We start from the raw sequence: 114,731 nt of genomic DNA, 5'->3' as shown, positions 1-114,731 counted from the left end.
CAGCAGTCACACGCAGCAGTTCTGCCGCTTCGACGTGGTTTAGCTGGCGGGAGGTGATATGACACGCCAGGCTATCGAGGCGAGCAGCCATTGCTTCAGCCCTTGCCCGGCGTTCTTCCAGACGAGCCTCTGTCAGTAAAAGATTAAGACCTGCATCATCCGGTCCGGTTTTGGTCGTGAGGGTTTCAATATTACGCATAAGCAATTCTCCTGAATTTAGATAAAGGGATGCCCGGCGGGTTTACGCCATTAATTTCATTAGTTGGTTAATTCGGCATGGTTAGCCGTCTGGGAAATAAGCTCACCACTGCACGAAAATGATTCATTGCTTTAATCAACTCCCGCTTTTCGTCAGTGGTCAGCTCATTAATGCTGATGCTATGACGTTCAGCTGGAATTTTTGCCATAAAGAATATGGCAGCCAGTGCCCGTTTATTTTGTTCATTATTGATATCCCGAGGATCACGCATATCTTTAATAAACCGCTCAAGCTCTGACTCAATATTCAAACCAAAAACTTTCGCCCTTAACTCCGCAATATGATTAAGTCCATTCAGGCGTTCACCGGGTCTTAATGGAACAGTCGCCGCAGCGCCTTCAATAGCCATTTGTTCCCCCGTTTTTTCGTAGATAGTTCTGCCAGCAATTCATCTTGTGAACGGCACGGATGCCAGCGTTTACCATCCTCACCCATGATCCAGCCGTGACCGTAGTGCATTGCCGGACTTTGTTTTACCAGCAGCGATGCAAATGATGGTTCTTTCGTCAGCATAAGCACCTCACAGCAAACCGAATGAAGCACCGAGGCCAGTCACGGTATCAACTGCACTCGCCATCGCAGGATTAGCCTGTAAACGGGCCTGCAATGAAACAGCAGCCAGCGCCATCAGTCGTGTAACAGAGTTAATGCTGCTGATAGCATCACGACGACCGGCACTAGTTTTTACATCACCAGATACCGCACCTGCTGCAACACGCCCGATCTCTGCAGTTGCGCTCATGACGTAATGCGGCAGTTTCTCTTTTGCTACCTCATTAATCGGTACACATGGCAGACAATGAATCTGTGCCAGAAAACCATCTACCAACGTTGAATCTTCAGTCAGATCGGTAAGCAGCCAGATTTCTGGTGCGGTTAATAAATGAGGTTGAGCTGGGTTCAGCTTGTTCCGCAGAATCTGCACATTCATACCCGCACGTTCTGCCAGTTGCACCAGATTGTGGCGCAGTGCGAATGCACGACAGGCTTCATCAAAATGTGGATGTTTGGAAACTTGGTAATCAAACATGGTCGACACCTCTGATGTATCCCAAAATGGAACTAGTTGAATACAACATTGCAATCAGTAAGTGCATCAACGGTAAGAGCAGCAAGGTTGATCATTACCTTTTCTCTTTTCTTGTCTTTACGAAGACGATGCCGAGGAATGCGACCATCCGCCAACATATCGTTGATTGTGTCGATTGAAAGACCAGTAAGTTCGCTATAACGCTCGATTGTGACGTGTGGCGTATTCAGAGTTATTGAAATGTTAGGGGTCATGATGCAACATCTCCTATTGGCTTGTGGTGAGCCTGTAGTAATCGTGACAAGTACCCAATTGGGTACAAAACTGATACTAGGATCGCAAAAGAGATATGTCAACATCAAAGTACCCAAGTGAGATCAAAATAAATCCCAATAAAGGTGGTAAGGCTGCGATTGAGCGATTAGTCGAAGCCTATGGCTTTACGACACGACAGGCTTTAGCTGATCACTTGGAAGTATCAAAAAGCACACTAGCGAACAGGTATTTGCGGGATACATTTCCTGCTGACTGGATAATCCAATGTGCTCTTGAAACAGGAACCTCCCTCAAATGGTTAACTACCGGACAAGGCCTTAAGCAAAGCTCGCTGACAGCAGCTACAGAAGAGCTTGTTAAGTTTCGCCTTGCCGCAGGCAAAATGATTGAAGACGGTTCATATGTCTTCGATTCATCATTTCTTCCTGCAAACCTTTCATCACCAATTGTTGTTCAGGATGGACTCGTCACATACATTTGTGATCAAAAATTTTCTGAAGTACTTGATGGAAACTGGTTAATCAATATCGACGGAACCTATTCCATTCGAAAAATCACAAGGCTTCCTAAAGGAATGATTAAAATTACAACAGCAGAGAATAGCTTTGAATGTGCATTTTCTGATATTGAAGTGGTTGCTTGTATAAGAAGTACAATAGTCTCGAATTAATATAGTAAAAGGATTTTAAAATGAATTCATTTGCCATCGTTATACTCTTATTAGCATTTCTCGCCCCTGTTCTAGCTGTAATATTATTTAAACAAAGTAAAAAACACAAAGCGGCTATAGATAACCTGACAGCTAACAACATAGCCCTTTCTAACCAACTGATTGAAAATCAAGAAAAACTAGCACAGACCGTACGAGAATTATCAGAGCTTGAAGGGCGAGCAGCACCATTGTGGCAATACGAAGAATTGCACAGCGCAGTAATGGATGCAGAGAATAAGATAAAAAATGCGGACTCAATAGCCAAGCAAAAAATAGATGAAGCCCAAATTAAGGCGGCTAAAACAGTAAACGAAGCAAATTATCAAGCTCAGATGACAATAAGCAACGCTAATAGCGAAGCTATAGCAATCACCAAAGACGCTCGCGATGCACGCCTGAAAGCCAAAGAACGTCTTGATAATGCTAATAATAAAGCAAATGAGCTAATCTCAAATGCTAATGACAATGCAGTAAAAATTATTTCTGATGCAGAAGAAAGAGCAAAGGAGATTGCTGGTTCAGCATATGAAGCTAAAGAGTTTGCAGAAAAATATGAAGCAGTTGCAAAATCAATGAAAAATAAAATTGAAGGTTATGGTGATGAATGGATCATCCCTAACCGTAGTGTACTTGATGAGCTGGCAGAAAATTATGAATTTACAGATGCAGGCAAGGAATTACAAAAAGCCAGAGAGTTAACCAAATCATTAATAAAAACTAATAAAGCTGCTTCGTGTGATTATGTTGAGCAAAACAGGCGTAATACTGCCATAAACTTTGTTTTGGATGCCTTCAATGGAAGAGTTGACAGTATTTTATCAAAAGTCAAACACAACAATTTTGGAAAACTTTCCCAAGAAATAAAAGATGCATTTCAACTAGTAAATTACAATGGCTCTGCCTTTAGGTCCGCAAAAATAAGTGACATCTATCTTCAGGCAAGACTCAACGAGCTAAAATGGGGTGTAGCAGTTAATGAAATTATGCTCGAAGAAAAAGAAGAGCAAAGAAGGATTAAAGAACAGCTTCGTGAAGAGGAAAGAGCTCGTAGAGAATATGAAAAAGCGATAAAAGAAGCTGAAAAAGAAGAAAAAGCTATTCAGCAAGCTATAAATAAAGCAACGAAAGAACTTATGCTTGCAAATGAAGAACAACGCTTAGCTTTAGAGCAAAAAATAGCTGAACTACAGTTAAAATATGAAGAAGCTGAAGCTAAAAATCAACGAGCTATTTCTATGGCTCAACAAACCAGATCAGGCCACGTCTATATCATTAGTAATATTGGTTCATTTGGCGAAGATGTATATAAAATTGGAATGACACGCCGCCTTGAACCACTTGATCGTGTTCGTGAACTCGGAGATGCTAGTGTTCCTTTTTCGTTCGATGTTCATGCGATGATTTATAGTGATGATGCACCATCATTAGAAAACCATCTGCATAAAGTTTTCAACGAAAAGCAGGTCAATAAAATTAACTCACGAAAAGAGTTTTTTAACGTAAATTTAAAAGAAATCAAATCAGTTATTGAAGACATGAACATCAACGCCCACTGGACAATGTTTGCAGAGGCGAAAGAATATAGAGAGTCTCTATCTATTGAGCAGGAGCGCAAAGCAGCCACTTCCGCCAACGATGAACTACATGTTGCTTAGCAATGTATGTTTCATAGTAATCACACATTGATTACTGGTTACATATACAGTTAAATTTAGCCCTCTGATATGAGGGCTTTTTATGGCAGTACGAAAACTAACCACAGGGAAATGGCTTTGCGAATGTTACCCCGCCGGACGAAGTGGGCGTCGTGTGCGTAAACAATTCGCTACCAAAGGCGAAGCACTGGCTTTTGAGCGCCACACGATGGAAGAAACCGAAGCAAAGCCCTGGCTGGGTGAATCAGTGGATCGTCGAACACTGAAAGACGTGGTTGAGCTATGGTTCAAACTACATGGTAAATCTCTGACAGCTGGGCAGCATGTCTATGACAAATTGCTGTTGATGGTTGACGCTCTGGGCAATCCTCTTGCAACCGATCTCACCTCTAAAATGTTTGCCCACTATCGAGATAAACGCCTGACAGGCGAGATCTACTTCAGCGAGAAATGGAAGAAAGGAGCAAGCCCGGTCACCATTAACCTGGAGCAAAGCTATCTAAGTAGTGTTTTTAGCGAACTATCCCGTCTGGGCGAATGGTCGTATCCGAACCCACTGGAGAACATGCGAAAATTCACCATCGCAGAAAAAGAGATGGCATGGCTTACCCATGAGCAGATTGTTGAATTGCTGGCTGATTGCAAACGTCAGGACCCAATTCTGGCACTGGTAGTTAAGATATGCTTAAGCACAGGCGCACGCTGGCGTGAAGCCGTAAATCTTACCCGCTCACAGGTGACCAAATACCGAATTACCTTTGTCAGAACGAAGGGGAAGAAAAACAGAAGCATCCCTATCAGTAAAGAGCTTTACGAAGAGATCATGGCGCTTGATGGGTTCAATTTCTTCACAGACTGCTATTTTCAATTTTTATCCGTGATGGAAAAAACGTCTATCGTGCTCCCTCGCGGTCAACTCACACACGTTCTGCGCCATACGTTTGCGGCGCACTTCATGATGTCGGGTGGAAACATTCTGGCCTTACAAAAAATTCTCGGACACCACGATATAAAAATGACTATGCGTTACGCACATCTGGCACCGGATCATCTAGAAACGGCGCTCCGTTTCAATCCTCTGGCAACGCTGCCAAGTGGCGACAAAGTGGCGGCAGCGGTTGGCATTACCCCGTAATAACCACCACTGACCACCAACCTAACTTATTGTTTTTAACCTAACTTATTGTTTTCATTAACCCGTTTACATAAATGGGTTTTTTGTTGCCTGAAATTTGCGCTCATCGCCTTCCACCTCTGAAACTCCTCCCAAATTTGCAGCATGCCGGTTATGGCACATACTTTAAAACGGTGCTTTATCGGGGATGGGGGTTAGTCATGTTGCTTACTGGCAAAGTCGCAGTAATTTTTGGTGGCAGCGGGGCTATTGGTAGTGCGGTTGCGCAGGCCATGGCGCGCGAAGGAGCCCATATATGTCTGGGCGCTCGCAGCCAGGAAAAACTTGATCGGACGGCCAGTATTATCCGAACGGCAGGTGGTACAGTCGAAACCTTTATCACCAATGTACTCGACGAGCACAACGCATCGAAGGAAGTTACCCGCCTTGCGCAGCAAACCGGTGGAATAGATGTGGTGGTTAACGCAACGGGATTTATGCACGAACAGGGCAAACACATTAACGCATTATCCCTCTCTGAGCTTATGAGCGGCATCACCCCTTTCCTCTCGGCGCAGTTCAATATCGCTAAAGCCGTAACGCCGCACATGGGCGGCAATCGTGCGGGCGTCATTCTCAGCGTTGTTGCCCCCGCGGCCCCGATGGCGATGCCTGGTCATCTGGGTCATATTGTTGGTTGTGCAGGAACAGAGGCTTTTATTAAAGCGCTCGCCAGCGAGGTAGGACCGGCAAATATCCGGGTCGTCGGCGTGCGCTCGCATGCGATTGTGGATGCTGTTGCAGCTGGCTCCTATACCGGAGAAATTTTCTCCGCCAAAGCACAGTCAATGGGTTTAACCGTCGATCAATGGTTAGGGGGTGCGGCGCAAAGTACCATGCTCGCGCGCCTGCCTACGCTTGCACAAATCGCTGAGGTCATGACCTTTCTTGCTTCAGACCATGCCAGCGCCATGACCGCGACGGTGGTGAATATTACCGGAGGCGCTACGCACAGCTGACTGTCGCGGGTATCCCTGCAATACGCTCCACCATCAGCAAGATATCTTCTCGCTGCAGCGGTTTTTTGTCCGTTACAAAATGCAGCGTCATTCCTTCAATAAACGCATCCAGCGCCCGCGCAGTAACCGGATCAAACCACTGCTCCAGCGTTTGTTGGCTGCGTAGCATCCAGTTCTGCATCACCGTTTTCAACGCTGGTTTACGGCTGGCGAAAGCATACAGCTGATACATGAGCTCCATATTATCAGGCGTTGTGACCTGAGAGCCGTAAATCATATCGGTAATGGCATGGCAAGCCTGCGACGCATCCTTAACGTCGGCAAAAAAGTCCTGATACTGCAACAGCATCCTGTCAGTAAAACGGCCAAATGCCTCCATCAAAAGCTCATCAATTCCCGAAAAGTAATAGGTCATAGAACCCAGTGGCACCTCGGCAATCATAGCGATTTTACGATGTGTAACCCCATGAATGCCATGGTCTATTACTGCATCCAGAGTCGCCTGAACTATTTTTTCCCGCCGCTGCGGATCGTTTGCACGTCGCACTACATTTCCTCTTCTTGCATTTGTGTACAAATGTACACAGTCTTGCTAATGTTGTCTCCTTCCCTCTTTTCTTTGGCTCGAATTCATGACTGGCATCTCATCACGCAAAGCCTTAAGACGTCGCACCTGGGCGCTGTTCACGTTCTTCTTTTTACCAGGATTATTAATGGCCTCCTGGGCAACGCGTACCCCTGCCATCAGAGATATCCTCTCCATCTCCACTGCCGAAATGGGTGCGGTGTTGTTTGGGCTCTCTATTGGTTCGATGAGTGGCATACTTTGTTCGGCCTGGCTGGTGAAACGATTTGGCACGCGTAAGGTGATTCGCACCACCATGTCTTGTGCAGTCCTCGGAATGGCGATCCTCAGCGTAGCGCTCTGGCTGCATTCCGCATGGCTTTTCGCGTTTGGCCTGAGCGTATTTGGCGCCAGCTTTGGCGCGGCAGAAGTTGCCATCAACGTCGAAGGTGCGGCAGTTGAGCGCGAAATGAACAAAACCGTGCTGCCGATGATGCACGGTTTTTACAGCCTGGGAACGTTGGCAGGGGCTGGAGTTGGAATGATGCTTACCGCCTTCAGCGTCCCGGCTACCGCGCATATTCTTTTGGCTGCAATGGTTGCTATCACACCTATTTTCATCGCCATCAAAGCTATTCCTGACGGCACGGGCAAAAATGCCGCTGACGGTTCTCACTCCGGTGAAAAAGGACTGCCTTTTTATCGTGATATCCAGCTATTGCTGATCGGCGTTGTAGTGCTGGCAATGGCATTTGCTGAAGGTTCCGCCAACGACTGGCTTCCACTGTTAATGGTGGACGGACATGGATTTAGCCCGACATCAGGCTCGCTGATTTATGCCGGTTTTACGCTGGGTATGACCGTTGGGCGATTTACCGGCGGCTGGTTCATCGACCGTTACAGCCGCGTTGCGGTGGTGCGCGCCAGTGCGCTGATGGGCGCTCTCGGGATTAGCCTGATTATTTTTGTCGACAGTTCCTGGGTGGCGGGTGTGTCCGTTATTCTGTGGGGACTCGGCGCATCGCTCGGCTTCCCGCTGACCATTTCAGCCGCCAGCGACACCGGCCCCGATGCCCCAACCCGCGTCAGCGTCGTGGCGACCACCGGTTACCTGGCGTTCCTTGTTGGACCGCCGCTTCTGGGCTATCTGGGTGAACACTATGGCCTGCGCAGCGCTATGTTGGTGGTGCTGGCGCTGGTGCTTGTCGCCGCCGTCGTCGCGAAAGCGGTAGCGAAACCGGATCTCAAAAATACTACGGTGATGGAGAACAGCTAATGAGTATCAAATTAATTGCGGTCGACATGGACGGCACATTTTTAAGCGACCAAAAAACCTATAACCGTGAGCGCTTTATGGCGCAATATCGCCAGATGAAAGAACAAGGGATCCGCTTTGTAGTCGCCAGCGGCAACCAATATTATCAGTTGATTTCCTTTTTCCCCGAACTGGCCAATGAAATCTCATTTGTCGCCGAAAACGGTGGTTGGGTGGTCAGTGAAGGAGAAGATGTCTTTAACGGCGAACTGGCTAAAGACGATTTCCATGCCATCGTAGAGCATCTGCTGACCCGCGCCGATATCGACATTATTGCCTGTGGTAAAAACAGCGCCTATACGTTGAAACAGTACAGCGATGAGCATAAGAACGTTTCCGCCATGTATTATCATCGTCTTGAATTTGTAGATGATTTTGACAACCTCAACGACGTTTTCTTCAAGTTCGGGCTGAATATTTCCGACGACCGAATTCCACAGGTACAGGCCGATCTCCACGAGTCGATTGGCGATATTATGGTACCAGTGCATACCGGCTACGGCAGCATCGACTTAATAATTCCCGGCGTGCATAAAGCTAACGGTCTGCGCCTGCTGCAACAACGCTGGAATATTAACGACAATGAAGTTGTTGTATTTGGCGATGGCGGAAATGATATTGAGATGCTGCGCCAGGCAGGATTTAGTTTTGCAATGGCCAACGCCCATGAGCCGGTGATCGAGGCGGCAAAATATCGCGCAGGCTCGAACAACGAAGAGGGCGTTCTGGATATTATTGACCGCGTGTTAAGGAATGAAGCACCGTTTACGCATTAACGGCTCAGCACAGACGGCAACAAAATGATGGCATGATCTATTCATAATCCGCCTCAAATTAACCCGCTGGATTATTACTTCCAGTGAATATTTCAGGCGAGCGGATCATGAAGAAAAGTGTACTAATGGCGACATTGTTGCTGGGCTTTGCGGGGACAACATTTGCACAGAGCGTTACCGTTGATGTCCCCAGCGGTTATAAAGTGGTGGTAGTGCCCTCTTCCGTCAGCGTCCCGCAGGCGGTCAGCGTAACTACCGCACCACAAACGGTATATGTTGCTCCAGCGCCTGCTCCGGCCCCTGTCTATCGCGCACATCCTTATGCGCGACATGTGGCAAGCGTCGGTGAAGGGATGGTTATCGAACATCAGATTGACGACCACCACTAAGTTGTCGCCAGGCCCAGACAACCGTAATACTGGTCAGTTAAGATCTTTGGTGAGCGGTTGGCCGGATAAGGCGTTTACGCCGCCATCCGGCAATTTGCTACAGGCCGCCGGATGGCGCTTCGCTTATCCGGCCTACAGCGTGATTCTATTATCAACATAATGATGAATTTATCGGCGTCATTATGCTTATCTGCGCTGGATTGCGGAAATCCGGACCTTAGCCTTCCCGGGAATTCCCTACCCTTTTATCTTTCAGGAAGATAACCATCAGAATCAGCCACAGTACGCCGCTTGCCAGATTGAACAGGCTGAACAAGCCGTTCCCTCCCAGCAGATACGCGTGTTTGCTCAACTCAATACCGACGGTAAAAATCAGCATCTGCAACATACCCATTGCGGCAGAAACAGTACCCTTACTCATTTCGCTGGCAAACAGCGTCAGGCGCACCAGCCCCGCATTCGCCACGCCAATGCCAAACGCATAGATGCTCAAACCCGCCGTCATCCATAGATATGCATGGGATGACACCACCGTGGCCGCAGCGGCAATAATCAGGCCAACGGCGATTGGCCAGCCGCCCATGATAATGAGCGAACGCACGGTTTTTCGCGAAGTCAGACGCGCCAGCACCAGGTTACCAGCAATCAACGCGCCAAAAATCGGCACCTGCAACAGACCATATTCGTAGCTGCTGAGATGTTCACCACTGATGATAATAATCGGGGACTGCGCAATCCACGCCAGTAACGGCAGGCTGACAAAACCCAACGCCAGTGCGCCTGCAACGAAGCGCACGTTCCTCAGCACCAGCTTATAATCCTTGCCCAGCTCTTTAATGGACAGCTTTTCACCAAGCCGGGTTGCCGTTTCCGGCATCGCGCGTTGCAGACCAAAAAAGGAGATGGCCGCCAGAGCAGCAAACAGGATAAACATCCCTTCCCACGGCAGAACATGTACCCAGGCTGCGCCTACCAACGGACCCAGCAGTGGCGCAATCAGCGCCACGTTTGCCATCAGCGCGGTAATTTTTATGCAGACCGCTTCTTCAAAGGATTCCTGAATGGCGGCGTAACCCACCGCACCAATAAAGCACAGGCTTATCCCCTGCAAAAAGCGCAGGAAGGTAAATTGCTCAATATTCTGTGCAAGCAGGGTTGCAAGGCAGGTAACGATGAACCAGATCACGCCGGTTAACATTACCGGGCGACGACCAATACGGTCCGACAGCGGTCCTAACAACCACTGCAAAAACATGCCGCCTGCCAGATAGGCGGTCATGGACGTAGGTACCCAATCTAATCCGGCGTTATATTGCGCCACCACCGCCAACATTCCGGGCTGGATCATATCGTTGCCGATATAAGTGGAGAATTCGTAAAGCACCAGACAGAGCGGGAAAAGTAATGCCTGACGCCCCAAACGGACGCCTGAAGATAAACGGTTCTGCATGCAATCTCTTAACTATAGAAAAATCGCGCAAAGTGTAATAAATGCGCCGTACTGGTGATAGTGAATTATGTGATTTGAAAGCAAAATGCGCACATTTTTACACTCATTTGCTCAAGAACATTTTGCTTTAAGGTTAATTTAAGTTGAGACCGCTATCATGCTCAATAAGTCTCATTAATTGTCTTAAAAATCGTCATTTAACAGGCAAATAAGACAAGACCGCTTTTTATCCCGTGAAAGCAATTTTATGCTCTCCCCAAATGGGTCTATTTAACGATTACACTGAGTCTGGACGTTATGCTGGAAAATCTGAACAATTCGCTTTTTTACTTGATCAATGCAACACCCGACTCTGCGCAATGGGCAATTTCGCTCGCCATTTTCATTGCCAAAGATCTGATCAGCATTGTGCCGCTGTTAGCCGTTGTGCTCTGGCTTTGGGGGCCTCGTGGTCAGGTTACGCTCCAGCGCCAGTTGGTCATCAAAATGGGCATTGCGTTGGTAGTCGGTCTGACGATTTCCTGGCTGATGGGGCATCTTTTCCCCCACGATCGTCCGTTCGTTAACCACATCGGTTATAACTTCCTGCACCATGCGGCAGATGACTCTTTCCCGAGCGACCACGGTACGGTTATCTTTACCTTTGCTCTGGCCTTCCTGTTCTGGCATCGCTTGTGGACGGGTGCTCTGCTGATGGTTGTCGCCGTGGCGATTGCCTGGTCACGTGTTTACCTTGGCGTTCATTGGCCGATGGATATGCTGGGCGGATTACTGGCCGGGTTGATCGGTTGCCTGAGCGCCCAGATGATCTGGCAACGGTTCGGCACAAGCTTGTACCTCGGCTTGCAGACGTGCTATCGCACCTGCTTCGCTCTCCCCATCCGTAAAGGTTGGGTACGTGACTAACCCGCGGTAAAAAGAGTAGTATTAAGCGCGAAACTGAGCACTTATTCTATTCTCCAGGGGAACTATGGAAACTCGACGCGACGAGCGTATTGGTCAATTACTGCAGGCGCTGAAACGCAGCGATAAATTACACCTCAAAGAAGCCGCGACGTTGCTGGGCGTATCTGAGATGACCATTCGTCGCGACCTGAATAATCATGATGCTCCCGTCGTGCTGCTCGGGGGCTATATTGTTCTGGAACCCCGCAGCGCTAACCACTATTTAATCAGCGATCAAAAATCCCGTCTGGTTGATGAAAAGCGTCGTGCTGCCCAGCAGGCGGCGAGTCTCGTGCAGGCGCATCAGACCATCTTTTTCGATTGCGGTACGACCACGCCGTGGATCATTGAAGCGATCGACAATGAACTGCCCTTCACAGCAATCTGCTACTCGTTGAATACGTTTCTGGTGCTGCAGGAAAAACCGCAGTGCCGCGTCATTCTGTGTGGTGGTGAATTCCATGCCAGTAACGCGATTTTTAAACCGCTCGATTTCCAGGAAACGCTGAACAACCTCTGTCCGGATATCGCCTTTTATTCCGCAGCAGGTGTTCACATCGAAAAAGGCGCGACCTGTTTTAATCTGGAAGAACTGCCGGTGAAGCACTGGGCGATGTCGATGGCGCAGCATCACGTTTTGGTGGTCGATCACAGCAAGTTTGGCAAGGTGCGACCTGCGAGGATGGGGGAATTAAAACGCTTTGATACCATCATCAGCGACAGCCGTCCTGACGAGGCATTTGTTGAGTACGCTAAAGCACAACGTATCACGCTGAAGTACTAACAGATACTGCCGGACGGCGATTGCGCCATCCGGCAATAGATAAGATTAAGAGAACCAACCACCAAACCACTGGTGGAATTTCATCATCACAAAGTCCCACATGCGGCTAAAGAAACCACCCTCTTCCACATCTTCCATCACCATCAACGGACGCTGCTCAATGGATTTTCCGTTCAACTGGAAGTCGATAGTGCCCACAACCTGACCTTTCTTCAGCGGTGCAGTTAGCTGTGGTTCAGTCAGGGTAAAGCTGGCCTTCAGGTTTTTGAGCTGGCCACGCGGAATGGTCACAGACCCCCCTTCTCCGGCGCCCAAATTCACTTCACTCTTATCGCCAAACCAGACGCGCTGGGTGACGAAAGTCGCATCCGGCTTGATCGGCGTAACGGTTTCAAAGAAACGGAAGCCCCAGGTCAGCAGTTTTTCTGACTCATTGAAACGAATGCGGTCGGTTTTTGCTCCCAGCACCACGGAGATCAGGCGCATATCCCCCTGGGTCGCGGAGGCCACCAGGTTGTATCCCGCCCCGGCAGTGGTCCCGGTTTTCATACCGTCCACGTTCAGGTTGGTGCTCCACAACAGACGGTTGCGGTTCGGTTGACGTATTTTATTGAAGGTAAATTCTTTCTCTTTGTGAATAGCGTACTCTTCCGGCACATCGTGGATTAACGCCTTCCCGAGCAACGCCATATCACGCGCGGTACTGAACTGTCCTGCCGCATCCAGGCCGTGTACCGTCTGGAAAGTCGTGTTTGTCAGCCCCAGTTTTTTCGCATAGCCGTTCATCAGACCAATAAAGGATTCCTGGCTACCGGCAACGTAATCAGCGAGTGCAATACAGGCATCGTTACCTGACTGAATGATAACGCCTTTATTCAGATCGGACACCGCGACCTGATCGCCGGGCTTGAGGAACATGACCGACGAACCGCGCAGGGCTGGATTACCGGTCGCCCAGGCGTCTTTGCCCACGGTGACCATGTCGTTGAGGTTAATTTTTCCGGCCTTCAGCGCCTGCCCAACCACATAGCTGGTCATGATTTTGGTCAGACTGGCAGGATCCAGTTTCTCATCAGCATTACCTTCCGCCAGCACCTTACCACTGGCGTAATCCATCAGAATCCACGCGCGCGCGTCCACGCTCGGCGGGGCCGTCGGTTGCTCCGCCGCCTGTACGGTCGGCGCCAAAAGGATTAAGAGTGCAGAACCTGCAGCAAAGCTGCGAAGTGAAGAGAAGTATTGCGTCATAAATGCCACCCGAGTATCCATTCCAAAAAACCACGTCATACCACACCGTGTTTACACAAAACCGGCCAAGCGACCTCGACCAACCCATGCAGAAAAAGTCTGATGGATGACGTGTAAAATAAGTGCGGTGAGTAATAACGCACTAACGAGCTTAAAGAAACCGTAAGTTGGTAAAGTTTTTAAAGTTTATGCAATAACGCCGCGCTGCGCTGCTCCTGGCACGATTTTTTTAGACTTTGTTGCGTAAATATTAGGTTTACCCCACCATGTGAGCTAGTCAGATGGCATCTGCAGCCATAAAGCTGCTCAATTAATTTGCGGGGTTACTATGATTACACTGTGGGGTCGCAATAACTCGACCAACGTAAAAAAAGTATTGTGGACGCTCGAGGAACTGGAACTGCCGTATAACCAAATTCTGGCGGGCGGGCAGCATGGCGGTAACCGCGATGCCGACTATCTGGCACTGAACCCGAACGGACTGGTCCCGCTGCTACGCGATGATGAAACAGACGTTGTCCTGTGGGAATCCAATACCATTGTCCGCTATCTGGCCGCTCAGTACGGACAAAAACGTTTGTGGATTGACGCCCCGGCCGCGCGCGCCGTCGGTGAAAAATGGATGGACTGGGCAAATCAGACGCTAAGCCCTGCGCATCGGGTTATCTTATTTGGTCTGGTCAGAACACCTGCCGATCAGCGCGATATGGCGGCCATTGAGGCAAGTAAACAAGTTTGCGATAACCTGTTTGCCATTCTGGATAACGCGCTGGCAGACCAGCCATGGTTCTCCGGGGCTGAATTTGGCACGGCGGATATCGCTGTTGCACCGTTCATCTATAACCTGTTCAACGTTGGTCTGAGCTGGACCCCGCGCCCGCATCTGGAACGCTGGTATCAACAACTGACTGAGCGACCGGCGTTTCAAAAAATCGTGATGATCCCGGTCAGCTAACCAAATCAGAGACTCACTTTCAGTAATTCCCCGTCGGACTCGTCGGTTAGCACGTACAAATAACCGTCTGGTCCGACGCGCACATCACGGATCCGCTGCCCCCTTTCCTGCAACAGACGACCATCCTCAGTGACCGTATTCCCCTTAACGCTCAGCACGATCACTTCTTTATCTTTCAACGCGCCGATGAACAACTTCTGCCGCCACTGCGGGAAGGTATCGCTATTGTAAAAAGCCATTCCACTAACCGCCGGCGACTTTTCCCAGTAAAAGATGGGTTGTTCCGTGCCTGCAACAATTTGACCTTTTGCTTCGGGAATTTTCAAACCACTGTAGTTAACACCCCAGGTCGCGATAGGCCAGCCGTAGTTTTTCCCTTTCTCGGGGATATTGATTTCATCGCCTCCGCGTGGACCATGCTCATTGAGCCACAGCACATCACTCCACGGATTCATCGCCATCCCCTGCGGGTTGCGGATGCCATACGACCAAATCTCTGCCCGCGCTCCTGCCATGTTCACAAACGGATTATCCGGCGGAATTTTTCCCTCGTCGGTCAGTCGGACTAATTTACCCTGCAATTTATCCAGGTCCTGGGCGGTAGCGCGTTGATTATTCTCCCCCAGGCCAATAAACAGATAACCGTTACCATCAAATACCAGACGTCCACCAAAATGGTTCCCGGTGGAAAGCTTTGGCTGTTGGCGAAAAACGGTCTGAAATCCTTGCAGATGTTTGAGATCGTCACTCAATCGCCCGTAGCCTACCGCAGTGCCCGCTTTGCCTTCGCGGTCGGCTTCAGCGAAGCTTAGCCATACCCGGCGAGATTGTGCAAAATCCGGTGCTAACGCCACATCAAGCAGTCCTCCCTGACCATTTGCCCAAACTTTGGGTACGCCGGTCAGCGGGTCGGAAAGCCCTTTATCAGGCTGCCAGAGTCGAAGCTGTCCACCTTTGAGCGTAATGAGCATACCGCGGTTATCGGGTAAAAAAGCCAGTGACCATGGGTGATCGAGTTTAGTTTGCAGCACTTCCACTTTTACCGCGGCGGCATAAGTGGAAAATAGCGCAAGTGGAATAGCACAGAGAAAGAGTCGACGCATAACACCTCCTTAATGGCTCTGCATAAAGCGTAGCCAGCAAGGGGAATTATCCCGCTACATTTACATAATCTTGACGAAAAGGGGGAGCGCCCTCCCCCTGATTCAGACGTGTTCCAGCGTTGGATAAGATTGCAAACACTGGATGCTCAGCGTCAGCGTTGTCAGGCAGTTTTCCAGTTTCTCTGCGTTAACGGCGATAAACGTTGGACAATCGTGATGTCCACTCATAAGACAAACCGCGGCGGCGGCTAACGCCCCTTCAGCACGATGAAGGGCATTCCACTCTTCCTGATCAAGATGCATACCGTGAAGCTGTGATTGCTCGTGCAATTCGCGATTCAGTGCAAAAAAAACATCACGCAGGCGATCGCTCTCGCTAACTGACATGTAGCCTTTCGCTTTTCTCAACTGCAGATAAGCGGCAAGTTCGATACGGGCGTTTATCAATTTGTTGAGAAGATCGGTTCTCAGTCTGTCAACAACCATACTTTGTTCCTCCTCTTTCCAACTATGGTGCAACTTAATAGTATGGTTGTTTTTTGAACAAATAGATGTCCTACATCAATAAAGCCCAATTGATTAACATAATTTACAATGTTACAACTTCATTCTGTACGCTTATCGAAGGCGCTCTGTGTCTGACTCGCCTGACTTTTTTTGCTATACCTGATGTGGTTACTGCCATGGTGTTGATGATGAGGGGTCTATGTCGAAAGCAAATGATGCAGAAAAAATACGCACACTATCAAAAATAGATCTCAATCTGCTGACCATTTTCTGTTTGATCTATAGCGTGGGTAGCATTTCCAGAGTCGCTGACATGCTGAACATCTCACCTTCCGCCGTCAGCCAGTCATTAAGAAAACTGCGCGAAATGATGGGTGATAATCTTTTTGTCCGTAGCGGGAATGCACTGTTACCGACGGTCTATTCTGATGAACTGTATGATAATACAATCCCAATTATCGATAAGCTATCAACGCTGATGCCGCTTTCCACGCCTGCCGCCAAAAAAAGGTTAACGCTTTATACGGAATCTTTTATTTCCCCTATCGTTATTCCAGATGTCACCGCCAGAATAATCGAGACTGACGCCGATATCAGCCTCCTGCACCTTACCGCCGACCTGAATGAACAGAGTATTATTGAACTGCTGAATATGCGTCAGGCAGATGCTGTTTTTTCTACCTTTGCCGTAGAGTCAGCAAGTCTTTCATGCCAGAAAATATGCGATATGCGCCTGGTACTGGCGGCCTCACAGAATAATTCTTTATATGGTAACACCATCAGTGAAGCGCAATTCAGAAACGCTAACCTGGTCGGTTACAATACTAAGAATGAGAAAATCATTTATCATCGCAGTATTGTGGATAAAAAATTTAGAACCGGAGAACGCTGCCTGCTTACCTCATCGTTTACGGCGATTCTGACGATTGTGTCCAATACCCATTGTTTAGGGGTGATCCCGGAAAAGGTATTTGAAACACACGCTCAGCTGTATGGACTAAAAAAAATAAACACTCCGTTTCCCTTGCCACAATTTAGCGTGTTTGCCTCATCGCGCAAAGAAAGCAATACCCACAAAATCCTCTCACCTATTCTGGCTGATTTGCAAACAGCCTCCCTGTTATGAAAACGAGAGAGGCTGAGCGTTAGAAATACTGGCTACACGCGTATTTTTGCTATGCGCCAGATATGGTCGGCATATTCCTGAACCGTTCTGTCCGACGAGAAATACCCCATGTTAGCAATATTATGCATGGTTTTTGTCGTCCACTCCCGGGGAGTACGATACAACTCGTCCACCGCATCCTGACAATCTACATAGCTGCGATAATCTGCCAATACCTGATAGTAGTCGCCGAAGTTAATCAATGAATCCAACACGTCTCTATAACGCCCTGGCTCCTGCGGACTGAACACCCCTGTACCGATTTGCGTCAGCACCTGATGAAGTTCCTCATCCTTTTCAAAGATGTGCCTCGGGTCATAGCCATCACGTCGCAGAGTTTCAACCTGATTAGCCGTATTGCCAAAGATAAAGATGTTATCTTCCCCAACGTATTCGCGCATTTCGATATTCGCACCGTCGAGCGTACCGATAGTGAGCGCACCATTCATACCGAATTTCATATTGCTGGTCCCGGAGGCTTCCGTCCCGGCCAGGGAAATTTGCTCTGACAGATCGGCTGCCGGAATAATTAGCTGAGCGAGACTGACGCTGTAATCCGGAATAAATACTACTTTCAGTTTGCCGCCAATCAGCGGATCGTTATTGACTAACTGCGCCACATCGTTAATCAAGCGAATAATTTGTTTTGCCATGTGATAAGAGGAGGCCGCTTTTCCGGCAAAGATATTCACTCGCGGTACCCAGTTGGCATCCGGCGCGGCTTTAATCCGGTTATAGCGTGTAATAACGTGAAGCACATTCATGAGTTGCCGCTTGTACTCGTGGATGCGTTTCACCTGCACATCAAACAGCGCATCAGGATTCACCACCACGCCATAGTGGGTGGCAATATGGTGCGCCAGCCGCTGCTTATTTTCACGTTTCGCACGATGCACAGCCTCATTCACCGACGGATAATCTATAAACTGCTTCAGCTCGCCCAACTGCATTAATTTAGTCCGCCAGCTGTCACCGATATTTTCGTCCAGCACTTTGGCAAGCGGTGGATTCGCCAGCGCCAGCCAACGACGCGCAGTCACACCATTGGTTACGTTGGTGAAACGCAAGGGAAATATACGCGCGAAGTCTGCAAACAGTGATTCGGTCATCAGTTTTGAATGCAATGCCGACACGCCGTTTACCTTATGACTGACAACTACCGCCAGCCAGGCCATACGCACCACACGACCATTGGACTCATCAATTAACGACACACGTTTCAGTAGATCGCTGTCATTACGATAACGTTCCTGTAATGTCTTCAGAAAACGATCGTTAATCTCAAAAATAATCTGCAAATGGCGCGGCAAAATTCGACTTAGCATTTCTACTGGCCAGGTCTCCAGCGCCTCACTCATCAACGTATGGTTGGTATAAGAAAAAATCTGACAGGTCACGTCAAACGCGTTATCCCAGCTAAACTGATGATGATCAACCAATAAACGCATCAACTCAGGGATCGCCAGTACCGGATGCGTATCATTAAGGTGAATCGCAATTTTATCGGCCAGATTGTCGTATGTTTTGTGCAACTGATAATGACGACTCAGAATATCCTGGATCGTCGCCGAGGCCAGGAAATAGGCCTGGCGTAAACGCAATTCACGCCCCGCATCGGTGGAATCATCAGGGTACAAAACCCGCGAGATACGATCGAAGTGGTATTTGTTTTCCACTTCAGTAGCAAAGTCGGCCTGCTGATTCAGTTTGCCCGCATTAACTTCGCTATTCACCTGCACGTTCCACAAGCGTAACGTATTAGTCGTGTCCGTCGCATAACCTGGAATAATTTGATCATGTGCCACGGCCAGAATATCCTCGGTTTCAAGCCAGCGGGTTTTATTCCCTTCCTGTTGAACACGCCCGCCAAAACGTACTTTATAATGCGTATTATGACGTTTGAACTCCCAGGGATTACCGTATTCCAGCCAATAATCGAGCGACTCTTTTTGTACACCGTTAACGATATTTTGTTTGAACATACCGTAGTTATAACGAATACCGTATCCACATCCCGGCAACCCAAGCGTCGCCAGTGAATCAAGGAAGCAGGCCGCCAGACGACCGAGACCACCATTACCTAACCCGGGATCGTTTTCTTCGTCAATCAGTTCTTCCAGTTCAAGCCCCATTGCCTCCAGCGCGCTTCTGACTTCATCATAAATACCTAAAGAGAGCAATGCATTGGATAGTGTACGACCAATTAAAAATTCCATCGACAGATAATATACCTGGCGCGCATCCTGAGAGAATTGCGCCCGATTAGAACGGTGCCAGCGCTCGACCATCCGATCGCGTACCGCATATAACGTCGCATTAAGCCACTCCCGTTTCGTGGCGATTGCGGGATCTTTGCCAATAGTGAATAAAAGTTTATTAGCAATATCATCTCTAAGTTTATCAACATCAGAGTCCGTGGCGACCGGAAGTGGCGAAATATACATATTAACGTTACCTTTCAAATTTTGTAGGATGGTAATAGACAGGTGAATTATTTAAAGTTTGGGTACGTGAGCGTTAGCTTTTTGTCGAATATTTTCATGACTGGCGATAAACGTTAATTCTGTCATTAATACACGCCAACTTAAGCCTGTGGCAAGCGAGATATAATATAAACTCACACCATTAGCATAAAGAGTTTTAGCCATTTCAAGTTTCGACTTCAAAACAATATCTTTCAAATTTAACCTCATTAGTAACGCTCGACGAGATAAAATTTACGATAATGAGTGTCTATAGCCAAGAAGCGGCACTTAAAGCCGGAATTAGACTCACTAAACACCTTTCACTAACCGATCTACTCTTTATAGGTATCGCTCTTTATTCTCTCCGTCTTATGCTGATCAGATATAGATGTACCGTGAAGGCATCTGTATAATCCCCCGATTACGAGCAATGTACAGTATAAGAAAATGGCAAAAATTGGTTTTATATCACTAGGTTGTCCGAAAAACCTCGTCGATTCTGAGCGCATCCTGACCGAACTTCGTACCGAAGGCTATGATGTTGTGCCAAGCTACGACGACGCGGATATGGTTATCGTTAATACCTGCGGCTTTATCGACAGTGCGGTTCAGGAGTCCCTGGAAGCAATTGGCGAAGCGCTGAACGAGAACGGTAAGGTGATCGTCACCGGCTGTCTGGGCGCGAAAGTCGATCAGATCCGTGAAGTCCACCCGAAGGTGCTGGAAATCACCGGGCCGCATAGCTATGAACAGGTTCTGGAGCACGTTCACCACTATGTGCCAAAACCAAAACACAACCCGTTCCAGAGTCTGGTTCCTGAGCAGGGCGTTAAGCTGACTCCTCGCCATTACGCCTATCTGAAGATTTCCGAGGGCTGTAACCACCGCTGCACGTTCTGCATTATTCCATCCATGCGCGGCGATCTGGTGAGCCGTCCGATTGGCGACGTCCTTAGCGAAGCCAAGCGTCTGGTCGATGCGGGCGTGAAAGAGATTCTGGTAATTTCTCAGGATACCTCAGCGTACGGTGTAGATGTGAAGCATCGTACCGGTTTCCATAACGGCGAGCCGGTCAAAACCAGCATGGTTGATCTGTGCGAACAGTTATCAAAACTGGGGATCTGGACGCGCCTGCATTACGTCTACCCTTACCCGCACGTTGATGATGTGATCCCGCTGATGGCGGAAGGCAAAATCCTGCCGTATCTGGACATCCCGTTACAGCATGCCAGCCCGCGTATTCTTAAACTGATGAAACGCCCGGGCTCCGTGGACAGACAGCTGGCGCGCATCAAGCAGTGGCGTGAAATCTGCCCTGAACTGACGTTGCGATCCACTTTCATTGTTGGTTTCCCGGGTGAAACGGAAGAAGACTTCCAGATGTTGCTCGACTTCCTGAAGGAAGCGCGTCTGGATCGCGTGGGCTGCTTTAAATACAGCCCGGTAGAAGGCGCTGGCGCTAATGACCTGCCGGATCAAATCCCGGAAGAGGTGAAAGAAGAACGCTGGAACCGCTTTATGCAATTGCAGCAGCAGATCTCTGCTGAACGTTTGCAAGAGAAAGTGGGCCGCGAGATTCTGGTTATCGTTGATGAAGTTGACGAAGAAGGCGCAATTGGTCGTAGCATGGCTGATGCTCCAGAAATCGACGGCGCGGTATACCTGAATGGTGAAACCAAGGTGAAACCTGGCGATATCATCCGCGTGAAGGTCGAAAACGCAGATGAATACGATCTGTGGGGCACCCGCGTTTAATTAGCGTAACCCAACGTAGGCCGGATAAGGCATTTATGCCGCATCCGGCAATGCCTGATGGCGACGCTGAAGCGTCTTATCAGGCCTACGGTTTATCCTTTTATCTTCGGGTCCAGCGCGTCGCGCAGACCATCTCCCAGTAAGTTAAACGCCAGCACCGTCAGGAATATCGCTACCGCCGGGAAAATCGCCACGTGCGGCGCGATCACCATATCAGCGCGCGCTTCATTAAGCATTGCCCCCCACTCCGGCGTCGGCGGCTGTGCGCCTAATCCCAGAAATGACAGGCTTGCGGCAGAGATGATCGACGTGCCAATTCGCATGGTAAAAAAGACCACGATCGATGAGACCGTTCCAGGCAGAATATGGTTGAAGATGATGGTCGCATCGCTGGCACCAATACTGCGCGCAGACTCAATAAACGTCTGTTGCTTCAGCACCAGCGTATTCCCACGCACCAGGCGCGCGAAGGCTGGAATGGAGAAAATGGCTACGGCAATGATCACGTTAGCAATACCGCTGCCCAGCACGGCGACCACGGCTATCGCCAGCAATATCCCCGGAAAGGCGAACAGCACATCGCAGATTCGCATGATCAGTCGATCCCACCAGCCTTCGTAGTATCCCGCCAGCAGCCCCAGTACCGTACCAATCGCCGCGCCAATAAATACGGCAAAGACTCCTGCCGCCAGCGAGATTTGCGCACCAACCAGCACGCGGCTAAAGATATCCCGTCCCAGTGAGTCAACGCCAAACCAGTGCAGCATCGACGGCCCATCATTCAAACGGTCATAATCGAAGTAATTCTCGGCATCAAATGGCGTCAGCCAGCGGGCAAAAATCGCTACCACGATCAGGAGCAATACAAACAGCCCAGCGACCATCGCCATGTGCTGTCGACGGAACCGACGCCAGAACTCATGCCACGGTGTGCGTATCTGCTCTGGCTTAACAAGGGGCATCGCATTTAAAATCGCCTGTCGGCGCCAGTTAAAAAATCGCATCCTTACTTGTACCTGATAGCCGGATTAATGGCAGCGTAGAGCACATCCACCACTAAGTTAATAAGAATAAATTCCAGAGAAAACAACAGTACCTCGGCCTGAATCACCGGGTAGTCGCGCATTTCGACGGAGTCCACCAACAGTCGCCCAAGCCCGGGCCAGTTGAACACCTTCTCAACCACGATTGATCCACCAAGCAAAAAGCCAAACTGTAGTCCCATCATGGTGACCACCGGGATCATCGCATTACGCAGACCATGTTTTAACACCACCCAGGTTTCACTCACCCCTTTAGCCCGCGCGGTGCGCATATAATCTTCGCTAAGCACATCAACAAACGAGGCGCGAGTAAATCGGGCTAACACCGCAGCCACCGCCGCGCCCAGCGTAATAGACGGGAGGATGTAGTGCAGCCAGGTGTCTGCGCCCACGGTAGGCAACCAACCGAGTTCAACGGAGAATATCTGCATCAGCAGCATGCCAAGCGCAAACGCCGGGAACGAGATCCCGGTGACCGCCAGCGTCATGCTTAATCTGTCCGGCCAACGATTGCGCCATACGGCAGCAATGATCCCCGCCGTCATACCAAACAATACCGCCCACGCCATACTGGCAATAGTCAGCCATAGTGATGGCATAAAACGACTGGCTATCTCTTCAGATACCGGGCGACGAGAAACCATCGAGGTGCCAAAATCGCCTTGCAACACGTTGGTCATGTAATGCCAGAACTGAACATGCAGCGGCTGGTCCAGACCCAGCTGCTTGCGCACCAGTTCAATAACCTCGGCGTCAGCTTCCGGTCCGGCAATCAGCCGGGCCGGATCGCCGGGTAGCAGGTGAACAAATAAAAATACCAGCACCGCAACAATCAACAGAGTTGGAATCAACCCCAGCAGGCGCTTGAAAACATAGTTAAGCATCAGGCTCCCTTCGTCGGCCCCTGGGCTGCGGGGCCGAATGCATAGCTTATTTTAAATCCGCATCATCAAAACTAAATCCGGTATCCGGCATAATCCAGAACCCGGTCAACCGGGTACTGTGCGCCGAAATCAGTTTTTCCACCACCAGCGGGATCCACGGCGATTCTTTCCAGATAATATCCTGCGCGTCTTTGTACAGCTTCGCTTTCTGCGCCGGATCGTTAGTTTGCAACGCTGCCGCTAAATCACTGTCCACCTGCTTATTGCTGTAGAACGCCGTATTAAACAAAGTTGGCGGCCAGTTTTGTGATGCAAACAGCGGTGACAGCGCCCAGTCAGCTTCGCCCGTAGACGCCGACCAGCCGGTGTAGAACATCCGTACCCCACTCTCTTTCTGCGCTTTACCTTCAACTTCCGCGGCGCGCTGACCGGCATCCATCGCTGTTACCTGAGCCTTAATGCCCACCTGCGCCAGCTGCTGCTGGGTAAATTGCAGCACTTTCTGCGCGGTACTGTGGTTATGCGAAGACCATAGCGTAGTGGTAAAACCGTTCGGATAACCTGCTTCTTTCAGCAGTTCGCGCGCTTTCGCCGGGTCGTAGGGCCACGGCGTATAGCTTTGCGCATAGGCTATCGACGGGGGGAGAACGCCGGTTGCCGGCGTCGCGTAACCAGCAAAAGCCACTTTCACCAGCGCCTGGCGGTTGATGGCATAATTCAGCGCTTCACGCACCTTCGGGTTGTCGAACGGTTTTTGCGTGACGTTCATGCTGATGTAACGCTGCATAATAGACGGACTGGCCACCAGTTCCAGGTTTTTGTTCTTCGCCAACAGCGACGCCTGCTCGTAAGGGATTGGGAAGGCAAACTGCGCTTCCCCAGTTTGCAGCATGGCCGCACGCGTGTTGTTGTCGGTCACCGGACGCCAGGTAATCGTATCCAGCTTTGGCAACCCTTGCTGCCAGTAGCCCGCGAACTTCTTAACCTTCACAAAATCCGTCTGATTCCAGGTATCAAGCTGGTACGGCCCGGTCCCCACAGGATGGAAACCGATCTCTTTACCGTATTTTTCCAGCGCGGCGGGAGAAATCATCGCCGTTGCCGGGTGCGCCAGAATATTGATAAAGGCAGAGAACGGCTGTTTCAGCGTAATCTTCACCGTCGACGGATCGACGACTTCGGTTTTATCGATATTCTTATACAGGTTGTAACGTTTCAGATGGTTTTCCGGGTTACTGGCCCGATCGAGGTTAGCTTTTACCGCATCGGCATTGAAGTCAGTTCCATCCTGAAACTTCACGCCCTGGCGCAGCTTAAGGGTATAGGTCAGCCCATCATCAGAAACCGTATAACTCTCCGCGAGCACATTTTTCAGTTTCATCTCTTTATCAAGGCCAAACAACCCCTGATAAAACGACTTCGCTACCGCCTGCGACAACGTGTCATTCGCGTCATAGGGGTCGAGCGTCGTGAAATTGGACCCCACGGCTACCACTACATCTTTGGCGGCCCAGCCAGGCGATGCGGCCAGTGCAGAGACCACTCCCACAGCAACCAGCCATTTTCGAGCAACAATTTTTGTCATGTTATTCTCCTTAAACCCTGCCTGCCTGTTATAAACGCGAAAGCGCATTTTCTGGTAGCGGACGCGCTACATAATGCCCCGGACCAACTAACTGGAGTGATACGGGGGAAATCTCTTCGCCACGTTTACGAATATTGCTGGGGATATCGTCCGACAACAGCACGCGCTGGGGACGGTGATGGGATGGATCGGCGACCGGAACCGCCGCCATCAGCTTGCGAGTGTACGGATGTTGCGGATTTTCAAACACCGCCTGTCGGGTGCCTATCTCAACGATCTGCCCCAGATACATTACCGCCACACGATGACTGATCCGTTCCACTACCGCCATATCGTGGGAAATAAACAGGTATGCGATACCCAATTCTCGCTGCAGGTCGAGCATCAGGTTGATGATTTGCCCACGAATTGAAACATCCAGCGCCGAGACAGATTCATCGGCAATAATCACTTTGGGATTGAGCGCCAATGCCCGTGCAATACAGATACGCTGACGCTGACCGCCGGAAAACTCGTGCGGATAGCGCCAGGCATGCTCAGGTAGCAAGCCTACACGTTCCAACAACCATGCAACCCGTTTTGACCCCGCATCGCCCTGCAATAACCCATGTACCCGTAGCGGCTCCAGAATGGAATATCCCACGGTCTGGCGCGGATCGAGCGAAGCATACGGATCCTGGAAGATAAACTGAATATCCCGACGCAGCGGCTGCAACTTGCTGGCAGCAAGGGTATCAATACGCTGTCCGTTGAAAATGATTTCTCCACGCTGAGACTCAACCAGACGCAGCAGCGCCCGCCCGGTGGTGGATTTCCCGCAGCCCGACTCCCCCACCAGCGAGAGCGTTTCTCCTGGCCACAGGTCAAAACTGACGTTTTCCACTGCATGCACCTCGCGAGTCACGCGATTTAGAATGCCGCTGCGCAGAGGAAAACGCGTCACCAAATTACGCACCCGCAGAATAGGCTCGCCTTCAACCACGGTGTCCTGCTCGGTCTGCGGTTCTACATGGCTGGGATCGTGCAATGAAATGAGCGGGAAACGGCGCGGAAGCTCATGCCCGTTCATCGCCCCAAGCTGCGGCACGGCTGCCAACAGCGCTTTGGTATAGGGATGCTGGGGAGCGTGAAAAATTTGTTCAACGCTGCCGGTTTCTACCGCCTCGCCCTGATACATCACCAGCACGCGGTCTGCAATATCCGCCACAACGCCCATATCGTGGGTTATGAAGATCACTCCCATCGACATATCCTGCTGCAACACTTTTATCAGTTGCAGGATCTGCGCCTGAATGGTGACATCCAGCGCGGTCGTCGGCTCATCGGCAATTAAAACCGCAGGGCGACACGACAGTGCCATGGCAATCATCACCCGCTGGCGCATACCGCCGGAAAGCTGGTGTGGATAACGCGATAAAATCGCCTTCGCCTCGGGGATACGCACCTGATCGAGCATCCGCTTCGCTTCTACCATCGCCTCTTCATGGCTGGCGCCCTGGTGCAAGCGTATAGACTCGGCAATTTGCTCGCCCACGGTAAACACCGGATTGAGCGATGTCATAGGCTCCTGGAAGATCATCGCGATATCCGCACCGCGCACGTGACGCATTTGTGATGCGCTCTGTTCACCCAGCTCAATAACCTGCCGGTTGCGGCGTCGCAGCAGCATTTCATCGCAGCTTACCTCGCCGCCTGCTTGTTCAATCAGATGCATCAGCGACAAGGCCGTTACCGACTTTCCTGAACCGGACTCACCAACAATCGCCAGCGTTTCGCCACGCTTCAGGCGAAATGACAGATTACGCACTGCGCTGACACGTTGCTGTTCCTGTTCAAAGGCAATATTCAGATTGCTGACTGCCAGCACGTCGCTGGCATCAAGCTCATCACTGTGTGGCAACGCTATCTCCTTTTTCCCGATAAATACCGGTGGTTGGCGTATCGCCTGCATATCCCCAGGCGCGGTACATGCCTTCGCTATTAAACGGCAAGGCGACATTGCCCTCATGATCGATAGCAATTAAACCGCCACTGCCGCCAAGCGCCGGTAATTTTTCCATCACGACGCGTTCACACGCTTCGGATAAACTCAGGCCGCCATAGTCCATCAACGCCGCAATGTCATAGGCCGCCAGCGCACGAATAAAGACTTCCCCGGTTCCGGTGCAGGAGACTGCCACACTTGCGTTATTGGCATAACAGCCTGCGCCGACCAACGGACTGTCACCCACCCGCCCCGGTAATTTGTTGGTCATCCCCCCGGTCGATGTTGCGGCCGCCAGATTGCCAAACATATCTAACGCGACCGCCCCCACGGTACCCATTTTGTTGTTTTCATCCAGCGGGCTCGCGCTATGGTCCAGTACCGTTTCACCCGCTGTTCGCGCCGCCAGTAGTTGAGCATAGCGTTCTGGCGTCGAGAAAATATCCGCTGATACGCGCTCCATACCCTGCGCAATGGCAAAGTTTTCAGCCCCTTCACCTATCATCATGACGTGTGGGCTGTGTTCCATTACCAGGCGCGCCGCGAGAATCGGATTGCGTAAATGGCTGACTCCGGCGACGGCTCCCGCATTAAGCGTGTTACCGTCCATCACGCAGGCATCCAGTTCATGGGTTTCATCACGGGTATACACCGCGCCAATTCCGGCATTAAACAACGGACACTCTTCCAGCAGGCGCACGGCTTCGGTAACGACATCCAGTGCGTTACGACCGTCCTCAAGCATCCGCTGACCGGTTTCAACGATATCCGACAGCGCCTGAATATAACGCAACTCTTGCTCCTGACTCAGCTGCGAACGGGTGATAGCCCCTGCGCCGCCGTGAATTGCAATGACTGCTTTACCCATTTTTTTCGTCCATTAGGTGGCAGGTACCGGGGTTATAAATATCAGAATTTCTGTGACTTATTGATTCGATTTTTGAATATAGAAAGATGCAGACGTCATGTAAAGGTAAAGGCCCGTACCTCACGCCCCATCCCATCAGGTTATTTAGATGAGTTAAACAGAAAGAGTATCTTCCAACATCGTTGAATATATTATTCAAGCCGATCGGCAATCTGTTTTTTTGCATAAAACACAAAGCGTTCAACAGATGGCATAGACGCAGCCCAGTTCTTTTTGGTTAACCCCAGGTATTCTGCACGTGCGGCTTGCAGCGTATCAGCATACTCATCGGGTAATTGCGGTATAAGCCAGGAGGCAGCTTCATCTTTAGCGACAATATTGCCCGTAACTACGCTGTACCAAATACGCGCCAGAGTAAGGATGATATTTCGCTCGTCACCCTCTAAATCGCCCGGTTTCTGCCACATATCAAGGATATGCCGAAACGTTTGCACGACATCGCTAAAAGGGATGACGTTGAATAACGTCTCAGCGGGTTCACCGAACAACGCTACGCTGGCGCGCCGGGCCTGGGTCAGCAGGATGGAAAGATCAGGATCCACCTGTCTCGGTTCAACAATTCCCGCGCGAATATCGTCACGCAACCATTCGCCAAATTGCATTTCTCTTGACGGTGGGAATCGCCACGGCACAAGTTGTGAATAGACCACAATGGTCACTTCCAGCGCCCGATAGCTATCAACGCTGCCAGGCGGTGCTGATATTTCCAGAAAACCCTGCATCAGATCTTTTCTTTGCCGGGTATTCAGTGGCTGCCTAATGGTAACCAGTAAATCGATATCGCTTTGGGGCTTTAAGCCACCTTCAACAGCAGAGCCATACAAATGAACAGCAACCAGGTCGCCCTCTATAATCCGCGCAATCAGTGCACTGGCGGCATTCACCTGTTGTCGAATTGAATTCGGGATAGTCGCAGCCATTTAGCCTCCTGGAAAAAAGCAGAAATAATGAGTCTATAGTGCATTTTTCCTGTAGAGCTATTCTCTGGCAGAAAACCTGTCTCAGATCGGATCCTAAGCCTGAGGTAGCATACTGTCCGCGTCCATTTTCTGACATAATGAGCGGATTCGATTTTGCCCCGCAGGAGTCTTCTCATGGAATTTACCGCCGGACTGATGCCGCTTGAAACGGCTCTCTCTCAGATGCTTTCGCGTATTACCCCACTCACCGCCGTCGAAACGCTGCCGTTGGTTCAATGCTTTGGCCGCATTCTGGCCACCGACGTCATCTCCCCGATTGATGTGCCGGGATTCGATAACTCGGCAATGGATGGCTATGCGGTGCGATTAGCCGATTTACAATCAGACCAGCCTCTTGCGGTGGCTGGCAAAGCCTTTGCTGGTCAACCATTCCACGGCGAGTGGCCTGCGGGAACCTGCATCCGCATTATGACCGGTGCCCCGGTGCCTGCCGGTTGTGAAGCGGTGGTGATGCAGGAGCAAACGGAACAAACTGACGACGGTGTACGTTTTACCGCCGAAGTCCGCAGCGGACAAAATATTCGTCTGCGCGGTGAAGATATCGCAAACGGCGCGGTGGTATTCCCTACCGGAACTCGTCTGACAACTGCCGAGCTTCCTGTTCTGGCCTCGCTCGGCATTGCCGAAGTACCGGTTGTTCGCAAAGTTCGCGTGGCGTTGTTCTCCACCGGTGATGAGCTGCAACTGCCGGGTCAACCGCTGGGCGACGGGCAGATTTATGACACAAACCGTCTGACCGTTCACCTGATGCTGCAGCAACTGGGCTGCGAAGTGATCAACTTAGGAATTATTCGCGACGATCCCAACGCGCTGCGGGCCGCGTTTATCGAAGCCGACAGCCAGGCCGACGTCGTCATCAGCTCTGGCGGCGTTTCGGTAGGCGAAGCGGATTACACCAAAACCATTCTGGAAGAGCTGGGAGAAATTGCCTTCTGGAAGCTGGCCATCAAACCCGGTAAACCGTTCGCGTTTGGTAAACTGAGCAACAGCTGGTTTTGCGGCCTGCCGGGTAATCCGGTTTCTGCGGCCCTCACCTTTTATCAGCTGGTGCAACCGCTGCTGGCGAAACTCAGCGGCAACACCGCCTGTGGGTTACCTCCGCGCCAGTGCGTGCGCACAGCCTCACGCCTGAAGAAAACGCCAGGGCGTCTGGATTTTCAACGTGGTGTATTGCAGCGTACCGCGGAAGGCGAACTGGAAGTCACCACCACCGGACACCAGGGCTCGCATATTTTTAGCTCCTTTAGCCAGGGCAACTGCTTTATCGTGCTGGAGCGCGATCGCGGTAACGTTGAGGCCGGAGAATGGGTTGAGGTCGAGCCGTTTAACGCACTGTTTGGAGGCCTGTAATGGCGGAACTCAGCGACCAGGAGATGATGCGCTATAACCGGCAAATCATTCTGCGCGGCTTCGATTTCGAAGGTCAGGAAGCGCTCAAAGATGCGCGGGTACTGGTCGTTGGTCTGGGGGGACTGGGATGCGCAGCAACCCAGTACCTTGCGGGCGCTGGCGTCGGGCATTTAACCCTGCTCGACTTTGACACGGTCTCCGTGTCGAACCTCCAACGCCAGACGCTGCACAGCGATGCAACCGTCGGGCAACCCAAAGTGCTATCCGCCCGTGACGCGCTGGCGCGGATTAACCCTTATATCGCCATTACGCCGGTGAATGCGCTGCTTGACGATAGCGAGATTCACGCGCTTATTACCGAACACGATTTGGTGCTGGACTGTACGGATAACGTCAGCATCCGCAATCAGCTGAATGCCGGATGTTTTGCCGCCAGAGTCCCGCTGGTTTCCGGTGCAGCTATTCGCATGGAAGGACAAATTACCGTATTTACATACCAGGACGGTGAGCCCTGCTACCGTTGCCTGAGTCGTCTGTTCGGTGAAAATGCCCTGACCTGCGTAGAAGCCGGAGTGATGTCCCCGCTGATCGGCGTGATTGGATCGTTACAGGCGATGGAAGCCATTAAGCTACTGGCAAACTACGGTAAACCGGCATCCGGAAAAATCGTCATGTACGATGCCATGACCTGTCAGTTTCGCGAAATGAAGCTGATGCGCAACCCGGGGTGTGAGGTTTGTGGGCAGTAAAAAAGTCGGGTGGCGGCTTCGCCTTACCCGACCTACAACAGCTCCAACGTAGGCCGGGTAAGCGTTAGCGCCACCCGGCAACAACATCAGATCGACGTGCGTCCAAATGCGCTCTGCCAGTCGTGCTCAAACTTCGCGACGGCAGCATCAACCGCCGGAGAGCTAATCATCTGCTGAGCAACGTCCAGCGGTAGCGTGATGGACTCGCAGCCCGCCAGCAGACAATCCAGCGCCTGACGCGGTGTTTTAAAACTGGCTGCCAGTACTTTGGCGTGCGGGGCATGCATTTTCAGTAACGTCTGCAGGTCGGTCACCGTCTGAATGCCATCCCCTCCTTGCGCATCCACGCGGTTAACGTATGGCGCAACGTATTCCGCACCCGCCAGAGCAGCCAATAACCCTTGAGCTGCACCGTATACCGCAGTACCCAACGTCGGGATCCCTTCTTCTTTCAGCAATTTTATAGCCGCCAGACCTTCTGCTGTCACCGGCACTTTGACCACGATATCAGCAATGATTGCCCGCAGCTTACGCGCATCGCTGACCATCCCTTCGGCGGTGGTCGCCATCACCTGAGCAAACAGACGCCCTTGCCCTCCCATCGCTTCCTGCAGTTGCGGCAGTAGTACTTCCAGCGTCTGGTTCCCTGCCGCCACAATGCTCGGGTTAGTGGTCACCCCTGCCAGCGGGAAAATGCGCGCCAGAGCTTTTACCGCATCAACATCAGACGTATCTAAATAGAGTTCCATAACCTTTCCTCAAACGAATAATTAGCATGAATAAAAGGTAGCACGGCGAAACCTCACGGTTAGTTGACGTATGTCAATATAACTTTCATTCGAAAGTAATTTAATCTTTATACGAAAGAAAAGAGGTCGCTTATGATTTTCAATATCCAGCGCTACTCCACGCATGATGGCCCCGGGATCCGTACGGTGGTGTTTCTTAAGGGATGCTCCCTGGGCTGTCGGTGGTGCCAGAATCCGGAAAGCCGCGCCCGCACGCAGGACCTGCTTTATGACGCGCGTTTGTGCCTCGACGGTTGCGATCTCTGTGCTCAGGCTGCACCCGCGGTGATTGAACGGGCGCTGGGCGGATTACTTATTCATCGCGAAAAACTGACCGATGACGCACTCACCGTACTGACCGACTGCTGTCCGACTCAGGCGTTAACCGTCTGCGGAGAGGTAAAAAGCGTGGACGATATCATGGCGACCGTATTGCGAGATAAAACGTTTTACGACCGCAGTGGCGGAGGCCTCACCCTGTCCGGCGGTGAACCGTTTATGCAGCCAGAGCTGGCAGCTGCTTTGCTCAAAGCCAGCCACGACGCAGGCATTCATACCGCGGTGGAAACCTGTTTGCATGTCCCGTGGAAGTATATTGAACCATCATTACCTGACGTCGATCTGATTCTGGCAGATCTAAAACACGTTGCAGATACGCCGTTTAAACAATGGACCGATGGGCGTGCCTCTCGCGTACTGGAAAATCTAAAAAAACTGGCTGCCGCCGGTAAAAAAATGATTATCCGCGTACCGCTGATTCAGGGATTCAACGCAGACGAAGCTGCTATTCAAGCCATTACCGATTTTGCCGCCGATGAGCTTCACGTCGGTGAGATCCATTTTTTGCCCTACCACACCCTGGGCATCAACAAATACCACTTACTCAGTCAACCCTACAACGCACCGGATAAACCGCTTGATGCGCCAGCACTGCTCGAATTTGCCCAGCAGTACGCCAGCCTTAAAGGTTTAACCGCGACCCTACGAGGATAATCGCCATGACCACTCTGAAACTGGACACACTCAGCGACCGTATCAAAGCGCATAAAACGGCCCTGATCCACATCGTGAAACCACCGGTTTGTACCGAGCGCGCCCAGCACTATACCGAGATGTATCAGCAACACCTGGATAAGCCTATCCCGGTACGTCGTGCACTGGCACTAGCCCATCATCTGGCGGAACGCACCATCTGGATCAAACATGACGAACTGATCATTGGTAACCAGGCAAGCGAAGTGCGTGCCGCGCCTATTTTCCCGGAATACACCGTCTCCTGGATTGAAAAAGAGATCGACGACCTCGCCGACAGACCGGGCGCAGGCTTTGCGGTAAGCGAAGAGAACAAACGTGTATTGCATGAGGTGTGCCCATGGTGGCGTGGTCAAACCGTGCAGGATCGCTGCTACGGGATGTTCACTGATGAGCAGAAAGGGCTGCTGGAAACCGGTATTATCAAAGCCGAAGGTAACATGACCTCCGGCGACGCACACCTGGCGGTGAACTTCCCGCTGCTGCTGGAAAAAGGTCTCGACGGACTGCGCCACAAAGTCGATGAACGTCGCTCCCGTATCAACCTGACTTGTCTGGAAGACCTCCATGGCGATCAGTTCCTGAAAGCTATTGATATCGTGCTGGAAGCCGTCAGTCTGCACATTGAGCGCTTTGCCGCGCTGGCACGCAAAATGGCATCTACGGAGACCCGCGCCAGCCGTCGCGAGGAACTGCTGACCATGGCGGAAAACTGTGATGTGATTGCTCATGAACCGCCTAAAACGTTCTGGCAGGCGCTGCAGTTGTGCTACTTCATCCAGTTGATCCTGCAAATTGAGTCGAACGGCCATTCAGTGTCGTTTGGTCGCATGGATCAGTATCTCTATCCTTTCTACCGTCGTGATGTGGAGCTGAATCAGTCGCTGGATCGCGAGCACGCCATTGAGCTGCTGCACAGCTGCTGGCTGAAGCTGCTGGAAGTGAACAAAATCCGCTCCGGTTCCCACTCCAAAGCCTCGGCGGGCAGTCCGCTGTATCAGAACGTGACCATTGGTGGTCAAAACCTGGTCAACGGCCAGCCGATGGATGCCGTCAACCCGCTCTCCTACGCGATTCTGGAGTCCTGCGGCCGTCTGCGTTCTACGCAGCCAAACCTGAGCGTGCGTTATCACGCGGGGATGAGTAATGACTTCCTTGATGCCTGTGTGCAGGTGATCCGCTGCGGTTTCGGGATGCCAGCCTTTAACAACGATGAAATCGTCATACCTGAATTTATAAAGCTTGGTATTGAACCGCAAGACGCCTATGACTATGCGGCTATTGGTTGCATCGAAACCGCCGTTGGCGGCAAATGGGGCTACCGTTGTACCGGCATGAGCTTTATTAACTTTGCCCGCGTGATGCTGGCGGCGCTGGAAGGCGGACGCGATGCCACCAGCGGCAAAGTCTTCCTGCCGCAGGAAAAAGCGCTCTCGGCTGGTAACTTCAACAATTTCGACGAAGTGATGGATGCCTGGGATACGCAAATCCGCTACTACACGCGTAAATCCATAGAAATTGAGTATGTCGTCGACACCATGCTGGAAGAGAACGTGCACGATATTCTGTGTTCTGCGCTGGTAGACGACTGCATTGAACGGGCGAAAAGCATTAAGCAAGGCGGCGCGAAGTATGACTGGGTATCTGGTTTGCAGGTGGGTATTGCCAACCTCGGTAACAGCCTGGCAGCAGTGAAGAAACTGGTCTTTGAACAGGGAGCTATTGGTCAACAACAGCTGGCCGCTGCGCTGGCCGATGATTTTGACGGTCTGACCCATGAGCAGTTACGCCAACGACTGATCAACGGCGCGCCAAAATACGGCAACGATGACGATAGCGTTGATACGCTACTGGCCCGCGCTTATCAGACCTATATCGATGAACTGAAACAGTATCATAATCCGCGTTACGGACGTGGCCCGGTTGGCGGCAATTACTACGCCGGGACCTCGTCTATTTCGGCAAACGTGCCGTTCGGCGCAGCAACGATGGCAACGCCGGATGGCCGTAAAGCACACACTCCGCTGGCAGAAGGCGCAAGCCCGGCTTCCGGTACGGACCATCTCGGCCCAACGGCGGTAATTGGTTCGGTGGGTAAACTGCCGACCGGTTCGATTCTCGGCGGCGTGCTGTTAAATCAGAAGCTCAACCCGGCCACGCTGGAAAATGAATCCGATAAGCAAAAGCTGATGATCCTGCTGCGTACCTTCTTCGAAGAGCACAAAGGCTGGCATATTCAGTACAACATTGTCTCCCGTGAAACGCTGCTGGAAGCCAAAAAACACCCGGATCAATATCGTGACCTGGTGGTCCGTGTAGCAGGTTATTCCGCCTTCTTCACTGCGCTTTCTCCGGATGCGCAAGACGACATCATCGCGCGTACTGAGCATATGCTGTAAACAATATTGTCGGCCGGATGAGATTCCACACCGCCATCCGGCACGCTAACCTTCCCATTGCCGGATGCGCTGACGCTTATCCGGCCTACAACGATTCTCCCCGTAGCCGGGTAAGGCTAAGCTACCACCCAGCTTTTTACTTTCATTCGAAATTAAATTTGTGCTACAGGTCACATTGTTATTAGAATGTTTCTGGTTGCAGTAATCGCCAGGAGCCTATCTTTATGACCATCAAAGTTATCGTCACCGATATGGACGGAACTTTTCTCGACGACGCCAAGAAATACGATCGTGCACGTTTTATGGCGCAGTATCAGGAACTGAAAAAACGAAATATCGAATTTGTCGTGGCCAGCGGCAACCAGTATTACCAGTTGATCTCCTTTTTCCCGGAACTTAAAGACGAAATATCGTTTGTCGCTGAGAATGGCGCGCTGGTTTATGAGCATGGCAAGCAGCTGTTTCACGGCGAGCTTACCCGCCACGAATCCCGTATTGTCATTGGTGAACTGCTAAAAGATAAGCAGCTCAACTTTGTGGCTTGCGGGCTGCAAAGCGCTTACGTTAGCGAAAATGCGCCAGAGTCCTTTGTCGCATTGATGTCAAAACACTACCATCGCCTGAAACCCGTAAAGGATTATCAGGATATCGACGATGTGCTGTTCAAGTTCTCGCTAAATTTACCGGACCAACAAATCCCATTGGTTATCGATCACCTGCATGCTGCGCTGGACGGCATCATGAAGCCCGTCACCAGCGGCTTCGGGTTTATCGATCTGATCATTCCGGGCCTACATAAAGCCAACGGGATCAGCCGCCTGCTTAAACGCTGGAACCTGTCACCGCAAAACGTAGTCGCCATTGGCGATAGCGGAAACGATGCGGAAATGCTGAAAATGGCGCACTACTCTTTCGCCATGGCCAACGCGGCAGAGAATATCAAAGCGATTGCTCGCTATCAGACCGACGACAATAACCATCAGGGCGCGCTGAACGTAATTCAGGCTGTGCTGGATAACACCTCCCCTTTTAACGTCTAATCCTGCCAACCGGGGTATCCCTCATCCCGGTTTTCACTCTTTTTCTATTTTGCTCACTCCATCAAGTTTTAAACTTGCGTTAACTAAATTTTAACTTATATTATCATCTGTAAGTTAGTTAAGTTTCGAATGAAAGTTAATGCGAGGTGGATATGGCTTTTACTTTTACCAGCGACACGCTGCCCGCCGATCACAAAGCGGCAATCCGGCAGATGAAACAGCAACTGCGGGCACAGCTTGGGGATGTTCAGTTAATCTTCAATCAGTTGAGCGATGCTATCGCCACCCGCGTGGCGGAAATCAACGCCCTCAAAGCGCAAGGTGCCCCGGTGTGGCCGGTGATATCTTATGCAGATATCAAAGCGGGCCACGTAAGTGCAGAGCAGCGTGAAGAAATTAAGCGTCGCGGATGCGCAGTCATTAAAGGTCATTTCCCTCGCGAACAGGCTCTCGGATGGGACAGCTCAATGCTGGACTATCTGGACCGCAACCACTTTGACGACGTCTATAAAGGACCCGGCGATAATTTCTTCGGTACTCTGAGCGCATCACGGCCTGAAATCTACCCCATCTACTGGTCCCAGGCGCAGATGCAGGCTCGCCAGAGTGAAGAAATGGCCAATGCACAGTCGTTCCTCAATCGTTTGTGGACCTTTACAAGCGAAGGTAAACAATGGTTTAACCCGGATATCAGCGTTATTTACCCTGACCGCATTCGCCGTCGACCGCCGGGAACCACGTCCAAAGGGCTGGGCGCGCATACGGATTCCGGCGCGCTGGAACGCTGGCTTCTTCCGGCATATCAGCAGGTCTTTGCTCATGTTTTCAATGGCAAGCTGGAAGATTACGATCCGTGGCAGGCGGCGCATCGCACCGAGGTAGAAGAGTACACGGTGGATAACACCACCAAATGTTCGGTATTCCGTACCTTCCAGGGCTGGACTGCACTGTCCGATATGCTGCCAGGTCAGGGATTGTTGCATGTGGTCCCGATCCCTGAAGCGATGGCGTATGTGCTGTTACGCCCATTGCTTGACGATGTGCCAGAAGATGAACTTTGCGGCGTCGCGCCCGGCCGGGTGCTGCCGATTTCTACGCAATGGCATCCTCTGCTGATTGAAGCGTTAACCAGCATTCCACAACTGGACGCAGGAGACTCCGTCTGGTGGCATTGTGATGTGATTCACTCCGTCGCACCGGTGGAAAATCAGCAGGGTTGGGGTAACGTGATGTACATTCCTGCCGCACCGATGTGCGAAAAGAATCTGGCCTACGCCCACAAAGTGAAGGCCGCGCTGGAAAAAGGTGCGTCGCCGGGTGATTTTCCACGGGAGGATTATGAAACTAACTGGGAAGGACGCTTCACGCTGGAGGATTTGAATATCCACGGCAAACGCGCGCTGGGGATTGTTTAATTTTATATACCCTTATCCCTAAGTATCTCGTGTTACAGGTGCAACCATCACACCTGTAACACGAGAACGACGGGATAATTATTCGACGCCTTTACTACGCAGGTAATCTTCGTAGTTACCGGTGAAGTCGATTACGCGTTCCGGCGTAATTTCAATCACGCGGGTTGCCAGCGAGCTGACGAACTCACGGTCGTGAGAAACGAAGATCAGCGTGCCCTGGTACATTTCCAGCGCCATGTTCAGCGACTCGATAGATTCCATATCCAGGTGGTTGGTCGGTTCATCCATAACCAGGATATTCGGTTTCTGCATCATCAGCTTACCGAACAGCATGCGTCCTTTTTCACCACCAGAGAGCACTTTCGCAGGTTTCTTGATATCGTCCTGGCTGAACAGCAGACGGCCAAGGAAGCTACGTACGACCTGCTCATCATCGCCTTCTTGTTTCCACTGGCTCATCCATTCGAAAACGGTCAGATCGTTTTCGAACTCGTATTCATGATCCTGCGCGTAGTAACCGACCTGGGCGTTTTCAGACCACTTAACGGTACCGTTGTCCGGCTGCAAGTCGCCAACCAACGTTTTCAGCATGGTGGATTTACCCACGCCGTTGGCACCAATGATGGCAACCTTCTCCCCTACTTCCAGCAGCAGGTTGAAGTTTTTAAACAGCGGGCCTTCATCAAAACCTTTCGCCAGCGCTTCCACTTCCAGCGCGTTACGGAACAGTTTCTTATCCTGTTCGAAGCGGATGAACGGGTTCTGACGGCTGGATGCCTTCACTTCGTCGAGCTTAATCTTATCAATCTGACGCGCACGAGAAGTCGCCTGTCGAGATTTAGACGCGTTGGCGCTAAAGCGGCTGACGAAGGATTGCAGATCGGCAATCTGTGCTTTCTTCTTGGCGTTATCGGCCAGCAGACGTTCACGCGCCTGGGTTGCCGCCGTCATATATTCGTCGTAGTTACCCGGATAAACACGCAGTTCGCCGTAGTCCAGATCCGCCATGTGCGTACAGACCATGTTCAGGAAGTGACGGTCGTGCGAAATGATGATCATGGTGCTGTCACGCTCGTTCAGCGTCTGCTCCAGCCAGCGGATGGTGTCGATATCCAGGTTGTTCGTTGGTTCGTCGAGCAGCAGAATGTCCGGGTTAGAGAACAGCGCCTGTGCCAGAAGCACACGCAGCTTCCAGCCGGGCGCGACTTCGCTCATCGGGCCGTAATGCTGTTCTACCGGAATACCTACGCCCAGCAGCAGTTCACCCGCACGCGCTTCCGCAGAGTAGCCGTCCATTTCGCCATACTGAACTTCGAGGTCAGCAACTTTATAGCCGTCTTCTTCGCTCATCTCGGCCAGAGCGTAAATGCGATCGCGCTCCTGCTTCACTTCCCACAGTTCAGCGTGACCCATGATCACGGTGTCAAGTACGGTGAACTCTTCAAAGGCGAACTGATCCTGGCGCAGCTTACCAATGCGCTCGTTAGGATCGAGGGAAACGTTACCCAGCGTCGGTTCGAGGTCGCCGCCGAGAATTTTCATAAAAGTGGATTTACCGCTACCGTTCGCGCCAATCAGGCCGTAACGGTTGCCGCCGCCAAATTTGACGGAAATATTTTCAAACAGCGGCTTACTGCCGAACTGCATGGTGACGTTGCTGGAAACTAACACTGGCGTATCCTGAAAGAGAAAGAAATATGTGACAAACCGCTTATTATGCCATAAGTCTGCAAGAAGATCGCGTCTTCATGCGGAAGGGAAAAAGTGAAACCAAAAGGAAAAAAATGTGATTTAGTACACATCCGAATTCCTTGTTGCTCAGATTGCACATATAATGCGTGCCCAACACTACATAAATCTCAACCCACTAGCCTGCCTGGCACTGAATCTCGCATACATGAATATGAATATGAAATTAACAACGCTTTTCGCGGCGGCACTCGCAATAGTTGGTTTTTGTAATACCGCTTCAGCCGTCACGTACCCGCTGCCGACTGATGGTAGCCGTTTGATTGGCCAAAACCAGGTCATTACTATTCCTGAAGGCAACACCCAACCGCTGGAGTATTTTGCGGCAGAGTATCAGATGGGTCTGTCTAACATGCTGGAAGCCAACCCGGGCGTGGATACCTTCCTGCCGAAAGGCGGCACCGTGCTGAACATTCCTCAGCAGTTGATCCTGCCGGATACCGTGCATGAAGGTATTGTTATCAACAGCGCTGAAATGCGTCTGTACTACTACCCGAAAGGCACCAACACCGTAATTGTTCTGCCGATCGGTATCGGCCAGCTGGGCAAAGACACGCCAATCAACTGGACCACCAAAGTAGAACGTAAAAAAGCGGGCCCAACCTGGACGCCAACGGCGAAAATGCATGCGGAATACCGCGCTGCGGGCGAACCGCTGCCAGCCGTTGTTCCGGCAGGTCCGGATAACCCGATGGGACTGTACGCGCTGTATATCGGTCGCCTGTATGCTATCCACGGCACCAATGCTAACTTCGGCGTAGGCTTACGCGTCAGCCACGGTTGCGTGCGTCTGCGTAACGACGACATCAAATTCCTGTTTGAAAATGTGCCAGTCGGCACCCGTGTACAGTTTATTGATGAGCCGGTAAAAGCCACTACCGAACCAGACGGCAGCCGTTACATCGAAGTACATAACCCACTGTCTACGACTGAAGCACAGTTCGAAGGCGGAGAAATCGTACCGATTACCCTGACCAAGAGCATTACCAGCATCACCGGTCAGTCTGACGTCGATCAGGCCGTCGTTGAGCAGGCGGTACAGAACCGTTCAGGTATGCCGGTTCGTTTGAACTAATCTGCTATATATGCCCGATGGCGCTACGCTTATCGGGCCTACCAACGCAGTAGGCCGGATTAGGCGCCAGCCGCCATCCGGCATACCACATCAATTACATCAACAGCAGCAAACCATACCCCACCAGCGCCGCCCATATCAGCATCGGTACCGAATACCAATGAAAACGCCACCAGATCCGTCGGTCGTTTGCCATCCGTAACGCAATGAGATTCGCCAGAGATCCCGGCAACAGCCCGAAGCCGCCCACATTAACCGCCCAGGCCAGCAACAGCGTCGGCGGGACATAGTTCAGCAGCAAAATCGTACTCGGCACATTACTGATAAACTGCGACAGGCCAATAGCCGTCAACCAAAGTCCCGGCGCTGAGAGCGTGCCAATTTGGTGGGTAATGCCCTGCAAGGCCGGGAGCTGCGTCAACAAATGCACATCAATGAACATCGCCATAAACACTAACAGCAACGTCCAGTCCACGCTGAGGATCACGCGACGCGCCAGCACCATGAACCCTGCCGCCACAATCGCCAGACCCCACAGCTCTTGCTTTAACTCCAGCGCCGCCAGGAAGATGATATACAGCGCCAGACAGCTCCATACCAGGCGTGGTTGCCAGTCAGGCGCGCGCGTACCGGTATGATAGTGCAATGCTTTATGCGGAAAACTGAACCAGCACAGCACCACCAGCGTCAGCATCATGGCCCCCGCAAGCGGCGCCATTTGCCAGGTAAACGCGGTAAACGATAAGCCTGAGCGTCCCCACATCAGAATGTTTTGCGGATTACCTATTGGCGTAAGCAACGATCCGGCGTTTACCGCCAGCGCCTCAAAGATAATCAGGCGATTCACCGGAATGGCACATAATTTTTTCAGGGTGATGGTCAGCGGAACAACAATAAACAATGCAACGTCGTTGGTCAGAAACGTCGACAACAACGCCGCCGCCAGCACCATAAATATCGCCAGCTGGCGCTCTGTTTTGAAGCGGCGGGTCATATTGCGACCTAACACATCGAAATAACCGCTTAGCTCCACGCCTTTGGTCAGTAACATCAGGCCGCTAAGCGTGATAATCGTGTGCCAGTCAATTGCCCCTGGCCAGGACCGGGGCGTAAATGGCGTGAACAGACTCAGTACAACCCCAACGATGATTAACAGCTGGAAAAAACGATCGCGCTGTAAGGCACGTAATAAAGGAAAACTCATTCAGAGCCAGTTCCTTGCTGTTGCGTAAACCGGCTAAAAGCCTCCAGCGTTTCCTTACTGACGTGATGCTCCATCCCCTCCGCGTCGCGACGGGCAATTTCCGGGCTGATGCCTAACATCAACAGGAAATTTTCCACAATCTGATGACGTTCCCGGCTCTCCTGGGCTAGTCGTTCACCTTCTGCGGTTAAAAACACCCCACGCCACGGGATCATTTCAATCAATCCGACTGAAGCAAGGCGCTTAAGCATTTTAGCAACCGTCGGCTGGGAAACCCCAAGTCGCGCGGCCATATCCACCTGGCGCGCTTCACCCACCTCAATAATGAGATCGGAAATCAGCTCTACGTAGTCATCAATCAGTTCGCGGCGATGCGCCTCCCGGACCTGACGAAATCCTTCAACGTGTTCTTCGACATTCACCAATTGCGTCACTTTTTTTGTTGTTGGCATACCTGCGCGACGACTCATTCTGCTTCCTCGTTACTGTGACGCGTTAACGGCATCTGATTAGAGAGCGCTCATTGTAAACCAGAGTTGCGTGGGCACAAAAAATTAACGTTTTAGCAATAGCTATATAATATAGCCTGTGCTATATCTGTATATAATAAAGACATCCCTCAAGGACTGATGGGATTGTGAAGTCAGGAGGTTTACATGAATGAATTTAAGAGGTGCATACGCGTGTTTAGTCACTCTCCCTTTAAAGTACGGTTGATGCTGATCTCTATGCTGTGTGACATGATTAACAGCAAACCAGAGCAGGATAAACCTTCAGAAAAATAATGCGGCGTCGCGGTACGCCGCTTCATTTTCCTGCCGTCATTCGGGTACGGTGGTGGTTTTCGTCTCAATAACCCTTCTTTTTGTCAGTTTTGCCACGTCCCTCGCAAAACAATTTCTTTGTAGTAGTTGACCTTCTCTTGCGCACACTCTATCTTTTCGCAGCCCTGCGTATATTGCGGCTCGCGGATGCGGACCCTATCCCTCTTCTCGCTCTCTCAGGCAGGCAATGACCCTTAGCGCCAGGGTAAGCACATGGCGTTTTTGTAACAGTGGCATATGAATTTAACCCTCAAAGATTCAATCATTGCTCGTAGCCGGGCAATTAGTCCGTGGACTGGCCTCTATTTCTTACAGTCTCTGCTAATAAACCTTGCTCTGGGCTATCCGCTTAGCCTGCTCTATAGCGTTGCTTTCACCTGTATATTGATGCTGCTGTGGCGTAGCGCGCCGCGCGCGCAGAAAGCACTGATTGGCATTTGCTCACTCATTGCGGCAATGTACTTTCCGTTCGGCCAGGCTTACGGCTCACCGAACTTCAATACCTTGCTGGCGCTGCACTCAACCAATATGGAAGAGTCAACCGAGATCCTGACCATCTTCCCCTGGTACAGTTATCTGGTTGGGGTGTTTATTTTTGCCCTTGGCGTTATCGCCGTACGCCGTAAAAAAGATGTGCAGCAGCGCAGCTGGAATAAGTTCGACAGCATTTGTTTGCTGTTTAGCGTTGTCGCATTCTTTGTTACCCCGGTACAAAACCTGGCCTGGGGCGGCGTGTTCAAGCTGAAAGACACTGGCTATCCGGTTTTCCGTTTCGCCAAGGACGTTATCGTCAATAACAACGAAGTGCTCGACGAACAAGAGCGTATGGCGAAACTGTCGAGCGTAAAAGACAGCTGGACGGTAACCGCCGTTAAACCGAAGTATCACACCTACGTCGTGGTAATCGGTGAAAGCGCCCGCCGCGATGCGTTAGGCGCGTTTGGCGGTCACTGGGATAACACCCCGTTTGCCAGCTCCGTTAACGGCTATATCTTTGCGGATTACATTGCTGCCAGCGGTTCAACGCAAAAATCGCTCGGCTTAACGCTTAATCGGGTAGTGGATAATAAACCCCAGTTCCAGGATAACTTTGTCACCCTGGCTAACCGCGCGGGCTTTCAGACATGGTGGTTTTCCAATCAGGGACAGATTGGTGAATACGATACGGCCATCGCCAGCATTGCGAAGCGCGCTGATGAGGTTCAGTTCCTCAAAAGCGGTGACTTCGAAGCGGATAAAAACACCCGTGACGAAGCGCTGTTGAAGATGACTGCCCAGGTGCTGGCAACCGAGCGCACCCAGCCACAGCTCATCGTGCTGCATTTAATGGGCTCGCATCCGCAGGCCTGTGACCGAACGCAGGGTAAATACGAGACTTTCGTCCAGTCAAAAGAGACATCTTGTTATCTGTACACCATGACGCAGACGGATGACCTGCTGCGCCAGCTTTACGAGCAGTTACGTAACAGCGGTAATAGCTTCTCGATGGTCTATTTCTCCGATCATGGCCTCGCGTTTAAAGAGCGGGGAAAAGAGGTGCAGTACCTGGCGCATGACGATCAGTTCCAGCAGAATTTCCAGGTGCCTTTCATGGTGCTGTCGAGCGATGATAAAGCGCATCGGGTGATTAAAGCCCGTCGCTCCGCCAATGATTTCCTCAGCTTTTTCTCGCAGTGGACGGGGATAAGCGCAAAAGAAATCACCAACAACTACCGCTTTATCTCAGAGAAAAAAGCCGGGCCGGTGTACATCACCAACTTCAAACTGCAGAAGGTGGACTACAACCATCTGGGTACCGATATTTTCTCAACCAAATAATACGCTTGTAGGCCGGATAAGACATTTTGCTACCGATGCCTGATGCGCTGCGCTTATCAGGCCTACAACGACATTCCTTCCTGCATTACACGCAAAAAAAATCCGCCCCAAGAGGCGGATTTTTCATATCACCGAAGTGATTAGAAGCGGTAACCCACGCCAGCAATCCAGGTGCCAACGTCAACGCTACGAATACGGCTCTGCTCGTAGGAGAAGTCCAGAGCAACGTTTTCGATCGGGTTGAACTGCAGACCAGCACCGTAAGAGAAACCGTAGTCGCTGGTGCTGTGGTTGTCAGCCGGAGATGCTGCGTTCTGGAATTTACCGTAACCAACACCCACTACACCATAGATGCTTGCCCAGTCGTTCAGACGGTAAGCCGGACCAGCAGTGATGCCGTAGTACTGGGTTTTGTTGTAGTCGCCAGAAGCATCGGTACGATCTTTTTCAGTGTAAGTGAAGGAACCGATAACACCCAGCGGGTTGTTGTCCTGCTCGTAGCGATACTTCAGGTTGAAACCGTTCATTTTGTTCGCTGCGCCCTGAGCATCGCTCTGAGCGTAACCACCGGTAACGGTAGAAGTAGCAGCTACAGCAGTACCTGCGGAGAAAGCCAGAACAGCGGCCAGTGCTGAAAGACATGCAATTTTTTTCATAACCACCTCAAATGTGCTTCAAGTAAATCTTAAGTTTTAAATATACCAAAAATTGATGGGAAACTCTTTGCGATTCGCGATGTCTAACGGGGTCTTTCATGTAACAGAACATTTCAAAAACCCGCTATCTCTTTCAATTAACATCACTTTTTCAACTGAAAATACCATTATTGCGCGCACAATATGGCACATTCATCCAGAACATTCCTAATCACACAGATTATTAATCCATCATTTTCATGCCATTGTACGGAACTGAGCAATTTTTTTTTCAACGAATACTCAACCAGTTGAGCGTAATTCCATTACACTCGCTGTTTTACTTTTCTATACATAAAATCATCTGCGTCGGAACAATGCTGAAGCGTGGCACAGATGGAGACGTGTAATCATCATTTGACAGGAGAAAGGATGCCGGGGTTGTCACGTAAAGCGCCAGTCTGGTTGCCTATTTTGGTTTTGCTTATTGCTATGTCCTCCATTCAAAGCGGAGCATCACTGGCAAAATCTTTGTTCCCACTCGTCGGTGCGCCGGGCGTTACCGCGCTGCGCCTTGCGCTGGGTACGCTCATTCTTATCGCTTTCTTTAAGCCCTGGCGTTTACGATTCGCTAAAGAACAACGCCTGCCGCTACTGTTTTATGGCCTGTCTCTGGGCGGGATGAACTACCTTTTCTACCTGTCAATCCAAACTGTCCCACTGGGAATCGCCGTGGCGCTGGAATTTACCGGCCCGCTCGCGGTAGCGCTGTTTTCATCCCGACGCCCGGTGGATTTCATTTGGGTTGCGTTGGCAGTACTCGGGCTCTGGTTCCTGCTGCCTCTGGGTCAGGACGTTTCTCACGTAGATTTAACCGGCGCAGCGCTGGCGCTGGGGGCTGGCGCCTGCTGGGCCATCTATATTCTTACCGGGCAGCGAGCCGGGGCGGAACACGGTCCGGCAACCGTCGCAGTAGGGTCATTCATTGCAGCACTGGTATTTGTTCCAATCGGCGCACTCCAGGCCGGAGATGCCCTGTGGCACTGGTCCATTCTGCCGTTAGGCCTGGCCATTGCAGTTCTCTCTACTGCGCTTCCCTATTCACTGGAGATGATTGCATTGACGCGCCTGCCTACGCGTACTTTCGGTACATTGATGAGCATGGAACCCGCGCTGGCAGCGGTTTCCGGAATGATCTTCCTCGGTGAAACGTTGACGCTTATCCAGACGCTCGCTCTGGGCGCCATTATTGTCGCATCAATGGGCTCTACGCTCACTATTCGTAAAGAGCCACAAATAAAACAAGTCGACGTGAATTAACCACGTATTATTCTGCATGGTTTGCATAATCATGCAGAATATCCAATTGTAAATCTGCGTGATAATAATTCTAATAAATATAATTTTCTCATCCGCATATTTCATTTAATCTTAAAATTAACATAAAAATAACACCACGCAAGTAACAAAACCCTCATCACATTGATTTTATTTGATATTTTATATTCACCCTCGTCTTCACTATTAAAGTGATAGGCAACACCGGAAACAAAAATCCAAATTTAGCGCTATACTTAATTCCGTTGAAGAGTTGGGACATAAATATCAAGAGGATATGAAAATATGAGTACCGCGAAACTGGTAAAAACAAAAGCATCCGCCCTCCTTTATACCCGCAACGATGTGTCTGATAGCGAAAAGAAAGCGACCGTAGAACTGCTGAATCAGCAAGTAATCCAGTTCATTGACCTGTCATTGATCACCAAACAGGCTCACTGGAACATGCGCGGTGCAAACTTCATTGCAGTACATGAAATGCTGGATGGCTTCCGTACAGCTCTGACCGATCACCTCGACACCATGGCTGAACGCGCCGTACAGTTGGGCGGTGTGGCACTGGGCACAACTCAGGTTATTAACAGCAAAACGCCTCTGAAAAGTTACCCGCTGGATATCCATAGCGTACAGGACCACTTAAAAGAGCTGGCCGAACGTTATGCCGTAGTTGCAAACAGCGTACGTAAAGCTATCAGCGAAGCAAAAGACGAAGATACCGCGGATATCTTTACCGCAGCTTCTCGCGACCTCGATAAATTCCTGTGGTTTATCGAAGCCAACATTGAGTAACAGCAGACATAAGAATTACCTATATAACCCTCGCTCCGGCGGGGGTTTTGCACATCTATGGTGCATAACATTGATCATTCGTCACTCCAAAGTAAATTATTTGTAATAATCACCTCACACAATCGTTAACGAAAGATTGTTTTATCAACAATTTTTACGCTAAATAGTCATACCGTTTGCACCGTGACTGGTTCGCACCAAATGAGTGCCCCAAAACAGTGCAGATTATTCGCTATGCCCTACTTATTGTGCAGAGAAACGAGACACCCTCTTGTTAAAACAATGAGTTGCAAAATTGGCACGATTTTTTCATTAAGCCATATGTTCTCGCAGGGGATCGCCCCGTGGATATAAAAGGAAATCCTATGAAGTCTGTATTAAAAGTTTCACTGGCTGCACTTACCCTGGCTTTTGCGGTGTCCTCCCATGCCGCAGACAAGAAACTGGTTGTCGCAACCGACACCGCGTTTGTACCGTTTGAATTCAAACAGGGTGACAAATACGTTGGTTTTGATGTGGATCTGTGGGCTGCCGTGGCCAAAGAACTGAAACTGGATTATGAACTGAAACCGATGGATTTCAGCGGCATCATCCCGGCACTGCAAACCAAAAATATCGACCTGGCACTGGCAGGTATCACCATCACCGAAGAGCGTAAAAAAGCGATCGACTTCTCCGACGGCTACTACAAAAGCGGTCTGTTAGTGATGGTGAAAGCGAATAACAACGACGTCAAAAGCGTAAAAGATCTGGATGGTAAAGTCGTTGCAGTTAAGAGCGGCACCGGTTCCGTTGATTACGCGAAAGCGAATATCAAAACCAAAGACCTGCGTCAGTTCCCGAATATCGATAACGCATATATGGAACTGGGCACCAACCGCGCAGACGCTGTACTGCACGACACACCAAACATTCTTTACTTCATCAAAACAGCTGGCAATGGTCAGTTCAAAGCTGTAGGCGAATCGCTGGAAGCCCAGCAGTACGGTATCGCCTTCCCGAAAGGCAGCGACGACCTGCGTGAGAAAGTGAACGGCGCGCTGAAAACGCTGAAAGAGAACGGTACTTACAACGAAATCTACAAAAAATGGTTCGGTACTGAACCTAAATAATAACCGGCAGCGTTGCCCGGTAGCGTGATGCTTACCGGGCCTACGCCTGGATTTTTGAGACCTGTAGGCCGGATAAGCACAGCACATCCGGCAAAACGGGCATTTGAATATTTACACCACGGTAACAGGAACGACATATGCAGTTTGACTGGAGTGCCATCTGGCCCGCCATCCCGCTTTTGATTGAAGGCGCCAAAATGACCCTGTGGATCTCGGTCCTCGGTCTGGCTGGCGGTCTGATAATCGGACTTGCAGCAGGGTTTGCGCGCACTTTCGGCGGTTGGATCGCCAACCACGTAGCGCTGGTGTTTATCGAAGTCATTCGCGGTACGCCAATCGTTGTGCAGGTAATGTTTATTTACTTCGCTCTGCCAATGGCATTTAACGATTTACGCATTGACCCCTTTAGCGCCGCCGTTGTCACCATCATGATCAACTCCGGGGCCTATATTGCGGAAATCACCCGCGGTGCGGTGCTCTCAATCCATAAAGGGTTCAGCGAAGCCGGTTTGGCGCTTGGACTTTCACGCACAGAGACTATCCGCCACGTTATTTTACCCCTCGCACTGCGTCGTATGCTGCCACCGCTAGGCAACCAGTGGATCATCAGCATTAAAGATACCTCGCTGTTTATTGTCATTGGCGTCGCTGAACTGACCCGTCAGGGCCAGGAAATCATTGCCGGTAACTTCCGCGCACTGGAAATCTGGAGCGCCGTTGCGGTGTTCTATCTGATCATTACGCTGGTGCTGAGCTTCATTCTGCGTCGTCTGGAAAGAAGGATGAAAATCCTGTGATTGAATTTAAAAACGTTTCTAAGCACTTTGGTCCAACTCAGGTGCTGCACAATATTGACCTGAACATTCAGCAGGGTGAAGTCGTGGTGATTATCGGGCCGTCAGGATCCGGTAAATCTACCCTGCTGCGCTGCATTAACAAGCTGGAAGAGATAACCTCCGGTGATCTGATCGTCGATGGTCTGAAAGTAAACGATCCGAAGGTAGACGAGCGCTTAATCCGTCAGGAAGCCGGAATGGTGTTTCAGCAGTTCTACCTGTTCCCACATCTGACGGCACTGGAAAACGTCATGTTCGGACCGCAGCGCGTACGCGGGGCGAATAAAGAACAGGCCGAGAAACTGGCGAAAGAGCTGCTGGCAAAAGTGGGTCTGGCCGAACGTGCACATCACTACCCTTCTGAACTGTCCGGTGGTCAACAACAGCGTGTGGCTATCGCCCGTGCGCTGGCAGTAAAACCGAAAATGATGCTGTTTGATGAGCCAACCTCAGCACTCGACCCTGAACTGCGCCATGAAGTTCTGAAAGTGATGCAGGACCTGGCGGAAGAAGGGATGACCATGGTGATTGTGACCCACGAAATCGGCTTTGCCGAAAAAGTGGCTTCACGCCTGATTTTCATTGATAAGGGACGAATTGCCGAAGACGGTAATCCGCAGGCCCTGATTGAAAATCCACCCAGCCAACGCTTAAAGGAATTCTTGCAGCACGTTTCCTGATAGCTCAACCTCCCTTCGCCCGAAGGGAGGTTTTTCACCAGAATCCTCTCATTTCAATTCCCTCCCGCCCTGACATCTATACTTATCCTTTTGAATTTATTTTCTCATGGGAGGAGTCATGCGCTGGATCCTGTTCATCTTTGTTTGTCTGCTGAGTCTTCCGGCTCAGGCGGTGACGATACCTGGCGTCACCTCGCCAACGTCAACCAACGCACAAACCGCGCCAACGAAAGAGCCGGATGTTGAACAGAAGAAAGCGGCCTACGGCGCACTGGCGGATGTGCTGGAAAATGACGCCTCACGTCAGGAACTGATCGATCAGTTACGCAAAGTGGCGACAGCGCCCCCTGCCGAGCCGGTGCCAACCATTGTTCCACCCACATTAACAGAAGAAAAAACGGTGCTGGAAAACGTCACGGATATCACACAGCACTACGGTGAGGCGCTCTCCAGCCGCTTTGCCCAACTTTACCGTAATATTACCGACGCACCGCATAAGAGTTTTAACCCACAAACGTTCACCAATGCCCTGACCCATTTTTTAATGCTGGCGGCGTCAGTGTTCGGTTTTTTCTGGTTGATTCGCCTGTGCGCGCTGCCGCTGTATCGCAAAATGGGGCAATGGGCACGGCGGAAAAACCGCGAACGCAGCAACTGGCTGCAGCTTCCGGCGATGATCGTTGGCGCATTCATTATTGATTTGCTTCTGCTGGCGCTGACATTGTTTGTCGGGCAGATACTGAGCGACAGAATGAATGCGGGCAGTCGCACCATCACCTTTCAGCAAAGCCTGTTTCTCAATGCCTTTGCCCTGATTGAGTTCTTCAAAGCCATTCTACGTCTGATATTTTGCCCAAAGGTGGCCGAACTGCGTCCGTTTAACATTCAGGATGCCGGTGCGCGCTACTGGAATCGGCGTTTGAGTTCATTAAGCAGTTTGATTGGTTACGGGCTTATAGTTGCCGTTCCCATTATCTCCAATCAGGTCAATGTGCAGGTCGGCGCGATGGCCAACGTCATCATCATGCTGTGTATCACGCTATGGGCGCTGTACCTGATTTTCAGAAATAAGAAAGAGATAACGCTGCATTTACAGAATCTGGCAGAAAGATCGTTAGCTTTTTTCAGCCTGTTTATCCGCGCCTTTGCGTTGGTATGGCACTGGCTGGCCAGCGCCTACTTCATTGTGCTGTTTTTCTTTTCGCTGTTTGATCCGGGCAACAGCCTGAAATTCATGATGGGCGCTACGCTGCGCAGCCTGGTAATCATTGGAATTGCCGCCTTTGTTTCCGGCATGTTTTCCCGCTGGATAGCCAAAACTATTACCCTTTCGCCACACACCCAGCGCAGCTATCCGGAACTCCAAAAGCGGCTGAATGGCTGGCTGTCGACGGCGTTAAGCGTGGCCAGGATCCTGACGGTGTGCGTTGCGGTGATGCTGCTACTGAATGCCTGGGGACTGTTCGACTTCTGGAACTGGCTGCATTACGGCGCAGGAGAAAAAACGGTGGATATTCTGATCCGTATCGCGCTGATTTTATTCTTCTCCGCCATCGGCTGGACGATCCTTGCCAGCCTGATTGAAAATCGTCTGGCTTCCGATATTCATGGCCGCCCGCTCCCCAGCGCCAGAACCCGCACTTTGCTGACGCTGTTTCGCAATGCGCTGGCGGTAATAATCAGCACGATCACCATCATGATTGTGCTGTCCGAAATTGGCGTCAATATCGCCCCCTTACTGGCCGGTGCCGGGGCGTTGGGGCTGGCTATCTCTTTCGGCTCGCAAACGCTGGTAAAAGATATTATTACTGGGATCTTTATTCAGTTCGAAAATGGTATGAACACCGGCGACCTGGTGACCATCGGTCCACTCACCGGCACGGTTGAACGAATGTCCATTCGTTCTGTGGGCGTGCGTCAGGACACCGGGGCGTACCATATCATTCCCTGGTCATCGATAACGACCTTCGCCAACTTTGTGCGTGGAATTGGATCGGTCGTCGCCAATTACGACGTAGACCGTCATGAGGATGCGGATAAAGCGAATCAGGCGTTGAAAGACGCGGTTGCTGCGGTGATGGAAAAAGAAGATATCCGCGGGCTTATTATCGGCGAACCGTCGTTTGCCGGGATTGTAGGATTAACCAATACGGCATTCACGCTACGGGTCTCGTTTACCACCTTGCCGCTGAAGCAGTGGACGGTACGTTTTGCGCTCGACAGCCAGGTGAAGAAATACTTCGATCTAGCCAACATACGCGCCCCGGTACAGACGTATCAAGTGTTACCTGCACCAGGGAATGGTCCTGCGTCGGCGGCAAGCGAACCACTACCGCCAACCGAGCCAACGCTTTAGCGTTTACGCGCCATAAAACGACGACGCTGATCGTTATCCATAAAGGTCCAGGCAATAAAGCGACTCTGCTTTTGCCCCTGGGCCATCTCTTTCTTGACCACTTTCACCGCGCCCGCATCCGTTAACGCGTGATACAGCGGAGGCAAGTTCTCACCGCGCGACACCAGCGTGGTGAACCACATCACCTGGCGACCAAAGGCCTGGCTTTCAGCAATCATTTTCTTGATGAACGCCACTTCACCGCCTTCACACCACAGCTCCTGCTGCTGTCCGCCAAAGTTCAGCGCATCGTCTTTGTCCTGTCCCAGATTACGGCGTTTGCGCTCGCTTCCGGCACGGGCTGAGGCCGCAGAATCATGGAATGGCGGGTTACATAATGTGGCTTCATACTGCTCATTTTTGTGAATGATGCCGTTGAAGATTGCCGTTGCATCTTTCTGGCGACGCAGACGAATAGCACGGGTTAATCCCGGATTGGCGTTGACGATCGCCTGAGCGCTGTTAAACGCTTCGCTACTGGTTTCACTACCCGTGAATCGCCAGCCGTATTCATGCACGCCGATCAGTGGATAAATACAGTTTGCCCCCACTCCCACGTCCAGCACGCTCGCATTTGCCGGAATGGTTCCGTTGGTTTCACCCAACAGATCGGCCAAATGGTGTATGTAGTCAGCACGACCAGGCACCGGCGGACACAAAAAACCATCTGGAATATCCCAGTTTTTCACCGCATAAAAATGCGCCAGCAGTGCTTTATTGAGCGCCTTTACTGCCTGCGGATTCGCGAAATCAACACTCTGCTCGCCGCCGGGCGTGAGGGTGAGAAATTGCGTCAGCTCGGGCGTAACCTGGCATAAAGTCGCAAGATCATAACGGCCATTGTGGCGGTTGCGTGGGTGTAATCCCGGTTTCTGGGGGGACATAGCATTCTCCTTTTAACAGCGGCGTAAGATACCCGCATAACGCCACGCGGTAAACACACTCATCAAGGAAATTTGATTTTTTATGCCTGTCTCATGGCAAATAAATCGTTCAAAAAACAGACGACTGATCATCGATTTTTTGCGGTAAATATCATCCGCAGGCGGCCTAAACTTATCAGGCACCACCTGTTGTTTTTCAGAGGATATCACCATGAAGAAATGCCTCACATTACTTGCTGCTACCGTACTTTCCGGCATGACATTTGCCTCCTTTGCTGCACAGCCATACACCAGCCCAGCTACCGGTCAGCTACAAGCTTCCGGCACAGTATCCGCTACCGGCGCCTCTAACCTGAGCGACCTTGAAGACAAGCTGGCAGAGAAAGCGAAAGAGCAAGGGGCAAAAGGCTTTGTCGTTGATTCTGCGGGCGGCAAAAATCAGATGTACGGCACCGCAACCATCTATAAGTAACCCCCATCTCAGCCCAACTGCATTCAACCCGAATGCAGTTTTCTGTCCGCAATTCACGTCATTCCCGGTGCGAATTGTAATCACCGTGTAGTAATTTTGAATCCAATGTAAACAAATGTATTTATTTTTGAAGTAATGAATGCTAAAACGTCGCATTGATTAGTAATGCTTATCAAAATCATTATCAATTACACATTCATTTCCGCGAGGCCTGCAGGGTATAACATCCTTAGAGATGTCCCTTCGCGCGAGTGAAACCGTCCACTCAAACAATAATAAGTCACTCATTAACATGGATAAAAATCGCAACTTGCCGTCCAGTAGCTTTCACTCACTGACTTTTTTTGCCGGTCTGTGCATTGGCCTGTCCCCTATAGCTCAGGCTGTCGCTGCGGACGACCAGGATAAAAAACAAGAAGACACTCTGGTCGTTGAAGCGGCCAAACCTTCGCTGTACGCCCCAACACAGTCTGCCGACCCTAAATTCTCCCGGCCGGTGGCGGATACAACCCGCACCATGACGGTGATTTCTGAGCAGGTGATTAAGGATCAAGGCGCAACAAATCTGACCGACGCGCTGAAAAACGTCCCGGGCGTTGGCGCATTTTTCGCCGGTGAGAACGGTAACTCCAGCACCGGTGACGCGGTTTACATGCGTGGTGCGGATACCTCGAACAGTATTTATATCGACGGTATCCGTGATATTGGCAGCGTCACGCGCGACACCTTCAATACCGAACAGGTGGAAGTAATCAAAGGTCCTTCCGGTACCGACTATGGACGTAGCGCACCGACTGGCTCTATCAATATGATCAGCAAACAGCCACGCACCGACTCAGGAATCGATGCATCGGCCAGCGTCGGTAGCGCCTGGTTCCGCCGTGGTACGCTGGACATTAACCAGGTCATCGGCGAGACCACCGCCGCACGTTTAAACCTGATGGGTGAAAAAACGCATGATGCTGGTCGCGATAATGTTAAGAATGAACGCTACGGTGTGGCCCCCTCTCTCGCTTTTGGCTTAGGCACAGAGAATCGACTGTACCTGAACTATCTACATGTCACCCAGCACAACACGCCGGATGGCGGCATCCCTACCATTGGCTTGCCGGGATATTCCGCACCTTCTGCGGGGACTTCTGCACTGAATCATTCAGGCAAAGTGGATACGCATAATTTCTACGGTACCAACTCGGATTATGACGATTCGACAACCGATACCGCGACGATGCGTTTTGAACATGACCTGAACGACAGCACCACTATTCGCAATACCACCCGCTGGTCGCGTATTAAACAGGATTATCTGATGACGGCGGTGATGGGCGGCGCGTCTAACATCACCCAACCCACCAGCAGCGTCGACAGCTGGACCTGGTCACGCCTGGCAAATACCAAGGATGTCAGCAATAAGATCTTGACCAACCAGACCAACCTGACCTCAACGTTCTACACGGGATCCATCGGTCACGACATCAGCACCGGCGTGGAGCTGACGCGCGAAACACAAACCAACTATGGCGTGGCGCCGATCACCCCACCACCGGTGAATATCTATCACCCCGACAACAATGTGAATATCGGCGGATTGTCTCGCAACGGCGCCAACGCTAACGGGCAAACAGATACCTTCGGTGTATACGCTTTTGATACGCTACAAATTACCCGTGAATTCGAGCTGAACGGTGGTATTCGCCTCGACAATTACCGGACTGAATATGACAGCGCCACCGCTTGCGGCGCTTCCGGTCGCGGCGCAGTCGCGTGCCCGACAGGCGTGGCTAAAGGTTCCCCGGTCACCACTGTAGATACTGCCAAATCAGGCAATCTGGTGAACTGGAAAGCTGGCGCGCTGTATCACCTGACCGATAACGGTAACGTGTACATCAACTATGCCGTTTCTCAGCAACCGCCGGGCGGCAGCAACTTTGCTCTTGCTCAGGGCGGCAGCGGTAACAGTGCGAACCGTACCGATTTCAAACCGCAGAAAGCGAAAACCAGCGAGATCGGCACCAAATGGGAGGTGCTGGATAAGCGCCTGCTGTTAACCGCCGCGATTTTCCGCACAGATATTGAGAATGAAGTTGAGCAGAACGACGACGGTACCTATTCCCAGTACGGAGAGAAACGCGTTGAAGGCTACGAGCTCTCGGTAGCAGGTAACATCACCCCCGCATGGCAGATTATTGGGGGTTACACGCAACAACGCGCGACCATCCACAGCGGTAAAAACGTTGCTCAGGATGGATCCTCTTCCCTGCCATATACACCGGAACATGCGTTCACGCTGTGGAACCAGTATCAGGCTACCGATGATATCTCCGTTGGCGCAGGCGCTCGCTACGTGGGCAGTATGCATCGCGGTTCCGATGGTGCGGTGGGTACGCCATCCTACACTGAAGGTTACTGGGTCGCTGACGCCAAACTGGGCTATCGCGTGAATCGCAATTTCGATTTCCAACTAAACGTCTATAACCTGTTCGACACCGATTATGTATCCTCCATAAACAAGAGTGGATACCGTTATCATCCGGGCGAGCCAAGAACTTTCCTGCTCACCGCCAATATGCATTTCTAATCCATCGCGTGGGGCGTAAGCCCCACTTTCAGGAGAAAAACTGATGATGTACCACATTCCCGGCGTTCTGTCGGCGCAGGATGTAGCCTGGTTTCGCGAACAACTGGACGCTGCCGACTGGGTTGATGGCCGCGCAACCACCGGCGCTCAGGGGGCGCAGGTTAAAAACAACCAGCAGGTGAATACGCAAAGTGAACGCTACGGCGTTTTACAACAGGCGGTACAGACTGCGATAAATAACAGCGCGCTTTTCTTCGCCGCAGCACTACCGAAAACGCTCTCCACACCGCTGTTTAATCGCTACCAGGACAACGAGACCTACGGTTTTCACGTTGACGGTGCGGTGCGTAGCCATCCGCAAAACGGCTGGATGCGCACAGACCTTTCCGCAACTTTATTCCTGAGTAACCCGAATGATTATGAAGGGGGAGAACTGCTGGTCAATGATACTTACGGCCAGCATGCGGTGAAGCTTCCGGCAGGCGATCTGGTGCTTTACCCTTCCAGCAGCCTACATTGCGTTACGCCAGTGACCCATGGCGTTCGTGTGGCGTCTTTTATGTGGATACAGTCGATGGTCCGTGACGACAAAAATCGCGCCATGCTTTTTGAACTGGATAAAAACATTCAATCCCTGAAGGCTCGCGATGGGGAGAGCAGCGAGATCCTGTCATTACTCAATCTCTACCATAACCTGCTGCGCGAATGGTCTGAAATCTGATACTGCTGGCGCGTGGTCGTTTTTCAGCCATCACCTTCGCTATACTTAGTCTGTAGACATCAGCAGGAGGTACACATGGCATCCGGATGGGCAAATGACGACGCGGTTAACGAACAGATCAACAATACTATTGAAGATGCTGTTGCCCGCGCTCGCGGTGAGTTACCGACGGGAGAAAGTCTGTATGAATGCGAAGAATGCGGCAATCCTATCCCTCAGGCCAGACGTGAGGCCGTGCCTGGTGTACGCTTGTGCATCGCCTGCCAACAGGATAAAGATTCACATAGCACATCATTTTCAGGATATAATCGCAGAGGTTCGAAAGATAGCCAGCTACGTTGACTTATCTTTACCAAAAGTTTCAGCGCATACGATTTCCTTTACGAGCACGCTTTTTTGCACCCTGTGTAGCAAAATGTGCCGTTGTCGCCTTCTCTGTAAAGCGCAATGACAAGAACTGTAAATCCCTTACTCGAATTTATTAATATTCAATAAGTTATTTGTCATTCAATTTTTTTGATTGATGTCGTCAATTCTATTCGATTTTCTCTCACCAAAAAAAACGTGATACTTATCACATCGACGGAACAACGTCTTCTTAAAGAACATTGACTAACAGAACAACCCTGCGAGAGATTAATCATGAAAAAAATCAAATTTGCTGTTGCTGCCATCGCCCTGTCTACCCTGTCATTTGGCGTTTTCGCTGCCGAGCCGGTTTCCTCTACTCAGGCGCAAAACATGAACAAAATTGGTGTGGTATCTGCTGACGGCGCCACTACGCTGGACGGCCTGGAAGCCAAACTGGCTGAGAAAGCGAATGCAGCTGGCGCAACTGGCTACAGCATCACTTCCGCTATCGGCAAAGACAAAATGAGCGGCACCGCGGTTATCTATAAATAACCGAAAGATTACCTGTACGACCCAATGCTCCAACCCTCATTGACCCTGTTTGTTACCCTTTGTTTGCCCGTCCGCCACTGGACGGGCTTTTTTTTGCCTATTTTTCCAGCCGTTGGCCGAATTCCTGCAACACGGCGTCTGGCATCCCAATTTGCAGTGCCGCCTCACAAATCGCTTGCCAGCTTCCGGCATCCAGCGGAATACCGTGTTCCAGCCGTTCCTCGCGAGTGTTCACCTCCCACTCCCCAGGCAACAGGATCGGAGCATCTTCAGCATGCGGCGACGCTTTCACCCACTCAGCAAATGCCGCGACCTGGTTGTCGCAGTCCGGCGCGCCGAACAGTTGTGGATTCATAATGATGGTGGTCATACAGTTAATGATGGCGTCCGCGCTGGTCTGCAGGCTCTCTTCATGTGTGGTTTTACCGCCAGAAAGCGCACCGCCCATAATTTCGCACATCGCCGCCAGCGCATACCCCTTGTGCTCGGCAAAGGTCAGCAACGACCCCAGCGGAGAAACCTGCATTACCGCAGGATCGGTAGTGGGAACACCCGCCACATCAATCAGGCATCCTGGAGCCACCGGCTCGCCCTTATGCCATGCCACACGGGTTTTGCCAAACGCGATGGCGCTGGTTGCATAGTCCAGCAACAGTGGGAAGGTATTTTTACGTGGAAACACGACGCAGAAAGGATTGGTGCCAAAACGGCTATCGCGCCCATGAAACGGTGCGACCATCGGGATCCCCACCACATTCACAAAGTGTACCGAGACAAAACCTGCCGCCGCACATTGCTCCGCCCAGTAGCCAATACGGCCGATATGGTGCGAATTATGTAATGCCACGGCAGCGATTCCGTACTGACGCGCTTTTTCGATTCCAAGCGTGATTGCCTCGTGCGCCGCCACCTGACCAAACGCACAGTCGCCGTCAAGCGTAATCACCGCCCCCACATCTTTTACCACTTTGGCATGACGGTTGATCTGCAGATGCCCCTGCGAGAATGAACGAATATAGCTTGGGATCATACCGATGCCATGGGAGTCGTGACCGGCGAGGTTAGAGGCTATCAGATGGTCGGCCACCAGCCGCGCCTCCTGATCATTGCTTCCCATCTGATGAAAAACGGCCTGGATAAAGGCGTGCAGCGTTGGCACATGGAAGCGATGTCCACTGTTCATTGTTATCTCCTGTTGTGTCGCGTGTTTGTTGTGTTTCTTATTTTTCAACAAACTATGCTGCGCCACGGTGCGCTGGAGGTCAATAAACGTGCAGAAATTTCACATTGCCGAAAAGAGAGAACCGACAGGCCAGGCAACAGGCCCGTCGGGATAACAAATGGTTTAGAAACTTTGCTCGACGCGGGTAAGTCCTTCAGCCAGCGAGGCGGACTCACCGGTTGCCACCAGGCAGCAGGCCATCTGGATTTTCAACGATGCCGGAACAGGCTCACTGCCAGCCAGACAACGCTCAATCCAGCGCGCGGTGGTTTCCGGATCTTTTGCTACCGGTAGCGGTACCGGCTCGTCAGGCATCTCGCTCTGTCGGTCTTGTAGCACTCGCACACCGGATGAATCTATCAGGCTTATCTGCGGGCAGCGCTGCGGGTTGGCATACACTTCGCCCTCGGTACCATGCATCAACAGGCCGCGCCCACCGATATCGCCGAAGAACTTCGCCACGCGAGAAACATATTCCGGGTGGGACACGCTGGAAAGACGCAGCGCGGCATCTTCAGCAAATGGCGTGGCTAATTTAGCCAGCGTATGTGCACTGTTACGCACACCCATGCGCCAGCGCATCGCCAGCTGTTTCTCCAGCGGAGGGCACAGCGCGCTCACCGGAATAAACACCGGCTCATGACCATCCAGCTTTGCCTGCGCCTGCCCGGCATGCAGCGTTGGCGTAATTCCCATCAGTTCAAAAATGGTTTCAGTCAGCACGCGGGTCGGATCCTCGCTGACGCCGTGCACCACCACCGGGAAGCCAAGTTTATGCAATAAAATCGCCAGCAGCGGAGTCAAATTCGCCTGCTTGCGCGCGCCATTGTAGCTGGGAATGACAATCGGCATGGGTTTGGTTACCGGCGGAGTCAGGCGAATGGTGTGGTTTTGCATCGCTTCGTAAAAGCCCAGCATCTCCGCTTCACCTTCGCCCTTGATACGTAGCGCAATCAGTACCCCGCCCATCTCAAGGTCAGGTACGTCGCCGTTCATCATATGGGTATACAGTCCGCGAGCAGTATCCTTATCCAGGTCACGCGCGTGATTTTTTCCTCGCCCAATCTCTTTAATGATTTTGCGGTAATCCATCGATAACTCCTTGCCTGTTGCTCGCATCGTTAACGCCGACGGCGGCGCGTGGGTTTCGCTTTTTCTTTTGGTTTTACTATAACGTCTGGCACAGCAGGTTGCTCTATCGGAAATATGGGTAACGCGTTCAGTAAACGCTTGCCATAGCTTTTGGTCAATAAACGCTTGTCATAAATAACCACTTCTCCCCAGCAGCCATGGCTACGGATGAGTCGCCCAACCTGCTGGATCAAATTGAATGACGCCGCAGGCAGGCTCTGCACCTCGAAGGGGTAGCGGTTCAGACTTTTCAACCACTCGCCCTCGGTGATCACCACCGGGCTGTCGATAGGCGGAAAAGCAATTTTGTGAATATGCACCTGAGTCAGCAGGTCGCCTTTCAAGTCCAGACCTTCAGCAAAAGATTGCAGCCCAACCAGCACACTGCGCTCGCCGTTGGTCACCCGTTTGCGGTGCAACTCCACCAGACGGTAGCGCGGCTGATCGCCCTGCACCAACAACAGCAGGCGCAGATCGGTAACGTGCTCAAGAAAACGCTGCATCGCCCGACCGCTGGCAAAAAGTACCAGCATGCCCTGATGCTTTTTACTCTCCAGCTGTTCGCGAAAATAGGCGGCCATTTCCGCGATATGCTGCTCTTCGTTATCAATTAACGGTTCGTAGCGCATCTGCGGAATGACTATTTTGCCCTGTTCAACGTGATTAAACGGTGAATCCAGCGCGACAAACCGGTCCCCTGCTTTTTCCTTCAGACCGCTCATCTCCTGCAAACGCGAGAAGCTGTTGAGCGAGCGCAGCGTTGCGGAAGTGACAATAATATGCGGGACGCTACGCCACAGCAGTCGTTCGAGCTGATCGCTCACACGGATCCCCACGCAGTGGAACCAGACGTGGATCTGCCCGTCACGCACCTCGCGCGTCGCCCATTTACTCACCGGCGCGCCTGACGATTGCGCGAGCGATGCCAGCCGCCACAGTTTGCTTTGCGCCTCAAACATGCCCAGCGCCCGGTTCATCTGCAAAATAACCCGATGCAGACGCACGATATCGTGAGTGCCGGTTTTTTCGCTGAGATCGTTGAGGAACAGTTCCGCCAGACCGCGCAGCATTTCTGTTAGCTTTGCCAGACGCTGACAAATCTCCATCACTTCCGTAGGCAATTCGCCCATCGCGAAGCGGTATTCTGCCTCCTGGGTAGCGGGCATATACAGATTAAGAATGTTATTGAGCGATGAAATCAGCTCATACAGTTCCTCACAGTGACCGTTCAGACGCTCGGCATTTGCCAGTGGCGGCGTGGTCTTCGGGCGAAACTGCTCCAGGCAGGTAGCCACTAATTTGCAAAATAGATCCAACTGAAGTCGATACCAGGGGGCGCTGATTTCTGCGCTCATCTCCAGCGCATCGCGCGCGACATCCGGCAAATGGTGGCCTTCATCAAGTACCAGCAGTAGGTTTTTCGGCTCCGGCAAAACGGCTTCGCTTTCCATGGCCGCCATTACCAGCGCATGATTAGCCACGACCACTTCAGCTTCCTGAATCTCCCGGCGGGCGACAAAAAAAGGGCATTCACGATAGTAGTGACAGTTGCGATTCAGACAGCTGGCTTTATCGGTGCTCAGACGCTGCCAGAGTCCGTCGTCGATAGCGATATCGGTGTGGTCGCGCAGCCCGTCCCACTTGTAGCTGTCGAGATCGCCTTTTAGCCTGGCACAGCGCTTTTGTTCTTCCTGGTTGTTGGGCGTCAGGTCATCGTCGAGAAAAGCCAGCAGATCCTGCTGATTGGGTTCAGTGCTGGCCAGCGCCGCTAAGTTACGCGGGCAGACATAGCGTCCGCGACCAAACGCAGCGGTAAAACGCAGGTCGGGGATAATTTTGCGCAGCAGCGGTAAATCTTTGCTGTAGATCTGGTCCTGCAAAGCGACGTTGGCGGTACTGACCACCAGCGTTTTTTGTTCTTCACGCGCGATGGCAATACCGGGAATCAGATACGACAGGGTTTTCCCCACTCCGGTCGGTGCTTCAATCGCCAGATGCCGCCCTTCTTCCCCGGAGAGCGTTTTCGCGACGTCAGCAATCATCTGCCGCTGCGGCGCACGGGGGATAAAGTCGGGGATCTGTTCCTGAAGCGCCTTGTACCAGGCGGCGATTTGCGCTTTTAGCGCAGCCGTAAGTGCCATGAGAAAACCTGAAATACTGTATAAACAGCCACTATTGTGGCACATTTCAGGCGTTGGATGTACCTTTTTCCCTCATTCTGGAAAGCGCTTCGCAGCTCTGGCTTAAATTACCGGATGGCGGCTTACACCTTATCCGGCCTACAGTCAGGTATATTGCAGGCCGAATAAACGTGTCGGTTAATAGTACCCCAGCAGCTTCCACCACAGCATGCCCACTGCAAAAATGATAATCACATTTGCCGTTACCACACAGAGGTTAATTTTGTAAAAACGCGGTCGTTCAAAATAGCCCTGGGCAAAATAAATAGGACCAGGTCCGCCACCATACTCGGTATTCCCCCACATCAGATTACTAAAGATGCCGAAGCAAATAGCGACCATCATCGGCGGTGCACCCGCAGCGATCGCCGTGGCCGCGAAAGGAGCATACAGCGCAGCTACGTGCCCGGTAGCCGTAGCAAAGAGATAGTGGACATAAATGTAAAGGATCCCCAGCACAATAAAGGACTCAATCGCACCAAACCCTTGAATACCGCTGCCTAACTTTACTGTCATCCATTTAATAAAACCCAGATCGGCAAGTCCGGTCGCCAGGCTAATAATGACGCTAAACCAGATAACCGTATCCCAGGCTGCATGGTCATTAAGCAAACTTTTCCAGCTAACAGCACCCGAAGCAAACAGATAAGCAGCCAGCCCCAGCCCGACAGATGTGGCAGACAATCCAGTAATCAAACTGGTGCCCCAGCCAACCAACGCCAGCACAAAACCAAACGCGACCTTTTTCTCGTTGCTGCTCATCGAACCGAGCTCACCGAGCGCCTGCTTACCCATCGCTTTTGCCTCTGGCGTACGCTTAAGCTCAGGATCCAATAATTTATAGACCAGTAGCGGCATCAGACAGAAACAAACCATCGCAGGGACTACTGCGGAAATAAACCATCCGCCCCAGGTTATCTCCATACCCAATGACGATTTCGCCAGGCTCGCTACCAGCGGATTCGCCGCCATCCCGGTGAGAAATATCGCCCCGGTAATCGGCGTAAACTGGAAGCACACCATGGTTAAGAAATCGCCAATACGTTTGCCCGTTACCCCTGGAGCGGAGCCCAACACATCATTGATGGAACGCGTGATGGGAAAAATTATGCCCCCGGACCGCGCAGTTACTGACGGCATTGCCGGGGCCATAATCAGATCGGAAACCCCCAGTGAGTAAGCAATACCCAGGCTGCTGCCGCCAAAGAGCGATAACATTTTATACGCAATACGTTTCCCCAGTCCTGACGTCACAAACCCCAGAGACAAGACGTAGGCGCAGAAAATGAGCCATACCGTACCGGACGCAAACCCTGACAGCGCCTTTGCCTCTGGCAACGTTTTGGTGAAAATAACCACGCAAAGTGCAATCAACATCACCGCCCCCGAAGGGAGCGGCTGGGTAAGAATGGCGGCAATGGTCGCGGCAAATATCGCGAACATATGCCAGGCCTGAGGCGTTAGACCATCAGGAACAGGATAAAACCAAATGATCGCGCCTATCGCCAGCGGTATCAGGAACGACAGAATGGATTTTCCCGTGACAGAATTCGTTGACATAAAAATATCCTTATTCCGTTAGCCCGAGAGCATTCATTTCCGCGACATGTATCTTGCTAATACCTGATCCACCATCGCCGGAGCCATTCCAAGGTAATTTGCCGGGTCGGTCAGTTTTTCAATCAACTGTGGGTCCAGCCGTTCAGAGACAGAGGGCATCGCATTCAGCACATCAGCCAATCGCCCACCCTGTTCGTTGACGATACGGCAGGCGTCGTACACCACGTCATGTGCATCCTGACGACCAATGTACGGGGCCAATCCCATCATGACCGCCTCAGCCACAATCAATCCGTTGGTCATACCGAGGTTACGTTTCATCGCCTCTTCATCAACCACCAGCCCCGCCAGCATAAAGTTGGCCTGATGCAATGCCCCCGCGCTGAGCACGAAACTTTCTGGGATAGCAATCCATTCGGCATGCCACGGCCCGGTTGCACGCTCCAGATCTTGCACCATCGCATCAAGCATCAACCCTGCCTGTTGGCGAACGCCTTTGGCACAGGCCAGCATCAGCTCGCTGGAAATAGGGTTGCGTTTCTGCGGCATGGTACTGCTGGCGCCACGCCCTTTAACAAACGGCTCATACAGTTCGCCAAACTCGTTTGCTGCCAGCAGCATTACGTCGTAGGCAATCTTGCCCAGCGACCCGGTAATCACCGCTAACAGGTTCACCGCTTCGGCAAAACCATCACGCGCGACGTGCCAGGTGGATGTTGGGACATTTAGCCCAAGCTCTTCCATCATCGCTTTTTGTACCGCCAGCCCTTTATCCCCCAGCGATGCCAGCGTACCGGCCGCCCCCGCAAATTCGCCGACCAATACACGAGGACGCGCTTGGGAAAGACGTTCCGCGTGGCGTTCAAACATATCCAGCCAGATGGCCGCTTTGTAACCGAATGTCACGGGCAAAGCCTGTTGTAAATGGGTTCTCCCGGCCATCGGCGTATCACGGTAGCGGCGTGAAAGATCGGCCAGCGTGGCGCAGAGTTTGTCCATATCGGACTCAATGAGCGCAAAAGCATCACGAATTTGCAGAACCACTGCGGTGTCCATAATGTCCTGAGTGGTTGCCCCCCAGTGCACATAACCGCCGGACTCGCCTGCCTGTTTAGAAATCTGGTGCACCAGCGGTAGGATCGGATAACCCACAATTTCGGTTTCATGGCGCAATAAATCAAAATCGAGCGTGTCAGCATTACATTTTTCTGCAATTTCCTGCGCCGCAGCCTCGGGTATCACACCGCAGCGTGCCTGGGCTTTGGCTAATGCCACTTCCACTTCCACGTATTTGCGCACCAGCTCGCGATCGTCAAACACAGCGCGCATCGCCGGTGTGCCGAAAGAGTCCCTGAACAGAACAGAATCAAGTACATTCGAAGCCATAAATCCCCCTGGAAAATCTGATAATGATAAGATGCGTGTTTACGGCAGTTTGTTGGATATTCAAATGCCGCCACAATGTCCAGACATAAACAAATGTCCGTACATTTAAATGTACGGACATTTATAGTATTCATAAGAAATGTAGGGAATAGTCCGTACAAATTTTCGTGATAAAGATCACTAATATTTTGATGAAACTGCGATGAAAGAATCTCTGTACAAGCGAATAGCACGTGAACTGGCGCAGCAAATTGCGGTGGGAACCTTTGCCCCCGGTTCGCTGTTTCCTACGGAAATGGAACTGTGTGAAACATGGCAGGTCAGCCGCCACACCATGCGTGAGGCGTTAAGGGAATTAACAGAGCAAGGTCTGATATCACGGCGTAAAGGCGCGGGAACTCGCGTTTGCGAACCTAAGGCTAACGGCGTCAATCACCCGCTATCGCATCTTGAGGATCTGTTGCTGCTGGCCAAAAACAATCTGCGCGTCATCAAGAAAATCGATGAGATTGTGGCGGACATAGAGTTGTCCCAGATGATTGGCTGCCCGCCAGGTTCCCGTTGGCTGCACATTGCCAGCACTCGCGAAGATGCGCAAAACCCCGACGCGCCAATCTGCTGGACGGACAGCTATGCCAGCACGGATTACGCCAAACTGCGTACGTACATCCGTGACGACCCACACTCGTTAATCAGCGATTTGATCGAAACCCATTACGGTATTAAAAGCCATGAGGTGCATCAGACCATTACGGCTGTCGGCGTGCCCAAAAAGGTGGCAAAGATTCTCAATGTAGCACCTGATTCACCAGCAATGAGAATCGTGCGTCGTTATCTGGACAGGGACGGGAAAGTATTTGAGACGACGATTTCGATTCACCCGGCAGGACGATATACCTGCTCAATCGTGCTGAAATCGCAAAGTTCGGGGGAGTGATTGACCTATCCGGCCTACACAGTGTGTAGACCGGATAGCATGTTTATACTGCCATACAGCAAGGTGAATTACTGCGCTGTAGACGGTTTGCGCGGACGGCGCGGTGGACGAGGCTTGTTACCTGCCGGTTTGCCTTCGCCATTACGCGGCTTCGCTTTTGGCGCTCCGCCATCCTGACGACGCGGCTGCTGTCCACGCCCTGCTCCGCCCTGCCCACGACCACCGCCGCCGCCACGCTGCTGACGACCGTTCTGGATCGGCTCAGCTTTAATGGACGGGTCTGGCTCATAGCCTGGCGTTGCAATACGCGGGATCTCTTTTTTCAGCAACTTCTCGATGTCACGCAACAGCTTGTGTTCATCGACGCACACCAGAGACAACGCTTCGCCGGTAGCGGCCGCACGACCGGTACGACCAATGCGGTGCACGTAGTCTTCCGGGACGTTTGGCAGCTCGTAGTTCACCACGTGCGGTAACTCTTCAATGTCCAGACCTCGCGCGGCAATATCGGTCGCTACCAGCACGCGAATATCACCGGATTTAAAATCAGCCAGCGCACGCGTACGCGCACCCTGAGATTTATTACCGTGGATAGCCGCACTGCGGATGCCGTCTTTATTCAGCTGCTCTGCCAGATGGTTCGCGCCATGTTTGGTACGGGTAAACACCAGCACCTGCTGCCAGTTGCCCTGACCAATCATCTGCGACAGTAGTTCGCGTTTACGTTTTTTATCAACGAAATGAACGTGCTGAGTAACCTGCTCTGACGCGGTATTACGACGCGCCACTTCGATTTCCAGCGGGTTGTGCAACAGTTTTTCGGCCAGCGATTTAATGTCATCAGAGAACGTTGCCGAGAACAACAGGTTCTGACGTTTTGCCGGCAGTTTTGCCAGAACGCGACGAATATCGTGAATAAAGCCCATATCCAGCATGCGGTCAGCTTCATCCAGTACCAGGATCTCAACCTGATCCAGTTTCACCGCATTCTGGTGTTCCAGATCGAGCAAACGACCCGGAGTGGCGATCAGCACATCTACGCCGCCACGCAGCTTCATCATCTGCGGGTTAATGCTGACGCCGCCGAAGACCACCAGCGAACGAATATTCAGATACTTACTGTAATCACGGACGTTTTCGCCAATCTGGGCCGCCAGTTCGCGGGTTGGCGTGAGGATCAGCGCACGAACCGGACGACGGCTTTTACCATGCGGCTGATTGGTGATCAGGTGCTGCAACAGCGGCAAGGTAAAACCTGCCGTTTTCCCCGTACCGGTCTGGGCGCTGGCCATCAGATCGCGGCCTTCCAGCACGGCAGGAATAGCCTGCTGCTGAATAGGGGTAGGTTCACGGTAACCCTGCTCGGCAACGGCACGTAAAATTTCAGGGTTTAAACCAAGGGAATCAAAAGACATAACAACTCCGAACCGCCCTGACCGTTACCGGTGTCGTTTTCAGGGAGATACATACAATAGAGATGACAAAAACCACAATGTCATGAAGGGGCGGAGTGTAGCAGTTTTTGTGATGTGCCGCATAAATTATCCCTTCACTGGAAAATAACGCTCCGGACTGGACAAGGCTGCACATCAGTCATAATCTTAATCAATCGATTGATTAAGATCAGAGTCGTGCCATGAATACACCCACCATGACAACCAAAGGTGAACAGGCGAAGAACCAGCTCATTGCCGCCGCATTGGCGCAATTCGGTGAGTATGGTCTGCACGCCACGACGCGCGATATCGCTGCACAGGCCGGGCAAAACATTGCGGCTATCACCTACTATTTTGGCTCAAAAGAGGATTTATATCTCGCCTGCGCCCAGTGGATTGCGGATTTTATCGGTGCACAGTTTCGCCCGCACGCTGAAGAGGCCGAGCGTTTATTCGCCCAGCCTGAGCCGGACCGTGGCGCGATGCGCGAACTGATCCTGCGCGCCTGCAAAAATATGATCATGCTGTTAACTCAGGACGACACCGTTAACCTGAGCAAATTTATCTCGCGCGAACAGCTTTCCCCCACCGCGGCTTATCAACTGGTGCACGACCAGGTTATCAATCCGCTACATACACATCTGACGCGCCTGATTGCCGCCTATACGGGCGGCGATGCCAATGATACCCAAATGATTCTGCACACCCACGCCATACTCGGCGAGGTGCTGGCTTTTCGTCTGGGGAAAGAAACCATTCTGTTGCGTACAGGCTGGTCACAATTTGATGAGGATAAAACCGCGCTGATTGACCAAACGATCACCTGTCACATCGATCTTATTCTGCAAGGTTTAACGCAAAGGAGTCTGGAGTCATGAAAAAACCTGTCGTTCTCGGGCTGGTTATCGCGGCCCTCGTTGCCGTGATTGCCGGTGGAACGTGGTGGTATCAGAGTCGGCAAGATAACGGCCTGACGCTATACGGCAATGTCGATATCCGTAGCGTCAACCTGAGTTTTCGTGTCGGCGGCAGGCTGGCCTCGCTGGCGGTTGACGAAGGCGATGCGATTACCGCCGGTCAGGTGCTGGGTGAACTGGACCGCGCACCGTATGAAAACGCATTGATGCAGGCAAAAGCCAACGTTGCCGCCGCACAGGCACAATACGATCTGATGCTGGCAGGGTATCGCGAAGAAGAGATCGCGCAAACCGCGGCGGCAGTCAAACAGGCACAGGCCGCCTATGATTACGCGCAGAACTTTTACAATCGGCAGGTCGGATTGTGGAAAAGCCGCACCATTTCAGCCAACGATCTGGAAAACGCCCGTTCATCTCGCGATCAGGCGTTAGCTTCGCTGAAATCCGCACAGGATAAACTCACGCAATATCGCAGCGGTAATCGTGTGCAGGACATCGAGCAGGCAAAAGCCACGCTCGAACAAGCTCAGGCCGAGCTGGCACAGGCAGAGCTGAATTTGCATGACACCACGCTGACCTCGCCGTCTGACGGCACGCTTCTCACCCGTGCAGTTGAACCCGGTAGCATGCTGAACGAAGGGGGCACGGTACTGACGCTGTCGCTCACGCGTCCGGTTTGGGTTCGTGCTTACGTTGACGAACGAAATCTGAGCCAGGCGCAGCCAGGACGTGAGATCCTGCTCTATACCGATGGTCGCCCGGACAAACCGTATCACGGCAAAATCGGCTTCGTTTCTCCTACCGCCGAATTTACCCCGAAAACGGTCGAGACTCCTGACCTGCGTACCGACCTGGTTTATCGCCTGCGAATTGTGGTGACCGACGCGGACGATGCGCTGCGTCAGGGAATGCCGGTAACGATAAAGTTTGGCGATGAGGCACGGCATGAATGACGCCGTCATTACGCTTAAAGGGCTGACGAAAAACTTTGCCGGAATGGAAAAACCGGCCGTCGCCCCGCTCGACTGTACCGTTCATGCAGGCTACGTGACCGGGCTTGTCGGGCCGGACGGCGCGGGCAAAACTACGTTGATGCGAATGCTGGCGGGATTATTAAAACCTGATGCCGGAAGTGCTGAAGTGATTGGTTTTGACCCCATCAAAGACGACAGCGCACTACATGCGGTGCTGGGCTATATGCCGCAGAAATTTGGTCTGTACGAAGATTTAACCGTCATGGAGAACCTCAATCTCTATGCCGACTTACGCAGCGTCACCGGTGAAGCGCGAGAAAAAACCTTTGCCCGACTTCTGGAATTCACCTCGCTGGGACCATTTACCGGACGACTGGCTGGCAAGCTTTCTGGCGGCATGAAGCAGAAGCTCGGGCTTGCCTGTACGCTGGTTGGCGAACCCAAAGTGTTGCTGCTGGATGAGCCAGGCGTAGGTGTCGATCCTATTTCCCGTCGCGAACTGTGGCAAATGGTCCACGAGCTGGCCGGGGACGGCATGCTGATCCTCTGGAGTACGTCGTATCTGGATGAAGCAGAGCAATGCCGTGATGTGCTGCTGATGAACGAAGGTGAACTGTTATACCAGGGCGATCCCACCCAGCTTACGCAAACCATGGCAGGTCGCAGCTTCCTGATGAGCAGTCCACAGGAAAACAACCGCCGACTGCTGCAACGCGCGTTAAAACTGCCGCTGGTCAGCGACGGAATGATTCAGGGCAAATCCGTCCGTTTAATCCTGAAAAAAGAGGCTACTGCTCAGCAGATCCAAAACGCTGACGGCATGCCGGAGATAACCATCAACGAAACCGCACCCCGCTTCGAAGATGCCTTTATCGATTTACTCGGCGGAGCCGGAACATCGGAATCCCCGCTGGGCGCTATCCTGCATACCGTGGAAGGCACGCCAGGCGAAACGGTGATCGAAGCCAAAGCGCTGACCAAGAAATTTGGCGATTTTGCCGCTACCGACCACGTAGACTTTGCCGTGCAGCGCGGCGAGATTTTTGGTCTGTTAGGACCCAACGGCGCTGGCAAATCCACCACCTTTAAAATGATGTGCGGTCTGCTGGTCCCCACCTCCGGCAAAGCGCTGGTGCTGGATATGGACCTGAAAGTCAGCTCCGGCAAAGCGCGTCAGCATCTGGGCTATATGGCGCAGAAATTCTCCCTGTACGGTAACCTGACGGTTGAACAGAATCTGCGCTTTTTCTCCGGCGTCTACGGCCTGCGCGGTCGGGCGCAGAAAGAGAAAATCGATCGTATGAGCGAGGCATTTGGCCTGAAAAGTATCGCTTCCCACGCCACCGACGAACTGCCGCTGGGCTTTAAGCAGCGTCTGGCGCTGGCCTGCTCGCTGATGCATGAACCCGACATTCTGTTCCTTGATGAACCCACTTCCGGGGTCGATCCCCTCACCCGTCGTGAGTTCTGGTTGCATATCAATAGCATGGTAGAAAAAGGCGTCACGGTGATGGTGACCACCCACTTTATGGATGAGGCAGAATACTGCGATCGCATCGGGCTGGTGTATCGCGGCAAACTGATAGCCAGCGGTACGCCAGACGACCTGAAGGCTCAGGCTGCCGACAGCAACACGCCGGACCCGACCATGGAACAGGCGTTCATCACGCTAATCAATGACTGGGATAAGGAGCATACGCATGAGTAACTCCGCTCTCTCCTGGCGTCGCGTCCGCGCGCTATGCGTGAAAGAGACGCGCCAGATCGTCCGCGATCCCAGCAGTTGGCTGATTGCTGTGGTGATCCCGCTGCTGCTGCTGTTTATCTTCGGCTACGGGATCAACCTCGACTCCAGCAAGCTGCGGGTAGGGATTTTGCTCGAACAGCAGAGTGAAGAGGCGCTGGATTTTACCCATACCATGACCGGTTCGCCGTATATTGACGCCACTATCAGCGATAATCGTCAGGAACTGATTGAGAAAATGCAGGCCGGGCGCATTCGCGGTCTGGTGGTGATCCCAGTGGATTTTGCCCAGCAAATGGCGCGACCTAACGATGTCGCCCCGATCCAGGTGATCACCGACGGCAGCGAACCGAATACCGCCAACTTTGTGCAGGGTTATGTCGAAGGCATCTGGCAAATCTGGCAGCAACAGCGGGCAGAAGATCGCGGGGAATCGTTCAAACCTTTGATCGACGTGCAAACCCGCTACTGGTTTAACCCGGCGGCCATCAGCCAGCACTTTATTATTCCCGGAGCGGTCACCATCATCATGACGGTCATTGGCGCCATCCTCACCTCATTAGTGGTGGCGCGCGAATGGGAGCGCGGCACCATGGAAGCGCTGCTGTCGACAGAAGTCACCCGCGTCGAACTCCTACTGTGCAAACTAATCCCGTATTACTTTCTGGGCATGCTGGCGATGCTGCTGTGTATGCTGGTGTCGGTGTTTATTCTTGGCGTGCCCTACCGTGGCTCGTTGCTGATCCTGTTTTTCATTACCAGCCTGTTTCTGCTCAGTACGCTCGGCATGGGGTTGCTTATTTCCACCATCACTCGCAACCAGTTTAACGCCGCGCAGGTTGCGCTGAATGCCGCCTTCCTGCCCTCGATTATGCTGTCGGGTTTTATCTTCCAGATAGACAGCATGCCCGCGATTATCCGGGCGGTAACCTACATTATTCCGGCGCGTTATTTCGTCAGCACCCTGCAAAGCCTGTTCCTGGCGGGCAATATCCCGGTGGTGCTGATTATCAACGTGCTGTTTTTAATCGCTTCGGCGGTGATGTTTATTGGCCTGACGTGGCTTAAAACCAAACGTCGGCTGGATTAAATTCGTGTATGGAAATTGTAGCCGTAGGCCGGATAAGGCGTTCACGTCGCCATCCGGCATTATGCCTGATGCGCTTAGCTTATCAGGCCTACAAACTGGACTGAGAGGACAGGCATGTTTCATCGCTTATGGACATTAATTCGCAAAGAGCTGCAATCGCTGTTACGCGAACCGCAGACGCGAGCCATTCTGATTTTACCGGTGCTGATTCAGGTTATCCTGTTCCCGTTCGCGGCAACGCTGGAAGTCACCAACGCCACTATCGCTATCTATAACGAAGACAACGGTAAACATTCGGTAGAGCTAACCCAGCGCTTCGCCCGCGCCAGCGCCTTTACGCATGTTCTGCTGTTGAAAAGCCCGCAGGAGATCCAGCCCACCATCGACACGCAAAAAGCCCTGCTACTGGTGCGTTTCCCGGCCAACTTTTCGCGTAATCTGGATACCTTCCAGCAGGCTCCCATGCAGATTATCCTCGACGGACGTAACTCCAACAGCGCGCAAATTGCCGCGAATTACCTGCAGCAAATCGTTAAGGAGTATCAACAGGAGCTGATGGACGGCAAGCCGAAACCGAACAACAGCGAGCTGGTAGTGCGTAACTGGTATAACCCGAATCTGGATTACAAATGGTTTGTGGTTCCGTCGCTGATCGCCATGATCACCACCATCGGCGTAATGATCGTCACCTCGCTCTCGGTTGCCCGCGAGCGCGAGCAAGGCACACTGGATCAACTGCTGGTTTCCCCGCTTACCACCTGGCAGATTTTTATCGGTAAAGCTGTGCCCGCGCTAATTGTGGCTACTTTTCAGGCCACCATTGTGCTGGCGATCGGCATCTGGGCTTATCACATTCCGTTTGCCGGTTCATTGGGGCTGTTCTATTTCACAATGGTGATTTACGGGCTGTCGCTGGTCGGCTTTGGTCTGCTGATTTCGTCACTGTGCGCCACCCAGCAGCAGGCGTTTATCGGGGTGTTTGTGTTTATGATGCCGGCGATTTTACTCTCGGGCTATGTCTCACCTGTCGAAAACATGCCGGTCTGGTTGCAGAATCTGACGTGGATAAACCCGATCCGCCATTTTACGGACATCACGAAACAGATTTACCTGAAAGATGCGAGTCTGCAGATTGTCTGGGGAAGCTTGTGGCCGCTATTAGTGATAGCGGCCACGACCGGATCAGCGGCGTATGCGATGTTTAGACGCAAGGTGATGTAGCTTTTTGTCTTTCGCCAGCAGCGAGACCACGGCGGGTCCGGCAAGGATGACCAGCCCCGCCAGTGCCAGCAAGACGTTGTTTTGCAGCACGCGTGACAGCAGCCACAGCACTATCATGGCGGCACCGAAATACCACGTCGTGGTCAACTCTTCCAGCACATCAGCCACGTCGCGCCAGCGCTGTTCGTGGTGACGTTGCAATGCAAGCATCAATAAAACGGTAACGCCGTACACGACGCACAATCCCAGGCCGACATGCACCAGTCTGCCGCTCATCCAGCCCATTACCAGCAACGCCACTACCAGTAAATGCAACACTATCTGCCAGCAACTTAGACCCGTTGCGACACGAACACGTTGTTGCCACCTCATGGCTATTCTCCTGAAGGATTTTCGACTAATTGTTCAGAGTACCGGACTTTACGGAAAATTCCGTAACACCGCATCTTTTTGTGACGACGACTACACTATTTTATTTAGGAAGTGACGCCACCGGGAGGTCCATGAGCGGATCGAGAGTTCAATTTTCATTCAATGTGCTCACCATTAATACTCACAAAGGGTTCACTGCCTTCAACCGGCGTTTTATTTTGCCTGAGCTACGGGAAGCCGTAAGAACCGTCGGCGCAGACATTGTGTGTCTGCAGGAAGTCATGGGAGCGCACGAAGCGCATTCGCTGCACATTGAGAACTGGCCGGATACCAGCCACTACGAATTTCTGGCGGACACGATGTGGAGCGACTTCGCCTACGGGCGTAACGCCGTGTACCCGCAAGGACATCACGGTAATGCGGTGTTGTCGCGGTATCCCATTGAGCATTATGAAAACCGTGATGTGTCAGTCGGCGCGAGTGAAAAGCGCGGAGTCCTTTACTGCCGCATTGTACCGCCAATGCTCTCCCACCCCATTCATGTGATGTGTGTGCATCTCGGCCTACGTGAAGCTCACCGCCAGGCCCAGCTCTCGATGCTGGCAGACTGGGTTAACGCCCTGCCCAACGCGGAGCCCGTGGTGATTGCTGGAGATTTTAACGACTGGCGGCAAACGGCCAATCGCCCGTTGAAAGCCAAAGCTGGCCTTGACGAGATTTTTACCCGCGCCCACGGTCGCCCGGCGCGAACGTTTCCAGTGCAGTTTCCCCTGCTGCGCCTGGACAGGATCTATGTGAAAAACGCGAATGCCAGTACCCCAACGACGCTTGCGCTGCGTCACTGGCGACATTTGTCCGATCATGCCCCCCTGAGTGCGGAGATTCATTTATGAAATATGGCTGGCGTGAAGGCAATCAAATTCAACTGCTGGAAAACGGCGATCAATTCTACCCCGCCGTCTTTGACGCCATTGAGCAGGCACAGCAAAAAATTATCCTTGAGACTTTTATCTGGTTTGAAGATGCGGTAGGAAAACAGCTGCATGCCGCGTTGCTCGAAGCCGCCCGACGAGGAATCAAAGCAGAGGTGCTGCTGGATGGCTACGGCTCGCCGGATCTGAGCGACAGTTTTGTTGAAGAGCTGACCGTAGCCGGTGTTGTTTTCCGCTACTACGATCCGCGTCCGCGTCTTTTTGGAATGCGCACCAATCTCTTTCGCCGTATGCATCGAAAAATAGTGGTCATTGATGACCGTGTTGCCTTTGTCGGCGGCATCAATTACTCCGCTGAACATATGTCGGATTACGGCCCGGAGGCCAAGCAGGATTACGCCGTGCGCGTTGAAGGTCCAGTCGTTGCTGACATTCTGAACTTTGTACTGGAAAACCTGCCCGGGCAAAGCGCCGTACGACGCTGGTGGCGACGTCATCACCGGGCAATCGACAATCATCGCCCCGGCGAAGCGCAGGCGCTGTTTGTCTGGCGCGATAACGAAGAGCATCGCGATGATATTGAACGCCATTATCTTAAAATGCTGACCCAGGCCCGACGGGAAGTGATCATTGCCAATGCCTATTTCTTTCCCGGTTATCGCCTGCTGCATGCCCTGCGTAAAGCAGCACGACGCGGCGTTCGGGTAAAACTCATTGTGCAGGGTGAACCGGATATGCCGATTGTGAAAGTGGGTGCCCGCCTGCTGTACAACTATCTGGTTAAAGGTGGCGTCCATGTCTACGAATACCGCCGTAAACCTCTGCATGGCAAAGTGGCGCTGATGGACGATCACTGGGCGACGGTGGGCTCCAGCAATCTTGATCCGCTGAGCCTGTCACTGAATCTGGAAGCGAATCTGATTATTCATGACCGCACGTTTAACCAGACCCTGCGCGACAACCTGAACCCTATTATTGCGCAGGACTGCAAACGGGTTGATGAATCCATGCTGCCAAAACGCACCTGGTGGAACCTGACTAAAAGCGTGTTGGCCTTCCACTTTTTACGCCACTTCCCGGCGCTGGTCGGCTGGCTTCCGGCGCATACCCCGCATCTGGCCGAGGTAGAGCCGCCCGCGCAGCCCGCTCTGGAAACTCAGGACCGTATACAAACTGAGGATGCAGGAGGGAAAACCTGATGGCAAAAAATCACCGACGCTGGCGGTTAGCGAAAAAGATCCTCACATGGTTATTTTTTATTGCGGTGATCGTGTTGCTGGTCGTTTATGCCAGCAAAGTCAACTGGCAGGAAGTGTGGACGGTAATTCGCGATTACAACCGGATCGCCCTGCTCAGCGCCGTGGGGTTGGTGATCGTCAGTTATTTACTTTACGGTTGTTATGATCTGCTCGGGCGCTACTACTGCGGGCACAAGCTGGCAAAACGCCAGGTCATGCTGGTGTCGTTTATCTGTTACGCGTTCAACCTGACGTTAAGCACCTGGGTGGGCGGTATTGGGATGCGATATCGGCTCTACTCGCGTCTCGGGTTGCCGGGGGGCACAATAACGCGGATTTTTTCGCTGAGCATTACCACTAACTGGCTGGGCTATATTCTGCTGGGCGGTTTTATATTTACCTTCGGCGTCGTCGAACTGCCCGCTCACTGGTATATCGATGAAGGCACATTGCGCATTTTAGGCATAGCGCTGCTGCTGATTATTGTTGTTTATCTGTGGTTTTGCACCTTCGCTAAACATCGTCACATCACCATCAAGGGCCAAAAGCTGGTGCTCCCCTCCTGGAAATTTGCCCTCGCGCAGATGGCGATATCCGGGACTAACTGGATGGTTATGGGGGCGATTATCTGGTTGTTGCTGGGTCAGAATATTAACTATTTCTTCGTGCTTGGCGTGCTGCTGGTGAGCAGTATTGCCGGGGTTATTGTGCATATTCCGGCGGGAATTGGCGTGCTGGAGGCGGTGTTTATGGCGCTGCTGGCAGGAGAGGACACGTCTCAGGGCACGATCATTGCCGCGCTGCTCGCGTATCGCGTGCTGTACTATTTTATTCCGCTACTGCTGGCGCTGGTGTGTTATTTGCTGCTGGAGAGTCGGGCGAAAAAGCTGCGGGTAAAAAACGAGAAGGCGATGGCGAAATGATGGTGCTTATAGTGCCGGATGCGGCTTAACGCCTTATCCGGCCTACTTTCGATACACAACTGTAGGCCGGATAAGCGCAGCGCCATCCGGCAACAGACAATTAACGACGATTGCCGAAAATACGCAGCAGCATCAGGAACAGGTTGATGAAGTCCAGATACAGCGTTAAGGCCCCAAGAATCGCGTATTTACGCAGATTGGAGCTGTCTCGCAGGTCGATCTGCTCACCGATATTTTTCAGCTTCTGCGTGTCATAGGCGGTCAGACCGACAAACACTATCACCCCGATATAGGTCACCGCCCACATCAGCGCTTCGCTCTTCAGCCAGAAGTTAACCAGCGAAGCCAGCACAATACCGATCAGCGCCATAAACAGCATATTGCCGAAGCCGCTCAGATCGCGCTTGGTGGTGTAGCCATACAAACTCATGATCCCGAACATCCCGCCAGTGACCACGAAGGTGCTGGCGATAGACGAGTAGGTATAGACAATAAAGATGCTTGATAGCGTCAACCCGGTTAATGCCGAATAGAGCATAAACAGCGTGGTCGCCATACCCGCGCTCAGCCTTTGCACCATGCCGGACAGAACAAACACCAGCGCCAGTTGAGCGATGATCAGGCCAAAGAAGGTGATTTTGCTGGAGAAGACAAACATCATCACCGCGGGCGTATTTGCCGCATACCAGGCGATAAACGCCGTCAGCAACAGTCCGCAGGTCATCCAGCCGTACACCTGCGCCATATACGTTTGCAGGCCGGAACGGGCCTGTACAATAGAATCGGATCGTGGGAATCGGTCCATGACAATCTCCTGAATCAGTATGAGCCTACAACAATTGTACTCTACCAGCGTTTTGCTGCTAGCTTATCACTGTCGCGGGCATCAACCCAGCGCTCACCTTCCGGCGTGGCCTCGCGCTTCCAGAACGGCGCGCGGGTTTTCAGGTAATCCATAATGAACTGCCCGGCATCAAACGCGCTGCTGCGATGCGCGCTGGTCACGCCAACAAAAACGATTTCGTCACCCGGCCACAGTTCGCCAATGCGATGGATCACCGTCACCCGACCCAGCGGCCAACGCGAACGCGCTTCGTCGACAATCTCCGCCAGCGCTTTTTCGGTCATTCCCGGATAGTGTTCCAGCGTTAACGCCTTAACGCTGTCACCGAGATTGTGATTGCGCACTTTACCGGTGAAAGTGACTACCGCGCCGTCTTCATCGCGCTCTGCCAGCCAGGGATACTCATCCCCGACGCTGAACGGCGCATGGCCAACAACAATTCGCGTTTCAGCCATTTTAGCCTCCGGTTACCGGCGGGAAGAAAGCGACTTCATCACCCGCGTTAAGAGGATGGTCAAAACTGACCAGCGTCTGATTCACCGCCGCCAGCAGCTTGCCGTCTTCCAGCGCCAGCGCCCAGCGATCGCTTTGCGCCGCCAGATGCTTGCGCAGCGCTTCTACCGTTGCAAACTCGGCGGCAACTTCTAACGCATCGGTGTTCACCAGTTCCCGTACCTGAGCAAAGAAAAGAACCTTAATCATGTGCATCCACCTTAAAATCACCCGATTTGCCGCCGCTTTTTGCCAGCAAACGCACCGGACCAATCACCATATCCTTTTGCACCGCTTTGCACATATCGTAGATGGTCAACGCCGCCACGGAGGCTGCCGTTAACGCTTCCATTTCAACGCCGGTTTTACCGGTCAGGCGACACAGCGTTTCAATACGTACGCGATTGTGCTCCGGTTCGGCGTGAAGATTGACTTCGACCTTGCTCAGCATCAGTGGGTGACAAAGCGGGATAAGATCCCAGGTGCGTTTGGCGGCCTGAATACCGGCAATACGCGCCGTGGCGAAAACGTCCCCCTTATGGTGACTGCCGTCGATGATCATCGCCAGCGTTTCGCTAAGCATGGTTACGAATGCTTCTGCACGTGCCTCGCGTACGGTTTCCGCTTTGGCGGAGACATCCACCATATGCGCTTCGCCAGCGGCGTTAATATGAGTCAGTTGCGACATACTTATTTCTTCAAATGTGGGTGGAAATTACACGGACGCGTACGGGCATCAAGCTGCGGCGCAATGATATTTTCCCAGGCAGTACGACACGCTTTGGTCGAACCCGGCATGGCAAAAATCAGCGTTTTATTGGCCACCCCGGCAATCGCGCGGGATTGCAGCGTCGCGGTGCCAATCTCTTCAAACGACAGCATACGGAATACTTCGCCAAACCCTTCGACTTCTCTGTCGAAAAGAGGTTGCAGCGCTTCCGGCGCCTGGTCCCCTTCGGTTAAACCAGTGCCACCGGTAATGAGCACCACCTGTACATCGTCACTGGCAATCCAGGCAGAAACCTGGGCGCGGATGGCGTAGCGGTTCTCTTTGACAATCGCCTTATCGACAATCTGATGACCCGCTTCTTGCGCCGAGTCACGCAGATAATGGCCGGAGGTGTCATCTTCTTCGCCGCGACGGTTAGAAACAGTAAGAATAGCAATGCGTGTCGGGATAAATTCAGCGCTTACCTGACTCATGAAAAACTCCTTTTAGCGATCAGCCGCCAATGTAAGATAAGTTTTGCGTAATACCGGTATTGTTCTGATGCAGGAAATGGGTCTGCTTTTTCTCCAGCAGCGCGGCTGAAATACGTTCTTCCAGCGCCGGTTGCTGAGCATCGTCTTCCAGCAAATCACGCAGGCTTACGCCGCCTTCACCAAATAAACACAGATGAAGCTTGCCGACAGAGGAAACGCGCAGACGATTACAGGTGGCGCAGAAGTCTTTCTCATAAGGCATGATCAGACCAATTTCGCCAACATAATCAGGATGACAGAAAACCTGAGCCGGGCCGTCGCTACGCTGTCGGATCTGGTGGATCCAGCCGCGACGCAGCAGCTCATCGCGCAGTACCTGTCCGGAAATATGGTGTTTACGGAAGAGAGAGCTGCCCTCGCCCGTTTCCATCAGTTCAATAAAACGCAGTTGGATTGGTCGAGGTTGGATCCACGCCAGGAAGGTGTCCAGTTGATGATGGTTTACGTCGCGCATCAGCACGGTGTTGACTTTCACTTTTTCAAAACCGGCATCAAAGGCGGCATCAATGCCCGCCATCACCTGCTGAAACTTGTCCTGTCCGGTAATGGCGTGAAACTGACGGGCGTCGAGGCTGTCGACGCTGACGTTGAGCGCGGTCAGTCCGGCATCGCGCCAGGCGGCGGCATCGCGCGCCAGACGATAACCATTGGTGGTTACCGCAATCTGGCGAATGGCGTCGTTTTCGCGCACGGCGGCGATAATGTCAGTGAAGTCGCGACGCAGTGAAGGTTCGCCCCCCGTCAGACGCACTTTTTCCGTTCCCAGACTGGCGAACGCACGCGTGACACGGCGAATTTCATCAACGGTTAAAAAGCCGTTATTGGTGACCCCGCCGGGCTTATAGCCATCCGGCAGGCAGTAGGTGCAACGAAAGTTACACACATCGGTAATCGACAAACGTAAGTAGTAAAACTTACGTGCGAAAGCATCGGTAAGTTGAGAGCCCATGTACACCTTTCCAAATACGGGAGACGTAGTCATTTCTTCCTGCGCCCTGGTGACAAACTTTTTCAAGTCTTGTCACGGCCAAAGCACCGTATCATTTGACCCAGGTGCAGAGGCTAGAGTGTTTATACTCATCATACTTCGAGTTGCAGATGCGTTGGCTTACGGCAACTCAAATTTTTAAGAGTACTTTGTGGTTATGCCGATACTAGCGTGTAAATGGCGCTTTTGCCATGTACACTTTCGCTGTATAAATATGTATATAGCGACATGATCGTGCAATTTCGCTACAGAATAAGCAAAAATCACAGTTTTGCATTGATATACATCATCTTGCCATCAGGTGAGTGTCGTCAGAAAGGAGTAGATCGCAGAAAAAAATTACGGAAGATGCCGACTGGATAATTGCTGAAAACACGCTATTTACGTTACTGTAGCGCCGATCAATTGATATCAGGAAAATATATGCGCACTCGCACGCTGGCAGATTTGGACCGCGTTGTCGCTCTCGGCGGAGGGCATGGATTAGGACGCGTTCTCTCCTCTCTTTCCCCATTAGGTTCCCGCCTGACGGGTATCGTCACCACCACCGATAACGGCGGGTCGACAGGTCGTATTCGTCGCTCTGAAGGAGGGATTGCCTGGGGAGACATGCGTAACTGTCTGAACCAGTTAATTACCCAACCCAGCGTTGCATCCGCTATGTTTGAGTATCGTTTTGGCGGTAATGGCGAACTTTCCGGGCATAACCTCGGAAATCTAATGTTAAAGGCGCTCGATCACCTCAGCGTGCGGCCTCTGGAAGCTATCAATTTAATTCGTAGCCTGCTGAAAGTTGACGCACATTTAATTCCGATGTCGGAGCTGCCGGTGGATCTGATGGCCATTGATGACCAGGGACACGAAGTTTATGGCGAAGTGAATATCGATCAGCTCACCGTCCCACCTCAGGAACTGATGCTTTCGCCAAAAGTCCCGACTACACGGGAGGCCGTTGAGGCTATCGCTGAAGCGGATTTAATTTTGATAGGCCCCGGAAGTTTTTACACCAGCCTGATGCCGATTCTTTTACTCGATGAAATGTCACAGGCATTACGTCGCACACCGGCTCCGATGGTCTACATAGGCAATCTTGGGCGCGAATTAAGCCTGCCAGCAGCCAGCCTGACGCTTAGCGATAAGCTGGCCATTATTGAACAGTACGTCGGGAAGAAAGTGATTGATGCAGTGGTTGTGGGGCCGAAAGTGGATGCTTCCGCCGTTACCGACCGCGTTGTGATCCAGGAAGTGCTGGAAGCCAGCGATATTCCCTACCGTCATGACCGCCAGCTATTGCATAGTGCGCTGGAGAAAGCGGTGCAGGCGCTGGGCTGAACGGATTTGCCTGATGCGCTTCGCTTATCAGGCCTACAAAACGAATTGCTCCGGCATCAAACAATGCCTGATGCGCTGCGCTTATCAGGCCTACAAAACGATTTGCTCCGGCATCCGGCCTACGAATGCTATCCACCCCGCATCCGACACCGTCTTACGATGCCGCAATAAACAACTCGCGCAACTGATGCAACTGGTCACGGATTGTCGCGGCCTCTTCAAATTCGAGATTCTGCGCGTGTTGCATCATCTGCCCTTCCAGCTCGTGAATCTTCTGCTGCAGCGCTTTTGGCGTCATATCCAGTTCGACAACCTCAGACTTCGAGCCTGCGCGTGACTTCCCTTTGCCTTTCGCTTTGGTCTTCGCAATATTCTGCCCCAGCGCCAGAATATCGACCACTTTCTTGTTCAGCCCCTGCGGCGTAATACCGTGTTCTTCGTTATAGAGCTGCTGCTTCTCACGGCGACGTTCGGTTTCACCAATCGCTTTAGCCATAGAGGCGGTAATTTTATCGCCGTAGAGAATCGCCTTACCGTTGATGTTACGCGCCGCACGACCGATGGTCTGAATAAGCGACCGTTCAGAACGCAGGAACCCTTCTTTGTCTGCGTCCAGAATCGCCACCAGGGAGACCTCAGGCATGTCCAGACCTTCACGTAGCAGGTTTATACCCACCAGCACGTCAAACTCGCCCAGACGCAGGTCACGAATGATTTCCATACGTTCCACGGTATCGATGTCAGAGTGCAGATAACGCACCCGTTCACCGTGCTCTTCAAGATACTCGGTGAGATCCTCCGCCATCCGTTTGGTGAGCGTGGTGACCAGTACACGTTCGTTAATCGCCGCACGGGTGCGGATCTCAGATAGCAGATCGTCAACCTGCGTCGCCACCGGGCGCACCTCAATGACCGGATCCAGCAGGCCGGTCGGTCTTACGACCTGATCGACCACATCATCGCCGGATTTCTCCAGCTCATAGTTGCCCGGCGTCGCCGAAACGTAGATGGTTTGCGGGGCCAGCGCTTCAAACTCTTCAAATTTAAGCGGACGGTTATCCAGCGCAGACGGCAGACGGAATCCGTATTCGACCAGGGTTTCTTTACGCGCCCGGTCACCGCGATACATGCCGCCAATTTGCGGGATAGTCACGTGAGATTCATCCACCACCAGCAGGCCATCGGCAGGCAGGTAATCAAACAGCGTCGGCGGCGGCTCGCCCGGACCACGCCCGGACAGATAGCGGGAATAGTTTTCAATCCCCGAGCAGTAACCCAGCTCGTTCATCATTTCCAGATCGAACTGGGTACGCTGACTTAAGCGCTGTTCTTCCAGCAGTTTGTTATTTGCCAACAGGACTTTTCGCCGCTCTGCCAGCTCAACCTTAATTTCTTCCATCGCCTGAACAATACGTTCGCGCGGCGTCACGTAGTGCGTTTTGGGATAGATGGTAAAGCGCGAAATAGTGGATTCGACCTGTCCGGTAAGCGGGTCAAACAGCGACAAACGTTCGACCTCTTCATCAAACAGTTCCACGCGCAACGCGATGTCGTCAGATTCCGCCGGGAATATGTCGATCACTTCACCGCGCACGCGGAAGGTCCCGCGCTGGAATGCCTGATCGTTGCGAGTATATTGCAGCTCCGCCAGACGACGCAGGATCGCGCGCTGGTCGATAATCATCCCCACCGTCAGGTGCAGCATCATTTTCAGGTATAGATCTGGGTCACCCAGACCATAAATCGCGGAAACCGACGCCACGACGACGACATCCCGTCGCTCAAGCAACGCTTTGGTTGCTGACAGACGCATCTGCTCAATGTGTTCGTTAACCGAAGCATCCTTCTCGATGAAGGTGTCAGAACTTGGCACGTAGGCTTCCGGCTGATAATAGTCGTAGTAGGAGACGAAATACTCCACCGCGTTATCCGGAAAGAACTCTTTCATCTCACCGTACAACTGCGCGGCAAGCGTCTTATTGGGGGCCAGCACCATGGTAGGGCGCTGTAGGTCCGCAATCACGTTCGCGATGGTGAATGTTTTCCCCGACCCCGTCACCCCCAGCAACGTCTGATGCGCCAGACCATCCTCCAGACCTTCTTCCAGGCGACGTATCGCCTCAGGCTGATCGCCAGAGGGTTTAAAAGCGGAATTTAGTTTGAACGGTTTACTCATGAGCAGCTACCTGAAGCAATGGGCGGGCAGGTGTGTAATTTTACTCGCAGCAGTATATTTTGCCAGTAAAATATACTGGATGAAAAAACAGTAACGCGCCAGAATATTTCTGTTACGCCAGCAAAATGGCCGTGACTACAGGCTAAAATTTGTCCGCAGGCAAGATAAAACACCAGCAAAAATGTGTTATCCCCAAACCAATGACTTTTTTAACATTTGTCAAGCTACCCGATGAAAGTTTTGTGGCAACACATGACACTTCTGCGACAGCCATTGCATTTATCTAACACACTGTAATTTAATGATTATTATCTCAAGCCGTCTTTCGCATCAATTTAGTCGCAGGCCGCGTCTTCTCTCGCTTACCTTGTGTTTTCTAACTCTAATACACAAGGTTATCCACAGGAATAGTGGATAACTGCCTCCAGCCCGTACGGACTGTAGCCTGGCAAAAACGTCCTGATGATCTTTTCTGGTGGGATAAAAAAAAATTATCGCTATTTTTTGATATTTATCAGCTAACGAAGCGACCTGGGATGGCCGAGATCTTGCTCGCATTTTCATCATTTTCCTGCCTGCACCATCACAACGCCACCAAGCACTGACAATGTGCACACTGCGGCGCTCATCCACAACAAGCCGGATACCGCAACCCGCTCAATACGCTATTCTGCTGTATTTTCCCCTAATTCCGCTTCTGGCAAGAGATTTGCAGTTTTCTCCCGACTATCAGCCCGCGAGGCGGATATCATCATGAGGGAGAAATCTATGTTGAGTCTTCGTGCAGTGAATCACTATTACGGTAATCAACACTCGCTTTGGGATGTCGATCTCGACCTGTTGCCCGGCAAATGTACCGCCGTGCTGGGTCTTCCAGGGATGGGAAAAACCACGCTGGCCAATTGCATCATCGGCAATTTACCGATTGAGAGCGGAACCATGTTCTGGCATCAGGCTGGCGCACCACCTTGCGATCTGCTTCAGATTCCGGCGGCAAAGCGCATTGCGCTGGGTATTAACTGTGTATCGCAGGAATGGCGAATTTTTTCGCAGCTGACGGTAGAGGAAAATCTGCACATTGCGCGCCAGGCGGTTGAGGAAAGCGAAGCGATGAACAGCAGCGATATTTATCGCCTGTTTCCGCAGCTGTTTGTACTGCGTCAGGCCAAAGGGGTGGCATTGTCAGAGGAAAATCAGCACCAGCTTGCACTCGCCAGTGCGCTGGTCACTCGCCCGCGCCTGCTGATTCTCGATGAGCCGACACGAGGAAGTGGCCAGGCGTATATCCACAAACTGGGGAATCTGATTGTGAGGCTAAGCCAGGAGCTTGGCATCGCCATTATGCTCGCGGAGCAGAGCCTGCCGTTCATTCGTCGGGTCGCCGACTGCTATTGCTTGTTACATCGTGGCCGCAACGTGGCTCAAGGGCAAATAACACAATTCAGCGACCCGCTAATCAACGACTGGTGGATGCCAGAGACAAAACGCTAAGATCGATATAACGACCTGTCGATGCTCGTTCCGGCTCTTCTGCCAGCCAGGGTATTTCCCCCAGTAGCGGAGCCGCAAGCGCACGCTTTAGCGTCGCCATATATTCAGCATGACGCTTGCCAGGTGGCATCACATCATTGGCAACCCATCCGGCGAGCGTCAGCCCGGCCTGCTGCACCGCCTGGGCGGTCAAAATGGCATGATTGATACAACCGAGCTTAACGCCAACCACCAGAATCACCGGCAGTTGTTCCGCTTTTACCCAGTCAGAAAAACTCAGCGTTGGCGAAAGTGGCGTAAACCATCCGCCTGCGCCTTCCACCAATACCCAGTCAGCTTGTTCTTCAAGCAAGCGTAAACCCGCAGACATCACTGAAGCCTGAATGGGGCGTCCTTCGTCAGCACTGATGATATGCGGTGAGGTAGGTTCGGCGAAGGTATACGGATTGATGGCCGCATAATCCACTGCCACAACGCTGTTGCGCTGTAGAGCCAGCGCATCGCTGTTTCGTAGACCTTCAGCCGTCATTTCACTGCCTGACGCCACCGGCTTATAGCCGACCGTTCGCAACCCCAGCTGTCCCGCCGCCTGAAGCAACGCACAGCTGGCGATAGTTTTACCTACTTCGGTGTCCGTCCCGGTGACAAAATACGTGTTAGTCACGTTGAATTACTCCCAAAAAAAGATGATAGGTCAGCGGATATTTACCCTGCTGACAGGGCCAGGCGAGCTGTAACTGGCGCAACTGCGAGCGGGTCAGCACACGCTGCTCACGTCCATCATGCAAATGCGTCGCGCCAATGCCCTTTAGCGAGCGCATGGCACTCAGCGCATCGTCAAACCACAGCGTGACGGCATGAGACTGGTATTCAACGTCCCAGCCGCACAGAGCGTTTTCCAGTTGCTCCACGGGCAAAAAACGGTTGGCGTGCTCCCGATCATCAACCGCTCTCCACGCCTGACGAAGTTCCGGCATCGACCCTTGCGCCAGCGTACTAAACGCCACCGCCCCGCCAGGACGCACCACCCGGTATAGCTCGCGTAACGCGCCGCGCAGGTCGTTGCACCACTGCACGGCCAGATTGCTCCAGGCCAGGTCGAAAGTGGCAGCGGCCTGCGGAATGGCTTCGATATCCGCCAGCAGATAGTGATGGGCGACATCGTGACGCTGCGCTTGCGTAAGCATTTGCGCCGACAGATCCAGCGCACAGACCTCGCTCCCCTGCTCCCGCCAGTAACGACTCATACGCCCAGGCCCACAGCCCGCGTCCAAAACCCGTGAGAACGCCCGGCCATCGAGTTGTGCCAGTAGCGCATCGGCGCTCTGACGCTGAAGCTCCGCATGTTGCTCATAGTGCGTGGCCGCGCGACCAAACGCAGCGGCAATCGCCTGCTTATTGACCTGCGCCATGCAGCACCTCCAGTAAGTTGTCGATATCCTGGACTTCATGCGCCTGGGTCAGCGTAATCCGCAGCCTGGCCGTCCCAACCGGCACCGTCGGTGGACGAATCGCCGTCACCCAGCATCCCTGTTGCCGTAACGTCTGTGCCAGTTGCAAGGCTTTATGATTGTCGCCAACGATCAGCGGTTGAATAGCACTGTCTGAATGTGCCAGCGTCAAATCCGTAGTATTCACCCCTGCGCGAAAACGCTGGATCAGCATCGCCAGCTTTTCTCTGCGCTCATCGCCTTCGCGGCTGCGGATCACCGCCAGCGCGGCGCGCAAGGCCTGAGCCTGGGCTGGCGGCATGCTGGTGCTGTAGATCAGATGACGGGCAAACTGCAGCAGATAATCGGCCACGCTATCAGAACACAGGATCGCCGCACCGCTGACGCCGAACCCTTTGCCAAATGTCACCACCAACAGCTCAGGTTTCACCTGCTGTCGGGAGCACGAACCACGCCCTTCCTCACCGCTTACGCCAATCCCATGCGCATCATCCACCAGCAGCCACGCGCCCTGCCGTTTCGCCACCGCGTGGATTTCTGCCAGCGGCGCGCTGTCGCCATCCATGCTGAACACGCCTTCGGTGACCACCAGCTGCTGCCCCGGACAGGGGGCTGTCAGCAGACGATCCAGATGTTGCGAGTCGTTATGAGTAAAGCGACGTAACACGGCAGGGCTAAGACTGGCAGCCTCCAGCAGCGAGGCATGGCTGAGCCTGTCGGCAACAATCTTGTCATCTTTTCCCATCAGTGCGGCAATGACCGCCTGATTGGCGGCAAAACCAGAGATGAACAACAGCGCCCGGGAATAGCCGAGCCACTGCGCCAGGTCTTCTTCCAGAGCCTGATGAGCAACGGAATAACCGCTGACATGGCCCGAGCCGCCGCTGCCGACGCCAAAACGCTCAGCGCCCTGCTGCCACGCGCAGATAATCTGCGGATGGTGGCTTAAGCCGAGGTAGTCGTTGCTGGAGAAATTCAGATACTGGCGACCGTCGGCCTGCAGCCAGCGCCCGGCACCCTGCGTCACTGCATAGCGCTGACGCAGGGCATCAGCACGACGACGCGCTGTTAGCGCATCGTCAATTTTTTGCTGCCAGGTCATACGGTTGCCGCGTTGTAGTAATCGTCGGTATCCGGGGTACGCAGCGCCTGCTCCAGACGTTGTTGCTGTTCGTTATCGCCCGCCAGTACCGCCGTTTGCTGCGGGTTAAGACCCAGCTTGCGAAATAACAGCAAATCCTTATCTTCGTTCGGGTTCGGAGTGGTCAGCAGTTTGCAGCCGTAGAAAATCGAGTTGGCCCCGGCCATAAAGCACATCGCCTGGGTTTGTTCGTTCATCTGCTCGCGCCCGGCAGAAAGACGCACGTATGAGGTCGGCATCATGATACGCGCCACGGCGATAGTACGAATAAAATCAAAAGCATCTACGTCGTCGTTATCGGCAAGCGGCGTGCCCTTCACTTTCACCAGCATGTTGATCGGCACACTTTCCGGCGGCGTCGGCAGATTCGCTAATTGCAGCAGCAGACCCGCGCGGTCGGTCACCGTTTCGCCCAGCCCAACAATCCCGCCGGAGCAAACTTTAATGCCCGCCTCGCGCACTTTATCCAGCGTATCCAGGCGCTCCTGGTACGAGCGGGTGGTGATGATATTGCCGTAAAATTCCGGCGAGGTGTCGAGGTTGTGGTTGTAGTAGTCCAGACCCGCATTGGCCAGGCGCTGGGCCTGAGATTCGTCCAGCGTGCCCAGCGTCATACAGGCTTCCAGCCCCAGTTCTTTCACGCCCTGAACCATTTGTTCCAGGTACGGCATATCGCGCTCATGCGGGTTCTTCCACGCCGCGCCCATGCAAAACCGCGTTGAACCGGCCTGCTTCGCCTTACGTGCCGAGTCCAGTACCTGTTCAACCTCCATCAACCGTTCTGTTTCCAGACCGGTTTTATAGCGGGAGCTTTGCGGGCAGTATTTGCAATCTTCCGGGCAAGCACCGGTCTTAATCGACAGCAGCGTACTAACTTGTACCTGCTGCGGATCGAAATGCTGACGATGAACCTGCTGCGCTTCAAACAGCAGATCCAACAGCGGTTTTTCAAATAATTCGGTGACTTGCGACATTGTCCAGCGAGAAGAATGAGCCATATTGGTATACGTTTCGTTGTTAGTTTGGTGTAGACTCGTAAACCTAAATCTTTTTAATTTGGTTTACAAGTCGATTATGACAACGGACGATCTTGCGTTTGACCAACGCCATATCTGGCACCCATACACCTCCATGACCTCCCCGTTGCCGGTTTATCCGGTGGCGCGTGCCGAAGGTTGCGAACTGATCTTAGCCAGCGGTGAGAAGCTGATTGACGGCATGTCATCCTGGTGGGCGGCAATCCACGGTTACAATCACCCGCAGCTGAACGCCGCGATGAAAACGCAGATTGATGCCATGTCGCATGTAATGTTTGGCGGCATTACCCATGCCCCGGCCATTGCGCTGTGCCGCCAGTTGGTGGCGATGACCCCAGAGGCGCTGGAGTGCGTTTTTCTCGCAGATTCAGGGTCGGTCGCCGTAGAAGTTGCAATGAAAATGGCACTGCAATACTGGCAGGCTAAAGGCGAATCCCGCCAGCGTTTCCTGACATTTCGTAATGGTTACCATGGTGATACCTTCGGCGCGATGTCGGTCTGCGATCCTGACAACTCAATGCACAGTCTGTGGAAGGGATACCTGCCGGAGAACCTGTTTGCCCCAGCCCCACAAAGCCGCATGGGCGGCGAGTGGGACGAACTGGATATGGTGCCTTTTGCCCGTCTGATGGCCGCGCATCGCCACGAAATTGCGGCAGTGATCCTAGAGCCAATCGTACAGGGCGCTGGCGGTATGCGCATGTATCATCCCGAATGGTTAAAACGCATCCGTAAGATGTGCGACCGTGAAGGGATCCTGCTGATTGCCGATGAAATCGCCACCGGATTTGGTCGTACAGGCAAGCTTTTTGCCTGCGAGCATGCCGACATCACTCCGGACATTTTATGCCTGGGCAAAGCGTTAACCGGCGGAACAATGACCCTTTCTGCAACCCTCACCACCCGCCAGGTTGCGGAAACCATCAGCAACGGTGAAGCCGGATGCTTCATGCACGGCCCGACCTTTATGGGCAATCCGTTGGCCTGCGCCGTCGCCTCCGCCAGCCTGTCGTTAATCGAAACCGGCGAGTGGCGCGCACAAGTAGCGGCCATTGAAGCGCAACTGCGGGCAGAACTCGCCCCGGCGGTAGATTCCTGCTGGGTCGCGGACGTACGCGTGCTCGGCGCCATCGGCGTCATCGAAACCACCCATCCGGTGAATATGGCAGCGTTACAGAAGTTCTTTGTCGAACAGGGCGTGTGGATAAGACCGTTTGGCAAGCTCATCTACCTGATGCCGCCGTACATTATCCAGCCCGATCAGTTACGTCGCCTGACGCAGGCCGTGAACGAGGCTGTGCGCAATGCAACATTTTTTAGCGATTAATCAGCGGTAAGCTCTGCGGTTTCTGGCTACACTTTTTGGCTAACGAGAGGAGTCAGCATGAAACTAATCAGTAACGATTTGCGCGATGGCGATAAGCTTGGGCATCGCCACGTCTTTAACGGCATGGGGTATGACGGGGATAATATTTCCCCCCACCTGGCGTGGGATGACGTACCCGCAGGAACCAAAAGCTTTGTCGTGACCTGCTTTGATCCTGATGCGCCAACCGGCTCCGGCTGGTGGCATTGGGTGGTGGTAAATCTGCCGGCTGATACCCGCGTACTCCCACAAGGATTCGGCTCCGGGCTGGTTGCACTGCCGGATGGGGTGATTCAGACCCGTACAGATTTTGGTAAAGCCGGTTATGGCGGCGCTGCGCCGCCGAAGGGTGAAACCCACCGCTATATCTTTACGGTTCACGCCCTGGATGTGGAGCGTATTGATGTCGATGAAGGTGCCAGCGGCGCGATGGTTGGATTTAACGTCCATTTCCACTCGCTCGCCAGCGCCTCGATTACGGCGATGTTTAGCTAAGCTGTGTTGTGCCGGATGTCGGCTTCGCCTCATCCGGCCTACAAAGCAGACCGTAGGCCTGATAAGACGCGTCAGCGTCGATATCAGGCAATTTTCTACAGAAATTCAGGCAGCAATTGCAGCAACGTTCCTTGCGCTAACAGCTCGGTCGCGCACTCAATATCCGGGGCAAAAAAGCGATCCTGCGTGTAGTGTGCAACCTGCTCGCGCAGCGCCTGTCGCGCCTGCTCCAGCAACGGACTGGAGGTTAACCCTTCACGCAGGTCAATCCCCTGACACGCCGCCAGCCACTCCACGGCAATCACACCGCGCGTATTTGCTGCCATCTCCCACAGTCTGCGTCCCGCCGCCGGAGCCATAGAAACATGATCTTCCTGGTTGGCGGATGTCGGCAAGCTGTCCACGCTGTGCGGATGCGCCAGCGCTTTGTTCTCGCTCGCCAGCGCGGCGGCGGTTACCTGAGCAATCATAAAACCGGAGTTAACCCCGCCATTTTTCACCAGGAACGGCGGCAACTGCGACATATGTTTGTCCATCATGAGCGCAATGCGCCGCTCTGACAACGAGCCGATTTCCGCAATCGCCAGCGCCAGATTATCTGCCGCCATCGCCACCGGTTCAGCATGGAAATTCCCACCGGAGATCACATCGCCCTCTTCGGCAAACACCAGCGGGTTGTCGGAAACCGCGTTGGCTTCAACCAGCAGAACATCCATCACCTGGCGCATTTGTGTCAGACACGCCCCCATCACCTGTGGCTGACAGCGCAGAGAATACGGGTCCTGCACCTTTTCACAGTTATGATGCGACTGCGAAAGCGCGCTGGAGTCGGTCAACACATGACGGTATAGCGTTGCGGCATCAATCTGCCCACGCTGCCCTCGCGCGGCATGAATACGCGCGTCAAACGGACGACGGGAGCCCAGCACGGCTTCTGTGGTCAGCGCCCCGCACACCGTTGCAGACGCAAACAGTTCCTGAGCTTCAATTAACCCGCGCAGTGCAAAGGCGGTGGAAGCCTGAGTGCCGTTGAGCAGCGCCAGTCCCTCTTTCGCCTCCAGCGTGATCGGCTCCAGTCCGGCCTTTTTCAGCGCGTCGGTAGCCGGGAGCCATTCCCCCTGCCAGCGCGCTTTACCTTCGCCCAGTAGCGTCAACGACATATGTGCCAGCGGCGCCAGGTCGCCCGATGCGCCCACCGACCCTTTCGCCGGAATCAGTGGATACACCTCGGCATTCACCAGCGCAATCAGCGCTTCAATCACGCTCAAACGAATGCCGGAAAAACCGCGCGCCAGGCTGTTGATTTTCAGCACCATAATCAGGCGAACCATTGCGTCATCCAGCGCCTCGCCAACGCCTGCCGCATGGGAAAGCACCAGCGAACGCTGTAAATTCTGCAAATCTTCCGTGGCGATACGGGTCTGAGCCAACAGGCCAAAGCCGGTATTAATGCCATACGCCGTACGGCCTTCAGCGACAATATTATTGACGCAGGCGACGCTGGCGTTGATTGCATCAATCGCCCCGGCATCCAGGTTCAGTTTGACCGGCTGCTGCCAGATTTCACGTAGCTGGGTAAAACTCAGATGGCCCGGGGTGAGTGTCATGGTGTTCATATCAGCGTTTCTCCTGCGTCGCAGCAATCATTGGCAAATTCAGCCCTTCTTCAACGGCGCACTCCACCGCAATGTCATACCCGGCGTCGGCGTGGCGCATCACCCCGGTAGCCGGATCGTTATGTAACACCCGGGCGATGCGCGCCGCGGCCTCATCGGTACCATCGCAAACAATCACCATCCCGGCATGCTGAGAGAAGCCCATGCCAACCCCGCCGCCATGATGAAGCGACACCCAGGTTGCTCCGCTGGCGGTGTTAAGCAGCGCGTTCAACAGCGGCCAGTCGGATACGGCGTCTGAACCGTCGCGCATAGCTTCTGTTTCGCGGTTTGGGCTGGCAACAGAACCGGAGTCCAGATGATCACGGCCAATAACAATCGGCGCGGATACTTCACCGCAGCGCACCATTTCATTAAACGCCAGCCCCAGCTTTTGTCGCCACTCCAGGCCGACCCAGCAGATACGCGCTGGTAAGCCCTGGAAGTTAATCCGCTCACGCGCCATATCCAGCCAGTGATGAAGGTGCTTATCATCAGCCACGATCTCTTTCACTTTGGCATCTGTCTTATAAATATCCTGCGGATCGCCCGACAGCGCCACCCAACGGAATGGCCCTATGCCGCGACAGAACAGGGGGCGAATATAAGCAGGTACGAATCCCGGGAAATCAAAGGCATTTTCCACGCCCATCTCTTTGGCCATCTGGCGAATGTTGTTGCCGTAATCAAACGTCGGCACACCCATTTTGCTAAACGCCAGCATCGCCTCAACGTGCGTTGCCATTGAACGTTTCGCCGCCTGCACCGTGCCCTGAGGATCGGACACCGCTTTTGCCTGATACTCTTCCCAACTCCAGCCGCACGGCAGATAACCATGCAGCGGATCGTGGGCGCTGGTCTGGTCGGTGACCATATCCGGGCGCACACCGCGCTTCACCAGTTCCGGCACAACGTCGGCGGCATTAGCACACAGCGCAATGGAGACGGCTTTACCCTCGCGGGTGTATTTGTCGATACGCGCCAGCGCATCGTCAAGCGATGTCGCCTGCTCGTCGACGTAACGGGTACGCAGACGGAAATCAATTCGGCTTTGCTGGCATTCAATGTTCAGCGAACACGCACCCGCAAGTGTAGCGGCTAGCGGTTGTGCTCCGCCCATGCCGCCCAGCCCGGCGGTCAGCACCCAGCGTCCGCTGAGGTTACCCTGATAATGCTGACGCCCGGCCTCAACGAAAGTTTCATAAGTCCCCTGCACGATGCCCTGGCTGCCGATGTAGATCCAGCTCCCGGCGGTCATCTGGCCGTACATCGCCAGCCCTTTGGCGTCCAGTTCGTTGAAGTGTTCCCAGGTAGCCCAATGCGGCACCAGGTTGGAGTTGGCAATCAGCACGCGCGGTGCGTTGTCGTGAGTTTTGAATACGCCTACCGGTTTACCAGACTGGACCAGCAGAGTTTCATCGGTCTCCAGTTTGGTCAGCGCATTGACGATGGCGTCATAACATTCCCAGTCCCGCGCGGCGCGGCCAATCCCACCGTATACCACCAGCTCATGCGGATTTTCCGCCACATCGGGATCCAGATTATTCATTAACATGCGCAGCGGCGCTTCGGTCAGCCAGCTTTTGGCCGTTAAGGTGGTGCCGCGTGGGGCACGAATATCCTGCTGACGATATTTGCTATGGGACATGACAGAAAACTCCTCGCGAACGTCGGATAGATAAGAAATATATACTTGTCTATACAAGTCATCGCAAGGATGATTTTAACAATTAAGATACATTTTTATTATATTGCGTCAGCAATCACGGTTTTGATATCCCGACATCAGGACATAAACCGTCCTTGCAGGCGATAGCGGGAACCCGGGAACAGCAAGCGGGCATGAGAGACTATGGACGACGCAGACCAGGTCTTACGGCGGATCAGCAGGCAGGGATCGTGTTCTTTGATATTCAGCAGCGCGCACTCTTCAGCGCTGGCACGTACCGCTTCAACAATATGTTCACCTTCCGTCAGCGGGGCGATCAGTGACAGGTATGCGTGCGGCGTGGTCTGACTGTAATCCTGCGCCAGATACTCCGGCACAATTTCGGCATTCACGCAGCGATCTTCAATCTGTACCGGCAGATCGTTCTCGTAGTGCACCATGACAGAGTGAAAAATGGATGTGCCTTCTTTGACGTTTAACACCAAAGCCTGCTGCGCGTTGGCCTGGGTTTTTTCCAGCGTCAGTACTTCGCACCGGTGCTGATGCTGACGGGCGTTGATTTCATCCGCGATGCTGCGGATTTCAAACAGCGCGGACTGGCCTTTTGGCTCGGCGACAAACGTCCCGACGCCCTGCAAACGCACCAGTAAACCTTCATCCGTTAACTCACGTAGCGCCCGGTTGATAGTCATGCGGCTGAAACCATATTGCGCCACCAGCTCTGCCTCAGAAGGAATGCGATCGTGAGGCTGCCAGATACCGCTGGCAATTTTTTCGCTGATCTCCTGTTTGACCTTTTCGTAAAAAGGAGCCGGAGCAGAACGGGATGGGAGCATGCGTGAGCCTTCCTTAAGCTGAAAATGTGAGTGGGTAGAGTTTACAGGCATTACCCGAGCCTGATAAGCGCAACGCCATCAGGTATATCAGTGCCACCAGTGGGCGATTTGCCAGCCTAATCGCGCCGCCACGCGTGCTGCTCTGCCATCATCGTCAAAGCGTGGATTAAATTCAACCATATCCACCGCCAGGAGTTTACCGCTACGACACAGAGGCTCAATCAGTCTCAGCAGCGTCGCCAAGGGTACGCCAAGCGCGGCGGGGGCCGACACGCCGGGCATTTCCCACACCGGCAGCACGTCGAGGTCGATTGTCAGATAGATGACATCCAGATTGGCAATGAACTGCGCTAACTGCGCCTGCGCCGTATCGCAATGCAGATCCTCCACCACGGTAACACCGAGCCGCTGGGCCTCATCCCAAAGCGCCTGGGTGTTTGCCGCCCGACTGACGCCGATACAGGCATAGTGAAATTCACGCTGCTGTTCATCGCAAAGCTGCGCCAACTGGCGAAATGGCGTACCGGATGTGGCTTGTTCAGCTTTGCGCAAATCGAGATGCGCATCGAAGTTGACTATCCCCACTTTCGCCTGCGGGAACGCATCCAGTACGCCAGCGCCGTGTGCAAAGGCGGTTTCATGTCCTCCGCCCAAAACAAAGGTACGCATGTTCTCGTGCTGACAGCGCTGTACCGCATTGCGTAACGCCTGCTGCGCGCCCTCAAGATCGGGAGCCTGCGCCACAATATTTCCCAGATCCACCAGTCGATTGTGCCCATCATGACTGGCTAAATTCGCCAACGCCTTGCGCAACACATCGGACGCTCCCGCGGCGCCCGTGCGCCCCTGATTGCGTTTAACGCCTTCGTCGCAGGCAAACCCGAGTAACGCTATCTGCTCGCGGTACATTTCTGGGCTAAACGTCTGGCTCAGGGTGATAGTCTGAAACAGGCGCAGCGCATTCGGCGATTCGGCGCGGTCATCACGTCCCTGCCACAGCGCAGGTGAGGCTGGTTGCCAGTTGGTCATGCTATTTGTCCTTTGAATACGCGTTGGTAGAGCGGATTGCGCCCGGGTTCATACAGGATCTCGACCGGGAGGGTTGCATCCCACACCACAAAATCGGCCACAAACCCGGCCTTCAATTGACCGTGGGTGGCATGACGCCCCAGTGCCCGGGCCGCATGACGGGTTACGCCCGCCCATGCTTCTTCCGGCGTTAGGCCAAACTGAACGCAGGCCATATTCATCGCCCAGTGCAGGCTGATAAACGGACTGGTACCGGGGTTAAAATCTGTCGCTACCGCCATCGGTACCTGATATTGACGCAGCAACGCTACCGGTGGGCGCTGCTGCTCTTTGAGGAAATAGAATGCGCCGGGCAGCAGCACGCCGACCGTACCGCTTTGGCTCATCGCCGCCACGCCCGCTTCATCGAGGTATTCAATATGATCGGCGGATAGTCCGTGGTAGCGGCTTACCAACTGTGCGCCGCCAAGCAATGACAGTTGTTCGACATGGCCTTTAATCGGAATGTCCAGCGCCTGTGCAGCCTGAAACACCCGCTCGCTCTGCGCCAACGAAAAACCAACGCTTTCACAGAACAGATCGACGGTCTCAAACAGCCCTTGTTCCCACAATTGCGGCATAATGGTCTCACACACCAGCGTAATATAGCCGTCAGGATCATCCCGGTATTCCGCTGGAGTTGCATGCGCAGCCAACAGCGTCGGGCTGATTTCAACGATATTCTCTGCCGCCAGCGCTGCCACCACGCGCAATATTTTCTCTTCTGTCGGCAAATCCAGGCCGTAGCCGGATTTTATTTCCAGCAGCGTAACACCTTCTTTGATCAGCTGTTCCATCCGCTGATGGGCTACCTGTAAGAGTTGTTCATCCGTGGCGCTGCGGGTCGCCGATACGGTGGCATTGATCCCCCCACCCTGAGCGCTTATCTGCTGGTAGGAGACACCATTTAGCCGCTGCTCCCACTCACCTGCGCGGTTTCCGCCAAAGACCAGATGCGTATGGCAATCAATCAGGCCAGGCGTAATCAGCCTGCCCTGCATATCAAAAGTATTGTCATGCGTGAGATATAACGATGATTCCGGGACGATATCGCGAATCTTGCCCTGGCGGACGATCAGCGCGTGACCATCCAACAGCCCATATGGGGTACCACGTTCAGGGTCCATAGTCGCCAGACGAACATTGCGCCAGATAACATCATCAGGGAAGAATTGCTGCATTCGACTCACCACTTGTCATAGGTTGTATAGACATTTATTTTTGATTATAGGGATGTTGTCAACCTGAAGAACCATAATTGTTATCTATTTGTGATATAAAGACTCTCCGCGCCAGACATTGCTGCGATAAAAAACAACTTTTTACCTTTTCGCCTTCCCGTTTCGCTCAACTTAGTATAAAAAAGCAGGCTTTAATGGATAACTTTCAAAGCCCGGAGCAACCTGTGAACATATCATCAGTTTCCCGTCTGGCGCTGGCAATGGCTTTTGGCGTGACGCTGACCGCCTGTAGCTCTACGCCGCCCGATCAAATTCCTTCCGATCAAACCGCGCCAGGAACCTCTTCGCGCCCAATTTTGTCGGCCAATGAAGCGAAAAACTTCGTTACTGCGCACTATTTTTCTGCGCTGACGCCAAACACCGCGCCGTGGAGCCCTTCTTCTATTTCTCTGCCTGCACAGCCTGACTTCGTCGTTGGCCCGGCAGGGACTCAGGGCGTCACCCATACCAGCATTCAAGCCGCTGTTGATGCAGCAATCATCAAACGTACTAACAAACGTCAGTACATCGCGATTATGCCAGGCGAGTACCAGGGTACGGTATATATCCCGGCAGCAACAGGTAGCCTGACGCTGTACGGTATGGGCGAAAAACCGCTTGATGTGAAAATTGGCCAGGCCATTGACGGTGACATGAGCACCGCGGACTGGCGTCGTACGGTGAACCCAGCCGGTAAATACATGCCGGGTAAACCTGCGTGGTATATGTTTGATAATTGCCAGAACAAACGCGGCACGAATATTGGCGTGATGTGTTCTGCTGTCGTCTGGTCGCAAAATAACGGTCTGCAATTGCAGAACCTGACCATCGAAAACAACCTGGGTGACAGCGTTGATGCGGGTAACCACCCGGCCGTTGCACTGCGTACCGATGGCGATAAAGTGCAGATCAACAAGGTCAATATCCTGGGCCGCCAGAATACCTTCTTCGTGACCAATAGCGGCGTACAAAACCGTCTGGAAAACGATCGTCAGCCGCGTACGCTGGTTACCAACAGCTACATTGAAGGCGATGTGGATATCGTTTCCGGTCGCGGTGCCGTAGTGTTCGATAACACCGATTTCCGCGTAGTGAACTCCCGTACCCAGCAGGAAGCCTATGTATTCGCACCGGCTACCCTGTCAAACATCTACTACGGTTTCCTGGCGATTAATAGTCGCTTCACGGCAAGTGGCGATGGCGTGGCGCAGTTAGGCCGCTCGCTGGATGTCGATTCCAACACTAACGGTCAGGTCGTGATTCGTGACAGCGTGATTAACGAAGGCTTTAACATGGCAAAACCATGGGCTGACAGCGTTATCGCAAAACGCCCGTTTGCCGGTAATACCGGTGCGGAAGATGACAAAGGTGAAATCCAGCGTAACCTGAACGACACCAACTTCAACCGTATGTGGGAATACAACAACCGCGGTATCGGTAGCAAAGTGGTTGCTGAACCTAAGCAGTAAACGTCATTCTCTGATGTAAACCCGGCAGATTCATGCTCTGCCGGGCAATGTGCCGGATGGCGACGAAAATCGCCCTCTCCGGCATACAATTAGTGTTACACCAAACGCGACTTATTAAAGTTAATCAAACTCCCTGCCTTAATAATTTCACGCTCTTCTGCGGTCAGACTTTCCATATACACACTGATTTCACTCACCGCACCATCATCGTGAAGCACATACGCTTCAATTTCTTTACTGCACTCATCTAACGCGCGGCGAATACCGGGAATATAGATATAGTCACCCACTTCAAATGAAGGTTGCTCTGCCATCTGGAGCGGTAGCATACCCCAGTTGATAACGTTGGAACGGTAACGCTTGGTGGCATATTCCTGGGCAATATTTGCCAGGCCGCCAATCACTCTCTGACAGCTCGCCGCCTGCTCGCGCGCCGAGCCATCGCCAGGTTTGACGGCGTAAATCATGCTACCAATCTCAGTATCCAACGGTTGCACATTTTCCTGACCGGCAATCTGTTGGATGCGTTCGAAAACTGACGCCAGTTCGCTGACATCGCCCTCCTCCACGCGCCTTTTTTCCAGCTCCGACGTCGCTTTACTTCTTCCCACATACCCAGGATCTCGTCGAGACAGCGTAAATTCCGCCAGTCCTAGTGGATTAGAGCGATACGACGAGGTTTCACCGGACGGGATAAGTTCATCCGTTGTTGTCACATCATCAAGGATCTTCGAGGCCACTTTCAGCAGAATATTTTCCGTTAATGCGCCCAGTTCCGGCCAGTCTTTAATGTTCGGGCCGTAAATGAGCGGCTGCTGCGTTGCCCCTTTTACGAATCCCTGGTATACGCGACTCTTATAAGGTGCAGGATTAAACGCATAGTCTGGTACCGTATCCCAGCAGTCCAGATCCGTCGCAGCAGTGAGGAATCCTCCGTTGGCTGCCGTAGCCGCAATTGATCGCGCATCCATCAGCGCAACGGCTGACATTTGACCATTGCCCGGTTTCGACCCTTCACGGTTAGGGAAGTTGCGCGTGGTATGGCGGATGCTAAGACCATTGTTGATTGGCGTATCGCCCGCGCCAAAGCATGGACCGCAGAATGCGGTTCTGATGACAGCCCCCGCGCCCAGTAAATCTGTAACGACACCTTTCTGCGCTAAATCCATAAACACCGGTTGTGAAGAAGGGTAGACAGCCAGCGAGAAAGCATCATTACCGCAAGATTGACCGCGTAATGCCTGCGCCGCAGCAATCACGTTTTCATAGTTGCCGCCCGAGCATCCAGCAATTATCCCCTGCTGTACTTTTAAGCGGCCATTTTCTACTTTATCCAACAACGAGAGTCTGGCTTTACCCTGCGCGATACGTGCAGATTCAACTTCAATCTCCCGGAGAATATCCGTCAGATTCTCATTGAGAGTATCAATCTCATAGACATTACTTGGATGGAATGGCAGCGCCATCATCGGCTTAATCGCACTCAAATCAACATAAATACAACCGTCGTACCAGGCCATCGGCTGCGGACTTAGCTGGCGATAGTCTTGCTCACGTCCATGTAATGCCAACCAACTACGAGTTTCATCATCCGTTTGCCAGACGGAGCTCAAACAGGTGGTTTCGGTGGTCATCACATCAACGCTGTTGCGAAAATCCGTTGAGAGATGGCGAATGCCAGGGCCGACAAACTCCATGACCTTATTTTTGACGTAGCCATTTTTAAATACCGCGCCAATGATCGCTAACGCCACATCCTGTGGACCAACACCTGCTGCGGGTTTCCCGGTCAGATAAACGGCAACGACGTCAGGATAATCAATGTCCCAGGTGTCGTTTAGCAGCTGCTTGACCAGCTCACCGCCCCCCTCTCCTACCGCCATCGTACCCAATGCGCCGTAACGTGTATGGCTGTCTGAGCCAAGGATCATTTTGCCGCCGCCCGCCATCATTTCACGCATGTATTGATGGATAACAGCAATATGTGGCGGCACAAAGATTCCGCCGTAACGCTGTGCCGCAGACAGACCAAACATATGATCGTCACCATTAATAGTTCCCCCTACTGCACATAATGAGTTATGGCAGTTAGTCAGAACATACGGCAGCGGAAAACGTTCCATGCCAGAGGCTTTTGCAGTCTGAATAATACCGACAAAGGTAATATCGTGTGAGGCTAATGAATCAAACTTAATTTTAAGCTTATTCATATCACCGGACGTATTATGTGCGGAGAGAATCGACCACGCTATAGTTCTTTTTTTCGCATCCTCTTTGCAGATATGCCCAGGCAAAGAACTCTCAGCTACAACTTCATTATTATCGGAGAGATAAACTCCTTTTTCATACAACGTAATCATTTGATACTCCGTAGTCCCGTACTTATATTAGTGCGCAGTCAATTAATAATTTGAATCTGGTTTATGGTTTACAGCATGTTCCAGTTAATCAACATGCTCCACCACCACACACCCAGGGTGATATGGACAATAAAGGTCAGTAAGGTCAGCATGCCCCCCACCAGCCACCACGATTTAATATCGTTATAGCCAACACCAAAAATAACCGGACCCGCGGCGCCGCCATAATGGGTGACCATTCCACCATAGGAGTTAGAGAAGAGTAATGCCAGCGCGGTTAACATCAATGGTGCGCCGGAGACATTCGCCAGCATGGCAAATACCGGCATCATTGCCACAATATATGCACTGCCTGAGGCAAAGAAATATCGAACGATAATGCTCAGGAACAAAATAACGAAGAACGCCACATTGCCGTGATTACCAAAGTCGAGATTGTTTTTGAACAGTTCAGCTAACCAGTCAAAGAATTTCACTTTCGATAATAACGAACTTAACCCGATAATACCGCCATACCAGATTAAGGTATTCCAGCCGCCCTTATTTTTAACCACATCATCCCAGGTAACCACGCCTAACAAAAGCATCATACCCATTACGACAATCGCTACCGTTGATTCATCAACGCTAAGGCTTTTACTGAAAATCCATCCCAATAACGCAAGGACGAAGATACCCAGCAGCATTTTTTCGCGCCCTTTCATTGGCCCTAAATCCTGAAGCCCGGCTTTAGCAATAGTTTTGTTATCAACCTTTTTAATTTCAGGTGGATACATAAAATAGATAACTAAAGGCGTTACCAACAGCATAACCAGTCCAGGCAAAGCTGCTGCAAGTGCCCATCCCCCCCAGCTCAGTTGTAAATGACAGATATCATTGATCATCTTCAACGCCAGAATGTTTCCTGCCATCGCAGTAAAAAACATATAGCTGGTCGTTTTGGTAACCATATAGACCGTCATCATCAGGTAGTGACCGACACGGCGCGGGCTCTTATCTGGCTCAGAGCCCAGCGCCACCGCCACGCTATTGATAATGGGCAATACAATTCCTCCCGCTCGCGCGGTATTTGACGGTGTTGCCGGAGCTAATACCAGATCAAGGAATACGGTCACATAGCCAAGGCCAAGCGTGGTGTTACCAATTTTACCGATCAGAATATAAGCAATGCGCTTACCCAGCCCCGTCGTCACAAAAGCAGCACTTAACGTAAATGCGGAGAAAACTAGCCATGTCGTACCGGAAGCATAACCGCTCAGTACGCTGCTGGTCTTCAGTACGCCATGGCCTAAATTTCCGACAACTACCATAGAGGCGGCAACGGCAATCAATAGCACCACCGGTTCAGGAAACGGTTTGATCACCAGTCCGACAATGGCCGCAAGATAAATACCAAACAGCACCCACGCTAGTTCACTTAATCCCGCTGGGGCAGGAATCAAACCAATAATACAGGGGATCGCTAATATTAAAATTAGCTTCCATAATGATTTAACGTTCATTTATTAATCCTGAATAATCTGTACAGGCAATACAGTATTTTCGTTTTTCTGCGATCGCAGAGAAATGAGGCCAATGCTGTCAGGGAAGGAAAACATCACCAGCGAATATTTTTCTGGCGGTCCGAATAACCGAAGCTCTGATAGTTTCAGGTTCATCCCCTTTATTGGTTAAATGAATATCAAGAGTGCCGCCAGGATGTTCGATAGTGATATTCCCGTAATGCGCCCCCGCCGTTACCTGACGCGAAACAGTACCGTTAATGACACAGCTGCTGGCGATAGCTATCGCCCCGGTAATCGCCAGCGCTTTATGGCAAGAGTGCGGCATAAAATAACGAACATTAATTTCGCCGTCGTGTTGAGGTGCAGAGATGAGAATCGGTTTTGGGAGAACCTTATTGCTGACATCACCCAGCCCCATAGCTTCACCGGCCTGTAAACGAATAGACTCAATGCGCGACAATAATTCGTTGTCTGCATCCAGTTCTTCCGCTGATTCATAGCCCGTTTTCCCAAGGTATTCGGCAGGAATAATTACGACAGGTGTCGCCATATCCATACAGGTCACCGGAACTGAGTTGATATAATCGATGTGTTGGCCCGTCGGAAAAATATGCCCGGTTTTAGAACCTGCGGCATTAAGAAACGTCAACGCAATAGGGGCCGATGTTCCCGGGACGCCGTCAATTCGTGCCGTTCCTTCATACTCAACAACACCATGCGGCGTCTGTATATCAGCTTCGATAAACGTGTTGGTGTTCACATTGCGAATGCGTACGCGGGTGGTCGGCGTAGAAGCAGCAATCAACCCCTTTTCAATAGCAAACGCACCAACGGCGGAAAGCATATTGCCACAGTTGGGTGTGGTATCGACCCGTTGCTCATGTACCAGTACCTGAGCAAATAAATAATCGATATCAGCGTTGGGGTCGTTTGAAAGACTAATAATCGCGACTTTACTGGTTAACGGATTGCCACCGCCAATGCCATCTATTTCCAACGCATTGCCAGAACCCATAATCCCGATCAATATTTCATCCCGCTGTTTTTCTTCTTCTGGTAAATCTTGTGCTAATAAAAATGCACCCCTGGAGGTTCCTCCACGCATCATAACGCAAGGTATTTTTTTCATAACAATGCTCTCAATATTATTTCCACTACATATATGGTTGCATGTCATGAATAGGGTGGCTAATGACTTTGTTTGTGTGATTAGTGATTTATTTTTATTAATTAAAATTTATGAATTGCGGATACACTGAACACTTTCATCTTAGACAGGGGCTTCCCTGATTGAGTCCGGAGTCAAAATGAAACACGAGTTATCGAGCATGAAGGCATTTGTTACGTTGGCAGAGTCCGATTCTTTTAACAATGCCGCCAAGTTACTCAATATTACGCAACCTGCATTAACGCGCAGGATTAAAAAAATGGAAGAGTATTTACACACCCAGCTATTTGAAAGAACAACTCGCAAAGTCACATTAACAAAAGCGGGGGCAATGCTTTTACCTGAAGCCAGAGAATTAATTAGAGCGTTGGATGAGACCATTTTTAACATCAGTGAAATGAATGTTCATCATCACGGCATAGTGACATTAGCCTGTATTCCTACCGCGGTTTTCTATTTCTTGCCGTTGGCAATTGGAAAATTTAATGAACGATATCCCAATATCAAAGTGCGAATTATTGAACAAGGTACGAATAATTGTATGGAATCCGTACTTTGCAATGAGGCTGATTTTGGAATAAACATGAACAACATCACAAATTCCTCTATCGAGTTCACTCCACTGGTTAATGAACCGTTTGTTCTGGCTTGTCGACGCGATCATCCGCTCGCTAGTAAGCAGTTGGTTGAGTGGCAAGAATTGCTGAATTACAAACTGATAGGCGTTCGTTCCTCAAGCGGTAACCGATTATTGATTGAACAACATTTGTCCGATAAACCGTGGAAGTTGAACTGGTTTTACGAGGTTCGTCATCTGTCCACTTCGCTGGGTCTGGTTGAAGCTGGACTAGGTGTTTCCGCATTACCAGGGTTAGCAATGCCGCAATCGCCGCATCCAACGCTGATAGGGATCCCACTGGTTGAGCCTGTGATTAGACGCACGCTGGGAGTTATTCGGCGTAAAGACGCTATCCTCTCCCCTCCCGCTGAACGTTTCTTCTCTCTTCTGCTTAATTTATGGGCAGATGATACAGATAGCCTTTGGACATCTGTGGCTAAATGTCAGGAAAACATGTCGTTTGCTAAATAAGCAAAAAAATCCGCAATCTTCACAAGATTGCGGATCGTTTGTAACGCCTGGCGTTTTAGTACGCGTTAACAACCACCCACATCGGGCCTTGTCCTACCGCGTAACGACCTTTCTCCGTCAACAGTCCTTGTTCGCCAGCAATCTCGTATACCGCGATATGGTGCGATTTTTGTCCGGCTGCAATCAGGTATTTACCTCTGTTATCGATATTAAAACCGCGCGGCTGAGTTTCGGTAGGCTGGAAACCTTCTTTGGTCAGCACGCTGCCATCTTCAGAGACGCTAAAGACCGTAATCAGGCTGGCGGTACGATCACAGGCATACAGATGACGACCATCCGGTGTGATGTGAATATCTGCTGCCCAACGGGTATCCGCGAAATCAGCAGGCATCATATCCAGCGTCTGCACACACTCAATCTTGCCGTACGGATCTTTCAGCTCCCAGACATCAACAGAGCTGTTCAGCTCATTCACGCAGTAGGCATATTGCTTATTCGGATGGAACGCCATATGACGCGGGCCCGCGCCTTCAACGGTGGTCACTTCAGCTGGTTCCTGCGCAACCAGATGGCCATCATCGCTAACGTCAAACAGGCAGATACGATCCTGTTTCAACGCCGGAACCCACAGGGTACGGTTATCCGGAGAGATGTTGGCTGAGTGGCAACCATCCAGACCTTCTACCACGTCAACCAGTTCCACCGGCAGGCCATCTTCCAGACGCGTGACGCTCACGCTACCCGCATTATAAGAGCCTACGAACACGAAACGTCCCTGATGATCGGTAGAAATATGCGTCGGGCTACCCGGCAGCGCAGACTCTGCCGCGAAGGTCAGCGCTCCGTCATCAGGCGCAATACGATAAGCCAACACGCGAAACTCCGGGCGCACACCAACATAGAGGTAACGCTTATCCGGGCTGACGACCATCGGCTGTACCTGACCCGGTACATCAACCACCTGCGTCAGCGTCAGAGAACCATCGTGATTCAGGCTCCAGACGTGGATTTGCTGACTTTCAGGGCTGGCGGTATAAACGGTTTGCTTCATGAATACTCCTTTGCTTTTTGGCAGGTGGCTGCAATTGCCTGACACACGCCTAAGGTAGACGCTTTTAACGGTGAATGCTTAATTAAGGCTCAGAATTTTGTCCGGCTCCCGTCTCGGTGTACCATTCCAGCAGACAAAATTCTCAACCTTAATCTGGAAAAAACTATGACCGCACGCGTGATTGCCCTGGATTTAGACGGTACCCTGTTGACCCCGAAAAAAACCTTGCTGCCATCCTCTCTCGAAGCGCTCTCGCGCGCCAGAGAAGCAGGCTACCAACTTATCATTGTCACAGGTCGCCATCACGTTGCTATTCATCCTTTTTATCAGGCACTGGCGCTGGATACACCTGCAATTTGCTGTAACGGTACCTACTTGTATGATTATCAGGCAAAAAAGGTACTGGAATCCGATCCCCTCCCGGTAGACCAGGCATTACAGCTGATCGAAATGCTGGATGAACATCAGATCCACGGGCTGATGTATGTGGATGAGGCCATGCTGTATGAGCGCCCAACCGGGCATGTGGTGCGTACCGCTAACTGGGCGCAAACTCTGCCGCCGGAACAGCGCCCGACCTTCACCCAGGTTCCTTCGCTGGCGCAGGCCGCACATGACGTCAACGCCGTCTGGAAATTTGCCCTGACCGACGAAGATATTCCGAAACTGCAGCAGTTTGGCCAGTACGTTGAGCAACAGCTGGGACTGGAGTGTGAATGGTCCTGGCATGATCAGGTCGACATTGCTCGTAAAGGCAACAGCAAAGGACGACGCCTTACCCAGTGGATTGAAGCACAGGGCGGGTCAATGGAAAACGTGATTGCCTTTGGTGATAACTTTAACGATATCAGCATGCTGGAAGCCGCAGGTACCGGTGTGGCGATGGGCAACGCGGATGACGCGGTCAAAGCCCGCGCCAACATCGTGATTGGTGACAACACCACAGACAGCATCGCGAAATTTATCTACTCCCACCTGCTGTAATCAGGCGGTAATCGATACGCTCTTAATTTGCGCGTACAGCCACAGGCCAGGTTTGATACCCAGTTCATCCCTGGCCCATGGGCTAATCCTCGCCCACAGCGTCTTACCGCCCACCTCAAGCTGAACTTCCACCTGACCGTTATCGTCATAACATTGCGCGACTTTTGCCCGGAGAACGTTACGAATACTGGTCTGCTGGGGGGGTTGGAGCACCAGTGAAACATCAGAGGCCTGAATACGAATACGCAGCGCGGTTTGCAGCGGTTGCTCCAGCTTATTGACCCACAGATGCTGATCGCCGAGCGCCAGCGCGGTCATCGCATAGTGTGGATGATGTTCCAGCACGCTGACTTTCAGAATACTGCTTTGCTGTTCCTTAGGCAGCCAGGGGTGCATCACGCTGCTACCCCAGACATCTTCCAGCGAACCAAACGCTTTGACCTGCCCGTTCTCCAGCACCATCACTTTATCCGCCAGGTGCAAAATCTCATCAAGCGAGTGGCTGACATACAGCATCGGAATATTGATTTCACGTGCAAGGCGTTGCAGGTAAGGCAGCAGTTCGCGTTTACGCGGTATATCCAGTGAGGCTAACGGCTCATCAAGCAGCAATAACTCAGGCGCGGTCAGCAGCGCCCGACCGATGGCGACACGCTGCTTTTCACCGCCAGAAAGACCGCCAGGCAGACGGTCAAGCAGCGGTTCAATGCCCAACAACGCCACCAGCTTATCAAATTGTCCGGCCATGCTTTTCGCCATTCCGTAACGCAGGTTGCCGCGCACTTTATAGTGCGGGAACAGGCGCGCATCCTGGAAAACATAGCCCACCCGGCGTTTTTCCGGCGTTAAACAGATACCGTTCTCGACGTCGTTTAAGACCCGACCGTTGAGCACGATACGTCCGGACTGCGGCTGCGTCAGGCCGCTGATGGCGTTAATCAGTGAGGTTTTGCCCGCGCCGGAAACGCCAAAAATAGCGGTGATGCCGCTGGCTGGCAGCGTTTCGTTGAGCGTCAGGCAATGCGTCCCCAGCGTCTGGGAGAAATTGAGTTCCAGCATAATTATCGCCCCGTCCGCTCACGGCTAATACGCGCCAGCCATTCAGAAATCAGCAGCGAAATCAGCGCTAAAACAATAGAAATGATACACAATCTCGCCGCCGCGCTTTCGCCGCCGGGAGTCTGGATCAGGGTATACATCGCCGAAGGAATGGTGCGGGTTTCACCAGGAATGTTGGAAACAAAAGTAATGGTTGCGCCGAATTCCCCGAGGGAACGCGCGAACGCCAGCACCGTACCGACAATAATGCCGGGCAGCATCAGCGGTAGCGTAATGGTCATGAATACACGCCAGCGTCCGGCTCCCAGCGTGCGGGCCGCCTGCTCCAGCTTGACGTCGACACCTTCCAGCGCCAGACGAATTGCCCGTACCATCAGAGGAAAAGACATCACCGCTGCAGCCAGTACCGCACCGCGCCAGCTAAAGGCAAAGGTAATGCCAAACCAGTCGTACAACCATTCGCCAATGAATCCGCGCCGCCCCATGGCGACCAACAGCAGATAGCCTACCACGACCGGCGGCAGAACCAGCGGCAAATGCAGAACGCTGTCGAGCAGCGCTTTGCCCGGGAACTTGCATCGCACAAGCAGCCAGGCAAAGAAGATCCCAAACGGCAAACTAAACAATACAGCCAGGGAAGAAACTTTCAGGCTCAGGATGACGGCCTGCCATTCAGGATCGGTCAGTATCATTACTTGGTCGTAAATCCATAACGTTTAAAGATTTCAGCAGCCTGCGGTCCTTTCAGGTAATCATAGAACGCGCTAACCGTTGCGTTTTTGTGCCCATCAACAATCGCGATAGGGTATTCCACTTTTTTGTGCGAATCTTCCGGGAAAGTCGCAACAACTTTTACGCCCTTACTGGCGACAGCATCGGAACCATAGACGATCCCCAGCGGCGCTTCGTTACGCTCTACCAGCGCCAGCGCACCGCGCACGTCTTCAGCAGGAGCCAGTTTCGGGGCCAGGGTATCCCATGCACCCAATTTTTGCAGCGCTTCTTTGGCATAAATGCCCGCCGGAACATGTTCTGGATCGCCAACAGCCAGGCGTCCACCATTCAACAGACTGGTCCAGTTGGTTTTGCTGTCAATGGTGAAGTCTTTCTGCGCGCTGGCTTTCGGCGCAACCACCACCAGACTGTTACCCAACAGCGTTTCACGCGATGCGGTATCAATCGACTTCTTGTCTACCGCGTAGTCCATCCATTTCTGATCGGCAGAAATAAACAGATCGGCCGGTGCGCCTGCTTCAATCTGACGCGCCAGCGTGGAAGAAGAAGCAAAAGAGGAGACAACATCAACGTTCTTCTCTTTTTTATATTGCGTTGCAATGTCCTGCATCGCGTTGGTCAGCGAAGCCGCTGCAAAAACGGTAATCTTTCCTTCATCCGCCAGCGCATGCCCGGCAACGGTAAGAGAAAGTGTTGCCCCTGCAAACAAGCGTAACCATGTACGTGCCATCTGTAACTCCTTTGCGTTTCGTTATGTAGGCGCAAATATAACGAGTAAACCAGGATTTTCCCAGTGGTTATTGATACCAATTAGAGGTTACGCAAAGAAAATATCGGCAGGGAAAGCAAGATCTTGAGAAAACGAGTTGGCAGGCAAAAAATATAAACGCCCGACTGAGCGGGCGTTTGGGGAATCAATGATTCTGTCTGGACTGGTCTTTCTGACCGATACCGGAGAAAATGTTGAACACTTCACCCAGTCCGTAAATCAGCCCCAGGATGACAGCCATCACCACAGGAACCATAATTACGGCGAATACCAGACTTTTCAATAACTCTAACATGGTCAACTCCAGATATAGTCCTTAGTTGTATTCTAACCACATAACACAGAAAAGCACTCCCCTTTTGTGCGGTTGGCTTTGCGCGCGCGCGGTTTTCCGTCACAATACCCCTTTTGCCAGGAGCTTGTGATGCAGGCCGAAATCCTTCTTACGCTGAAACTTCAGCAAAAACTGTTTGCCGATCCCCGCCGCATTTCTCTGCTTAAGCACATTGCGCTTTCCGGCTCCATCAGTCAGGGCGCGAAGGATGCAGGTATCAGCTATAAAAGCGCCTGGGATGCGATTAACGAAATGAATCAGCTCAGCGAGCAGACGCTGGTTGAGCGCGCCACTGGCGGCAAAGGCGGCGGCGGCGCGGTATTAACGCGCTACGGCCAACGCTTAATCCAGCTGTATGATTTATTAGCGCAAATCCAACAGAAAGCCTTCGATGTTTTGAGCGATGACGACGCACTGCCGCTCAATAGCCTGCTGGCGGCGATCTCTCGCTTTTCGCTGCAAACCAGCGCCCGTAACCAGTGGTTTGGCACCATTACCGCCCGCGACCACGATCAGGTTCAACAGCATGTCGACGTGCTGCTGGCGGATGGCGAAACGCGCCTGAAAGTGGCAATCACTGCACAAAGCGGCGAGCGTCTCGGGCTTGAGGAAGGCAAAGAAGTACTGATTCTGTTGAAAGCGCCGTGGGTAGGAATCACTCAGGACGACGCGATCGCTCAGGCCGCCGATAACCAGTTGCAGGGCACGATTAGCCATATCGAACGCGGAGCGGAGCAGTGTGAAGTATTGATGACCTTGCCAGACGGCCAGACGCTGTGCGCGACTTTGCCGATAGAGCAGACCCACACATTAACGGAAGGCGCTAACGTCACAGCATATTTTAATGCGGACAGGGTGATTATCGCCACACTGTGCTGAGTTAATTGACATCAGCCTGAAGAACACGTATCCCTGTTATTCATCGCTGCAAATAATGGGATACAAAATGTCATCGTTGCAAATTTCGCAAGGCACGTTTCGTCTTAGCGACACAAAAACGCTCCAGTTAGATGCGTTGACGTTAAACGCGGGCGATAGCTGGGCGTTTGTTGGCTCTAACGGCAGCGGGAAATCTGCGCTGGCCCGCGCGCTGGCGGGCGAGTTGCCGCTCCTGAAAGGCGAACGCCGCAGCCAGTTCACACGTATTACCCGACTCTCCTTTGAGCAGCTCCAAAAGCTGGTCAGCGACGAGTGGCAGCGAAACAACACCGATCTTCTTAGTCCCGGTGAAGACGACACCGGGCGCACTACCGCAGAAATCATTCAGGACGAAGTTCACGACCCCGCCCGCTGCGCTGCGCTGGCGCAGCAGTTTGGCATTTCATCCCTACTTAACAGGCGTTTCAAATACCTTTCCACCGGTGAAACGCGCAAAACCCTGCTCTGCCAGGCATTAATGTCCACACCGGATTTGCTGATCCTTGATGAACCTTTTGACGGGCTGGACGTGGCGTCCCGTCGCCAGTTAGCAGAGTTGCTCGCTGAGTTGCACCAGGGCGGTTTAACGTTGGTACTGGTGCTTAATCGCTTTGATGAAATTCCCGAATTCGTGCAGTTTGCTGGAGTACTTGCCGACTGCACGCTGACGGAAACCGGTGCAAAACCCGACCTTCTGCAACAGGCATTAATCGCTCAGCTTGCCCATAGCGAACGGCTGGAAGGCATCCAGTTACCCGAACCGGATGAGCCTTCTGTGCGCCACACGCTGTCAGATAACGAGCCGCGCATTGTGCTTAACGACGGCACCGTCTCGTATAACGATCGCCCTATCCTGCATCATCTGAGCTGGCGGGTAAATCCGGGGGAACACTGGCAAATCATCGGCCCCAACGGTGCGGGGAAATCAACCCTGCTCAGTTTAATCACCGGCGATCATCCCCAAGGATATAGCAACGACCTGACCCTGTTTGGCCGCCGCCGGGGCAGCGGTGAAACTATCTGGGATATCAAAAAACATATTGGCTATGTCAGCAGCAGCCTGCATCTGGATTACCGGGTAAGCACGACAGTTCGCAACGTTATTCTCTCCGGTTATTTCGATTCAATCGGCATTTATCAGGCCGTCTCCGACAGGCAGCACAAGCTGGTACAACAGTGGCTGGATATTCTGGGCATCGATAAACATACCGCGGATGCACCATTTCATAGTCTTTCCTGGGGGCAGCAGCGGCTGGCATTGATTGTTCGTGCACTGGTGAAACATCCTACGTTGCTGATCCTCGATGAACCGTTGCAAGGATTAGATCCGCTCAACCGTCAACTGATCCGTCGGTTTGTGGATGTCCTGATCGGTGAAGGTGAAACTCAGCTTTTGTTTGTCTCTCATCACGCCGAAGATGCCACTGCCTGCATTACCCATCGGCTAGAGTTTGTACCCGAGGGTGATATCTACGCCTATCGACAAACCTCTCTGCGTTAATTTTCATGCCAGGGCGTTTATCACGCCCTTTTTTCTGCTTTTTTTTCAGACAAGTGCTGAAATAACAACCTAACATAATGATTTATAATAAAGTAACTGGCAGCATCGAGTGAAAACACCGGAGTGTAAACGATTCCACTAATTTATTCCGTGTCACACTTTTCGCATCTTTGTTATGCTATGGTTATTGCATACCATAGGCTTAACGGAGCGAATTATGAGAGTATTGGTTACAGGTGGTAGCGGTTACATTGGAAGCCACACTTGCGTGCAGTTGCTGAAAAACGGTCACGAAGTGGTGATCCTGGATAATCTCTGCAACAGCAAGCGTAGCGTACTGCCCGTCATTGAGCGTTTAGGCGGCAAGCATCCGACCTTCGTGGAAGGAGACATCCGTAACGAAGCGCTGATAACCGAAATTCTGCACGATCATGCCATTGATACGGTCATCCATTTTGCCGGTTTAAAAGCCGTTGGAGAATCCGTTGCCAAGCCGCTGGAGTACTATGACAACAACGTCAACGGCACTCTGCGTCTGGTGAATGCAATGCGCGCTGCCAACGTGAAAAACTTCATTTTCAGCTCCTCCGCGACCGTCTATGGCGATCAGCCGCAAATTCCTTACGTTGAAAGCTTCCCCACCGGCACGCCGCAAAGTCCGTACGGCAAAAGCAAGCTGATGGTGGAACAGATCCTGACCGATCTGCAAAAAGCACAGCCCGACTGGAGCATTGCCCTGCTGCGCTACTTTAACCCGGTTGGCGCTCATCCATCGGGAGATATGGGGGAAGATCCGCAAGGTATTCCAAACAACCTGATGCCTTACATCGCGCAGGTTGCCGTTGGCCGTCGCGAATCTCTTGCCATATTTGGCAATGACTACCCTACTGAAGATGGCACCGGCGTACGCGACTACATCCACGTGATGGATCTCGCCGACGGCCATGTTGCTGCCATGGAAAAACTGGCGGGCAAACAGGGCGTACATATTTACAACCTCGGTGCAGGCATCGGCAGCAGCGTGCTGGACGTGGTCAACGCCTTCAGCAAAGCTTGCGGTAAACCGGTGAATTACCATTTCGCCCCGCGCCGTGATGGCGATCTTCCGGCCTACTGGGCTGACGCCAGCAAAGCCGATCGCGAGCTCAACTGGCGCGTGACCCGCACACTGGATGAAATGGCACAAGATACCTGGCACTGGCAGTCACGCCACCCGCAGGGATATTCGGATTAAGGACCAATCATGACGCAATTCAATCCTGTCGATCATCCACATCGCCGTTTTAACCCGCTCACCGGGCAGTGGATCCTCGTATCACCACATCGCGCCAAACGCCCGTGGCAAGGGGCGCAGGAAACTCCGTCTAAGCAGGTACTGCCTGCACATGACCCGGACTGCTTCCTGTGCGCTGGCAATACGCGCGTTACCGGCGACAAAAACCCGGATTACACCGGGACCTATGTCTTTACCAATGACTTTGCGGCGCTGATGTCCGATACCCCGGACGCGCCGGACAGTCACGATCCGTTAATGCGATGCCAGAGCGCGCGCGGTACCAGCCGTGTAATTTGCTTCTCGCCCGATCACAGCAAAACGCTGCCGGAACTCAGCGTCCCTGCGCTAACAGAAATTGTGAAAACGTGGCAGGAACAGACTGAAGACTTAGGCAAAACCTATCCCTGGGTGCAGGTATTTGAGAATAAAGGCGCAGCGATGGGGTGCTCAAACCCGCACCCACACGGACAAATTTGGGCCAACAGCTTTTTGCCTAACGAAGCCGAACGTGAAGATCGCCTGCAGAAAGCGTACTTCGCCGAACAAGGCGCGCCGATGCTCGTTGATTACGTCCAGCGTGAGCTGGCGGACGGCAGCCGTACGGTCGTAGAAACCGAGCACTGGCTAGCGGTAGTACCTTACTGGGCCGCGTGGCCGTTCGAAACGCTGCTGCTGCCGAAAGCGCACGTGTTGCGAATTACCGATTTGACCGACGAACAGCGTGCTGACCTGGCGCTGGCGTTGAAAAAACTGACCAGTCGTTATGACAACCTGTTCCAGTGCTCATTCCCCTATTCTATGGGCTGGCACGGCGCACCGTTTAACGGTGAAGAAAACCAACACTGGCAGTTGCACGCACACTTTTACCCGCCGCTGCTGCGTTCCGCGACTGTGCGTAAATTTATGGTCGGTTATGAAATGCTGGCAGAAACCCAGCGCGACCTGACGGCAGAACAAGCGGCTGAACGACTGCGTGCGGTCAGCGACATCCATTTTCGCGAATCCGGAGTTTAAATAATGAGTCTGAAAGAAAAAACACAATCTCTGT

The 114,731-nt window shown here is 52.3% G+C and carries 108 protein-coding genes and 1 riboswitch (2 of these 109 running past the window's edge); of the genes, 53 read left to right on the top strand and 55 right to left on the bottom strand.

Features of this window, described 5'->3' with window-relative positions; translation table 11 throughout:
* The 5 genes from OGX97_RS18165 to OGX97_RS18145 form a co-directional block, all read right to left on the bottom strand.
* Positions 1-199: the 5' portion of a DUF2732 family protein gene (locus OGX97_RS18165; RefSeq protein ID WP_001244230.1), read on the bottom strand. The gene continues 35 nt to the left of window position 1, outside the view; only the first 199 of its 234 coding nucleotides appear in the window; its start codon is at positions 197-199; its stop codon lies beyond the left edge, outside the window.
* Positions 200-266: 67 nt separating this feature from the next.
* Positions 267-608, bottom strand: coding sequence for a DUF5347 domain-containing protein (locus OGX97_RS18160; protein WP_000963472.1), 342 nt, complete (start codon positions 606-608; stop codon positions 267-269).
* A complete protein-coding gene (locus OGX97_RS18155) occupies positions 572-772 on the bottom strand; it encodes a phage filamentation protein Fil family protein (RefSeq protein WP_000956182.1) in 201 nt (66 codons plus the stop codon). Before OGX97_RS18155 ends, OGX97_RS18160 begins: the two co-directional genes overlap by 37 nt.
* Before the next feature lie 7 nt (positions 773-779).
* Positions 780-1,289, bottom strand: coding sequence for a phage regulatory CII family protein (locus tag OGX97_RS18150; protein ID WP_000460893.1), 510 nt, complete (start codon positions 1,287-1,289; stop codon positions 780-782).
* 32 nt (positions 1,290-1,321) lie between these two features.
* The gene (locus OGX97_RS18145; protein WP_000188448.1) at positions 1,322-1,543 is read right to left on the bottom strand and encodes a hypothetical protein; all 222 of its coding nucleotides are present in this window, start codon (positions 1,541-1,543) and stop codon (positions 1,322-1,324) included.
* A 95-nt stretch (positions 1,544-1,638) separates the two neighbouring features.
* Between OGX97_RS18145 and OGX97_RS18140 the strand changes: the two genes are divergently transcribed.
* From OGX97_RS18140 to OGX97_RS18125, 4 genes are all read left to right on the top strand, one after another.
* Complete coding sequence (locus OGX97_RS18140; RefSeq protein WP_000107903.1) at positions 1,639-2,235, top strand: phage repressor protein CI; 597 nt, start codon at positions 1,639-1,641, stop codon at positions 2,233-2,235.
* A 20-nt stretch (positions 2,236-2,255) separates the two neighbouring features.
* Positions 2,256-3,932, top strand: a complete 1,677-nt coding sequence (locus OGX97_RS18135; protein ID WP_021537497.1) for a DUF4041 domain-containing protein — start codon at positions 2,256-2,258, stop codon at positions 3,930-3,932.
* 82 nt (positions 3,933-4,014) lie between these two features.
* A complete protein-coding gene (locus OGX97_RS18130; RefSeq protein WP_000290937.1) occupies positions 4,015-5,067 on the top strand; it encodes a phage integrase in 1,053 nt (350 codons plus the stop codon).
* Between the two features lie 200 nt (positions 5,068-5,267).
* Positions 5,268-6,065 (top strand): SDR family NAD(P)-dependent oxidoreductase, encoded by a 798-nt coding sequence (locus OGX97_RS18125; RefSeq protein WP_279850469.1) that lies wholly within the window; start codon positions 5,268-5,270, stop codon positions 6,063-6,065.
* Here OGX97_RS18125 and OGX97_RS18120 read toward each other — a convergent pair.
* Positions 6,052-6,612, bottom strand: a complete 561-nt coding sequence (locus OGX97_RS18120; protein WP_048235744.1) for a TetR/AcrR family transcriptional regulator — start codon at positions 6,610-6,612, stop codon at positions 6,052-6,054. The two genes, OGX97_RS18125 and OGX97_RS18120, sit on opposite strands and share 14 nt — an antisense overlap.
* A gap of 85 nt (positions 6,613-6,697) precedes the next feature.
* Here OGX97_RS18120 and OGX97_RS18115 point away from each other — a divergent pair, with 85 nt between their 5' ends.
* The 3 genes from OGX97_RS18115 (at position 6,698) to OGX97_RS18105 (ending at position 9,110) form a co-directional block, all read left to right on the top strand.
* Entirely contained in the window at positions 6,698-7,906 is a 1,209-nt protein-coding gene (locus OGX97_RS18115; protein ID WP_008784238.1) for an MFS transporter, read from the top strand.
* Complete coding sequence (locus OGX97_RS18110) at positions 7,906-8,721, top strand: Cof-type HAD-IIB family hydrolase (RefSeq protein WP_204557492.1); 816 nt, start codon at positions 7,906-7,908, stop codon at positions 8,719-8,721. The genes OGX97_RS18115 and OGX97_RS18110 overlap by 1 nt, the downstream gene beginning before the upstream one ends.
* 107 nt (positions 8,722-8,828) lie before the next feature.
* A complete protein-coding gene (locus tag OGX97_RS18105; protein ID WP_003831642.1) occupies positions 8,829-9,110 on the top strand; it encodes a hypothetical protein in 282 nt (93 codons plus the stop codon).
* A 217-nt stretch (positions 9,111-9,327) separates the two neighbouring features.
* Here the strand turns inward: OGX97_RS18105 and OGX97_RS18100 are convergent, their stop codons facing one another.
* Positions 9,328-10,560, bottom strand: coding sequence for an MFS transporter (locus tag OGX97_RS18100; RefSeq protein WP_008784235.1), 1,233 nt, complete (start codon positions 10,558-10,560; stop codon positions 9,328-9,330).
* 297 nt (positions 10,561-10,857) lie between these two features.
* Here OGX97_RS18100 and ybjG point away from each other — a divergent pair, with 297 nt between their 5' ends.
* Positions 10,858-11,466 (top strand): undecaprenyl-diphosphate phosphatase, encoded by a 609-nt coding sequence (gene ybjG / locus OGX97_RS18095; protein ID WP_071445057.1) that lies wholly within the window; start codon positions 10,858-10,860, stop codon positions 11,464-11,466.
* A gap of 64 nt (positions 11,467-11,530) precedes the next feature.
* Positions 11,531-12,289, top strand: coding sequence for a DNA-binding transcriptional repressor DeoR (gene deoR, locus OGX97_RS18090; protein ID WP_032942805.1), 759 nt, complete (start codon positions 11,531-11,533; stop codon positions 12,287-12,289).
* A 45-nt stretch (positions 12,290-12,334) separates the two neighbouring features.
* Here the strand turns inward: deoR and dacC are convergent, their stop codons facing one another.
* Positions 12,335-13,537 carry a serine-type D-Ala-D-Ala carboxypeptidase gene (gene dacC / locus OGX97_RS18085; protein WP_020996521.1) on the bottom strand — a complete coding sequence of 401 codons (1,203 nt, stop codon included), beginning with the start codon at positions 13,535-13,537 and terminating at the stop codon, positions 12,335-12,337.
* Between the two features lie 328 nt (positions 13,538-13,865).
* Here dacC and OGX97_RS18080 point away from each other — a divergent pair, with 328 nt between their 5' ends.
* Positions 13,866-14,492, top strand: coding sequence for a glutathione S-transferase family protein (locus OGX97_RS18080; protein WP_003831628.1), 627 nt, complete (start codon positions 13,866-13,868; stop codon positions 14,490-14,492).
* 5 nt (positions 14,493-14,497) lie between these two features.
* Here the strand turns inward: OGX97_RS18080 and OGX97_RS18075 are convergent, their stop codons facing one another.
* The gene (locus OGX97_RS18075) at positions 14,498-15,595 is read right to left on the bottom strand and encodes a PQQ-dependent sugar dehydrogenase (protein WP_279850467.1); all 1,098 of its coding nucleotides are present in this window, start codon (positions 15,593-15,595) and stop codon (positions 14,498-14,500) included.
* Between the two features lie 102 nt (positions 15,596-15,697).
* A complete protein-coding gene (gene bssR, locus OGX97_RS18070) occupies positions 15,698-16,081 on the bottom strand; it encodes a biofilm formation regulator BssR (protein WP_048225978.1) in 384 nt (127 codons plus the stop codon).
* Between the two features lie 220 nt (positions 16,082-16,301).
* On the opposite strand from bssR, the gene OGX97_RS18065 reads away from it, so the two are divergent.
* A complete protein-coding gene (locus OGX97_RS18065) occupies positions 16,302-17,228 on the top strand; it encodes a LysR family transcriptional regulator (protein WP_032942801.1) in 927 nt (308 codons plus the stop codon).
* Positions 17,229-17,260: 32 nt separating this feature from the next.
* On the opposite strand, the gene glgP is transcribed toward OGX97_RS18065, so the two are convergent.
* Both glgP and OGX97_RS18055 read right to left on the bottom strand, forming a co-directional pair.
* The gene (glgP, locus tag OGX97_RS18060) at positions 17,261-19,711 is read right to left on the bottom strand and encodes a glycogen phosphorylase (RefSeq protein ID WP_057067352.1); all 2,451 of its coding nucleotides are present in this window, start codon (positions 19,709-19,711) and stop codon (positions 17,261-17,263) included.
* Positions 19,712-19,762: 51 nt separating this feature from the next.
* Complete coding sequence (locus OGX97_RS18055) at positions 19,763-19,948, bottom strand: glycine cleavage system protein T (protein WP_223240755.1); 186 nt, start codon at positions 19,946-19,948, stop codon at positions 19,763-19,765.
* A 231-nt stretch (positions 19,949-20,179) separates the two neighbouring features.
* On the opposite strand from OGX97_RS18055, the gene rimO reads away from it, so the two are divergent.
* Positions 20,180-21,487, top strand: a complete 1,308-nt coding sequence (gene rimO / locus OGX97_RS18050; protein ID WP_003831616.1) for a 30S ribosomal protein S12 methylthiotransferase RimO — start codon at positions 20,180-20,182, stop codon at positions 21,485-21,487.
* 92 nt (positions 21,488-21,579) lie between these two features.
* Here the strand turns inward: rimO and gsiD are convergent, their stop codons facing one another.
* From gsiD to OGX97_RS18020, 6 genes are all read right to left on the bottom strand, one after another.
* A complete protein-coding gene (gsiD, locus tag OGX97_RS18045) occupies positions 21,580-22,491 on the bottom strand; it encodes a glutathione ABC transporter permease GsiD (RefSeq protein WP_032942798.1) in 912 nt (303 codons plus the stop codon).
* A 2-nt stretch (positions 22,492-22,493) separates the two neighbouring features.
* Positions 22,494-23,414, bottom strand: a complete 921-nt coding sequence (gsiC, locus tag OGX97_RS18040; protein ID WP_032942797.1) for a glutathione ABC transporter permease GsiC — start codon at positions 23,412-23,414, stop codon at positions 22,494-22,496.
* A gap of 46 nt (positions 23,415-23,460) precedes the next feature.
* Positions 23,461-24,999, bottom strand: a complete 1,539-nt coding sequence (gene gsiB, locus OGX97_RS18035; protein WP_057067351.1) for a glutathione ABC transporter substrate-binding protein GsiB — start codon at positions 24,997-24,999, stop codon at positions 23,461-23,463.
* Positions 25,000-25,027: 28 nt separating this feature from the next.
* Entirely contained in the window at positions 25,028-26,899 is a 1,872-nt protein-coding gene (gene gsiA / locus OGX97_RS18030) for a glutathione ABC transporter ATP-binding protein GsiA (RefSeq protein ID WP_279850466.1), read from the bottom strand.
* Positions 26,886-27,851, bottom strand: a complete 966-nt coding sequence (gene iaaA / locus OGX97_RS18025) for a beta-aspartyl-peptidase (protein WP_032942792.1) — start codon at positions 27,849-27,851, stop codon at positions 26,886-26,888. Before iaaA ends, gsiA begins: the two co-directional genes overlap by 14 nt.
* Before the next feature lie 191 nt (positions 27,852-28,042).
* Positions 28,043-28,831, bottom strand: coding sequence for an aminoglycoside nucleotidyltransferase ANT9 (locus OGX97_RS18020; RefSeq protein ID WP_032942791.1), 789 nt, complete (start codon positions 28,829-28,831; stop codon positions 28,043-28,045).
* A 174-nt stretch (positions 28,832-29,005) separates the two neighbouring features.
* Between OGX97_RS18020 and moeA the strand changes: the two genes are divergently transcribed.
* Positions 29,006-30,241: a molybdopterin molybdotransferase MoeA gene (gene moeA / locus OGX97_RS18015; RefSeq protein ID WP_234692254.1), complete on the top strand. Its 1,236-nt coding sequence runs from the start codon at positions 29,006-29,008 to the stop codon at positions 30,239-30,241.
* The gene (moeB, locus tag OGX97_RS18010) at positions 30,241-30,990 is read left to right on the top strand and encodes a molybdopterin-synthase adenylyltransferase MoeB (RefSeq protein WP_071445071.1); all 750 of its coding nucleotides are present in this window, start codon (positions 30,241-30,243) and stop codon (positions 30,988-30,990) included. The genes moeA and moeB overlap by 1 nt, the downstream gene beginning before the upstream one ends.
* An 86-nt stretch (positions 30,991-31,076) precedes the next feature.
* Here the strand turns inward: moeB and fsa are convergent, their stop codons facing one another.
* The gene (gene fsa / locus OGX97_RS18005; RefSeq protein ID WP_003836983.1) at positions 31,077-31,739 is read right to left on the bottom strand and encodes a fructose-6-phosphate aldolase; all 663 of its coding nucleotides are present in this window, start codon (positions 31,737-31,739) and stop codon (positions 31,077-31,079) included.
* A 132-nt stretch (positions 31,740-31,871) separates the two neighbouring features.
* On the opposite strand from fsa, the gene OGX97_RS18000 reads away from it, so the two are divergent.
* The 4 genes from OGX97_RS18000 to OGX97_RS17985 all read left to right on the top strand — a co-directional run bounded on the left by OGX97_RS18000 (position 31,872) and on the right by OGX97_RS17985 (position 37,664).
* Positions 31,872-32,771, top strand: a complete 900-nt coding sequence (locus tag OGX97_RS18000; RefSeq protein ID WP_279850465.1) for a glycyl-radical enzyme activating protein — start codon at positions 31,872-31,874, stop codon at positions 32,769-32,771.
* Positions 32,772-32,776: 5 nt separating this feature from the next.
* On the top strand, positions 32,777-35,209 hold the full coding sequence (locus OGX97_RS17995) for a glycyl radical protein (RefSeq protein ID WP_235124447.1): 2,433 nt from the start codon (positions 32,777-32,779) through the stop codon (positions 35,207-35,209).
* 224 nt (positions 35,210-35,433) lie between these two features.
* Positions 35,434-36,249 (top strand): Cof-type HAD-IIB family hydrolase, encoded by an 816-nt coding sequence (locus OGX97_RS17990; protein ID WP_213752075.1) that lies wholly within the window; start codon positions 35,434-35,436, stop codon positions 36,247-36,249.
* A gap of 152 nt (positions 36,250-36,401) precedes the next feature.
* Positions 36,402-37,664 (top strand): DUF1479 domain-containing protein, encoded by a 1,263-nt coding sequence (locus OGX97_RS17985; RefSeq protein ID WP_103015135.1) that lies wholly within the window; start codon positions 36,402-36,404, stop codon positions 37,662-37,664.
* Positions 37,665-37,742: 78 nt separating this feature from the next.
* On the opposite strand, the gene OGX97_RS17980 is transcribed toward OGX97_RS17985, so the two are convergent.
* On the bottom strand, positions 37,743-39,335 hold the full coding sequence (locus tag OGX97_RS17980; RefSeq protein WP_008784214.1) for an ABC-F family ATPase: 1,593 nt from the start codon (positions 39,333-39,335) through the stop codon (positions 37,743-37,745).
* A gap of 232 nt (positions 39,336-39,567) precedes the next feature.
* On the opposite strand from OGX97_RS17980, the gene ldtB reads away from it, so the two are divergent.
* Positions 39,568-40,488: a L,D-transpeptidase gene (ldtB, locus tag OGX97_RS17975; RefSeq protein ID WP_008784213.1), complete on the top strand. Its 921-nt coding sequence runs from the start codon at positions 39,568-39,570 to the stop codon at positions 40,486-40,488.
* Between the two features lie 94 nt (positions 40,489-40,582).
* Here ldtB and OGX97_RS17970 read toward each other — a convergent pair whose 3' ends face one another.
* Positions 40,583-41,692, bottom strand: a complete 1,110-nt coding sequence (locus tag OGX97_RS17970) for an anion transporter (protein WP_235124450.1) — start codon at positions 41,690-41,692, stop codon at positions 40,583-40,585.
* Positions 41,689-42,162, bottom strand: a complete 474-nt coding sequence (gene mntR / locus OGX97_RS17965; protein ID WP_003831586.1) for a manganese-binding transcriptional regulator MntR — start codon at positions 42,160-42,162, stop codon at positions 41,689-41,691. The genes OGX97_RS17970 and mntR overlap by 4 nt, the downstream gene beginning before the upstream one ends.
* A gap of 186 nt (positions 42,163-42,348) precedes the next feature.
* Between mntR and mntS the strand changes: the two genes are divergently transcribed.
* Both mntS and OGX97_RS17955 read left to right on the top strand, forming a co-directional pair.
* Positions 42,349-42,477, top strand: coding sequence for a manganase accumulation protein MntS (mntS, locus tag OGX97_RS17960; protein WP_003831584.1), 129 nt, complete (start codon positions 42,349-42,351; stop codon positions 42,475-42,477).
* A gap of 276 nt (positions 42,478-42,753) precedes the next feature.
* Complete coding sequence (locus OGX97_RS17955; RefSeq protein ID WP_048235776.1) at positions 42,754-44,334, top strand: phosphoethanolamine transferase; 1,581 nt, start codon at positions 42,754-42,756, stop codon at positions 44,332-44,334.
* A 140-nt stretch (positions 44,335-44,474) separates the two neighbouring features.
* Here the strand turns inward: OGX97_RS17955 and ompX are convergent, their stop codons facing one another.
* Positions 44,475-44,990, bottom strand: a complete 516-nt coding sequence (gene ompX, locus OGX97_RS17950; protein WP_048214619.1) for an outer membrane protein OmpX — start codon at positions 44,988-44,990, stop codon at positions 44,475-44,477.
* Positions 44,991-45,401: 411 nt separating this feature from the next.
* Between ompX and rhtA the strand changes: the two genes are divergently transcribed.
* From rhtA to ybiO, 6 genes are all read left to right on the top strand, one after another.
* Positions 45,402-46,289, top strand: a complete 888-nt coding sequence (gene rhtA / locus OGX97_RS17945) for a threonine/homoserine exporter RhtA (RefSeq protein ID WP_008784209.1) — start codon at positions 45,402-45,404, stop codon at positions 46,287-46,289.
* Between the two features lie 303 nt (positions 46,290-46,592).
* The gene (gene dps, locus OGX97_RS17940; RefSeq protein WP_003035253.1) at positions 46,593-47,096 is read left to right on the top strand and encodes a DNA starvation/stationary phase protection protein Dps; all 504 of its coding nucleotides are present in this window, start codon (positions 46,593-46,595) and stop codon (positions 47,094-47,096) included.
* Positions 47,097-47,461: 365 nt separating this feature from the next.
* Positions 47,462-48,208: a glutamine ABC transporter substrate-binding protein GlnH gene (glnH, locus tag OGX97_RS17935; RefSeq protein WP_048235778.1), complete on the top strand. Its 747-nt coding sequence runs from the start codon at positions 47,462-47,464 to the stop codon at positions 48,206-48,208.
* A gap of 137 nt (positions 48,209-48,345) precedes the next feature.
* Positions 48,346-49,005: a glutamine ABC transporter permease GlnP gene (glnP, locus tag OGX97_RS17930; RefSeq protein WP_003035248.1), complete on the top strand. Its 660-nt coding sequence runs from the start codon at positions 48,346-48,348 to the stop codon at positions 49,003-49,005.
* Positions 49,002-49,724: a glutamine ABC transporter ATP-binding protein GlnQ gene (gene glnQ, locus OGX97_RS17925; protein WP_279850464.1), complete on the top strand. Its 723-nt coding sequence runs from the start codon at positions 49,002-49,004 to the stop codon at positions 49,722-49,724. The genes glnP and glnQ overlap by 4 nt, the downstream gene beginning before the upstream one ends.
* 118 nt (positions 49,725-49,842) lie before the next feature.
* Positions 49,843-52,080, top strand: a complete 2,238-nt coding sequence (gene ybiO, locus OGX97_RS17920) for a mechanosensitive channel protein (protein WP_267441968.1) — start codon at positions 49,843-49,845, stop codon at positions 52,078-52,080.
* Here the strand turns inward: ybiO and rlmF are convergent.
* Complete coding sequence (rlmF, locus tag OGX97_RS17915; RefSeq protein ID WP_235124467.1) at positions 52,077-53,003, bottom strand: 23S rRNA (adenine(1618)-N(6))-methyltransferase RlmF; 927 nt, start codon at positions 53,001-53,003, stop codon at positions 52,077-52,079. The two genes, ybiO and rlmF, sit on opposite strands and share 4 nt — an antisense overlap.
* A gap of 211 nt (positions 53,004-53,214) precedes the next feature.
* Between rlmF and mcbA the strand changes: the two genes are divergently transcribed.
* The 5 genes from mcbA (at position 53,215) to ybiJ (ending at position 57,677) form a co-directional block, all read left to right on the top strand.
* Positions 53,215-53,475, top strand: coding sequence for a DUF1471 family periplasmic protein McbA (mcbA, locus tag OGX97_RS17910; RefSeq protein ID WP_003831565.1), 261 nt, complete (start codon positions 53,215-53,217; stop codon positions 53,473-53,475).
* A 292-nt stretch (positions 53,476-53,767) separates the two neighbouring features.
* Complete coding sequence (locus OGX97_RS17905) at positions 53,768-56,053, top strand: catecholate siderophore receptor Fiu (RefSeq protein WP_235124477.1); 2,286 nt, start codon at positions 53,768-53,770, stop codon at positions 56,051-56,053.
* A gap of 43 nt (positions 56,054-56,096) precedes the next feature.
* Positions 56,097-56,774, top strand: a complete 678-nt coding sequence (ybiX, locus tag OGX97_RS17900; RefSeq protein ID WP_100272724.1) for a PKHD-type hydroxylase YbiX — start codon at positions 56,097-56,099, stop codon at positions 56,772-56,774.
* Between the two features lie 75 nt (positions 56,775-56,849).
* Positions 56,850-57,116, top strand: a complete 267-nt coding sequence (locus OGX97_RS17895; protein WP_235124480.1) for a DksA/TraR family C4-type zinc finger protein — start codon at positions 56,850-56,852, stop codon at positions 57,114-57,116.
* 300 nt (positions 57,117-57,416) lie between these two features.
* Positions 57,417-57,677 carry a DUF1471 family protein YbiJ gene (gene ybiJ, locus OGX97_RS17890; RefSeq protein ID WP_235124488.1) on the top strand — a complete coding sequence of 87 codons (261 nt, stop codon included), beginning with the start codon at positions 57,417-57,419 and terminating at the stop codon, positions 57,675-57,677.
* A 97-nt stretch (positions 57,678-57,774) separates the two neighbouring features.
* On the opposite strand, the gene OGX97_RS17885 is transcribed toward ybiJ, so the two are convergent.
* The 5 genes from OGX97_RS17885 to OGX97_RS17865 form a co-directional block, all read right to left on the bottom strand.
* On the bottom strand, positions 57,775-58,860 hold the full coding sequence (locus OGX97_RS17885; protein ID WP_235124497.1) for a malate/lactate/ureidoglycolate dehydrogenase: 1,086 nt from the start codon (positions 58,858-58,860) through the stop codon (positions 57,775-57,777).
* Between the two features lie 162 nt (positions 58,861-59,022).
* The gene (gene ybiB / locus OGX97_RS17880; RefSeq protein WP_032942772.1) at positions 59,023-59,991 is read right to left on the bottom strand and encodes a DNA-binding protein YbiB; all 969 of its coding nucleotides are present in this window, start codon (positions 59,989-59,991) and stop codon (positions 59,023-59,025) included.
* A gap of 29 nt (positions 59,992-60,020) precedes the next feature.
* The gene (gene dinG / locus OGX97_RS17875; RefSeq protein WP_235124500.1) at positions 60,021-62,171 is read right to left on the bottom strand and encodes an ATP-dependent DNA helicase DinG; all 2,151 of its coding nucleotides are present in this window, start codon (positions 62,169-62,171) and stop codon (positions 60,021-60,023) included.
* A gap of 177 nt (positions 62,172-62,348) precedes the next feature.
* The gene (locus OGX97_RS17870; protein ID WP_048214628.1) at positions 62,349-63,770 is read right to left on the bottom strand and encodes a DASS family sodium-coupled anion symporter; all 1,422 of its coding nucleotides are present in this window, start codon (positions 63,768-63,770) and stop codon (positions 62,349-62,351) included.
* Between the two features lie 33 nt (positions 63,771-63,803).
* Positions 63,804-65,156: a class-II fumarase/aspartase family protein gene (locus tag OGX97_RS17865; RefSeq protein WP_279850463.1), complete on the bottom strand. Its 1,353-nt coding sequence runs from the start codon at positions 65,154-65,156 to the stop codon at positions 63,804-63,806.
* Positions 65,157-65,358: 202 nt separating this feature from the next.
* Between OGX97_RS17865 and OGX97_RS17860 the strand changes: the two genes are divergently transcribed.
* Positions 65,359-66,093 carry a GntR family transcriptional regulator gene (locus tag OGX97_RS17860; protein WP_003831553.1) on the top strand — a complete coding sequence of 245 codons (735 nt, stop codon included), beginning with the start codon at positions 65,359-65,361 and terminating at the stop codon, positions 66,091-66,093.
* Positions 66,094-66,161: 68 nt separating this feature from the next.
* Here OGX97_RS17860 and rhlE read toward each other — a convergent pair whose 3' ends face one another.
* On the bottom strand, positions 66,162-67,508 hold the full coding sequence (gene rhlE / locus OGX97_RS17855) for an ATP-dependent RNA helicase RhlE (protein ID WP_279850462.1): 1,347 nt from the start codon (positions 67,506-67,508) through the stop codon (positions 66,162-66,164).
* Between the two features lie 221 nt (positions 67,509-67,729).
* Between rhlE and cecR the strand changes: the two genes are divergently transcribed.
* The 5 genes from cecR (at position 67,730) to OGX97_RS17830 (ending at position 73,475) form a co-directional block, all read left to right on the top strand.
* Entirely contained in the window at positions 67,730-68,407 is a 678-nt protein-coding gene (cecR, locus tag OGX97_RS17850; RefSeq protein WP_003831550.1) for a transcriptional regulator CecR, read from the top strand.
* Complete coding sequence (gene hlyD / locus OGX97_RS17845; protein ID WP_008784196.1) at positions 68,404-69,399, top strand: secretion protein HlyD; 996 nt, start codon at positions 68,404-68,406, stop codon at positions 69,397-69,399. Before cecR ends, hlyD begins: the two co-directional genes overlap by 4 nt.
* Positions 69,392-71,128 carry an ATP-binding cassette domain-containing protein gene (locus OGX97_RS17840; protein WP_279850461.1) on the top strand — a complete coding sequence of 579 codons (1,737 nt, stop codon included), beginning with the start codon at positions 69,392-69,394 and terminating at the stop codon, positions 71,126-71,128. Before hlyD ends, OGX97_RS17840 begins: the two co-directional genes overlap by 8 nt.
* On the top strand, positions 71,121-72,254 hold the full coding sequence (locus OGX97_RS17835; RefSeq protein ID WP_003831545.1) for an ABC transporter permease: 1,134 nt from the start codon (positions 71,121-71,123) through the stop codon (positions 72,252-72,254). Before OGX97_RS17840 ends, OGX97_RS17835 begins: the two co-directional genes overlap by 8 nt.
* Positions 72,255-72,368: 114 nt before the next feature.
* Positions 72,369-73,475 carry an ABC transporter permease gene (locus OGX97_RS17830; protein ID WP_008784194.1) on the top strand — a complete coding sequence of 369 codons (1,107 nt, stop codon included), beginning with the start codon at positions 72,369-72,371 and terminating at the stop codon, positions 73,473-73,475.
* On the opposite strand, the gene OGX97_RS17825 is transcribed toward OGX97_RS17830, so the two are convergent.
* A complete protein-coding gene (locus tag OGX97_RS17825) occupies positions 73,437-73,847 on the bottom strand; it encodes a YbhQ family protein (protein WP_003831542.1) in 411 nt (136 codons plus the stop codon). The genes OGX97_RS17830 and OGX97_RS17825 overlap by 39 nt on opposite strands.
* Positions 73,848-73,978: 131 nt before the next feature.
* On the opposite strand from OGX97_RS17825, the gene OGX97_RS17820 reads away from it, so the two are divergent.
* Genes OGX97_RS17820 through OGX97_RS17810 form a run of 3 tightly spaced genes read left to right on the top strand, consistent with a single transcriptional unit; the run spans position 73,979 to position 76,940 of the window.
* Positions 73,979-74,740: an endonuclease/exonuclease/phosphatase family protein gene (locus OGX97_RS17820; RefSeq protein ID WP_060682509.1), complete on the top strand. Its 762-nt coding sequence runs from the start codon at positions 73,979-73,981 to the stop codon at positions 74,738-74,740.
* The gene (clsB, locus tag OGX97_RS17815) at positions 74,737-75,978 is read left to right on the top strand and encodes a cardiolipin synthase ClsB (RefSeq protein WP_032942766.1); all 1,242 of its coding nucleotides are present in this window, start codon (positions 74,737-74,739) and stop codon (positions 75,976-75,978) included. Before OGX97_RS17820 ends, clsB begins: the two co-directional genes overlap by 4 nt.
* A complete protein-coding gene (locus tag OGX97_RS17810) occupies positions 75,978-76,940 on the top strand; it encodes a lysylphosphatidylglycerol synthase domain-containing protein (RefSeq protein ID WP_235124515.1) in 963 nt (320 codons plus the stop codon). The genes clsB and OGX97_RS17810 overlap by 1 nt, the downstream gene beginning before the upstream one ends.
* A gap of 100 nt (positions 76,941-77,040) precedes the next feature.
* On the opposite strand, the gene OGX97_RS17805 is transcribed toward OGX97_RS17810, so the two are convergent.
* The 6 genes from OGX97_RS17805 to moaA all read right to left on the bottom strand — a co-directional run bounded on the left by OGX97_RS17805 (position 77,041) and on the right by moaA (position 80,488).
* The gene (locus OGX97_RS17805; protein ID WP_003831536.1) at positions 77,041-77,745 is read right to left on the bottom strand and encodes a Bax inhibitor-1/YccA family protein; all 705 of its coding nucleotides are present in this window, start codon (positions 77,743-77,745) and stop codon (positions 77,041-77,043) included.
* Positions 77,746-77,786: 41 nt separating this feature from the next.
* On the bottom strand, positions 77,787-78,239 hold the full coding sequence (moaE, locus tag OGX97_RS17800; RefSeq protein ID WP_008784190.1) for a molybdopterin synthase catalytic subunit MoaE: 453 nt from the start codon (positions 78,237-78,239) through the stop codon (positions 77,787-77,789).
* Position 78,240: 1 nt separating this feature from the next.
* Positions 78,241-78,486 (bottom strand): molybdopterin synthase sulfur carrier subunit, encoded by a 246-nt coding sequence (gene moaD, locus OGX97_RS17795; RefSeq protein WP_003831530.1) that lies wholly within the window; start codon positions 78,484-78,486, stop codon positions 78,241-78,243.
* On the bottom strand, positions 78,479-78,964 hold the full coding sequence (gene moaC / locus OGX97_RS17790) for a cyclic pyranopterin monophosphate synthase MoaC (RefSeq protein ID WP_185229069.1): 486 nt from the start codon (positions 78,962-78,964) through the stop codon (positions 78,479-78,481). The genes moaD and moaC overlap by 8 nt, the downstream gene beginning before the upstream one ends.
* 2 nt (positions 78,965-78,966) lie before the next feature.
* Positions 78,967-79,479, bottom strand: coding sequence for a molybdenum cofactor biosynthesis protein B (gene moaB / locus OGX97_RS17785; RefSeq protein ID WP_003035187.1), 513 nt, complete (start codon positions 79,477-79,479; stop codon positions 78,967-78,969).
* 19 nt (positions 79,480-79,498) lie between these two features.
* Entirely contained in the window at positions 79,499-80,488 is a 990-nt protein-coding gene (moaA, locus tag OGX97_RS17780; RefSeq protein WP_032934386.1) for a GTP 3',8-cyclase MoaA, read from the bottom strand.
* Positions 80,476-80,621: riboswitch (molybdenum cofactor riboswitch) on the bottom strand. (Overlaps the previous gene by 13 nt.)
* A gap of 329 nt (positions 80,622-80,950) precedes the next feature.
* On the opposite strand from moaA, the gene yvcK reads away from it, so the two are divergent.
* On the top strand, positions 80,951-81,859 hold the full coding sequence (yvcK, locus tag OGX97_RS17775; RefSeq protein ID WP_003831525.1) for a uridine diphosphate-N-acetylglucosamine-binding protein YvcK: 909 nt from the start codon (positions 80,951-80,953) through the stop codon (positions 81,857-81,859).
* A 154-nt stretch (positions 81,860-82,013) separates the two neighbouring features.
* Here the strand turns inward: yvcK and uvrB are convergent, their stop codons facing one another.
* Positions 82,014-84,035: an excinuclease ABC subunit UvrB gene (gene uvrB / locus OGX97_RS17770; protein ID WP_286592656.1), complete on the bottom strand. Its 2,022-nt coding sequence runs from the start codon at positions 84,033-84,035 to the stop codon at positions 82,014-82,016.
* 768 nt (positions 84,036-84,803) lie between these two features.
* Here uvrB and OGX97_RS17765 point away from each other — a divergent pair.
* On the top strand, positions 84,804-85,526 hold the full coding sequence (locus OGX97_RS17765; RefSeq protein WP_198801918.1) for an ABC transporter ATP-binding protein: 723 nt from the start codon (positions 84,804-84,806) through the stop codon (positions 85,524-85,526).
* Here OGX97_RS17765 and bioD read toward each other — a convergent pair.
* Genes bioD through bioB form a run of 4 tightly spaced genes read right to left on the bottom strand, consistent with a single transcriptional unit; the run spans position 85,492 to position 89,116 of the window.
* Positions 85,492-86,190: a dethiobiotin synthase gene (bioD, locus tag OGX97_RS17760; protein ID WP_071445157.1), complete on the bottom strand. Its 699-nt coding sequence runs from the start codon at positions 86,188-86,190 to the stop codon at positions 85,492-85,494. The two genes, OGX97_RS17765 and bioD, sit on opposite strands and share 35 nt — an antisense overlap.
* Complete coding sequence (bioC, locus tag OGX97_RS17755) at positions 86,183-86,938, bottom strand: malonyl-ACP O-methyltransferase BioC (RefSeq protein WP_048226034.1); 756 nt, start codon at positions 86,936-86,938, stop codon at positions 86,183-86,185. The genes bioD and bioC overlap by 8 nt, the downstream gene beginning before the upstream one ends.
* Positions 86,922-88,079, bottom strand: coding sequence for an 8-amino-7-oxononanoate synthase (gene bioF / locus OGX97_RS17750; protein ID WP_208744517.1), 1,158 nt, complete (start codon positions 88,077-88,079; stop codon positions 86,922-86,924). Before bioF ends, bioC begins: the two co-directional genes overlap by 17 nt.
* Positions 88,076-89,116, bottom strand: coding sequence for a biotin synthase BioB (gene bioB, locus OGX97_RS17745; RefSeq protein ID WP_008784180.1), 1,041 nt, complete (start codon positions 89,114-89,116; stop codon positions 88,076-88,078). The genes bioF and bioB overlap by 4 nt, the downstream gene beginning before the upstream one ends.
* A gap of 76 nt (positions 89,117-89,192) precedes the next feature.
* On the opposite strand from bioB, the gene bioA reads away from it, so the two are divergent.
* Together bioA and OGX97_RS17735 are read left to right on the top strand one after the other, a co-directional pair.
* Positions 89,193-90,482, top strand: coding sequence for an adenosylmethionine--8-amino-7-oxononanoate transaminase (bioA, locus tag OGX97_RS17740; RefSeq protein ID WP_060682514.1), 1,290 nt, complete (start codon positions 89,193-89,195; stop codon positions 90,480-90,482).
* 57 nt (positions 90,483-90,539) lie between these two features.
* Positions 90,540-91,016, top strand: coding sequence for a kinase inhibitor (locus OGX97_RS17735; protein WP_008784178.1), 477 nt, complete (start codon positions 90,540-90,542; stop codon positions 91,014-91,016).
* 95 nt (positions 91,017-91,111) lie between these two features.
* Here OGX97_RS17735 and hutH read toward each other — a convergent pair whose 3' ends face one another.
* The 5 genes from hutH to hutI form a co-directional block, all read right to left on the bottom strand.
* Positions 91,112-92,632, bottom strand: a complete 1,521-nt coding sequence (hutH, locus tag OGX97_RS17730; RefSeq protein WP_111465897.1) for a histidine ammonia-lyase — start codon at positions 92,630-92,632, stop codon at positions 91,112-91,114.
* 1 nt (position 92,633) lies between these two features.
* A complete protein-coding gene (gene hutU, locus OGX97_RS17725) occupies positions 92,634-94,319 on the bottom strand; it encodes a urocanate hydratase (RefSeq protein ID WP_008784176.1) in 1,686 nt (561 codons plus the stop codon).
* Between the two features lie 137 nt (positions 94,320-94,456).
* Entirely contained in the window at positions 94,457-95,176 is a 720-nt protein-coding gene (locus tag OGX97_RS17720; protein ID WP_003831502.1) for a histidine utilization repressor, read from the bottom strand.
* Between the two features lie 87 nt (positions 95,177-95,263).
* Positions 95,264-96,205: a formimidoylglutamase gene (gene hutG / locus OGX97_RS17715; RefSeq protein ID WP_218659435.1), complete on the bottom strand. Its 942-nt coding sequence runs from the start codon at positions 96,203-96,205 to the stop codon at positions 95,264-95,266.
* Complete coding sequence (hutI, locus tag OGX97_RS17710; protein ID WP_191215033.1) at positions 96,202-97,425, bottom strand: imidazolonepropionase; 1,224 nt, start codon at positions 97,423-97,425, stop codon at positions 96,202-96,204. Before hutI ends, hutG begins: the two co-directional genes overlap by 4 nt.
* A gap of 224 nt (positions 97,426-97,649) precedes the next feature.
* On the opposite strand from hutI, the gene OGX97_RS17705 reads away from it, so the two are divergent.
* Positions 97,650-98,933 (top strand): putative acyl-CoA thioester hydrolase, encoded by a 1,284-nt coding sequence (locus OGX97_RS17705; RefSeq protein WP_060683743.1) that lies wholly within the window; start codon positions 97,650-97,652, stop codon positions 98,931-98,933.
* 95 nt (positions 98,934-99,028) lie between these two features.
* Here the strand turns inward: OGX97_RS17705 and OGX97_RS17700 are convergent, their stop codons facing one another.
* The 3 genes from OGX97_RS17700 to OGX97_RS17690 form a co-directional block, all read right to left on the bottom strand.
* On the bottom strand, positions 99,029-101,293 hold the full coding sequence (locus OGX97_RS17700; protein ID WP_279850459.1) for a hydratase: 2,265 nt from the start codon (positions 101,291-101,293) through the stop codon (positions 99,029-99,031).
* 68 nt (positions 101,294-101,361) lie between these two features.
* The gene (locus tag OGX97_RS17695) at positions 101,362-102,795 is read right to left on the bottom strand and encodes an anion permease (protein ID WP_048214643.1); all 1,434 of its coding nucleotides are present in this window, start codon (positions 102,793-102,795) and stop codon (positions 101,362-101,364) included.
* 79 nt (positions 102,796-102,874) lie between these two features.
* Entirely contained in the window at positions 102,875-103,927 is a 1,053-nt protein-coding gene (locus OGX97_RS17690) for a 4-oxalomesaconate tautomerase (RefSeq protein WP_048226050.1), read from the bottom strand.
* A gap of 178 nt (positions 103,928-104,105) precedes the next feature.
* Between OGX97_RS17690 and OGX97_RS17685 the strand changes: the two genes are divergently transcribed.
* Complete coding sequence (locus OGX97_RS17685) at positions 104,106-105,056, top strand: LysR family transcriptional regulator (RefSeq protein WP_279850458.1); 951 nt, start codon at positions 104,106-104,108, stop codon at positions 105,054-105,056.
* Positions 105,057-105,111: 55 nt separating this feature from the next.
* On the opposite strand, the gene pgl is transcribed toward OGX97_RS17685, so the two are convergent.
* Complete coding sequence (gene pgl / locus OGX97_RS17680; RefSeq protein WP_020996535.1) at positions 105,112-106,107, bottom strand: 6-phosphogluconolactonase; 996 nt, start codon at positions 106,105-106,107, stop codon at positions 105,112-105,114.
* 165 nt (positions 106,108-106,272) lie between these two features.
* On the opposite strand from pgl, the gene OGX97_RS17675 reads away from it, so the two are divergent.
* A complete protein-coding gene (locus OGX97_RS17675) occupies positions 106,273-107,091 on the top strand; it encodes a pyridoxal phosphatase (RefSeq protein ID WP_003831476.1) in 819 nt (272 codons plus the stop codon).
* Here the strand turns inward: OGX97_RS17675 and modC are convergent, their stop codons facing one another.
* From modC to OGX97_RS17655, 4 genes are all read right to left on the bottom strand, one after another.
* Positions 107,092-108,150 carry a molybdenum ABC transporter ATP-binding protein ModC gene (gene modC / locus OGX97_RS17670; protein WP_003831474.1) on the bottom strand — a complete coding sequence of 353 codons (1,059 nt, stop codon included), beginning with the start codon at positions 108,148-108,150 and terminating at the stop codon, positions 107,092-107,094.
* Between the two features lie 2 nt (positions 108,151-108,152).
* Complete coding sequence (gene modB / locus OGX97_RS17665; protein WP_008784169.1) at positions 108,153-108,842, bottom strand: molybdate ABC transporter permease subunit; 690 nt, start codon at positions 108,840-108,842, stop codon at positions 108,153-108,155.
* Positions 108,842-109,615, bottom strand: coding sequence for a molybdate ABC transporter substrate-binding protein (gene modA, locus OGX97_RS17660; protein WP_003831470.1), 774 nt, complete (start codon positions 109,613-109,615; stop codon positions 108,842-108,844). Before modA ends, modB begins: the two co-directional genes overlap by 1 nt.
* A 184-nt stretch (positions 109,616-109,799) precedes the next feature.
* The gene (locus OGX97_RS17655) at positions 109,800-109,949 is read right to left on the bottom strand and encodes an AcrZ family multidrug efflux pump-associated protein (RefSeq protein ID WP_045441137.1); all 150 of its coding nucleotides are present in this window, start codon (positions 109,947-109,949) and stop codon (positions 109,800-109,802) included.
* 129 nt (positions 109,950-110,078) lie between these two features.
* Here OGX97_RS17655 and modE point away from each other — a divergent pair, with 129 nt between their 5' ends.
* From modE to galK, 5 genes are all read left to right on the top strand, one after another.
* Entirely contained in the window at positions 110,079-110,867 is a 789-nt protein-coding gene (modE, locus tag OGX97_RS17650) for a molybdenum-dependent transcriptional regulator (RefSeq protein WP_003831465.1), read from the top strand.
* 67 nt (positions 110,868-110,934) lie between these two features.
* A complete protein-coding gene (modF, locus tag OGX97_RS17645) occupies positions 110,935-112,407 on the top strand; it encodes a molybdate ABC transporter ATP-binding protein ModF (protein WP_279850457.1) in 1,473 nt (490 codons plus the stop codon).
* A 217-nt stretch (positions 112,408-112,624) separates the two neighbouring features.
* Positions 112,625-113,641 (top strand): UDP-glucose 4-epimerase GalE, encoded by a 1,017-nt coding sequence (gene galE, locus OGX97_RS17640; RefSeq protein ID WP_003831462.1) that lies wholly within the window; start codon positions 112,625-112,627, stop codon positions 113,639-113,641.
* 9 nt (positions 113,642-113,650) lie between these two features.
* Complete coding sequence (gene galT, locus OGX97_RS17635) at positions 113,651-114,697, top strand: galactose-1-phosphate uridylyltransferase (RefSeq protein WP_032942745.1); 1,047 nt, start codon at positions 113,651-113,653, stop codon at positions 114,695-114,697.
* Between the two features lie 3 nt (positions 114,698-114,700).
* Positions 114,701-114,731, top strand: the start of a protein-coding gene (gene galK, locus OGX97_RS17630) for a galactokinase (RefSeq protein ID WP_032942744.1). The gene runs 1,118 nt beyond the window's last position; 31 of the gene's 1,149 nt are visible here — the first part of the coding sequence; its start codon is at positions 114,701-114,703; its stop codon lies off the right edge, out of view.

Source organism: Citrobacter sp. Cpo061 (assembly GCF_030332845.1).
Classification (GTDB): Bacteria; Pseudomonadota; Gammaproteobacteria; order Enterobacterales; family Enterobacteriaceae; genus Citrobacter; species Citrobacter portucalensis.
Note: the sequence above shows the minus strand (reverse complement) of the source record. Positions and strands in the feature narration are given on the sequence as shown.

What these genes read in the sequence shown, in the direction of transcription:
- OGX97_RS18160 (WP_000963472.1), bottom strand. Translation starts at nt 608, where the DNA reads ATGGCTATTGAAGGCGCTGCGGCGACTGTTCCATTAAGACCCGGTGAA.
- OGX97_RS18155 (WP_000956182.1), bottom strand. Translation starts at nt 772, where the DNA reads ATGCTGACGAAAGAACCATCATTTGCATCGCTGCTGGTAAAACAAAGT.
- OGX97_RS18150 (WP_000460893.1), bottom strand. Translation starts at nt 1,289, where the DNA reads ATGTTTGATTACCAAGTTTCCAAACATCCACATTTTGATGAAGCCTGT.
- OGX97_RS18145 (WP_000188448.1), bottom strand. Translation starts at nt 1,543, where the DNA reads ATGACCCCTAACATTTCAATAACTCTGAATACGCCACACGTCACAATC.
- OGX97_RS18140 (WP_000107903.1), top strand. Translation starts at nt 1,639, where the DNA reads ATGTCAACATCAAAGTACCCAAGTGAGATCAAAATAAATCCCAATAAA.
- OGX97_RS18135 (WP_021537497.1), top strand. Translation starts at nt 2,256, where the DNA reads ATGAATTCATTTGCCATCGTTATACTCTTATTAGCATTTCTCGCCCCT.
- OGX97_RS18130 (WP_000290937.1), top strand. Translation starts at nt 4,015, where the DNA reads ATGGCAGTACGAAAACTAACCACAGGGAAATGGCTTTGCGAATGTTAC.
- OGX97_RS18125 (WP_279850469.1), top strand. Translation starts at nt 5,268, where the DNA reads ATGTTGCTTACTGGCAAAGTCGCAGTAATTTTTGGTGGCAGCGGGGCT.
- OGX97_RS18115 (WP_008784238.1), top strand. Translation starts at nt 6,698, where the DNA reads ATGACTGGCATCTCATCACGCAAAGCCTTAAGACGTCGCACCTGGGCG.
- OGX97_RS18110 (WP_204557492.1), top strand. Translation starts at nt 7,906, where the DNA reads ATGAGTATCAAATTAATTGCGGTCGACATGGACGGCACATTTTTAAGC.
- OGX97_RS18105 (WP_003831642.1), top strand. Translation starts at nt 8,829, where the DNA reads ATGAAGAAAAGTGTACTAATGGCGACATTGTTGCTGGGCTTTGCGGGG.
- OGX97_RS18100 (WP_008784235.1), bottom strand. Translation starts at nt 10,560, where the DNA reads ATGCAGAACCGTTTATCTTCAGGCGTCCGTTTGGGGCGTCAGGCATTA.
- ybjG (WP_071445057.1), top strand. Translation starts at nt 10,858, where the DNA reads ATGCTGGAAAATCTGAACAATTCGCTTTTTTACTTGATCAATGCAACA.
- deoR (WP_032942805.1), top strand. Translation starts at nt 11,531, where the DNA reads ATGGAAACTCGACGCGACGAGCGTATTGGTCAATTACTGCAGGCGCTG.
- dacC (WP_020996521.1), bottom strand. Translation starts at nt 13,537, where the DNA reads ATGACGCAATACTTCTCTTCACTTCGCAGCTTTGCTGCAGGTTCTGCA.
- OGX97_RS18080 (WP_003831628.1), top strand. Translation starts at nt 13,866, where the DNA reads ATGATTACACTGTGGGGTCGCAATAACTCGACCAACGTAAAAAAAGTA.
- OGX97_RS18075 (WP_279850467.1), bottom strand. Translation starts at nt 15,595, where the DNA reads ATGCGTCGACTCTTTCTCTGTGCTATTCCACTTGCGCTATTTTCCACT.
- bssR (WP_048225978.1), bottom strand. Translation starts at nt 16,081, where the DNA reads ATGGTTGTTGACAGACTGAGAACCGATCTTCTCAACAAATTGATAAAC.
- OGX97_RS18065 (WP_032942801.1), top strand. Translation starts at nt 16,302, where the DNA reads ATGTCGAAAGCAAATGATGCAGAAAAAATACGCACACTATCAAAAATA.
- glgP (WP_057067352.1), bottom strand. Translation starts at nt 19,711, where the DNA reads ATGTATATTTCGCCACTTCCGGTCGCCACGGACTCTGATGTTGATAAA.
- rimO (WP_003831616.1), top strand. Translation starts at nt 20,180, where the DNA reads ATGGCAAAAATTGGTTTTATATCACTAGGTTGTCCGAAAAACCTCGTC.
- gsiD (WP_032942798.1), bottom strand. Translation starts at nt 22,491, where the DNA reads ATGCGATTTTTTAACTGGCGCCGACAGGCGATTTTAAATGCGATGCCC.
- gsiC (WP_032942797.1), bottom strand. Translation starts at nt 23,414, where the DNA reads ATGCTTAACTATGTTTTCAAGCGCCTGCTGGGGTTGATTCCAACTCTG.
- gsiB (WP_057067351.1), bottom strand. Translation starts at nt 24,999, where the DNA reads ATGACAAAAATTGTTGCTCGAAAATGGCTGGTTGCTGTGGGAGTGGTC.
- iaaA (WP_032942792.1), bottom strand. Translation starts at nt 27,851, where the DNA reads ATGGGTAAAGCAGTCATTGCAATTCACGGCGGCGCAGGGGCTATCACC.
- OGX97_RS18020 (WP_032942791.1), bottom strand. Translation starts at nt 28,831, where the DNA reads ATGGCTGCGACTATCCCGAATTCAATTCGACAACAGGTGAATGCCGCC.
- moeA (WP_234692254.1), top strand. Translation starts at nt 29,006, where the DNA reads ATGGAATTTACCGCCGGACTGATGCCGCTTGAAACGGCTCTCTCTCAG.
- moeB (WP_071445071.1), top strand. Translation starts at nt 30,241, where the DNA reads ATGGCGGAACTCAGCGACCAGGAGATGATGCGCTATAACCGGCAAATC.
- fsa (WP_003836983.1), bottom strand. Translation starts at nt 31,739, where the DNA reads ATGGAACTCTATTTAGATACGTCTGATGTTGATGCGGTAAAAGCTCTG.
- OGX97_RS18000 (WP_279850465.1), top strand. Translation starts at nt 31,872, where the DNA reads ATGATTTTCAATATCCAGCGCTACTCCACGCATGATGGCCCCGGGATC.
- OGX97_RS17995 (WP_235124447.1), top strand. Translation starts at nt 32,777, where the DNA reads ATGACCACTCTGAAACTGGACACACTCAGCGACCGTATCAAAGCGCAT.
- OGX97_RS17990 (WP_213752075.1), top strand. Translation starts at nt 35,434, where the DNA reads ATGACCATCAAAGTTATCGTCACCGATATGGACGGAACTTTTCTCGAC.
- OGX97_RS17985 (WP_103015135.1), top strand. Translation starts at nt 36,402, where the DNA reads ATGGCTTTTACTTTTACCAGCGACACGCTGCCCGCCGATCACAAAGCG.
- ldtB (WP_008784213.1), top strand. Translation starts at nt 39,568, where the DNA reads ATGAATATGAAATTAACAACGCTTTTCGCGGCGGCACTCGCAATAGTT.
- OGX97_RS17970 (WP_235124450.1), bottom strand. Translation starts at nt 41,692, where the DNA reads ATGAGTTTTCCTTTATTACGTGCCTTACAGCGCGATCGTTTTTTCCAG.
- mntR (WP_003831586.1), bottom strand. Translation starts at nt 42,162, where the DNA reads ATGAGTCGTCGCGCAGGTATGCCAACAACAAAAAAAGTGACGCAATTG.
- mntS (WP_003831584.1), top strand. Translation starts at nt 42,349, where the DNA reads ATGAATGAATTTAAGAGGTGCATACGCGTGTTTAGTCACTCTCCCTTT.
- OGX97_RS17955 (WP_048235776.1), top strand. Translation starts at nt 42,754, where the DNA reads ATGAATTTAACCCTCAAAGATTCAATCATTGCTCGTAGCCGGGCAATT.
- ompX (WP_048214619.1), bottom strand. Translation starts at nt 44,990, where the DNA reads ATGAAAAAAATTGCATGTCTTTCAGCACTGGCCGCTGTTCTGGCTTTC.
- rhtA (WP_008784209.1), top strand. Translation starts at nt 45,402, where the DNA reads ATGCCGGGGTTGTCACGTAAAGCGCCAGTCTGGTTGCCTATTTTGGTT.
- dps (WP_003035253.1), top strand. Translation starts at nt 46,593, where the DNA reads ATGAGTACCGCGAAACTGGTAAAAACAAAAGCATCCGCCCTCCTTTAT.
- glnH (WP_048235778.1), top strand. Translation starts at nt 47,462, where the DNA reads ATGAAGTCTGTATTAAAAGTTTCACTGGCTGCACTTACCCTGGCTTTT.
- glnP (WP_003035248.1), top strand. Translation starts at nt 48,346, where the DNA reads ATGCAGTTTGACTGGAGTGCCATCTGGCCCGCCATCCCGCTTTTGATT.
- ybiO (WP_267441968.1), top strand. Translation starts at nt 49,843, where the DNA reads ATGCGCTGGATCCTGTTCATCTTTGTTTGTCTGCTGAGTCTTCCGGCT.
- rlmF (WP_235124467.1), bottom strand. Translation starts at nt 53,003, where the DNA reads ATGTCCCCCCAGAAACCGGGATTACACCCACGCAACCGCCACAATGGC.
- mcbA (WP_003831565.1), top strand. Translation starts at nt 53,215, where the DNA reads ATGAAGAAATGCCTCACATTACTTGCTGCTACCGTACTTTCCGGCATG.
- OGX97_RS17905 (WP_235124477.1), top strand. Translation starts at nt 53,768, where the DNA reads ATGGATAAAAATCGCAACTTGCCGTCCAGTAGCTTTCACTCACTGACT.
- ybiX (WP_100272724.1), top strand. Translation starts at nt 56,097, where the DNA reads ATGATGTACCACATTCCCGGCGTTCTGTCGGCGCAGGATGTAGCCTGG.
- OGX97_RS17895 (WP_235124480.1), top strand. Translation starts at nt 56,850, where the DNA reads ATGGCATCCGGATGGGCAAATGACGACGCGGTTAACGAACAGATCAAC.
- ybiJ (WP_235124488.1), top strand. Translation starts at nt 57,417, where the DNA reads ATGAAAAAAATCAAATTTGCTGTTGCTGCCATCGCCCTGTCTACCCTG.
- OGX97_RS17885 (WP_235124497.1), bottom strand. Translation starts at nt 58,860, where the DNA reads ATGAACAGTGGACATCGCTTCCATGTGCCAACGCTGCACGCCTTTATC.
- ybiB (WP_032942772.1), bottom strand. Translation starts at nt 59,991, where the DNA reads ATGGATTACCGCAAAATCATTAAAGAGATTGGGCGAGGAAAAAATCAC.
- dinG (WP_235124500.1), bottom strand. Translation starts at nt 62,171, where the DNA reads ATGGCACTTACGGCTGCGCTAAAAGCGCAAATCGCCGCCTGGTACAAG.
- OGX97_RS17870 (WP_048214628.1), bottom strand. Translation starts at nt 63,770, where the DNA reads ATGTCAACGAATTCTGTCACGGGAAAATCCATTCTGTCGTTCCTGATA.
- OGX97_RS17865 (WP_279850463.1), bottom strand. Translation starts at nt 65,156, where the DNA reads ATGGCTTCGAATGTACTTGATTCTGTTCTGTTCAGGGACTCTTTCGGC.
- OGX97_RS17860 (WP_003831553.1), top strand. Translation starts at nt 65,359, where the DNA reads ATGAAAGAATCTCTGTACAAGCGAATAGCACGTGAACTGGCGCAGCAA.
- rhlE (WP_279850462.1), bottom strand. Translation starts at nt 67,508, where the DNA reads ATGTCTTTTGATTCCCTTGGTTTAAACCCTGAAATTTTACGTGCCGTT.
- cecR (WP_003831550.1), top strand. Translation starts at nt 67,730, where the DNA reads ATGAATACACCCACCATGACAACCAAAGGTGAACAGGCGAAGAACCAG.
- hlyD (WP_008784196.1), top strand. Translation starts at nt 68,404, where the DNA reads ATGAAAAAACCTGTCGTTCTCGGGCTGGTTATCGCGGCCCTCGTTGCC.
- OGX97_RS17840 (WP_279850461.1), top strand. Translation starts at nt 69,392, where the DNA reads ATGAATGACGCCGTCATTACGCTTAAAGGGCTGACGAAAAACTTTGCC.
- OGX97_RS17835 (WP_003831545.1), top strand. Translation starts at nt 71,121, where the DNA reads ATGAGTAACTCCGCTCTCTCCTGGCGTCGCGTCCGCGCGCTATGCGTG.
- OGX97_RS17830 (WP_008784194.1), top strand. Translation starts at nt 72,369, where the DNA reads ATGTTTCATCGCTTATGGACATTAATTCGCAAAGAGCTGCAATCGCTG.
- OGX97_RS17825 (WP_003831542.1), bottom strand. Translation starts at nt 73,847, where the DNA reads ATGAGGTGGCAACAACGTGTTCGTGTCGCAACGGGTCTAAGTTGCTGG.
- OGX97_RS17820 (WP_060682509.1), top strand. Translation starts at nt 73,979, where the DNA reads ATGAGCGGATCGAGAGTTCAATTTTCATTCAATGTGCTCACCATTAAT.
- clsB (WP_032942766.1), top strand. Translation starts at nt 74,737, where the DNA reads ATGAAATATGGCTGGCGTGAAGGCAATCAAATTCAACTGCTGGAAAAC.
- OGX97_RS17810 (WP_235124515.1), top strand. Translation starts at nt 75,978, where the DNA reads ATGGCAAAAAATCACCGACGCTGGCGGTTAGCGAAAAAGATCCTCACA.
- OGX97_RS17805 (WP_003831536.1), bottom strand. Translation starts at nt 77,745, where the DNA reads ATGGACCGATTCCCACGATCCGATTCTATTGTACAGGCCCGTTCCGGC.
- moaE (WP_008784190.1), bottom strand. Translation starts at nt 78,239, where the DNA reads ATGGCTGAAACGCGAATTGTTGTTGGCCATGCGCCGTTCAGCGTCGGG.
- moaD (WP_003831530.1), bottom strand. Translation starts at nt 78,486, where the DNA reads ATGATTAAGGTTCTTTTCTTTGCTCAGGTACGGGAACTGGTGAACACC.
- moaC (WP_185229069.1), bottom strand. Translation starts at nt 78,964, where the DNA reads ATGTCGCAACTGACTCATATTAACGCCGCTGGCGAAGCGCATATGGTG.
- moaB (WP_003035187.1), bottom strand. Translation starts at nt 79,479, where the DNA reads ATGAGTCAGGTAAGCGCTGAATTTATCCCGACACGCATTGCTATTCTT.
- moaA (WP_032934386.1), bottom strand. Translation starts at nt 80,488, where the DNA reads ATGGGCTCTCAACTTACCGATGCTTTCGCACGTAAGTTTTACTACTTA.
- yvcK (WP_003831525.1), top strand. Translation starts at nt 80,951, where the DNA reads ATGCGCACTCGCACGCTGGCAGATTTGGACCGCGTTGTCGCTCTCGGC.
- uvrB (WP_286592656.1), bottom strand. Translation starts at nt 84,035, where the DNA reads ATGAGTAAACCGTTCAAACTAAATTCCGCTTTTAAACCCTCTGGCGAT.
- OGX97_RS17765 (WP_198801918.1), top strand. Translation starts at nt 84,804, where the DNA reads ATGTTGAGTCTTCGTGCAGTGAATCACTATTACGGTAATCAACACTCG.
- bioC (WP_048226034.1), bottom strand. Translation starts at nt 86,938, where the DNA reads ATGGCGCAGGTCAATAAGCAGGCGATTGCCGCTGCGTTTGGTCGCGCG.
- bioF (WP_208744517.1), bottom strand. Translation starts at nt 88,079, where the DNA reads ATGACCTGGCAGCAAAAAATTGACGATGCGCTAACAGCGCGTCGTCGT.
- bioB (WP_008784180.1), bottom strand. Translation starts at nt 89,116, where the DNA reads ATGGCTCATTCTTCTCGCTGGACAATGTCGCAAGTCACCGAATTATTT.
- bioA (WP_060682514.1), top strand. Translation starts at nt 89,193, where the DNA reads ATGACAACGGACGATCTTGCGTTTGACCAACGCCATATCTGGCACCCA.
- OGX97_RS17735 (WP_008784178.1), top strand. Translation starts at nt 90,540, where the DNA reads ATGAAACTAATCAGTAACGATTTGCGCGATGGCGATAAGCTTGGGCAT.
- hutH (WP_111465897.1), bottom strand. Translation starts at nt 92,632, where the DNA reads ATGAACACCATGACACTCACCCCGGGCCATCTGAGTTTTACCCAGCTA.
- hutU (WP_008784176.1), bottom strand. Translation starts at nt 94,319, where the DNA reads ATGTCCCATAGCAAATATCGTCAGCAGGATATTCGTGCCCCACGCGGC.
- OGX97_RS17720 (WP_003831502.1), bottom strand. Translation starts at nt 95,176, where the DNA reads ATGCTCCCATCCCGTTCTGCTCCGGCTCCTTTTTACGAAAAGGTCAAA.
- hutG (WP_218659435.1), bottom strand. Translation starts at nt 96,205, where the DNA reads ATGACCAACTGGCAACCAGCCTCACCTGCGCTGTGGCAGGGACGTGAT.
- hutI (WP_191215033.1), bottom strand. Translation starts at nt 97,425, where the DNA reads ATGCAGCAATTCTTCCCTGATGATGTTATCTGGCGCAATGTTCGTCTG.
- OGX97_RS17700 (WP_279850459.1), bottom strand. Translation starts at nt 101,293, where the DNA reads ATGATTACGTTGTATGAAAAAGGAGTTTATCTCTCCGATAATAATGAA.
- OGX97_RS17695 (WP_048214643.1), bottom strand. Translation starts at nt 102,795, where the DNA reads ATGAACGTTAAATCATTATGGAAGCTAATTTTAATATTAGCGATCCCC.
- OGX97_RS17690 (WP_048226050.1), bottom strand. Translation starts at nt 103,927, where the DNA reads ATGAAAAAAATACCTTGCGTTATGATGCGTGGAGGAACCTCCAGGGGT.
- OGX97_RS17685 (WP_279850458.1), top strand. Translation starts at nt 104,106, where the DNA reads ATGAAACACGAGTTATCGAGCATGAAGGCATTTGTTACGTTGGCAGAG.
- pgl (WP_020996535.1), bottom strand. Translation starts at nt 106,107, where the DNA reads ATGAAGCAAACCGTTTATACCGCCAGCCCTGAAAGTCAGCAAATCCAC.
- OGX97_RS17675 (WP_003831476.1), top strand. Translation starts at nt 106,273, where the DNA reads ATGACCGCACGCGTGATTGCCCTGGATTTAGACGGTACCCTGTTGACC.
- modC (WP_003831474.1), bottom strand. Translation starts at nt 108,150, where the DNA reads ATGCTGGAACTCAATTTCTCCCAGACGCTGGGGACGCATTGCCTGACG.
- modB (WP_008784169.1), bottom strand. Translation starts at nt 108,842, where the DNA reads ATGATACTGACCGATCCTGAATGGCAGGCCGTCATCCTGAGCCTGAAA.
- modA (WP_003831470.1), bottom strand. Translation starts at nt 109,615, where the DNA reads ATGGCACGTACATGGTTACGCTTGTTTGCAGGGGCAACACTTTCTCTT.
- OGX97_RS17655 (WP_045441137.1), bottom strand. Translation starts at nt 109,949, where the DNA reads ATGTTAGAGTTATTGAAAAGTCTGGTATTCGCCGTAATTATGGTTCCT.
- modE (WP_003831465.1), top strand. Translation starts at nt 110,079, where the DNA reads ATGCAGGCCGAAATCCTTCTTACGCTGAAACTTCAGCAAAAACTGTTT.
- modF (WP_279850457.1), top strand. Translation starts at nt 110,935, where the DNA reads ATGTCATCGTTGCAAATTTCGCAAGGCACGTTTCGTCTTAGCGACACA.
- galE (WP_003831462.1), top strand. Translation starts at nt 112,625, where the DNA reads ATGAGAGTATTGGTTACAGGTGGTAGCGGTTACATTGGAAGCCACACT.
- galT (WP_032942745.1), top strand. Translation starts at nt 113,651, where the DNA reads ATGACGCAATTCAATCCTGTCGATCATCCACATCGCCGTTTTAACCCG.